We start from the raw sequence: 113,992 nt of genomic DNA, 5'->3' as shown, positions 1-113,992 counted from the left end.
GTCACCGAGATCAAAGCCGAATCCTTGAGGCTGAGCTGCCAGACATTGCCGAGGCCGGGAATGGCGAAGCGCAGGACCTGCGGGATGATGATGCGGCGCAGGCGCAGGCCGCGATGCATGCCGATCGCCGACGCGGCTTCAAGCTCGCCCTTGGAAATGGCGAGATAGGCGCCGCGGAAGACCTCCGCCTGGTAGGCGCCGGAAATAATACCGACGGCGAGCGCACCGGCAGCGAAGGACGGCAGGCCGAGAAAGCCGTCATAGCCGAGCCATTTGCCCACTGACGTCATCGCCGACGAACCGCCGAAATAGATCAGATAGATGATCAGCAGTTCGGGGACGCCCCGAAAAACGGTCGTATAGATATTGCCGATCGTTTTCAGCACCAGACTTCCGGAGAGCTTGGCGAACGCGACGATCGCGCCCAGCACGGCCCCGATGGCCAAAGCCGTTGCCGTGACGGCAAGTGTCATCAAGGTGGCGACGAGCAGAAGCGCGCCCCACCCGTTCGAGCCGAAGCCCAGCAATTGCAAGGTTGCCATAGATCCAATCCCTGTCCGTGGCAGTTTCACGCGTCAGGATATCACACGGTCTCCAGCAGCAAAGCCGGAGACCGGTGACCGCGACCTTCAGGTCGCGACAATCATTCAGGGCTGACGTCGACCTTGAACCACTTCATCGACAGGGTCTTGATGGTGCCGTCGGCAAGTGCCGACTTGATCGCCTCGTTGAGCTTGTCGCGCAGATCGGTATCGGCCTGGCGAATGCCGAGACCTTCGCCTTCGCCCCAGATGGAGCCGGCGATTTCCGGACCGGTGAAGGCAAGCGAGTCGTTTGCGCTGGCAAAGGCATTGGTGAAGTAGACGGCATCGTCGAAGCCGAGATCGATACGGCCGTTCTGGAGATCCAGATCGCGGTCTGCACCGGTCTTGTACTCGCGGATCGTGGCGATCGAGCCGAAATTGTCATAGACGAACTTGGCATAGACCGTGGCGGCCTGGATGCCGATGGTCTTGCCCTTGAAGGCTTCCTTGAGGGCATCGATTTCCTTGACGCCGGTCTGGCCGGGCGTCATCTTGATCGTGGCTCCGGTGCCGGCGGCATTGGCAAGCGGGCTATCCTTGGCGGTTGCGAAGGCGGCCGGCGTGGCGGCGTAAGGAATGGTAAAGCCGATGACCTGCTTGCGCTCGTCGGTGATCGACAGCGCATCCATGATCACATCGAACTTGCCGGCGTTGAGCGCCGGGATCATGCCGTCCCAATCGGAAGCGACAAGCTTGCAGTCGATCTTGGCGCGCTCGCACAGAACCTTGGCGAGTTCCGGTTCGAAGCCGCCGAGAGAGCCGTCGGCATTCGTCATGTTCCAGGGCGCGTAAGCACCTTCCAGGGTGATCGTCGCCGTCTTCCAGTCCTTGGCGACAGCCGGAGCCGCGAAAGCGGCGGTAGCCATGACACCTGACAAGAGAATTGCACTGAATTTCATTGTGTAGAGCTCCTCTGAGGTTGAAACAGGCCTTGCGGCACTTCCTACCGATCTCCGCCGGCTTGCTCGCTTTCCCAATTTATTTTTAGGATTGATTGCGAGGTTGTATAGGGTACCATATGAGATAATTTATGATATGCAAGTGGGAAAGTTGTTTTCGAGGCAGATTCAGTTCGTGCAAAGGGAATAGACAATGAAGCGTTCCGGCGAGATGAAACACGCACTGGCGGAAAATGACGCCGCGCCCCTCTATGCCGGCGTCAAGCAGATGATACTCGACCGCATTCACAGTGGCGAGTGGCCTCCCAAACATAGGGTTCCGTCGGAAAACGAACTGATCGTCGAACTCGGCGTCAGCAAAATGACGGCCAATCGCGCCCTGCGAGAACTCGCCAACGAAGGCGAATTGGTCCGCATCCAGGGCGTCGGCTCCTTCGTTGCCGAGCGCAAGGGCGCGTCGGCCCTGTTTGAGGTGCGCAACATCGCCGAAGAGATCGCCGAGCGCGGTCATTCCCACCAGGCAACCGTGATCGTGCTGGCGCGAGAGGCGGCGGCGCCGGAAGTTGCCGACGCGTTGGAACTCGATATCGGCTCGCCGGTTTTCCATTCGCTGATCGTGCATAGCGAGAATGGCGTTCCCGTGCAGATCGAGGATCGGCATGTGCATCCCGACGCCGCGCCCGACTATCTGGAGCAGGACTTCACGGACATGACCCCGAACGCCTATCTTTCGTCGGTCGCGCCCCTCAGCGGCTCGGAACATGTGGTCGAGGCGGTCATGCCGCAAGCCTGGGAATGCAAGCTGCTGACCATCCTGAAGACCGAACCCTGCCTGACGATCCGGCGGCGCACATGGTCGGCGCGCCGCGTCGTTTCCACGGCCCGGCTGGTCTATCCCGGAAATCGCTATCGCCTGGAAAGCCAAAGCGGCAAGTCTTCTGATCGTTAGTTGTATATGGAAGATCACTCTTCTGAGCGAATGCGGTGAAGGGTGCGTGTTTTGAGCACTCCGCGCGTTCGCCGCAGGGACGGAAGCTACGACGCCTGATGCATCAGTTCCATGAACACCGCGCCCAAAAGCAGGCCGGAAACGGTGGCCAGCACTTTCAGGATGGCGCGCTCGATCCGCAGACACTTCTGCGGCAGGACCAGCGCAAGCGATTCACTCGCCGCGGCGACCGATATGCACACCAGGGCGACGACGCGACGGTCATCCGGGTAAGCCATCACGAACAGGAAGCCCAGGAGACCAAACGGAACCACGCTGTCGATACTTGCCAGCGCCATGAACTGATACCGCGTCGTGACCGGGACGACGGTGGTCACGACGACCAGTCCGAGGACGGTCCAGGCAAGAGCGTGAGCGAGCAGAGCGAGTTCCATGCGAAATCATAACAACATATGGAACGGGTTTTCAAGCGCGGCACCGCATCCCAGCGCGCCCGGCCGGAACAGGAATACAGGCAATACTGCGAGCCGCGCCGCTCGCCATATGGACGGCTTTCTTGCGGGAACATGCCGCGAAGAGCACGTCAGGCCGCCGCGCCCGGTCATTGGCGCGCCGGTAGCTGCATGCCTAAAGACTGCTCAGCAGCAGACTCGTCTCGCTGTTGGCGACGCCATCGATCATGCGCACCTCGCGCAAGACCCGGTCAAAGTCCGAAAGGCTGGTGGCGCGGATATTGGCGACCAGATCCCAGTTTCCGTTCGTCGTATGCAGCGAATAGATCTCGGGCAGGCCGCGCAATTTACGGATGACCTGCGTCGTCGACTTTCCGACAACTTCGATCATCATGACCGCATGCACGGTCTGTTCGTCGTAATCCTCGCGCACCCGCACGGTGAAGCCCAGCAGCGTTCCGGTCTCGATCAACCGATCCAGCCTGTTCTGCACCGTACCCCGCGCAACACCCAGGGCGTCGGATAGTTTGGAGAGCGAAGCGCGCCCGTCGGCGCGCAGATGGGCGATGATCCGCCGGTCGAGATCATCGGGGATATATTTGGCAAGCGCCATTACGCAATCCTGATTTTGTCTTTTTGGTCAAAATTTCTGGGCAATTTGTGCAAACCCATACCAGAACTGACACAGTTTTGCGATTTCAGTCAATCGATCCGCTTGGTACCCTATGGGAAATAATCTCATCGAGGATACGAGAATGGCCGCACCGCTCCCATCGGAAAGAGCTTTCATCCCCTTCGTCAGCGTCGAGAACATGATGCGCCTCGTGCATCATGTCGGTATCGAAACCGTGCTGGTCGAACTCACAGATGCCATCGAAGCGGATTTTCGTCGCTGGGATCTTTTCGACAAGACGCCCCGCGTCGCTTCCCACTCCCATGACGGCGTCATAGAATTGATGCCGACCTCGGACGGCGCCGTCTACAGCTTCAAATATGTGAACGGCCACCCGAAGAACATGGCGCAGGGGCTGCAGACGGTCACCGCCTTCGGCCTGCTCGCCGAAGTCTCGACCGGCTACCCGGTGCTGCTGACGGAAATGACGCTGCTGACGGCGCTGCGGACGGCAGCGACCTCGGCCATGGCGGCAAAACACCTGGCGCCGGCTAATTCGCGCCGCCTCACCCTGATCGGCAATGGCGCCCAGGCGGAATTCCAGGCGCTGGCGATGAAGGCGGTTCTCGGCATCGAAGAAGTCCGTCTTTACGACATAGATCCGAGAGCAACGGAAAAGACCGTTCGCAACCTGGAGAAGACCGGCCTGCGGCTGGTGCCCTGCACCTCGGCCCAGGCCGCCATCGAAGGTGCCGACATCATCACCACCTGTACCGCCGACAAGCAGTACGCAACGATCCTCACCGACAACATGGTCGGCGCCGGCGTCCACATCAATGCCATTGGCGGCGACTGCCCGGGCAAGACGGAACTGCATCGCGACATCCTGCTGCGCTCCGACACTTTCGTCGAGTATCCGCCGCAGACCCGCATAGAAGGCGAGATCCAGCAGATGGATGCGGATTATCCGGTCACCGAATTGTGGCAGGTGGTGAGTGGCCGGGCCAAGGGCCGCAGCAGCGAAAGGCAGATCACGCTGTTCGACAGCGTCGGCTTTGCGATCGAAGATTTCTCTGCATTGCGCTACGTCCGCGAGAAGCTGGCGGGCACGGACTACTTCCAGAAGCTCGACATCATCGCCGATCCGGACGATCCGCGCGATCTGTTCGGCATGCTGCTGCGCGCGGCTTAAGAAGAAACGTGGCGGTCGAGTCCGTGATCGGACCTTCCGCCACCTGACGACATCTTTGATCCTTGCGAGGGGCATTCCGTCGCGGCAGCCAGGAAGCGTCACACATTCACTTTTTTCCATTGGGACCATACGGCGCCTTGCGCCGATGGCGCACGTCGCGGTCGGATCGACCGGATGCTCAGGGGCAAGGCTGGCGCCGCCAACCATGACGACCATAAAACGACATAGTAGAACCCACTTATGTTACTTAAAATACATTGAAATCACCATATTTTCCTTCTGCACTTCGCAAATAAAAATATGCTAAGAGTCCTCGCGAAGATGAGCGGAACAGGGCATCCCTTGCGGGCTGGCCGTCGCTCAAGAGAGGATCCTGGCCTGAACATCGTGCCCGAACTGGCAAGTCACACCAACGAGATGGCAGCACTCATTTCTGGCTTCGATTGGGCGACCACCCGTCTTGGCCCGAGATCGGCATGGCCCCCCTGCCTCACGGCCGCCGTCGATATCATGCTGTCCGCGCAAGCGCAGATCGTCGTGTTCTGGGGCGAAGATTTCATCGCCCTTTACAATGACGCCTATGCACCCACGATCGGCGACAAGCATCCGCGAGCATTAGGGCATCCGGCAAGGGAAAATTGGGCGGAACTCTGGAACGACCTTGAGCCGCTTCTGCACTCGGTCCTGCAAGACGGCAATACGATCGCCGCCAAGGATCGACCTTTCTATATCGAACGCCACGGCTATCCGGAAACGGCTTATTTCGACATTTCCTACTCACCCGTTCGCGATGCGGACGGTCGCGTGCTGGGTGTGTTCTGCATCGTCAACGAAACGACGGAACGCGTTCGTGCGGACCAGGCCTTGCGCGAAAGCGAAGAGCGTTTTCGCGCTGTCATATCGCAGTCGGCAACGGGCATCGTCCAATGGGAGCTCGATGGCCGCTTCGTCCTGGTCAACGGGCGCTTCTGCGAGATCGTCGGCTACCCGGAAAGCGAACTTCTCGGTATGCGGATGCAGGACATCATCTATCCGGACGATCTGCGCGAGAACATGCGGCTGTTCGAAATGACGATGGCGACCGGAGAAAGCTTCGAGATCGAGAAGCGCTACGTCCGCAAGGATGGCAGCCTCGTCTGGGTCACAGATTCCGTTTCCGGCCTGCGGGACAGTTCGGGACGCATCCAGCGGGTCGCCGGCATCGTCATCGATATCAACGAGCGCAAGCGGGCCCAGGAAGTGGAGCGGCGCCTGGCGGCCATCATCGCCTCGTCCGACGACGCCATCCTCAGCACCGACCTGAAAATGGTGATCACGAGCTGGAACACCGGTGCCGAAAGGCTCTACGGACAATCGGCCGAGGAGGCCATTGGCCAGTCGGTCATGATGCTCGTTCCGGATGACCGAAGCGAGGAAGAACCGGCAATCCTCGCCCGCATCCGCGCGGGCCAAAAGGTCGAACCCTACGAAACCAAGCGGCGGCGCAAGAATGGCGAGCTTGTCGATGTGCTGCTCAGCGTTTCGCCGATCTATGACGCTTATGGCCGGATCATCGGGGCATCGAAGATTGCCCATGATATCAGCGCGAAGAAGGAAGCCGAACGCCTTCAGACGGTGCTGGTCGGCGAACTCAATCATCGCGTCAAGAATGTGCTCGCGACCGTCATGGCCATCGCGCGCCAAACATTGGGACGAAGCGACGCCGACAAGTTCTCGGTGGAGACGTTCGAGGCCAGGCTCTCTTCGATGGCGCGCGCCCATGATCTCCTGATCCATGGCAAATGGGAGCAGGCGGAGCTGACCACCGTCATCGCGCAGGCATTGTCGCCCTATCCGAAAGACAGGTTTGAAATCTCCGGGCCGCCCATCAATCTTGCGCCGCGAGCCGTCGTCTCCATATCGCTCGCGCTGCATGAGCTTGCAACGAACGCCGCCAAATATGGCGCGCTGTCGGTGCCGGACGGCCGTGTAGCGATCGCGTGGTCTCTTGAAGGCGGCAAGTCCGACCGGCTCAAATTGCGCTGGGAGGAATCGCGAGGACCGGTCGTGATGCCGCCGACACGCAAGGGCTTCGGTTCGCGCTTGATCGAAAGCCTGCTGGCTGCCGAATTGAACGGCAAGGTGCATGTCAGCTACGAACCCAGCGGGTTGATCTGCGAGGTCCATGCCGCCGCCGGCATCGGCTGGGATCAGGCGCTCGATCCAGAGGAATGAGGTCGCTTCCCGCGCGGAAACGGCCCGTTCAGCGCATGCTTTTCGGCCGCGTCGCAAGCACGTTGCGGATCGAAAAGCTCGAATGGATTCGCAGCACTCCCGGCATGGTCGAGAGAATATCCTTGTGAATGCGCTCGAAGTCGCCCGGATTGGCGACCTCGACACGCAGCAGATAATCGGAACCACCCGTCATCAGAAAGCACTCCTTGATCTCCGGGTGCTTGCGCACCGCCGCCTCGAAACGATCGAGATGATCCTCCGTCTGCCGCTCAAGCGTTATGTTGATGATGACGGCGATTGCCGCCTCCGCCTGGGAGGTATCCACCAACGCGGTATAGCCGCGGATGACGCCCGCCTGCTCCATCAATTTGATGCGTCGCAAACAGGCCGATGGCGACAATCCGACCTCGCTTGCCAGCTTCGCGTTGCTGATGCGCGCGTTGAGACGAAGCAGGCGGAGAATATTGCGGTCGATCGCGTCGAGGGCAGCCATGCGGGTTCTTTCAAAAATTCGAAGATAATTTCAATATCAATGCAACTACACAATAATCAATCACTGTTTGACGGGTAATTTCACGATCGTTTCAATATTCTGCGCTTGAAAAACGAGGGTGGACATGGACGGCGGCGTAGCGGATTTCCGGGCGACAAAATTGACGGTCGACAACGGAGCGTGTGGTTATCTGACGATTGATCTGGCCGCCTTGGGCCGGAACTACGACAAACTGTCCTCCATCGTCGCGCCGGCGCGCGCAGCCGCCGTGGTGAAGGCCGACTCCTACGGACTTGGCGCAAGCCAGGTCTCCAAAGCGCTCTATGCGCGCGGCTGCCGGCATTTCTTCGTCGCACACTTCATAGAGGCATTGCGGCTGCGCCCGCAGTTGCCCGACAATGCGACGATTTTCGTGCTGAACGGCCTTCAGCCCGGCAATGAAGCCGCCTGCGCCGAAGGCGGCATCGTGCCCGTGATCAATTCGCTCGATCAGCTGCGGCAATGGTCTGACATTGCCCGCTCTATCCAGCGCAGGCTCCCGGCGGTTCTGCAATTCGATACCGGCATGTCGCGGCTTGGCATCGCGCCGGAAGACAGGAGCGCTGTCGCTGGCCATCTTCAGACATCCGACGACATCGACATCCTGTTCATCATGAGCCACCTCGCTTCGGCCGACGAAGTCGACAGCGGACAGAATGCCGACCAGCTTGCGGAAATGCGCCGCATCGCGGCGGAATTCCCGGATCATGAGGTCTCGTTTGCGAATTCCGGCGGCATCTTCCTCGGCGAAGATTTTCATGGCGTTCTGGCGCGGCCGGGGATCGCCCTTTACGGCGGCGCTCCAAGCGGTGGTGTCGCCAATCCGATGGAAGCCGTCGTGCGGCTCGATATCGCCGTGGTGCAGACCCGGACCGTCCCGGCGGGCACGCATGTTGGCTACGGCGGCGTGCATGTGACGAAGGGCCAGACCCGACTTGCGACCATCGCCGCCGGCTATGCCGATGGCCTGCCGCGCAGTCTCAGCGATCGCGGCGCGGCTTATTACAACGGCGTACGCCTGCCGATCGTCGGGCGCGTGTCGATGGACAGCATGACAATCGATATCAGCGCATTGCCCGAAGGCACCCTGTCTTTCGGTAGTCTGGTGGAGGTTCTGGGTGATCACCAGACAGTGGACGATCTCGCCCGGGACGCCGGCTTGATTTCCTACGAAATCCTGACCAGTCTCGGCCACCGCTACAACAGGCAATACCGCTGAACTTCCCAATGCTCAATTCTCCGAGGATATCATGAAAGTCGTCGTTCTGGGTGCCGGCATCGTCGGTGTGACGTCCGCTTACCAGCTTGCCAAGGCGGGCCACGAAGTCACGGTCGTCGACCGGCAGCAGGGTCCCGCGTTGGAAACGAGCTTTGCCAATGCAGGTGAAGTCTCCTTCGGTTACTGCTCGCCCTGGGCCGCACCTGGCATTCCTGCGAAAGCGCTCAAGTGGCTGTTCATGAAACATGCCCCGCTCATCCTGCGCCCGAAGGTCGATGGGGCGATGCTATCCTGGCTCGTCAAGATGCTGTCCAACTGCACGTCGGAACGCTATGCGCTCAACAAGAGCCGGATGCTGCGCCTTGCCGATTACAGCCGCGTCTCGCTCGCCCAGGTTCGCGAGGAGACCGGCATCGCCTATGACGAGCGCATGCAGGGCACGCTGCAGCTCTTCCGCACGCAGCAGCAGCTCGACGCATCGGCAAAGGACGTCAAGGCGCTCGCGGCCGACGGCATTCCTTATGAGGTACTCGATCCGGAAGGCTGCATCCGCGTCGAGCCAGCACTCCGGCATGTCCGCGAGAAGGTCGTCGGCGGTCTGCTGACCCCGAAGGACGAGACCGGCGATTGCTTCAAGTTCACCAATGCGCTTGCCGCAAAGGCAGTCGAGCTCGGCGTCCGGTTCCAGTACGGCACGACGATCAAGGGGCTCGACGTTCTGGGCGGCCAGGCGCGCGGCGTCGTGACCGACCGCGGACGCCTGGACGCCGATGCGATCGTCGTCGCGCTCGGCAGCTACTCGCCGCTGCTGCTGAAGCCGCTCGGCATCAGCCTGTCCGTCTATCCGGTCAAGGGGTACTCGCTGACGATCCCGATCACCGATGCATCGCGCGCGCCGGAATCGACCGTGATGGACGAGACCTACAAGATCGCCATCACGCGGCTCGGCGATCGCATCCGCGTCGGCGGCATGGCGGAAATCTCCGGTTATACGAACGATCTCGGCCTTGCCCGGCGCCAGACGCTCGAGCATTCCGTGACCGATCTTTTCCCCGGCGGCGATGTCGCCAAGGCGTCCTTCTGGTCCGGCTTGCGGCCGATGACGCCGGATGGAACGCCGGTCATCGGGCCGACGAAGATCAAGGGGCTGTACCTCAATACCGGCCACGGCACGCTTGGATGGACCATGAGCTCCGGCTCGGCGCGCGTCATCAGCGATCTCGTCAGCGGCCGCAAGCCCGATATCGACGCAACCGATCTCGCCATCAGCCGCTACGCCTGATCGGCCCGCCACATCCGCAACCGCTTTCAAAAGCCCACGGGTCGACCCGACCCGTGGCGATAAGGCCTGTCCGCCGGGATTCGGTGGGCGCTTCATACCTCAAGACAGGATCGGCGAGCCTCTTGCCCGCCGATATCGATCAATGCCTGGGAACGCGTGGCAGGAAGATCGTAAAGAGCCCGAGCAGCGGCAGATACGAGCAGATCGTGTAGACGAAGGGGATGCCGCGCGCATCGGCGAAATCGCCGAGCCAGGCCGCGCCAAGTCCGCCCGCGCCGAAGGCGAAGCCGAAGAAGATGCCGCCGATCAGTCCGACCCGACCGGGAATCAGCTCCTGGGCAAAGACCACGATCGCCGGGAAGGCTGAAGCCAGCACCAGACCGATGATGACGGTCAGGACGCAGGTCCAGAACAGGTCGGCATAAGGCATCAGCAGCGCAAACGGGATGACGCCGAGGATCGAGAACCAGATCACGAAGCGCGCGCCCAAACGGTCGCCTACGGGCCCGCCCATGATCGTTCCGACGGCGACCGAGCCGAGAAAGAGGAACAACATCAGCTGTGCGTCGCGGACATCCAGATGGAACTTGTCGATGACGTAGAAGGTGAAATAGCTCGATATGCTCGCCATGTAGACGTTTTTCGTCGCCGTCAGCAGGATGAGGATGGCAAGCGCCCACATTGCCTTGTTGCGCGCGATCGGCAGGGCGCGGCTCGGCGCAGGACGCGCCGAGTGCTGGCGACGGTGGTTGATGAACCAGTTGCCAACCCAGCTGAGAACGATGAATCCGATAACGGCAAGCACGGAAAGCCAGGCCACGCTCTTCTGGCCATGCTGCAGGACGAAAAACGCGGCGATCAACGGCCCGATGGCCGAACCGGCATTGCCGCCGAGCTGAAAGAGCGATTGTGCCAAGCCGTGACGCCCGCCCGACGCCAGGCGGGCAACACGCGATGCCTCCGGATGAAAGACAGCCGAACCGAAACCGATAAGGCTTGCGGCAACGAGCAGCATGCCGAAACTGCCGGCATAGCCGAGCAGCAGCAGGCCGGAAAACGTGCTCACCATGCCGACCGGCAACGAGTAAGGCATCGGCCATTTGTCGGTGACGATGCCGACCACCGGCTGCAGCAGCGACGCCGTGATCTGGAACATCATCGTCAACAGGCCGATCTGAACGAAATCGAGCGCATAATTCTCTCTGAACATCGGATAGAGCGACGTCAGCAGCGACTGCATCGTATCGTTCAGCAGGTGGCAGGTGCTGACCGCCATGACGATCGACATCGTCGTCTTTTCATATCGGGCCTGCGTACCCGAAAATGCCGCAACCATGGGGGGAATCCTTGCCTCTGTCGGCACAGTTGCCGACCATATTCTTTGATCCGCCTTTTACACGGCTTGCAGATGACCTTCTTTCGTGTTTTGGTCCAGTAGTTTCGCGATCGGGCCAAAATGGAAAAGCTATCGAAACAGTTGCTGGCAACCCTCGACAACGATCATGTGCAGAACATGCGCTGGATGGAGGATTCGCCTGCGGATGTGCTCGTGCATAGTGCCGAGCCGCCGCAGGGCTACACCGTTCCGTGGCATCATCATCGCCGCACGCAGCTGCTTTGCATCTTCGCCGGCGTCGCCGTGATCATGACCGCACGAGGCCGCTGGATGGTGCCGCCGGGTCACGCCCTGTTCATCCCCGTCGGGCTGGAGCACTCGATCGAGATCCTGAGCGATGTCAGCATGAAATCCGTATACGTGATGCCGCGCAGTCCGCCGCCGAAAGGCGAAACCCCGCGCGTCGTCGAGGTCACCGATCTTGCCCGCAGCCTGCTGCTTGAGGCCATTCGGCTCGGAGAAGCGCCCGTCAGCCATCGAAAGGCGAAGCTGGTCCTGTCTCTGCTCGTCGAGGAAATCGCGACGCTGCCGGAACGTCCGCTAGGCCTCCCCTTCCCCTCCGACCGTCGGCTGACGGCGCTTTGCCGCGACTATCTCGCCAATCCATCCCCCAACGCCAGGCTGGACGACTGGGCGGAAAAGCTTTCGGTGAGCCGGCGGACTTTCACGCGGCAATTCCGCAAGGAAACAGGCATCAGCTTTACGACGTGGCGCCAGCAGGCGAGCGTCTTTGCCTGCCTCCCACAGCTTGCCGAAGGACAACCGGTCACCAATGTCGCGCTTGAAGCAGGTTATGAGAGCGTGGCAGCCTTCACCACCATGTTCCGGCGCATGCTCGGCACCTCGCCGCGCGCCTACATGGCAAACCGCTGGACCTTCGAACGGCAATCGGCTTGAACCCTTGCTCTTGAAATGATCTGACGCTTCCGGCAAACAGCGCTGAGAGCGAGGGCAAGCATATGCGGCATATTCACATCGTCGGTATCGGCACGGGAAACCCCGAACATCTGACCGTGCAGGCGATCAATGCGCTGAATGCCGCCAATGTCATCCTCATCCCCAGCAAGGGGGCGGCAAAGACGGAGCTTGCCGACGTCCGCAGGGAGATCTGCCAGCGCTATGTCACCAACCGGGCCACCCGCTTCGTCGACTATGACGTGCCCTCGCGCCAGACGGCGGAGCGCAGCTATGTGCAAAGCGTCGACGAATGGCATGATGCGATTTCCGCGACCTACGAACGGCTGTTTCTGGCGCATCTGGGCGAACATGAAAGTGCCGCCTTCCTCGTCTGGGGCGATCCCGGCCTCTACGACAGCACGTTGCGTATCCTCGAGCGTGTCGTCGCTCGGGGCAATGTCACGCTCGACTACAGCGTCGTTCCCGGCATCACCAGCATCCAGGCGCTGACGGCGAGCCATCGCATCCCCCTCAATCTCGTCGGCAAGCCGGTGCAGATCACGACCGGCCGGCGGCTGACGGAAAGCTTTCCCGGCCTTGCCGAAACCGCTGTCGTCATGCTCGATGGCGAGCAGGCCTTCAGCAAGATCGACGATCCCGAAGCCTATATCTACTGGGGAGCCTATCTCGGCACCAGGGACGAGATCACCATCGCGGGCCGGCTGGCGGATGTTTCCGAGCGCATTCTTGCGACGCGCGCCGAAGCGCGCGCCAGGCACGGGTGGATCATGGATATCTATCTGTTGCGCAAAGGGCAGGATTTCGACGATCGCGAATGAGCCGCGTGGCGCCAAATCGTTTGCCCGCCGGTCGGGATTGTGCAAGGAAATGTCCCCTATGAAGGGCAGTTTTGCGGTTTCGGCCGACGGACAGACGGTAAGGGGACAAGCGTGCTTCTCGCAGGAGGAGACCGGGCGCCGCAGCGTTGCCTCACCTCTACCCTCCATGGTTCGCGGTGCCTGCCCCTCGCTGAGCGCACCGATGCAGACGGGCGATGGGCTGCTTGTGCGGCTGCGGCCCGCAACGCCAGGACTGACCGTCGCGCAATTTCGCGCGCTGGCCGAAGCAACCGAGAAGCACGGCAACGGACTGATCGAGATCACGGCCCGTGGCAATCTCCAGCTGCGCGGCATGACGCCGGAAAGCATGACCGGGCTGGCTGCCGATATCGACCGCGCCGGCATTGTGCCGGAAAGCGGCGTCGTCATCGAAGTTCCGCCGCTCAGCGGCGTTGATCCGTCGGAAATCGCTGACGCCCGCTCGTTCGCCGAGCGCCTGCGGAGCGCGATCAGTTCGCTTCATCCCAAGCCGGTTCTGGCTGCCAAGCTTGCCATCATCGTCGATGGCGACGGCCGGCTCGTTCTCGACGAACTCTCGGCAGATATCCGGCTGAAAGCCGCCGGCTCCGATGATGACGGCCAGCTATGGACGCTCGCCATCGCGGGAATGGACGCGACGGCTACACCACTTGCCGTCTTACACGGCGAACAGGCGATTGCCGGCGTCGTCATGCTGCTCGAAGCATTGGCCGCAATCGGCCCTCGCGCCCGGGGCCGCGATCTGGACGCCACGTCTCTGCGCGCCCGATTTCCAGCCCCGCCGAACCATAGCCGCAATGCAATCGCTCCCTGGGCCTCCCCCGTCGGCCTCATTCGGCTCGACGATCAGCATTGCGCCGTCGGGCTGCGCCCCTCTTTCGGCCAGATCCACGCCCGGGACCTCATCCGCTTTCTTGCCATTGCGGAAGCCGCGGGCGTGGGTGAAATCCGCACGGGACCGGAACACAGCCTGCTGCTCCTTGGACTTCCGCACGATCGTATCGAAGCCATCCTGGCTGCGGCGGCAGCTTGCGGCTTTCAGACGCGTGCCGGCGATCCGGCAAATTATGCAATCCCCTGCGCCGGCGCCGGTGCATGTGCCTCGGCCCACTATGTCACGAGACAGGCTGCCGTCGATCTCCTCGAGGTCGGGACCGACTTGCTCGACGGCTCGATCGAGGTGCATCTGTCGGGCTGCGCAAAGGGATGCGCCCATCCGTCTGCGGCGATGCTGACCATCGTCGGTACTGCAACAGGCCATGCTATTGTCGTAAATGGGTCATCATCGGACGAGCCTGTGGCGTACATCGGCAAGGAAAAGCTGAAATCGGCGCTCTCGCAGCTCGGTGAACTGCTACGAAACAACAAAGCTGCTGGCGAATCGGCACGGCAGTGTCTTAAACGGCTCGGCCGGGACGCAATCGCGACGGCTTTACGACAGGGATAGAAATGCCTGACTATGACTATATCCGCGAGGGACAAGCGATCTACGAGCGCTCCTTCGCGATCATCCGCAGCGAAGCCGATCTCCAGCGTTTTCCCGAAGCCGAGGCCGATGTCGCCGTGCGCATGATTCATGCCTGCGGACAGGTGGAAGCAGCACGGCATTTCATGTTCTCCCCCGATTTCGTCGCATCGGCCCGCAAGGCACTCGCCGACGGCGCCCCGATTTTCTGTGATGCGGAGATGGTGGCTCGTGGCGTGACCCGCGCCCGCCTGCCGGCGGCGAACGACGTGATCTGCACGCTGCAGGATCCGCGCACGGCGGACATCGCCAAGACCATCGGCAACACGCGCTCCGCCGCGGCCATGCATCTATGGACCGATCGGCTTGCCGGCTCGGTCGTCGCCATTGGCAACGCGCCGACTGCGCTTTTCCATCTTCTGGAAATGCTGCGCGACGGTGCTCCGAGGCCTGCCGCCATCATCGGCATGCCCGTCGGCTTTGTCGGCGCGGCCGAATCGAAGGATGCCCTTGCGGAGAGTTCCTACGGCATTCCCTTTGCCATCGTGCGCGGTCGCCTCGGCGGCAGCGCCATGACGGCGGCCGCCCTCAACGCATTGGCGAGGCCGGGCCTATGAGCGTGCCTTCAAGCGGAAGCCTGATCGGCGTCGGCACAGGTCCCGGCGATCCGGAATTGCTGACGGTCAAGGCCGTCAAGGCTCTGGAGCGTGCCGATGTCGTCGCCTACTTCGCCAAGCAGGGCAGAGGCGGCAACGGAAAGGCGATCGTCGGCGAATTCCTCAAGGCGGACGTGACGCTGCTGCCGCTCTACTATCCCGTTACGACCGAGATCGACAAGGACGCGGCGGACTATATCCGTCAGATCACGGCCTTCTACGACGTCTCGGCCGAGATGGTGGCCGCACGCCTGCGGGAAGGAAAAACGGTTGCCGTCCTCAGCGAAGGCGATCCGCTGTTTTACGGTTCCTACATGCATCTGCATGTGCGCCTTGCCGATCGCTTCCCGACCGAGGTCATACCGGGCGTGACCGCCATGTCCGGCTGCTGGTCTCTCGCCGGATTGCCGATGGTGCAGGGAGACGACGTCCTCTCCGTCCTGCCGGGAACGATGGCGGAAGCCGAGCTTGTCCGCCGTCTCGGTGATACGCAGGCCGCGGTAATCATGAAGGTCGGCCGCAACCTGCCGAAGATCCGGCGTGCGCTGGACGCTGCCGGCCGGCTCAACGAAGCCGTTTATGTCGAGCGCGGCACGATGGCGAACGGTGCGATGACGCCGCTTGCAAGCCGCGACGATGCCGAAGCCCCCTATTTCTCGCTCGTCCTGGTTCCGGGTTGGGAAAACAGGCCATGAGCGGGCGTCTCTATGTCATCGGCACCGGTCCGGGCAATCCCGCGCAGACAACGCCGGAGGCGCTGAGTGCGGTTGCGGATGCTCAAGAATTCTATGGCTACGGCCCTTATCTCGACCGCCTGACGTTGCGCGGCGACCAGATCCGCCATGTTTCGGACAATCGCGAGGAGCTGGACCGCGCCAAGGTGGCGCTGCAAAGGGCGGCGGCCGGCGTCAATGTCTGCGTCGTCTCCGGCGGCGACCCCGGCGTCTTCGCCATGGCGGCGGCCGTCTGCGAGGCGATCGATCACGGCCCTGCGGAATGGCGCGGGGTGGATCTCGTCGTCGTGCCGGGTATCACGGCCATGCTTGCGGTGGCGGCGCGCATCGGCGCTCCCCTCGGGCATGATTTCTGCGCGATCTCGCTGTCGGACAATCTGAAACCCTGGCCCCTCATCGAGCGCCGCCTTCGTGCCGTTGCCGAGGCCGGCCTTGTGATCGCGCTCTACAATCCGATCAGCAAGGCGCGGCCCTGGCAGCTCGGCAAGGCCTTCGACATCGTACGGGCCATATTGCCGGCGGATACAGCGATCATCTTCGGCCGGGCCGCCGGCCGGCCGGACGAGCGCATGACGGTTGCGCGGCTTGCCGATGCCCAGGCGTCGCAGGCGGATATGGCGACCTGCGTCATCATCGGCTCGGCCGAGACGCGCGTCATTGCCCGCGAAGGACGGCCTGACCTGGTCTATACGCCGCGTTTCATCCGGGAAGAGGCGAAATGATCGATCTGACCGAGCGCTGCTTTCACTGTTTCGACCACCGGCAGGCCGGCAGTCTCGGCACGCTCGATCATGATTATCCGGATGCCGAGGCGCCGTGCCGCTTCGATTTTCGCATAGGTCGCATCGCCACCGCTGTTCTTGGCGACGACCACGTCGATCCCATGTCTCCGCAACAGATCCAGCTCGTCCTCCAGCCGGAACGGTCCCCTGCCGTGGATGTAGTCGACGTGAGGTACCGTGAGCGGCGGCTCGACGGGATCGACGCTGCGGACCCAGTAGTGGTGATGCGGCGCCGCGTTCGCCTGATGCGCGTCCTGCCGGCCGGTCGCCAGGAAGACGCGCAGGGGCGCGTTGCCAAGGGCGGTCACGGCCTGAGAAACGCTATGCACCGGGAGCCAGTCATCGCCTTCGACCGGTACCCAGGCCGGGCGGCGCAGCGCAAAGGCCGCCACATCGCATTCCGCAGTGGCCCGGGCCGCGTTGGCGGAGATGCGGGCAGCGAAGGGATGGGTGGCGTCGACCACCAGATCGATGGCTTCGTCACGAAGATAGCGGGCAAGCCCCTCGGCGCCACCGAAGCCGCCGCTGCGTATCGGAACGGGCTGCGCCGCCGGATCGGCGGTCCTGCCGGCAAGCGACAGGACAACGTCGAGATCGGCGCGCGGGGCAAGGGTTGCCGCCAGCGCACGGGCCTCCGTCGTGCCGCCCAGGATCAGAATACGGGCCTTGCCCATGGCTGAGATACCTTCCGTTCAACCTTGGCTCACTCTTATCGGCATCGGCGAAGACGGTCCAGCCGGCATCGGCGACGCGGCCAGGCGGCTGATCGCCTCGGCCCCGGTCGTCTTCGGCGGCGCGCGCCATATCGAATTGATGAGCCCCGTCATCACTGGCGAGAGGCATCAATGGCTCTCTCCATTCGAACGATCCGTCGAGGCGGTCCTCGATCGACGGGGCAAGCCGACGGTGGTTCTCGCCTCCGGCGATCCTTTCTTCTACGGCGTCGGCGCGACGCTTTCGCGCCGCATTGCGGCCGCCGAGATGACCGTCATCCCGGCGCCCTCGTCCTTCAGCCTTGCCGCATCCCGGTTGGGCTGGCCTTTGCAGGAGACGACGGTCCTGTCGCTCCACGGACGGCCCATCGATCTCATCCGGCCGCATCTGCATCCCGGCCGCAAGATCCTGGCGCTGACCTCCGACGGCAAGGGACCTGCCGAACTGGCCACCCTGCTGCAAACCTCAGGCTTCGGTCAATCCAAACTGACGGTGCTGGAAGCGCTTGGCGGCCCGCATGAGAAAGTCTCCCGGCAAAACGCGGCCGAGTTCGCCCTTTCCGGCGTCAACGATCTGAACGTCTGCGGCATCGAGGTCAAAGCCGAAGCCGGCGCGCGGATTTTGCCGCTGAGCGCGGGCTTGCCCGACGACCTCTTCGAGCATGACGGCCAGATCACCAAGCGGGAAATCCGCGCGATGACGCTGTCGGCACTCTCGCCGCGTCACGGCGAACTGCTCTGGGATATCGGCGCCGGCTCGGGCTCGATCGGTATCGAATGGATGCTGGCCGATCCCTCGCTTCGCGCCATCGCCATCGAGGCTTCGGCCGAGCGCGCAGCGCGAATCCATCGCAACGCAGCGAATTTTGGCGTCCCCGCCTTGACCATCGTCGAGGGAGAGGCGCCGAATGCCCTTGCAGGGCTGCCGGCACCGGATGCGATCTTCATCGGCGGCGGCGGCAGCGATGCCGGCGTGCTCGATGCCGCCATCGGCCAATTGAAAAGCGGCGGAAGGCTGGTTGCCAATGCCGTTACGACCGAAATGGAAGCCCTTCTGCTTGCCAAACAGGCACGCAAGGGCGGCTCGCTGATCCGCATCGATATCGCGCGCGCCGCGCCCGTCGGCCGCATGACCGGCTGGCGGCCGGCCATGCCGGTGACGCAATGGTGCTGGATCAAGCCATAATCAGGAATGAGGTAGAGCGATGACAGTGCATTTCATTGGCGCAGGCCCCGGCGCCGCCGACCTGATCACGGTGCGCGGCCGCGACCTGATCGGCAAATGCCGGGTCTGCCTCTATGCCGGATCGATCGTTTCGCCGGAATTGCTGCAATATTGCCCGCCCGGCGCCCGCATCATCGACACGGCGCCGATGTCGCTGGACGAGATCGCGGCGGAATATCTGAAAGCGGCGGAAGCCGGCGAGGATGTCGCGCGCCTGCATTCCGGCGATCTCTCGGTCTGGAGCGCGGTCGCCGAGCAGATCCGCCGGCTTCAACAGCATGGCATCGACTATACGCTCACTCCCGGCGTTCCGGCTTTCGCGGCCGCGGCCTCGGCGCTCGGCCGTGAACTGACCATCCCGGCCGTCGCCCAAAGCCTGGTCCTGACGCGGGTTTCCGGCCGCGCCTCGCCGATGCCGAACAACGAGACACTGAAAAAATTCGGCGCGACAGGCGCGACGCTGGCGATCCATCTGGCCATTCACGCACTCAGCGAGGTCGTAGAAGACCTGACGCCGCTTTACGGAGCCGATTGCCCGGTTGCGATCGTCGTCAAGGCATCCTGGCCGGATGAGCGGATCGTTCGGGGCACGCTGGCCACGATCGAGGAAAAGGTGCGGGCCGAACCGATCGAACGCACCGCGCTGATCTTTGTCGGTCCATCGCTTGCCGCCAGCGATTTCCGTGAAAGCTCGCTCTACGACCCCACCTATCAGCGTCGGTTCCGCGGCCGTCAATAACGCCTGATACCGTTGCAAATCACGCTGAAATTTCCTCTAGTCAGCGCGGCAGGCCGCCAGACAACAGAGGATCAGGAAATGCAGCGCATTACCATCACCATCGATGACGATCTTCTGGAGACGATCGATACGATCAGCGCGCAACGCGGCTATGCCAGCCGCTCGGAAACCTTGCGTGATCTCGTTCGCGATGCCGTCACCCGCGCGCAGCCGACCATCGACGGCGAAGCCAGATGCTACGCGGCGCTCACCTATGTCTACGAACACGAAACCCGCGACCTGTCGCGGCGGTTGACGACCGCGCAGCACGATCATCACGACCTTTCAGTCTCGACCCTTCACGTTCATATCGATGGGCACGAGTGCCTCGAAGTTTCCGTGCTGAAGGGCAAGGCGGACGAGATAAAGACGTTTGCCGACAGCGTCGTGACGCAACGCGGCGTGCGCTTCGGGAACCTGCACATCATCCCATCGGACCATGATGCGGATCATCCCGAAACGCATTCGCACGATTGAGCCGGCGGGCAAGTTGCCCGCGGACTACCGGATCAATCAGAGCCGGCCCGCAATATAGGCCATGCTCTCCTTGAGAGCCGCAACCGGATCCTTCAAGGCATGCACGGCCGGAGCAAAGGGTTCGAAGGATGCCGGACCGGCATAACCGGCGGAAAGCAATGCCCGCAACTGGCCGACATTGTCGAGACGGTCTCCGGCATCGACGAGAACGCGATGCGGATCCCGCATGTCGGCAACCGAAACGCCGGCATCGCTGACGCCGGAAACATGCACGAGCCCGGTCAGATCCGGGAAGATCGCGGATTCGCCGGCGAGGTGATGGTGGAAGGTGTCATGCACCAGGCAGAACGTGGATTTCGCCCCGAGTTCCTCGATCGCCGCCGCCGCTTCGCTCTTCAGGCGCAGCGAGCAGATCTCGAAGCCGAGCGGCTCCACCAACCCCACGATACCGGCAGCCTCCAGCATCGGCTTCAGGGCCGAGAGCGCCTTGCGAAGATTGGCGCGGCGCGCCTCCGGCTCACGGCCGCTGCCGTCGTTGACCGGCACGAGAACGAGAGCCCTGGCGCCGCTGTCATGGGCGTAACGGATCAGCTCCGCCGCTTCCCGGGCGCGCTCGTCGTTCCATTCATTGAAGCGCTGCAGCGCATTGATGGAGATGATCGTCAGTCCGTAGCGCGCAGCAAGCTCCTTGACGCTGGTTGCCGGCGTGCCGTCCAGGATCGCGTTGCCGGCAAGATCGTTGCGAATCTCGACGCTGTCGACACCGAGCTCCTTTGCAGCGGCAAAGAACGATTCCAGGCTCAGGGACGGCGCGCACATATGATTGAGCGCGAAACGGATGGAACTCATGATAGGCACTCCTCCTCAAGGCGTCCGGCCGCAAAAGACATCTCGATCCGCCGCGCCTGCTTTGCGAAGGACTAGCGAGATTCATGGCCTTGTTCCATCGGCCTTAGACATCATTCCTGATAGATTTATCCCAGTTATGATGGAATTCCATCATAGGTGCTAGATGTTTTCCGAAACGAAGATTTCGAACGGCAGGAAGCTCTGGCCGGGTACCGCGGCCTCGCCATTGTCGATCGCCGCGATCATGAGGCCCATCAGCTCCTTGCAGAGCGCCGGCAACGGCGTGCCGATCGCCATGGCAACGACATCGTCGGCGAGCGCCGCCTTCGATTCCGGCGTCAGCTCGTTGACGACAACAATCAGCTTGCCGGCCAGCCGCTCCTCGCGGATAGCGGAAATCGCGCCCTCCATGCCACCGCCGCAGACGTAGAAACCGATAAGGTCGGGGTGCTTCTGAAGCAGATCGAGCGTCGCCTCATGCGTGATTTCCGGCGTGTCGAGATTGATAAGCGTATCGAGCACCTCGAAATCAGGCGCATTCTCGCGAAAATAGGAGCGAAAACCGATCTCGCGCAGCTCATGACCCAGAAAGCGATGACTGCCGACGAAGCAGGCGACCTTGCCGGGGCGACGGGCCGAACGCGCGATGATCCACGCCGCCGTGCGCCCGACTTTCCGGTTGTCGACGCCGATATAGCCCTGGCGCGCGGTGGTGGAGAAATCCGACAGCAGGGAAAAGACCGGAATGCCTTTTTCCTTCAACTCCTCGATCGCAGCCGTCACGGCCGGATAATCCGGCGCGACGAGCGCAACGGCCTGGCTGCGGGCGGCCATCGCCTTCAGTCTCTCGACGATGGCGGTCGGCGTCGAGGCTGGCACGAAATCCACATGCGCGTTGATCCGTGCCGTCGTCATCGCCTGCGCCGCGACCACCACCTCCTTGGCGAAAGCCTGGTAGAAGGCCTGAACCGGCTTCTGCAACACGAAACCCAATCGATATTGCGGCAGGTCTTCGAAGACACGCTGACGCAGGAGGCCGACGGCGTGATAGCCGATTTCCTGCGCCGCCTCATACACCCGTCTGGCCGTTTCTTCCCGAACGCGGTGACGTCCGTTCAGCACGCGATCGATCGTGGCGACGCTGACGCCGGATGCCTTGGCGAGATCGGATATGGTGGGGCGACGCATGGCTGCTCCTGAGATATGTCATCATTCATGACATCAGAGTTTGATGTGTTTTGATAGATTCCATCATTCCCGCATTGAGGCAAGCAAAAAGTCGATCTATCGTTTCCGGCATTGAGGCGCGGCGCTGTTGCGCATCGCGGGAGGCAGGGATGACGACGACAATCAAGCGTGACTACGATCTGCTCGGCGCAAGCGGCAGGCTGGCCGTGGAGACCGGACTTGCGGCTGCCGAATGGTATCATACCGATGTTCCGCGCAAGGACATGAAGGCGCTGATGCAGCGTTCCGACATGCCGGCGATCCGCGACACCATTCTCTGGCTCGGCACCATGGTGGTCTTTGCCGGGCTGGGTATCTATTTCTGGGGGTCGTGGATCTCTGTCCCCTTCTTCCTGGCTTACGGCGTGCTCTACGGCTCGGCCTCGGACAGCCGCTGGCATGAATGCGGTCACGGCACGGCGTTCAAGACGCGCTGGATGAACGATGCGGTCTACCAGATCGCCTGCTTCATGATCATGCGCAATCCGGTCACCTGGCGCTGGAGCCATGCGCGCCACCACACCGATACCGTCATCGTCGGCCGCGATCCGGAGATTGCCGTCATGCGGCCGCCGGATCTTTTGCGCCTCGTCCTGAATTTCTTCGGCATTCTCGATGCCTGGTATGCAATCGTCGATATGCTGCGCAACGCCGCCGGCGTCGTCAGCGCCGCGGAAAAGAGCTTCATCCCCGAAATGGAGCAGCCAAAGGCCATTCGCATCGCCCGCATCTGGCTTGCCATTTATGCCGTGACCATTGCGGCGGCGATCGCCATGGGCTCGATCCTGCCGTTGATGCTGATCGGCCTTCCCCGGCTCTATGGTGCCTGGCATCACGTCCTGACCGGCCTGCTGCAGCATGGCGGCCTCGCCGACAACGTCATCGATCACCGGCTGAACAGCCGCACCGTCATGATGAACCCTGTCAGCCGCTTCATCTACTGGAACATGAACTACCATGTCGAACACCACATGTTCCCGATGGTGCCCTATCACGCGCTGCCAAGGCTGCATGCGATGATCAAGCACGATCTGCCGGCCGCCAATCCGTCCATGTGGTCCGGCTATCGCGAAATGATACCGGCGTTCCTGCGGCAATTGCGCAACGAGGATTACTTCCTGAAGCGCGAGCTGCCGCCGACTGCCAGGCCTTATCGCGAGGAGTTCCACGGCGAGCTACCGGCCGCAGCCGCCCAGTAAGACTGAAATCGCAAAGGGAGGAAGACATGAACAACTGGATCGAAGTCTGCGCCGCTGACGCAATCGACGAAGAAGATGTGATCCGCTTCGATCACGACGGGAAAACCTTCGCCGTCTATCGCAGTCCCGAGGACGATTATTTTGCCACCGACGGCCTGTGCACGCACGAGAAGATCCATCTCGCCGACGGCCTCGTCATGGACAACATCATCGAATGTCCCAAGCACAATGGCCGCTTCGACTATCGCACGGGCGAAGCCAAGGGGGCTCCGGTCTGCGTCAATCTGCAGACCTATCCGATCAAGGTCGAAAACGGCACCGTTTTCATCGGGCTCTGAGGAGGCAAGCGTGGCTCATTTCGTCATCGTCGGCGCCGGAGAATGCGGCGCACGCGCAGCCTTTGCGCTTCGTGAAAAGGGATTTGACGGCGACATCACCCTGATCGGCAGCGAGCCGCTCGCGCCATACGAACGTCCCCCGCTTTCGAAGGGCGGGGCGGATGAGGCACCGGAGCCGAAATTCATCGCCACGCCGGAGCGTTACCGAGAACAATCGATCGACCTGAGGCTCGACGCGACGGTGACAGCGATCGATCCTTTCACAAAGACGATCGGGCTCGCGGACGGACAAACGCTCGGCTACGACAAGCTCCTGCTCGCGACCGGCGCCTCGGCACGCGGTTTTCCCGGTGCCCGCGGCGCATCCGGGCGCATCCGGGTGCTGCGCACCCATGCGGATGCGATGGCCTTGCATGCCGCTCTCCGCGCCGGGCAGCACATCGCCATCATCGGCGGCGGCTTCATCGGCCTGGAGCTGGCGGCAACGGCGCGTATGCGCGGCGCGGACGTCACCCTCATCGAAGGCCTGCCGCGGGTGTTGAAGCGCGGCGTGCCGGAGGCGATCGCCGAGGCCGTGACGGAACGTCATCGCCGGGAAGGCGTGGATATTCGTTGCAGCCAGGTAATCGAATCCGTTGAGGAACAGGCCGACAAGGCGATCGTTCGCCTCGCCGGCGGCAGCGTGATTTCCGCCGATCTGCTGCTCGTCGGCATCGGCGCCCTGCCGAATGTCGCGCTTGCTGCGGAAGTGGGTCTTGCGATCGACAACGGCATTGCCGTCAACGAACGGCTCGAGACCTCTGTTTCCGGCATCTATGCGGCGGGCGATTGCTGCTCCTTTCCGCTGGCACTTTATGGCGGACGGCGCGTTCGCCTGGAATCCTGGCGCAATGCGCAGGAACAGGCAAACCTGGCCGCCGCCAACATGCTGGGGGAAGACGCGGAAATATCCGCCGTCCCATGGTTCTGGTCGGACCAGTATGACCTGACATTGCAGATCGCCGGCCTGGCCGGCGAGGCGGTCACCCATGTACGGCGCGATCTTGGCGACGGAGCGTTCATCCTCTTCCACCTCGGCGCGGATGGACGGCTGCTCGCCGCCAGCGGTATCGGCCGCGGCAATGCCATCGCACGCGACATCCGCCTTGCCGAAATGCTGATCGCCGCCCGCGCCTGTCCGGATTGCGCCGCTCTGGCGGCAAATTCGGTCAAGCTGAAGTCGCTGCTCGCCGCATAAGATCGCTCCTAGACCTTGACGACGGGCGATGAAGCATAAATGTCTTCCTGTAACCGCAAACGGGGGAAGCAATGAAGATACTCGGCATATCTGGCAGCCTGCGCAAAGGCTCTTTCAACACCGCCCTGCTTCACGCCGCCGCCGAACTGGCGCCAAGCGGTGTCGAGCTGATTGCACGCACCATTCATGGCGTGCCGCTCTATAACGCAGACCTCGAGGCTGCGGAGGGCATTCCCGAAAAAGTACGCGAACTCAAGGATTTGGCCATCGCTGCCGATGGGCTGATCCTGTTTACGCCGGAATATAACAACTCGCTTCCCGGGGTGTTCAAGAACGCCATCGACTGGATGAGCCGGCCGTCCAGCGATATCGCCCAGGTCTTCGGCGCAAAGCCGATCGCCGTTCTCGGGGCTTCGCCCGGCAATTTCGGCACCATCCTCAGCCAGAACGCCTGGCTGACGGTGTTGCGCACGCTCGGGGCCGATCCATGGTTCGGCGGCCGGCTGATGGTGTCGCGCGCCGGCAGCGTCTTCGATGAAAATGGCCAGATGGTCGATGAAAAAGTGAAACACAATCTCACGGTTTTCATCGAAGGCTTCAGCGCCTTCGTCTCGGACCGCAAAAAGGGCTGACACGCCGCTCGCCGCTGGGCCGCAGGGCAAATATGAAGCCTATGATTGAACCGACGAATAGCCTAATGTGACTGCGGCGCCGGGTCCCGACGCCTCCGGGGCCCCGCACATCGTCTTCCTTCGAAAACCATGAAATCCAATAGTATCGGTTACGTCTTCACGCTGTTGGCCATCACCATATTCGCCATACAGGACGGCATATCCAAGCATCTCGTCAGCGCCTATCCGCCGCTTCTGGTGGCGATGATCCGTTATTGGGCTTTCATGCTGTTCGCCGTCGCGATGGCCTCGCGCGCGCCGGGCGGCCTGCGACGCAATGTCATTACCAAGCGCCCTGTCCTGCAGATAGCCCGCGGCCTGCTGCTGGCGGCACAGATCGTCGTCGCCATCTCATCCTTCGTCATCGTCGGACTGGCCCATTCGCAGGCGATTTTCTCCTCCGGCCCGCTCATGGTGGCGCTGCTTTCCATACCGATCCTCGGCGAGAAGGTCGGCTGGCGGCGATGGCTGGCGATCTGCTTCGGTTTCGTCGGCGTGCTGCTGATCCTGAAGCCCGAAAGCGGTGTTTTCGATGCACGCTTTCTGGTGCCGCTTTTCGGCGCACTGCTGTTTTCGCTCTACGTCGTCCTGACCCGCTACGTCAGCCGTGAGGACGGGGCCATGACCAGCTTTTTCTATACGGGCGTGGTGGGCGCCGTCGCCATGAGCTGCATCGGCCCCTTCTTCTGGACGCAGCTTGCGCCGCATGACTGGATCTTCATGGGCATTCTCTGCCTGACGGGCGTTTCAAGCCACTATTTCCTCATTCGCGCCTACGACATGCTCGACGCGGTGGTCATCCAGCCCCTGACCTATTTGCAGCTCGTGTTCTCCGCCATCATCGGCGTCACCATCTTCGGTGAAAAGCTGAGCGCGCCGATGATCCTGGGCGCGCTCATCGTCGTTGCGGCGGGCATATTCACGATCTGGCGTGAACATGCCCTGGCAAGAGCAAGGGTCAAGGCCGGCAGGACATAAACAGATTATGCATCCACCTGGGCACGCGGCTGCGCCTCCGTGTAGTAGCTCACATATTTCTGGCGATAACGCTCCGTTCCGCCAAAGTCGCTATAGCGCGGCAATTCCGACATGTCGGTCTTGTTGAGGATGACGCCAAGGATACGCGAATTGATCTGCGGCTCCTGCTCCAGGACATCACGAACAAGGTTAGTGGGGGTCGCGCCCCATTCCGTGACGAGCAGGAAGGCATCGACTTGCGGGGCAAAGGCCTTGGCATCGATGACCGGTCCCAGGGGCGCGAGATCGACGATGATATAGTCGAACATCTTGCGGGCATTTTCCATGAGGTGTTGCATGCCCTGCGACGACAAGAGCTCGCTGGTGTGCAGCAGCTGATCGCGCACGACCACTGGCAGGATGGCGAGTTTGGTGCGCGGATCGACCTTCACGGCATTGGTCCATGGAACTTCACCGAGCACGACCTCGATCAAGCCGGCCTGCGGCGGCGACTTCAGCGTACGGCTGAGGCCCGGATTGCGCAAGTCGGCATCGATGAGCAGCGTGCGCTTGCCGCTGCTGGCGAGCAGTGCGGCAAAATTGGCTGCCGTCGTCGACTTGCCCTCGCCCGGCAGTGCCGAGACGACGCCGATCACGCGATCGGCGCGACCTTGCAGCATGACGTCGCTGGCAAGCTTGGCGTTCCTCAATGTCTCGGCGAAGATCGAACGCGGCGCCTCGACCGAAATGCGCATCATGCGCTCGAACGCGACACCATTCTCGGCCTCCCCCGCCGTTGCCGGTTCGGCTCCGGCATTGGCCTTGCGGGCCTTCTTCCTGGTCTTGCCCTGCTGGCCGAGCAGGGGCAGATAACCGAGGAATTTCAGCCCGAGCGCCGAGCGCACGTCGGCCTCGACGCGGAAAAAGCGGTCTCGGAATTCCTGGAAGGCGGCCAGGCCGGCACCGGCCATCAGGCCGAGGATCACGGAAAGCGCCATCACGAGCGTCTTCTTCGGGCTCGACGGCGCGGTCGGCACGCCGGCAACCGAGATGACGCGCGCCTTGGCGATCGGGAAGGAACGCTGCTGCGTCGCCTCCTCGAAGCGGCCGAGATAGGATTCATAGAGCGTCTTCAGGGCCGTCGCCTTCTGGTTCAGCTCATTCAGGTGAACCAGCGACTTGTTGGCTTCGGAATTCTTGCCGACGACCTTGTCGATGCTCTCGCGCAGCGATTCCGCCCGCGATTGCGCAACGTCAAGCTCGTTCTTGTAGCTGGCGGTAAGCTGCTGAAGCTCCTGGTAGATCTGCCGCGTGATGTCCTGGCGTTCTGCGCGAAGCGCGACGGCCTGCGGATGGTCGGCGCCAAAATTCTGTGTGACATCCTGCTCGCGCTTCTCGACGGCGAGATAACGCGTCTTCAGATCCTGCAGTACCGAGTTGTCGGTCTGGCTCGACGAGATGGTGGCGTTCCTGACGGCGTTGTCCGGACCTTGGTCGATGATCGATTTATACTGGTTGTAGCGCGCGGATGCGCTCGCCGTATCGGCCTGGGCGATGATCAGCTGCTTGTTCAAATCGGAAATCTGCTGCTCCGACATCAGCTCGCCGCCGGTCGAGGTCAGCCCATTGTCGGCCTTGTACTTCTCGACTTCGAGCGACGCTTCCTGCGCACGCTGGCGCAGGTCGTTCAAGCGCTCCTGCAGCCAGACGGAGGCGCGCTCGGTCGCGTCGAAATTGGCGTTCAGCTGGTCGGTCAGATAGGCGTCGGCATAGGCGCGCGTGACCTTGGCGGCCAACAGCTTGTCGGTCGAGCTGAAGGACACGGCAACGACCGAGCTTCGCGTGACCCGCTCGACCTTGAGACCGTCCTGCAGGACGGCCGCTACCTTCTGCCGCTGTGCTTCACGCTGCTCTTCCGGCGTCATCGGCGGGCGTCCAGGCGTAAAGATGCTGGCGATCAGGCCGGCACCGGACTTGAGCAGGGCTGCCGGCGACTGCGGGGGATTAAGGAGCTTGGCGTTGTCGGAAAGGCCGGCCTGATCGACAACACGCAAGGCCATCTCGTTCGATTTCAGGATTTCGACGGCGCTGGCGATCTCCATGTCCGCCTGTTGGCTGCTGGCGGCGGGCGGCTGATCCTCAGCATATTTCGTCATGCTTTCATCGAGCAGGATCTGCGTCATCGACGTATAGCTCGACGTGGCGGTCAGCAGATAGGCGACGGCCAGAATGACAAAAGCGGCAACGGCGAAAATGATGGTACGGATGCGACGGACCACGACGGCCATCAGCCGATCGAGATCGATAAAGCTATCCTGCGACTCCGCTTGCGGAAGAGCGCTCTGGAAAGTGAAGTTCTTTTGATGCATGGCGACCACCTTGTCGGAGAAGCCTGAATGAACAATAGCCATGGCCTGCGGCCTTCCCGGCCGCAGGCCATGATGTGAACAGGCTTAAGCGGCGGTCATCTGCGCTTCGTGCGAGACGACCAGATTGCGGATCGAGTCATAGACCAGGCCGCCGATATCGGCGCGGGCGAGCGCGAAGGCCACGTTTGCTTCGATGAAGCCGTGCTTGGACCCGCAGTCGAACGTGCGTCCGTTATAGACCTGGGCATGGAACGATTGCGTCTCGGAAAGACGCAGCATGCCGTCGGTCAGCTGGATCTCGTTGCCGGCGCCGCGCTCCTGGCGGGCCAGAATATCGAAGATCTCAGGCTGCAGAATATAGCGGCCATTGAGGTAAAAGTTTGAAGGCGCCTCCGACGGATGCGGCTTTTCGACCATTTTGGTTACGGCAAAGCCATGACGTACCGCCGAGCCCTTGCCGATGATGCCGTATTTCGACGTCTCTTCCGGAGCGCACTCCTCGACCGCGACGATATTGCCGCCGACCTCATTATAGAGATCCATCAGGCCGGCCATGCAGCCGCGCATGCCGTAGCAGAGCATATCGGGCAAAAGCAGCGCGAAGGGTTCGTTACCGATCAGATCGCGGGCACACCAAACGGCGTGGCCGAGACCGAGCGGAGCCTGCTGCCGGGTGAAACTGACCGAACCCGGCCGGGGCAGAAGGCGTTCCAGCTCGCTGACCTGATGGCTCTTGCCAGCGCGCTGCAGCGAGGAAATCAGCTCCGGCGTATCGTCGAAGTGATCTTCGATCGCCGACTTGTTGCGGCTGGTGACGAAGACGATATGCTCGATGCCGGCTTCGATGGCTTCATCGACGGCATATTGCACGACCGGACGATCGACGATCGTCAGCATCTCCTTCGGCATGGCCTTTGTGGCGGGCAGGAAACGTGTTCCGTTGCCGGCAACCGGAATGACTGCTTTTCTCACACGATGCTTGGGGTCCATGGCTCTATCCTTTGTTAGAGTGAGGGCCTGCGCTCATATTTGGCAGGGGCGAGGAGAGTTGAGAGGTCGGCGCCGGCTGGCGATTGCCCCACAGGGCAGTGGCAAGGCGACGAAAGCGGGCAGCAACCGGCATGCTGAGATGGCGCACCGCCCGCGGGTTGAGGCAGGCGATCTTCAGCATGGTCTGCAGTTCGCGCTCCTTGATGCTATCGACCAGCTTCAGGAATGCAATGACCTCTTTCAGGTTGCGCGTGCGCCGCCTTTGCGCGGCAAGGGCCGCGGCGCCGAAGGGATGTTCGGCGAAAAATTTGGCATCGGCCGCGATCATCGCCTCGACGTGCTCTTTCTTGAGAACCCTCGAGATCGATCCTTCGCGAATGTAATAAAGATAGCCTACGCTTGGCTCGACAACGCAGATACCGCCTCGGGCGAGTGCCGACGCCAGAAAAATATAGTCCTCACCGATCCGCAATGCCTCGTCGAAGCGCAGATGGTGCTTCTCGATGAAGGCGCGCTCGAAGACCGGCTTCATGTAGCCGAAATTGTGCTCCGATTGGAAAATCATGTTCGAGGCGATGAATTTGGCCAGCGAGAGCAGCGGCATGCGCGCCAACATCGGCTCGGGGAACATCGGCAGCATGGTCCCGACATCCTCGCGAATGACGTCGAGATTATCGACCGCGATCTGCGCATCGGCTTTTTCCGCTCGGGCGATCAGACGCGCCATTCGGTCCGGGCGCAGGGCGTCGTCGGAATCGAGCACGGCAACCCAGCGGCCGCGGGCCGCATCAAGCCCGGCGTTGCGGGCCGCCCCCGGCCCGCCATTGCGGGCCATGGCGACGAGACGCACGCGCGGATCGGGATGATTGCCGGCAATGTCGCGCGTACCGTCCGTCGAGCAATCGTCGATGACGATCACTTCCATGCTGACGGCGCCTTGCGCCAGCGCGCTGTCGATGGCGCGAGCGAGCGTCTCCTGCGCATTGTAGGCAGCGATGACGAAACTGACATCGGGGATGAAATCCGTCATTGCGGTGCTTTCTCCAGACTTCCGTATTGCTCGATTTCGCGAACTCCGAAGAGACCGCTGACAACGCCGGCATGCATGATGCCGCGCAAGCCATAGCGATGCCGCTTGATCGGAGACGCGAAGAGCAGCGCCGCTGCAACAAAACAGAAGGCGGATTTGGTGGCTGCGAGCGCAATCGCGCGCCAGCGTCCGAGCCCGCTCGCGGCCTCCAGCAGCATGCGGCCGTGTGTCTGACCCATGCGATACCGGCGCTTCGAGAGCCAGGACACCGACGCCCGCCCGTTGGGAACGGGTTCGTAGACCAGCGCGTCCTCGGCATAGGCGATCCTGCCGCCCGCCTTGTGCATGTGGGTGAAAAATTCGGTATCCTCGCCGCCGCTGCGGCCAAGAGCGATATTGAAGCGCCGACCGGCAAGCGAAGGCGCAGCTCGACGCAGCAACACGTTGCAGGTGTAGCCGGTCAGAATTTCGCCCGCGACCCAGACGGGCAAGGTCGAGTGAAAATCGCCACGCTGCATCCAGGCCGGAGCGACATTTGCATAGACCGCCTGGACCGGGCCGAGGACGGCATCGGCGCCGGTCGTATCGGCCATGACGAGCATTTCCGTCAGCCAGTCTTCCGAAGCCGTCTCGTCGTCGTCGATGAAAGCAAGGAAATCGCCACTTGCATGATCGAGGCAGGCATTGCGGGCAATCGAGATGTTCGACGCCGGGCAATGGACATAGAGGATTTCGAAAGGCACGGCCGAACGCATGGCGTCGACACGGCTCCGGGCGCTCGGTGTCACATCATTGTCCGCAACGATGATCCGGACCACAGCGCCCGTGGGAACGCTGAGCACGGCAAGCGACAGCAACGTCTGATCGAGCTCCGCCCGCCGGTAGGTGCAGACCGCTATGTCGATCCTTATGGGGCGTCGATGGACTTGTGTCATGACGCGATCCTGCGGTTGCGGAAGCTGAAGACCTCCATCCAGAACCCCATCGACCAGGCGAAATGCATGACCATGGCGGAGATGGCGGCCAGCGGCCCATAGGGGTTCTTCTGGCCAAGCGCGATCCAGAAGCCGTAGGCGATGCACGCCACGGCCCAGAGGCCGACCGGAATAACCGCAATCCAGTTAAGGATGGCGAGAAACGCGCCGATGAAGATCGGCACGACCGCGAGCGGCAGCATCTGGCGCAGGCTCGGCATGCTGCGGTGCTTGAGAATGTTGCGGGCGCGACCGCGGCCGTAGCCGAGATATTGCTTGAAGAGCGTCGGAATGCTGGCACGCGGATAATAGGTCATGGCCGTCTTGTCCGTGAGCCAGATCCGATACCCCGCCTTGTTGAGCCGGAAATCCAGCTCCGCATCCTCGTTGTGGCTGAAAGTCTCGTCATAGCCATCGACCGCGCGGAAGGCTGCGACACGCATCAACGCATGATGCCCATGTTCGGCCCAATGGCCCTTGGCGCCTTCGCGATGTTTCGAGCCGCCATTGCCCAGCTTGGAGTTCTGCGCCACGGCCGTCGCCTTCTGGAAAGCGCTGAAGCCCATGGTGCGCATGGCAACGACAACGGAATCGGCTCCGGTCGCGCCGGCTTCCTGAACCAGCGTCTGGCAATAGTCGTCCGGATATTCACCATGCGCATCGATGCGAATGAAGTAGTCGTAGTCATCGCCAAAGGTTTCTATGGCGAGATTGATCGCGGCACTTTGCAGGCGCTTCGGATTGTCGAGCAGAAGAACGCGCGGATCGCTGGCTGCGATATCTCTCACGATCTCGCGCGTGCGATCGGTGCTGCCGCCATCAGCCACCACGATCCTTGCGTCGAGCTCATCGAGAGCCTGACCGAGCTTGCCGATCAGCGGCTCGATGTGCTTTTCCTCGTTGAGGCAAGGAATAACGATTATGCAGCGCATATCCCCTGAACGTCCGTTCGTCATTGCAATCCACCTCTATTGCGATGCAGTTGTGGGAGGGCCTGTACTTCGGTGATCTGCTCGTTGGCGCGCGTCAGCGACGCCAGCCGTTGCACCAATCCATGGCAGTCGGCCCGATCGATCATCCACTGCTTGCGATCCTGAGAGGCGACGGCCTCGAAAGCGGCGAGATAACGCTGCTCGTCCATCTCGCCCAGCAGTGCGGCCAGATGCGTGGCATCGGCCGTATCGAGCATAAGCCCGATCCTTCGGCTGGCCAGAAACCGCGCCGTCTCGGTGCCATCGATCGCGATCGGTACGGCGCCATGGAGGCCGCCCTCATAGAGGCGGTTCGGCAGCAGCCAGCGCGAATTCAACCCTTCTTCGAAGAAGTCGATCGCCCAGGAGAACTGGACGTCGTTGTAGATCCCCGCAAGATCCTCGGGATTCTTGTAGGGGCCGGCAAAATGAATGAAGGGCGCATCGCGCACGACGCGGTCAAAGTCATCGAATTGCGAATAGGCCGGACGGCCCCGCAGTACGATCTCGAAACGACCTCCCATCCGGCGGGAGAAATCGTCGAGCAAAGCCAGCGACTTGCGGCAGCGAAGCGCGCCGAACCAGCCGATCTTCCACGGTTCGCCTGCAGCCGGCGGCCGCGCGACCGGGGCAACGATGCTGGCCGCGGGCTCAAGCGCAAGGACCTTGTTTTCAAGCAGCATGATCGGCAGCTCCAGGCCGGAGCGCGGACGGAAGTAACGCTCCACGAAGGCCGGCGAGCTGGTCATCAACAGGGATGCCTGCGAGCCGAAATGGCGTTCCGCAGCACGCAGCGCGCCGCCCACCATGTCGTCCCGCAACAGCAGCCGATGGATATCGAGGCATTCGTAGACGACCGGCATATCGCCGCCGAATATGGATTTGGCGCGATTGGCCAGCACCAGCATTTCCAGATTGCGCCCGATGATGACATCCGGCCTTGCAACCGACTGCAACGCGCCGCGCAATTTTACCGCCGACCGGGTCACGGCGGCCACACGCTGGGCGAACTGGGCGTCCCGCGTCCTGCCAAGCTCGATCGGCTCGATGCCGTCAATGGCGGCAAGCGCGTTGTCGTCGCGCCGGAAACCCGCCAGCGTCACGCGCGCGCCGCCGGCCTGCAGCATCAGAACCCGCCGGCGCACGGCGGGATCCGCAAGATCGTGAACGAAGTAAAGGATATGCAGCATCAAGATTTTCGCTTCCGCGCCCGGCCCGAACCGGGTGCTCCGTGTGGTTGGTGTTGCATCGTGGCATTGCAGCCGATCGCACGGGACGCCGCGCGATCGGCCGGGTTCAGTCGATCTTGCAGGTGATCGATTCCGGAAACAGGCACTTCTCGCCTGCCGCGGTGAAGGCGACGCGCTTGATCTGCATGGTCGCAGGCTCGCCGCCATAGGCGAACTTGCCCATCCAGCCGCTCAGCGTATCGGTGCCCCACAGGCTGAAGAAGATCTTCTGCGCATTCGTCGGTATTTTTGAGGGATCCGTTACGTCCTGGACGAGCTTGCCGTTCACATAGTAGCGCAGGCGATCCTTTTCCCAGACGAAGGCGTAATCGTTGAAACCCTGGTCGGCACCGCCGGCAACCGGCGCCAATTTCTCATTGCCGCCCTTGGCTGAGATATATTGGTTGACCTGGACCTGGCCGGAATTCTTGCCGAGCACCTCGAAATCGATTTCGTCATGCGGCTTTTTGTCGGCCGGACCGATATAGGTGAAGAATGCGGAATTCAGGCCGGGACCCGTGGCTGTGCGATAGCGCGCCTCATAGGTGCCGTAGCCATACCGCTTCGTCGTCTGGATCTCGCCGCAGGCGTAGTTACGCTCACCTGCCTTGGACTGGATAAACTGCAGCTGCAGCATTCCGTCCTCGATGCTCACCTGCTTCTTCGACCAGGTGCAATTCTGGTGCGGCCCGTTGTTCCAGCCGTCGGAGACATACCAGCGGCCGGTGTCCAGCCGCGCGAAATTGTCGACGAAGGATCCGCCCGTCGATTGATTGTCCTGCGCGGACGCGGCCTGCGGCAGCAAGAATGCGCCCAAAAGAGCGATTGAGACAAGGGCAAGTCTCGATATGCAGTTTTTCGATGTCGTCATGGCATCACCTTTGCTCGGATCGCGCATGCCGATCTTCGGCGGCGCGGTTCTGGGCAGCTTGGACTTCGGCCAGCGGGCGCGTCCGGCTGCCGGTCAGCAGGTTGTAGAGGCTCGGCATGGCGTAGCGCGCCATGCCATTCGTCAGAGGCAGCAGCAGCAAGGCAAGCGCCGCCGCCAGGAGATAGAAAACCGGATAAAGATCGCTGCCGCCGCGGTTCCAGAGAACCCAGAGACAGAAAAGCAACGGATAGTGGGCGCAGAAGATCCAGAAGCTCAGGCCGCCGGTTCCCGCCAGCCTCTGTCCGAAACGGCTGCGGATGAAGATTGCCGACAAGGCCCAGAAGCCGGGAATGCCGACAATCACCATCAGGTTGCGGCAAACCTCGAGCCACAAGGGCAAACCGGGGCCGGTGATATAGGCGGCCGTTGCCAGAAGCGCCGCAAGCAGGATGAAGGCAGGCCCGATCAAGGCAGCATAGCGATCCATGATCGTGACATCGATACGATAGAGCCTGAGGTAGATGCCGAAGCTGAAGCTGAAAAGAATCGAATTGCGCAGCACGAGGCCGATCGATATCGGCCAGGCAGCAAGCAGAAGCAGAAAGGCCAAGGTCAAGAACGGTGCGCGACGGATCAGAACGGCAAGAAGCGGTGACAGCAGAATACAGACGAAGAGATCCCGCAGGAAGTAAAGCGGTAGATTGACCGGAGTTCCGTCGATCGCGAATAGAAGTGTCGAGAGCGTATGGGGAGTAGCTTCCGAGAGATCCGGCAAATATCCATCGCCGATCCCATAGTACTGGAGGAGCAATACGAACAGGAAGAACGCGCTGTTCCACAGCAGGAACGGCAGAATGATTGTCTTTGTCTTTCTACGAATGGTCTTGCCATAATCCAGAGATGCCGTGTCCTGGCGAAACAGCAGATAACCTGAAATCGCACTCAGGCAGGGAACGCCGACGCGAAACAGGCTGTCGCGAAGGAACACTCTCAGCCAATCGAAAAGCCCGTAGGTGCCGTTGAACGGGCTGGTATGCGTATCGAACGGTATGTGGACAAAGATGATGCCCGAGATAAGCACGATACGCATGAGGTTTATCCGCGAAGACACGTTGGCAGTCATATTCACGATGTCTGTCACCCCTTCTTCGGGCTGCATCCCCCCTCGCAGCCATTTCAAACAGAGCACAGCAGAGCTCGCAGACGTAACCTAGGGCGCTCTTCGGAAAGGGAATATGGCACCGCAGCAAAAATGAGCGAAAAGTGATATGGTGACGGAGACCGAAAACATCGTTTCCCGGCCGTCAGCGATAGAAAAATCGATTTAGATCGATGAAAAGCGTTGCCGTGATAGGAACTTAGGCGTCGCTCGATATTTGCATGCGGGCGCTGGACGACGCATCCGGGACGCTGTTATTTTTCTGCTGGAAGGTGAAGATTTTTTGCAGCGCAGCAGATTTTGGCGCGCGAAGCTTGACCAAAATGCGACAGGCATTCAATCGCTATAAGAAAATCAATTCGCCCCGCTCCTCCCATGGCTGTACTCCCCGCGATCCCGAGCGGCCATGCGTCATAAAAGTGCACAGACGCGGAATTCGACGATCCCCGCCTTGCATGGATGAACTTCGATAAAATCTCATTCCCGACATTGCTCCGCATCGAATGGACGCTACCTGTTGGCGTCACGGCGCGATCCGCCAGCGGATACGCAGCCGGGGAGTGGTGGCTCGCGCCGCTGCAATACTGATGGTCGCGTTCCCAGGAAATGAGAACGCAAGCTCTTGAATCGAAAAACGTAAAGGCGGGAAAATGGCGTCTATCACGATTGTTATTCCCTTCTATCAGAAGCATACGGGCGTTCTGCAGCGTGCATTGACGTCGATAGCCCGGCAGACGTTTCAGGATTTCGATGTACTCATCATCGACGATGAATCGCCGCTTCCGGCGGAAAACGAACTGCAATCGCTGAGCAGCGAGGAAAGAAGGCGCATCCGGGTGATCCGCCAGACCAATGCAGGCCCGGGAGGGGCGCGCAACACCGGCCTTGAAAGCGTACCGGCCGACAGCCGGTTCGTGGCATTTCTGGACTCGGATGACGAATGGGCACCGGAGCATCTGAGCAATGCATTCGGAACACTCACCCACCATCATGCCGATTGCTATTGGGACTCCATCGAGGGCGGCGATGAGTTCCATTATCATTTCAGCATCGCTGAACTTGGCAAATCCGCCGATACGGTCCGGCTTTCGGATAGGCCCGCGGTCATCGAAATCCCGAATGTCGCCAGCGTCATGCTGAAGGACTGGAGCTTCCTGCATATGTCCTGCATGGTGATCGGGAGATCTCTTTTCGAGAAAGTCCGTTTCGAGCCGACATTGCGGCTGGCGGCCGAGGATATCCTCTTTTTCTGCGATTGCATCCTGGCGGCCAAGCGTGTGGTGTTATGTGAAAACGTGGGTGCGCTACGCGGCGAGGGCGTGAACATCTTTCACAGCATCGACAATGATTCACCCCAGTTTCTGCGTCAGCAATTCAACACATGGACCGCGCTGAACACACTGGAGCAGAGATTCTCGCGCCGGCCGCAGGATGTCGAAGCCATTCGCGGCTACAAGAACCGCGCCCGCCGGCAGGCGCTCTGGAGCCAGGCGCGACAGATGCGGCAACGGCGCCTGCCGCAATTCGGATTGCTGGCGAAATGGGCGCTGCGCGACCCCGCCATCTTACAAAGCGCCATGCGCCTTGCCGTGGGTAAACTCGCGCCCTAGATTTTGCACCGCAGCATAGACTGCGCATGCCGCACCCAAGAGCCACGGCATGTTCCCGTTATCGCTTGGATCAGCAAGGAGTCCTGCATGAAGCCGTTCCACTGGGAATCGACCCATGGCAATTTCGGTGACGATCTCAATCTCTGGCTCTGGGATTTCCTGCTTCCCGGCCTTCGCGACGTCCATGCGCAGACATTGCTGGTCGGCGTCGGAACTGTCCTCAACACGGAAATCCTGCCCGCCGACGGACGCAAGCTCGTCATCGGCAGCGGCTTCGGCTATGGCTCCCTGCCCGATATGCGTGACAGGTCGCAATGGGATGTCCGCAGCGTCCGCGGCCCGCTCACCGCGGAAAAAGTCGGCCTGCCGATCGAAATGGGTATCGTCGACCCCGCCGTCCTGGTGACGGAAATGCCGGAATTCCAGAATGTTTCGAAGAATGGCAAACGCACCTTCATACCGCATTGGGAGTCGGCCGCCGCCGGCCTCTGGCCCGAGATCTGCAAGACCGTCGGCCTTTCCTACCTCGATCCTCGCGGCGAGGCGAAGGCCGTGATCCGCGAGATCGCGGCGTCCGAGCTGATCGTGGCGGAATCCATGCATGGCGCAATTCTTGCCGATGCCTTCCGCGTTCCGTGGATTGCGGTCAGCTCCTCGCGTTCCATCAACAGTTTCAAGTGGAACGACTGGGCCCGTTCGCTTGGCGTCACCTACCAGCCGAGGCACATCCCCGTTTCCACCCGTGCCGAGGCGATCGCCAAGGGAGCCCGGTTCTGGGGCGTCGGCTTCGAACGCAGCAAGCAGGCTGCGGCCGAACTCGAAAAGCAGCGGTACGGCGAAAATGTCATGCTCGCCGATCCCGAGCAGACCACGCTGCGGGTGATGGCGAAGCAGGCATTGGCCATGCCCTCGGCCCTCGCCCTCTGGCAGGCCAGCAAGGCAAAGCCGCAGCTGAGCAAGGACGCCGCGCTCGCAGGCTGCAAGGAGCGCCTCCTGACGGTGATCGACGGTGTGCGGCGCGACTACCTGTAGTCCGCGAAATGCCTATTCCGGCGCGGCCTGCAAAAGATAGCGCAGGCCGTTGGCGCCGGCATGGGCGATGGGGGCGCCGCCGTGCTTGCGGAAGCGCTCCGTCTTGTCCGCCAGGATGCCGCCGGCGATCGCCGGAGCGGCAAAGGGGTGCGCAAGCGCGTAGCTTGCGGCGGACAAGAGCCCGGACCGCGACTTGATATCGAGGAAGTGTCGTAGCTCGTAGCGATCACGAATATGACGTTCGTGGCGGCGGATCGCCGCGGCGTCGGTCGCAGAAAGGTCCCCCTTTGCAAGGACCGCCCGGTCGGCCTCATAAAGCCGTCGCAAATCCTCCGTCCTGTGCCGACCGCTCAGGGAATCGCTGCGCACGACCGCGCCGTAACCGCAGCTGTGGATGATCTTATAGCGCGCGTGCCTGGCCAGCGCGCGGACGTAGAGGTCATAGTCTTCGCCGAGGCGCAGCGCCTCGTTGTAGCGCAGGCCATGCGCATCCATGAACGAGCGGCGCATCAAGGGCTTCAGGAAGCCGATCTCGCCCCGGCGGACGCCGCGCTTGGAAATATTGCCTTCAACGAACGCTACGAGATCGAGAAAGCGCGGCTTCGCATCGAAATGATCCAGCCTCGCATGCGCATCCGGAACGGTGTCGGCGCTGACGAAGGCAATGTTATCGGCAACGAAATCCCAATCGTCATCGTCAAGCAGCGAGGCGAAACGCCCTGGAAAGAAGAAATCATCGGCATCGAGAATGCCGATCAGCGGCGCCTTGGATATCTCGATGGCATGATTGCGCGCAGCCGCCGGGCCACGGTTCTTTTCGAATTCCCGGATCGTCAACCTGCCGCTGCCGTCATCGGCGCAGGATGCAGCGGCGGCGGTTCCATCCGTCGAGCCATCGTCGATGACGACAACTTCCGCCACTTCGGGTTCACGGAGAGCTGAGGCGACGGCCAGCCCGATGGTGTCGCTGGCGTTCTTTGCGGCAATGATTACGCAGACGCTATTTTCTGCACGGTCGGTCACGTCAGCCTCCAATGGTTCTGCCGGAGACTTAGGACAAGGCTCGGATCCGGCAACCGCCGGACGGGCAAAAGATCGGATTGGCGATCCTGCTTAAGGGTTGAACGGCTCGGACCGCTTGAGATTGGACGCGGCAAGACCACCGACCTTGGTGTCTTCCTGGCCCGATACAGGTATCTTCTCTTCGCTGAGCAAGGCATCGCGCGACTTGCGTTCCTTCCAGACGAGATAGAGGACGCCCAGAAAATAGCCGATCTGCAGGAGGACGGCGCAAATGATCGTCTCGATCAAGGTCGTCCAAAGAGAATTCGTCAAAAAGTATGTTGCGATGGCAAATACGACCAGCGTGCCCAGCATGCTGATAAAGACGCGCGGCGCATACATAATGTTACCTCGCCCGCTCAGCCATCATGTCAAAAACGATCAAGGTCTTTCCTCCCTTATCAGACCTGAACCTCAAATATATTTTATGATTCATTGAGATTCAACCAAGTCACGGCGATCCGTTGCGAATTGATACGATCCTTACGCCGCGCAGGTTAAAACTACACGTCAATTATAATTACAATTGAATTTGTTCATTTTTCTTATCTGCAATCATTTGGCGATATGTCAAAAATACACACCCATTAAGACGCATTCGCTCGTCCGCCCGTCGCTCACTTCACCGCCAATTCAATCAACTTTTATTACAAAGTCCTGAAAAAGCGAGCCTGAGTATGTGCATCGCAAAACATTGCTGCAATGCAATATATCCCGCAGGAGAACCAAGATGGCCCGCAGCTAACGGGAAAGCGATCCGAGGCTATCGAAGCCAATGATTATGAACAACTTACCTTGAACTCCCTATAACGTGCTTGAAAACCGTCTTCCGCAACGCGGCAGAGCTATCAACGCCGCGGCTATACGAAGCTTGATACAGTACATATCATCTATAACCGATCACTGATTTAAACCAAGTCACCATCGATGCGGTAAATATATACCACCATACCATATCGCTACAAAAGTTTGGCTTAAAAAGTCAAAATCCCAACCTACACTCCGGTCATCGCGGCTCTAATTACGCGTCCGAGAATTTCCGACCAATCGTCAACATGAATGGAGTTTTCTCTATGAAGTCTGCGACGAGATCGGCCACATCGGCTTTTTTCAGCGCTGCGGAAAGCGACGTCTTTCCGCCCACTGGTGGAGTATTGAAGCGCGTTTTCGACGTCTCTGCCGCAATGACCGCACTGGTTCTCATCAGCCCGCTTTTCGTGATGCTGATGTTGCTGGTGAAGCTTACGGACCGCGGTCCCGCATTTTACGGTCATCGCCGCATCGGCCATAATGGCAAGAGCTTCCGCTGCCTGAAGTTCCGCACCATGATGGTCGACGGCGACAAGATTCTGCATGCCCATCTGCAGGCCGACCCAAGGGCAATGGAGGAGTGGCGCGCAACCCGCAAGCTGCAGAACGACCCCCGCGTCACCGTCGTCGGGGCCGTGCTTCGCAAGCTCAGCCTTGATGAACTGCCGCAATTGATCAACATCATCCGCGGCGAAATGAGCGTCGTCGGTCCGCGCCCGGTCGTGGAAGACGAACTCGAACTCTATGAGACCGCGGCGATCTACTACCTGCAGTCCCGCCCCGGCCTCACCGGTCTGTGGCAGGTGAGCGGCCGCAACGACGTCTCCTATGAAAGCCGTGTCGCCTTCGATACGCACTATGTGAAGAACTGGTCGCTCAGCAGCGACATGATGATCATCGCCAAAACCATTCCTGCGGTCTGCCTCTCGCGCGGCAGCTATTGATGATGACTGGCAGATACCGTGGGATCCGTCCTGCGGTTTTCCCGCATCTTGCGGGCTGCCGACCAGTAACAGGGAAGATCCTGCATGATTGAATTTCGGCCTTCCAAGAGGCTCGTTCGCGTCAACACATCGCTTCGGTGCGCAGCTTTCGTTGCTCTTAGCCTTTGCGCAGCTTCAGTCTCGGCCGTGGCCGATAATCTGCCCGGCTACCATCTGGGGGTCATGGACAAGCTGCATGTACGCGTTGCCGAATGGCAGACCGCCGAAGGCACTATCCGCGATTGGTCGGTGGTTTCGGGCGATTACACGGTCGGCCCTTCCGGTTCGATTTCCATTCCTTTCATCGGCGAAATGCCTGCCATGGGCAAGACGACGGATGAGATCGCCGAAGCCATCGGCATCGGCCTGCAAAAGCAGTTCGGCCTGCGCGATCGGCCCTCGGCTTCCGTCGAAATGTCGCAGTTCCGACCGATCTACCTCTCCGGAGAGGTCCAGAACCCCGGGGAATATCCGTTCGCGCCCAACCTGACCGTGCTCAAGGCCGTGAGCCTTGGCGGCGGCATGCGGCGCGCTGACGCCGGACAGCGCTTTGCCCGCGACTTCATCAATGCCAAGGGCGATGCCGTCGTCTATATGGCTGAGCGCGGACGCCTGTTGATGCGCAAGGCCCGCCTGCTGGCCGAATTGGCCGGTAAGGACGAGATCGATGTCCCGGCCGAACTCAAGCAGCTGCCCCAGGCGCCAAACCTGCTCGCAAGCGAGAAGGCGCTGATGGATACGCGCAGCCAGCGCATGAAGACGCAGCTGCAATCCCTGGAAGATCTGAAGACGCTGCTGCAGAACGAAGTCGAGGCGCTTTCGAAGAAGAACGACACGCAGAGCCGTCAGCTGGACCTGGCCAAGGCCGACCGTGACAAGGTCGAAAGCCTTGCCGAAAGAGGGCTGGAACTTGCCTCTCGCCGGATTTCCGCCGAGCAGCGTGCGTCCGATCTGGAGGCCACGCTTCTGGATACCGAGACGGCCTCGCTGAAAGCCAAGCAGGATATCAACAAGGCCAATCAGGACGAGATTACCCTTCACAACGACTGGCAGAGCTCGCTGGCACAGGATATGCAGGATACCGATACGCAGCTGGAAACACTGCAGCTGAAGCTTTCCACCAGCCAGTCGCTCATGCAGGAAGCGGTCGCTCAATCGGCGGACGCCAGCAATCTCGATGCCAACGGGCAGGGCGTCAGCATCGTCTATACGATCATTCGCGACGACAAAGGCCAGACGAAGGAAATTCCCGCCCAGGAGAACACCCAGGTGCTGCCCGGTGACCTCATCAAGGTCAGCACCGGTCTTGCCATGCGATAAGGAAAATCGATGCGGATTGCCAAATCGGTCTTCGTTCGGCCAGGCAGCAACGCCACCTACGGCATGGTGGCGGTTGCGCTGTCTTTCTTCGTCTTTGCCTATTCCTCCCGCTTCGGCCAGGCCTCCATCCTGCTCTACTACATCCTGTGGTTTCCGCTGGTACTGATGGACTATCGCACAGTGCTCGGCAGCTATCAGAAGCAGCTTTGGCTGTTCGCCTTCGGCGTCTTCACCTGCCTGTCGATCTTCTGGTCTGTCGTCCCGTCGGTGACGGCGCGCGCGGCAATCCAGTACATGACGCACATCTTCTGCGCCCTGATCGCCATGCGTGCGCTCGATATCCGCACGCTTGCGCGCGGCGCGATCGCCGGCACCGGCATCGTGCTCATCTATTCGATATTGTTCGGCTATTATGCCTATGACCCCATCGACGGGACATACAGCTTCGTCGGCGCCTTCGATTCCAAGAACCAGCTCGGCTTCTATGCTTCGCTCGGCATCTATTTCGCCTTCGCCGCCGTTTTCGTCCTTGGCGAGCGTCGGATCTGGCTGCTTGGCGGGGGAATTGCCGGCCTGTTGTCAGCCTATTGCCTGCTGGCGTCGCAATCGGCAACCTCGGTGCTGACGACCGGACTGGTGGTCATGCTGTGCATCAGCCTGCGCCTCATTCTTTTCCTGTCACCAAAGCAGCGCAAGAAGCTGTTCGCCACCGTGGCCATTTCCGGCGTCATCCTTGCGGTCGCCGGCGTCTATCTCGGCGCCGTGGATCTCGTGCTCGGCGCCTTCGGCAAGGATTCCACGCTCACGGGCCGCACCTATCTCTGGCAACAGGGCATCGCGGCCGCGACGCGGAATCCCTTTTTCGGCGTAGGCTATCAGGCTTACTGGGTCCAGGGCTTCTCGGAACCCGAGCGGCTATGGCAGGAATTCTACATCGCCTCGCGCGCCGGGTTCCATTTCCATAACACCTATATCGAGACGACGGTCGAAACCGGCCTCATCGGCGTGTTCCTGCTCGCCTCGATCCTGCTGACGGCCTTCGTCGGTCATATCAACCGGTTCCTGAGCGACGTCAGAAACGACGAATCCTATGTGCTTCTGGGCGTCGCCACGCTGCTCCTGATCCGCTCCTTCGTGGAGATCGACATTCTGAACCCGTATCATGTCGGTTCCTTCCTGTTCTATTTCACGGCTGGAAAGCTCTCCATGCGGATGCGTACGCCTGCAAAAGCGGCGCTGACGGCAAGCGAACGAACGCCATTCACGCCAACGGTAAACTGGGAGGCGCGAACCGGTCGATGAAAACGCTTTACGGAATTCAGTATCTGCGCGCCTTTGCCGCTCTGGCGGTGGTACTCTTTCATGCCGCCGAGCGCAGCGGCGGCCATTTCCGCGTCGGGGCTGCCGGCGTCGACGTCTTCTTCGTCATCAGCGGCTTCATCATGTGGACCATGAGCGAACGCCGCCCCGTGACGCCGCTGCGCTTCGTGCTCGACCGCCTGCAGCGCATCGCACCGTCCTACTGGATCGTCACGGCGATCATGATCGGCGGGGCGGCTGCCGGCCTGTTTCCGAACATGAGACTGACCGCAAGCCATATCCTCGGTTCACTGCTGTTCATTCCGGTCCGATCGCCGAGCAATGGCGAGATCTGGCCGGTGCTGGTGCAGGGATGGACGCTGAATTTCGAGATGTTCTTTTATGTCGTCTTCGCGGCCTGCCTGTTCCTGCCGCGACGCCTGCGTCTCGGCAGCCTGATCGGCGTCTTTGCTGCCTTCGTCATCGCCGGCGCCGTCCTTCACCCGCAGTCGCCCTTGCTCGTCACCTATACCAGGCCGATCATTCTCGAATTCGCGGCAGGTGCGGTTTTGGGGCAGCTTTGGCTGAAGGGAAGCGTTCCGGGCGCCAGCCTTGGCATTGCCCTCGTCATCGCGTCGCTCTCAGGTTTCGCAGCCATTGAGATATTCGGCCTCGAATTCAACGAGATCATCTGCGGTCCCCTTGCCATAGCATTGGTGCTTGGCATGGTTTCGATAGAACGCGGCGGCAAGCTGCCGGAAATTCCGCCCCTCACCTATCTCGGCAACAGCTCCTATTCCATCTATCTCTGGCATACGCTCGCGATCTCCGTGATCGCAAAACTCGTGATCTCCACGCCGATTCCATCCGATGTCGCAGCCTTCATCGGCGCAATAGCGGGAACCCTTCTCGGTATCTTTGCATATGAGTTGGTCGAAAAGCCGCTGCGCAATCTGCTGCGAAACGCCAGCTGGCTAAGAGCGCGCCCCTCGCCAGCCTGAGTTTCTGAACCGGCCCTCTCCCGGCCAGCGGGAAGCACATCAAGGGCTCCGCCGGCGGCGCAACTGGTCGAAATAGACGATCACGATGATGAGCACGCCGGTGATGATGCGCTGCCAGAAGGAGTTCAGGTTCAGAAGATTAGCGCCGTTGTTGATGGTCGCCAATATGAAGGCGCCGATTAGCGGGCCATAGACAGACCCGATCGCGCCAAAGAGACTGGTGCCACCGATAACCGACGATGCGATCGCCTGCAATTCCCAACCATCGCCCTGGGTCGCATTGCCGATGGCTATGCGCGAGGCAAGCAGAACACCCACCAAGGCGGCGCAGGTTCCAGACAGTATATAGGCGAAATAGATCATCCTGTTGACATTGACGCCGGACAGACGCGCAGCCTCGCGATTGGAACCGACAGCAAAAAGATAACGGCCCCAACGGCTGAGATGCAGGAAGACGACGGCCGGAATCGCCACCACGATCACCATCCAGAACAGGCTCGGAATACCGAGAAAATCGGCGACCGCGAAATTGGTGAAAGCGTCATTGACGATGTTGATGCTCGAACCATTGGTGATCAGCAGGCCGATGCCGCGCAGGGACGTCAGCGTCGCCAACGTGATGATGAAAGGTGGCAAACCCATGCGCACGATGCCGAAGCCGTGGAATGCCCCGATAAGAACCCCGAACAGCAAAGTGATGAGGATAGCGGCCCAGACCGGTACTCCGGCCTGGAGCAGCCAGGCGACGACGACGGTGCAAAAGCCAACGATAGCGCCGACGGAAAGATCGATGCCCCCGGTAATGATGACGAAGGTTTGTCCAAGCGCAAGAATGGCCGTCATCGACCCTTGCCGCGCCAAGTTGGTGATGTTGAGCTGCGTCCAGAACACATCTGTCGAGAAGCCGAGCACGATCCATAGCGCAATCAAAAGCAGGATCAGCGTCAGGCTGAAGAGGATATTCATCTTACGCCGCGGTGCAACGGCGGGCCCTTCTGTTGTGTTCGCGGCCATTCTTGTTCTCCCTCTTTCAATTTTTTCGTTCAGACGCCGATCGCTTCGCCGAGGACTTCCTCATGCGTGGCAGCGTGAAAATCATGACTGGCGACCAGCTGGCCGTGCCGGAACACATGTAAACGATCGGCAAGCTCGTAAACCTCGGGCAGGTAGGAAGATATGACGATAATCCCCGCCCCCTCGCGAAGCAACTTGGCAAACAGCCGATAGATTTCCGCCTTGGTGCCGACATCGACACCCACCGTCGGCTCGTCGAAGATGAAAAGCTTGGCGCCGTGGCTCAGCCATTTGCCGATGACCACCTTCTGCTGATTGCCGCCAGACATGGAGGAAACAAGGACCCGCCGGCTGGGCGTCTTGATGCTGAGATCGCGGATCTGCTTGTCGGCATTCGCGGCCTCACTCTTGTTGTTGATGATCGGACCTCGGCTCAGCCGTCCGAACACTGGCAAATTGATATTGAGGCCGATCGGCAGGTTGAGGCAGAGCCCCTGATCGCGGCGGCTTTCCGGCGCAAGCGCAATGCCGAGTTCCATCGCGTCGCGTTCGTTGCGGATCTGAACCTTGCGCCCCTCCCAGTATATTTCGCCCGCCGAAACCGGTTGACGACCATAGAGGCCAAGCGCGAATTCGCTGCGACCCGCCCCGATCAGCCCATACAGTCCGACGATTTCCCCGGCGCGCACAGTCAGCGAGACATTTTCGAAACCGGGACCAGAAAGGCTGCGCGTCTCCAGGATAGGCCCACCGATCTCAATCTCTTCCTTGTGATAGATCTGTTCGATGGAACGATTGATCATCAGCTTGATCAGTTCGTCGTCATCGGTCTCGGCAATCAGGCGGGTGCCGACATGCGTGCCGTCGCGCAGCACGGACACGCGATCGGCCAGCTCGAAGACCTCTTCCATGCGGTGACTGATGTAGACGATCGTCACGCCTTCGCTCTGCAGGCGCCGGATCAGCTTGAACAGCTGCGCCGATTCCTTGCGCGTCAAATAGGCGGTCGGCTCATCGAAGATGAGGAATTGCGTGCCGCGCATCGCGGCTCTTGCGGTCGCGACCAGCTGCTGCTGGCCAATGGTGAGCGAACTCAGAAGATCGGCCGCCGGTAGTCCGAAGCCGAGATCGTCAAGCACCGTCTGGGCCATCGCGACCATTTGCTTCTTGCGCATCAGGCCGAAGCGATTGACCTCGTCGCCAAGAAAGAGATTGGCCGCAACCGTCAGATGCGGGCAAAGGACGACCTCCTGATGCACGGCGTTGATGCCGCGTGCAATCGCCTCATTGGGATTGGCAAGTGCTACGGGATGGCCGCACCAGAATATCTCGCCGGCCGTCCTGGTGATGACGCCGGTCAGGAGCTTGATCAGCGTCGACTTGCCGGCTCCGTTTTCGCCGACAATGGCATGAATTTCACCCGCCAGAAATGTGATCGTCGCCGGCTTTAGTGCCTCGACATACCCATACCGCTTCTGCAACCCTTTGAGCTCGAGGATGGGCGAGCCGGCCTGAACCCGACTTGCTTCCGTCTTGGTCGTGTCATCGTGCCGATGGCTGATTTCTTCGAGGCTCGTCATGGTCTCCTCCCTCTGGCATCGCCGCGCAACCGCCCGAGAGGCGGACAGACAGAAAGGCTGCGGCCGACGAATCGGCCGCAGCCTCCAAGCTTTACTTGACCTTCGGGTTGATCAAGGCTTCGATCTTCGGCTCGCTCATGTTGGCCTTGGTTACGAGGTTGGCGCCGGTATCGACATTGGCTTCAACCTTTTCACCCTTGGAGACGGCGAGAGCGGTCTTGATGCCGTCGTAACCCATGCGGTACGGGTCCTGAACGACGAGACCGGCAATGGCACCGCTCTTGAGAAAGCCGAGGGTCTTATCGTCGCTGTCGAAGCCGATGACCTTGACCTTGTCACTGAGTTTGTTTTCAGCAATGGCCTGGCCGACACCCTGCGCCATGATCAGATTGGAGGCAAAGACGCCAACGATCTTCGGATTGGCAGTGATCAGATCGGTCATGATGTTGAGGCCGGTCGTTGCCTGACCGTCAGCATACTTGTCGGCGACAACCTTCAGGCCCGGATACTTGGTCTTGACCTGATCCAGGAAGCCCTCGCGGCGCTGTTCGAGAGAACCGGCACCGGGCGTATTGGTGATGATGACGACATCGCCTTCATCCTTGCCCGTCATTTGCTTGATCGCGGCGGCCAGGCCATCGGCGGCAATACGGCCGCCCTGAACGTTGTCCGTGGTCAGAAATGACTTGAAAGCCTTGGAGTCGGCGCCGGAGTCGATACCGATAATCGGAACGGACTTCGCTGCTTCGTCCACCGGCTTGCCGAGCGCCTTGAACTCGGTCGGCGAGATGACGATTGCGGCCGGCTTGCCGGCAACAGCGTTTTCGAGAATGCTGATCTGACCGTTGACGTCGGTTTCAGCCTGCGCGCCGAGTTCCGGCACCTTGACGCCGAGATCCTTGCCCGCCTGGCGTGCGCCGGCAAGAACGATCTGCCAGTAGAAGGATGTCGTGTCCTTGACGATGATCGGAATGGTCACGTCGGCCGCAAAGGACTGCACCGGCATCGCAACTGCGATGATGGCAGCGCCGGCAAGGCCGGCAAAGCTGCGGCGGGACAGAAGTGACTTGGCAATATTCATCTGCTTCTCCTCTCAACGCGCTCTGCTTTCCTGCACACCCGCCGGTGAACGCTTACGGCCGGTATCGTGACGCCTTGGAGCATCACGCATCGCGCCGCGACAAAAGCCACCGGCGCCAAAACAGGCTTTCCTCCTCTTCGAAGCCGCCTCTCCCGACGGCTCGATAGCTCGCTGTCTTCTAAACCCGAACCGCCTCATCTCCCAACGGAGACGCGACCAGGGTCAATCCTTCGAATTCCGCATAGAAACTGTCGGGAAGCCGTGGCTCCACGAGCTGCATGTTGCGGTCAAGACTTGCTGCCTTTGCCGTGCCGATCAGAACCGAAGCCACGCAAGGACTGCGCAACGGGAACTGCAGCGCCGGCTGGGCGAGCGGAACGCCATGCTTGCGGGCGATCTCCTCCATCGCCCCGACCTTGGCCAGGACATCGGGCGTTGCCGGCAGATAGTCGAAATGCGCGCCAGGCACGGGCCCGGTGGCCAGAATGCCGGAATTGAAGACGCCACCCACGACCAGCGACGTTCCCTTCTTCTCGCAAAGCGGCAACAGCTCGGCAACGGCCGAGCGGTCGAGCAGCGTATAGCGCCCCGCCAGCAGAATGCAGTCGATATCGGCCGCATGCATCACGTCCAGGCAGACCGGCACCTCGTTGACGCCGAGGCCATAGGCCTTGATCGCCCCGGACGACTTCAGCTCCTCCAGAGCCTTCAACCCCGATCCCAGGAGCTGGCCGAGATAACGCTCGTTGAGAGCCTTGCCGTGGGTATAGCCGCCGATATCGTGAACGTAGAGAATATCGATGCGGTTGAGCCCGAGACGCGCATAGCTGAACTCGACCGACCGCATGATGCCGTCGTAGGAATAATCGTAGTCGGCATCGAAAGGCAGCGGATCGACATAGCCGTAATTCGGCACCTTGTCGCTCGGCACCGGCCGCATGAGGCGACCGACCTTGGTCGACAAGACGTAGCTGTCCTCCCGCTGATCGCGCAGGAAATCGCCGACGCGGCGCTCGCCAAGGCCAAAGCCATACCAGGGCGCGACATCGAAATAACGAATGCCGTTGTCCCAGGCGGCCTGCAGGGTCTCCATCGCCTGGTCGCGCGGGCAGGCACGATAGAGGCCGCCCAACGCCGCAGCGCCGAAGCTGATCTCCGTGACCTCAAGGTCCGTCCTGCCGATCGTTCTAGTCTTCATCACCTCTCCCTTGTGATGACGGTCACTTCAATTCCCGTCGCATATGGCTCGACGCAGTCGCCATCGTCACGGTGCGTAATATCTATCGCTGGCGTGGGGCGACGTGGCCGCATCTCGGAATGACGATTGCACGCCGGCTGCAGGATGCAAGCATTGCCATTCTCACTCTCTCCCTGCTCATCGGCGTTATCGAAAGCGCTCGCCCTTCATCGCCAATTGATTTTGTTTTTTATCTACAATAAACATTTTGGAGTCAACGAGGAAATCATGGGACCGCCCGGGGATGGCGGAAACGCCGGTTTCGATACTACTCCTGCAATTGACTGCCATTGATACATGGTTCAGACAGCGCCGCCGGCAAAGAGCGGCGACGATACGCGAGGGGGAAATGGCAAGGCAAAACACGCTCTTCAAGGAGGCATTCAATCGCTATACGGCTCGCCTGAAGCCCGATACCGAGCTGCCGAGCGAGCCTGAAATCGCAGCCGAGCTCGGCGTCAGCCGCAGCACGGCGCGCGCGATCCTCATGCGTCTCAGTGACGCCGGCATCATTCTCTGGAACAAGCGGCAGAAGACGGTCCTGCGCCCGCCGATACCCGCCGATTTCTTCCCCAAGGAAGAAACCGATTCCCTGCACGATATCATCGAGCGCAGCTTCATGATGCGCATCATGTCGGACGAAGCCCAGCCCGGCATGCAGATCAACGAGCTGGAACTGGCGCGCGAAATCGGCACAGGCACCTCCGTCGTTCGTGAGTTTCTTATTCGTTTCAGTCGTTTCGGCCTGATCGAGAAACGGCCGAACAGCCATTGGATCCTGAAAGGCTTCACCAGCGAATTCGCGCTGGAGCTAGCAGACGTGCGGGAAATGTTCGAGCTGCATTCCGCAGCCGAATTCGGCCGCCTGCCCGCCCATCACCACGCCTGGGACGACCTGAAGGCGATCGAGCAGGAACATCACGAGCTGCTCAGGGATTTCGACGCACATTACCGCGATTTCTCGCGCCTCGACGAGAAGTTTCATCTTCTCATCCACCGTGCCTCCAAGAACCGCTTCATCGCCGATTTCTACGACGCCATCGCCATCATTTTCCACTATCACTACCAGTGGAACAAGGCCTTCGCCCGCGAGCGCAATGCCCGCGCCATAGCCGAACACCTCGACTATATCGAAGCGCTACAATCACGCGACCAGCGAAGGATCGACGCGGCCTGCCGCCAGCATCTCGCCTCGGCACGTCAGACGCTGCTGCAGTCGATCCCGCAAGGTGCGAGCGAAATCGCCGGCTCCGCCGCCTAACGGCGGGAGCCGGCCGGCCGCTCACTTCGCAGTCAAGCGCAGGCTTTGGCTGGCAAAGCGCGGGGAAGCGACTTCGAGCTTGATCGCGCCCACCTCTCCGGTTGCCTGCAACCAGAAGCCCGTTGTTCCACCCTGGAATGCGACCGTTTCCGGACCGATGAGCTTCGCCGGACCATCGACCTTGATCGTGATGGCTTCATTGAGGAAAGCCAGTCGCGAGCCGGCCTGATCGAGCGCGCGCACGATGACGCGCACCGTGTCGCGCTCGCCTGCGCGCAAGGTGTCGGCATCGGCTTCGACCTGAAGCGTCGTCGGCAGCGGATTGGCGACCATGCGCTGCTCCACCGCGGGCTTGCCGCCGATATAGCCGGTGAACTGCACGTCCTCCCATTCCATTCCCCATACGCCAAGCTCGTCCTGGGTGAAGGAACGGTGATCGAAAACGACGGGCGGATGCGGCAAGTGCGGGAACGTCTCCCGGTCCGGACCGAGGCGCTTGGTGAGCGACCCGTATCGCAGCTCGACCTCGTCGCAGTTCGTCAGCACCATAAGCGGCAGGGCCCCGCCGATATTGCGCTCGCCGCGCGCCCAGATCGTCACCGGCTTCATGACAACCTCGTCGGCGGGGTCGCACTGGCTGGCGTAGGCGTAAGCGGCAAATTTCGGCTCGCGGAACATGTCCATCACGCCGTGATAGCAGATCCGGTCGCCCGAGCCGAAATCGCTATGGGTGTTGTAGTCGAACATGCACCAGCCGATGGCGCCGGAAATCGACGGATCGCCGTAGGCCGCGTTCAGGACCTCCAGATGCCGGCGCACATGCTCGGCCTGCCGCTGCTCCTGATCGTAGATCTTCGTCGGATACATATGGCCGCCGAATTCGGTGATAAGATAGGGCACATCCTTGGAAAGACCGGTGTTTTCCTGCTGTGGCCTCAGCGGCGTGCGTGGCCGGTTGGCGCCCGGCAGCTCCTCGTTGCCGAGGATGAAATCGTTCATCGTATAGACGTCCTCGAGCATTTCGCTCTCGGTGATGTAGCGAACGCCGCCGGTCTGGCGCGTCGGATCGAGCGCGCGTGCCAGCCGATTGGTCTCGGCGTAGAAATCGTGGGAATCCTGCGATTCGTTGATGCGGACACCCCAGATGACGATCGAGGGATGGTTCCAGTCGCGCTCGATCATGCGCCGCACGTTGCGGATCGACTCCTGCTGCCACTCCTCGTCGCCAATATGCTGCCAGCCGGGAATTTCCTCGAAAACCAGCAGGCCGATGCGGTCGCAATGGTCGAGGAACCATTTCGACTGCGGATAATGCGAGGTGCGCACGATATTGCACTTCAGCGTGCGCTTCATGATCTCGGCATCGCGCTCCTGCGCCGAACGGCCCATCGCATAGCCGACATAGGGGAAAGCCTGATGACGGTTTAGGCCGCGCAGCTTCAGCTTCCTGCCGTTCAGCAGAAACCCCTCGGCGGTAAAGCTTGCGGTACGGAAGCCGAAACGCGTCGCGTGACGATCTGGCCCATGATCGGTCATAAGCTCGACCTCGGCCGAATAAAGCACGGGATTGTCGAGGTCCCAAAGCGAAATGCCCGCAAGGCCATCGAAGCTCAGCGTCACGCTCCCGCCCGCCGTTTCCGCCTGTCCCGAGGCGATGACCGCGCCATCGGCAGACCGCAGCGCGACCTTCGCCGTACCCTTGAAAGCGAGATCTTGCGGGTTGGAGATGTCGCAGCGGACCGTCACGGATTTACGGTCGGAAAGGACATCCGTCGTTTCGACCTTGATGTTGGCGATCGAGACGGGGGCGGCCAGCTTCAGCCAGACATCGCGATAGATCCCGGCATAGGTCAGATAGTCGATGCGGCCGCCGAAAGGCGGAATTTCGGGATTCTCGCTGCCGTCAATCTTGACCGTGATCAGGTTCTCGCCCTGGAGCAGATGACCGGTCAGGCGTGCCTCGAATGGCGTATAGCCATCCTTGTGGGCGACGATCTCCTGGCCGTTCAAGTAGACGACGGCATCGGCCATGGCGGCATCGAAGACCAGCGATACTTCACGCCCGGCAAACCTGTCGTCCCAGTTCAAAATCTTCTGATAGGTGAAGGCCCGCTGATAGGATTTTTCGTCGAAATAATTGAAGGGCAGTTCGACGACCGTATGCGGCAGCGTCACGCGCTGCCCTTCCTGCCGGCGTCCGGCGTCCTCGGATGAGAACCCTTCATGAAACGTCCAGGATTCGTTGAAGGCGACAACAGAACGCATATTCAATCCTATCGAGTAAGCCCGTCGCATCGGGTGACGAACAGATGTTGCTTGGAAAATCAGGCGCGCGGCGAGGCAGGCGCAAATGCCGCGGGGCGATATCTATACTGGCTCGTCGCGGGCGCGCAATGCGACCGGTTGGCGGATTCCGATTTTCCCGCCATGTAACCCACTGCCGATCAGGCCGCTTCGCAAGACCTACCGGCTGCGTCCGTTCTTCGCCTCCTCAACCGGGCTGCGCACTGCGGCATACATGCCGGTGGTGCGGAATTCCGTCGGATTGATGCCATAGATACGGCGAAACACCTTGGAAAAATAGTTGGCATCGTCGAAGCCGGACATGATCGCCACTTCCTTGACCGGAATGAACGCAGCCTTCGTCAGCAGTTTGGCGGCACGCTGCATGCGCTGCTGCAGCACGAATTCCGCCGGCGGCACGCCTTCGCTTTCGGCAAAGACACGCGAAAAATGCGCGCGGCTGAGACCGCTGACCCGGGCAAGCTCGTCGACAGGAAGCGGTTTGTCGAGATTGGCATGGATATGGTCGATGACGATCTGCATGGCGGAGCGATCGGCAGCAAAGGCGTGCGAGCCGAAGACATCGTCATAGAGCGCCATCGCCGCTTCATAGGCGACGGCCGAGGCCGAGGCGGGCGTCTCGGCGCCCTTGACCAGCCGGAGGCTGCAATCGGCAAGATGATCGATGGTCGCCTGCTGCAGTTTCAGCACTGGGCCGGCCGCAGCCAGGATCAGGCGATGGATGCGCAAGGCTTCCTCGCCATTCATCGAGATCCAGAAATATTCCCAGCGCTCGCCTTTCTGCAGCCAGTAGCGATGATTGTGCGGCACGAGAACGAGCAGCGTTTCGCCGGCATTCACACGATAGCTGCGGCTTTCGTAGCGCAGACGCCCGGTGCCGCTGATGGTATGCTGAAGCACGGTAAACGGTGTCTGGCCGCGGCGGCGCCCGTCCCAATCATAGGGCTCGTCATGCCTGATTTCATAGCCGGCGCTGGTCGGCATGGCATGCAGCCGGTGACGTCCGCGCGGCAGCGAAACCGTCCGCATGACCTGTCCGTTATCGATCAATTCCTGCAGCACAAAATTACCCTTGAAAGCATAATAGTTCTCTGTTCGGCTCAGCCATTATAGGCATAATCCCGCCAGAAAACAGCGCTTGACCGCCGACGAGGATCGGCGATTGGAGGAAAACCCACGATTTCGGCCCGTTTCGCAACCGGTGCGATCATGGGACGAAAATGCTGCTGTCTCCCCTGCCGCTGCGCGTTCGATCGACTTGAAGGTGAGGATCATGAGTTTCAAAATCGCTATTATCGGCGCCGGCAGCGTCGGCTTCACGAAAAAGCTGTTCACCGACATTCTCTGCGTGCCGGAATTCCGCGACGTCGAATTTGCGCTGACGGACATGAGTGAGCACAATCTGACGATGATCAAGGCGATCCTCGATCGGATCGTCGAGGCCAACAAGCTGCCAACGCGCGTCACCGCCACCACGGATCGCCGCAAGGCGCTGGACGGCGCGCGCTATATCATCAGTTGCGTCCGGGTCGGTGGTCTGGAAGCCTATGCCGAGGATATCCGCATCCCGCTGAAATACGGGATCGACCAATGCGTCGGCGACACGATCTGCGCCGGCGGCATTCTCTACGGCCAGCGCAACATTCCGGTCATTCTCGATTTCTGCAAGGATATCCGCGAGGTCTCAGAGAGCGGCGCCAAGTTCCTGAACTATGCCAACCCGATGGCGATGAACACCTGGGCGGCCATCGAATACGGCAAGGTCGACACGATCGGCCTGTGCCACGGCGTCCAGCACGGCGCCGAACAGATCGCCGAAGTGCTCGGAGCGAAGGACAAGAGCGAACTCGACTATATCTGCTCCGGCATCAACCACCAGACCTGGTTCGTCGACCTGCGCCTCAATGGCCGCAAGATCGGCAAGGACGAGCTGATCGCGGCCTTCGAAGCCCATCCGGTGTTCTCGCAGCAGGAGAAGCTGCGCATCGACGTGCTGAAGCGTTTCGGCGTCTATTCCACCGAGAGCAACGGCCATCTGTCCGAATATCTGCCCTGGTATCGCAAGCGCCCCGACGAGATCAACAAATGGATCGACATGTCGGACTGGATCCATGGCGAGACCGGCGGCTACCTGCGTCACTCCACCGAAACGCGCAACTGGTTCGAGACGGAATTCCAGCAGATCCTCGACAGCGCCTCGCAGCCGATCGACCCTGCCCGCCGCTCCAACGAGCATGCCAGCCATATTCTCGAGGCGCTGGAAACCAACCGTGTCTATCGCGGCCATTTCAACGTCAAGAACAACGGCGTCATTACCAACCTGCCCGCCGATGCCATCATCGAATCCCCCGGCTTCGTCGATCGGTTCGGCATCAACATGGTCGCAGGCATCACGCTGCCTGAGGCATGCGCCGCCACCTGCATGTCCTCCATCAACGTCCAGCGCATGTCGGTCCATGCCGCCGTCAGCGGCGACATCGACCTTCTGAAGCTCGCCGTCCTGCACGACCCGCTGGTCGGCGCCGTCGCCACGCCGGAGGAGGTCTGGCAGATGGTCGACGAAATGGTCGTCGCCGAAGCCCGCTGGCTGCCGCAATACGCCCATGCTGTAGACGAGGCGAAGGAGCGCCTGTCGCGCAGCAAGGTCAAGACGCGGGACTGGAAGGGTGCCGCAAGCCGCAACGTGCGCTCGATCGAGGAATTGCGTGCGGAAAAAGCCGCCCTGAAGCAGGCCGGTTAATGAGCATGCAAATCGGAAGATAAGGATTGTGGCGGGATCTCAGGGGATATCCCGCCACAACCGGCCGTCTTCCGTTTCGATGGAGGAACGCGAGGCCTCGAACGGAACGCTCGCGATTTAGGGAGAGAGAACAAGATGAGACATTTTCGACCGATCGGCCTTCTCGCCGCGTTGACGATTGCCACATCCGCAATCGCCATCAGCGCCTATGCAGCCGAGCCGACAGTGCCGCCCGTGCCACCTGTCTTCCCGGCGGAAGGCAAGATCAAGTATGTCGAGCGCAGCTCCATCCTGGAGTTCAAGGCGCTGCCGGAATATCACGAGCCCGCCTGGGTCACGGATAATTTCGTCAAGACCGGCAAGCTGCCGCCCGTCAAGGATCGCCTGCCGAAAGAGCCGCTCGTCTACAAGACCGGCAACATGCCTGACGGCATCGGCGTCTATGGCGACACGCTGCGCCACGTCATCGGCGGCCGGCCGGAAGGCTGGAACTACGGTGCCGGCCAGACCCAGGGCTGGGGCGGCATCGACATCGGCCTGTCCGAGTGCCTGACGCGCACGGCACCTCTCTTCCAGGTCGAGGCAAAGGATACCGAGCCGCTGCCGAACCTCGCCAAGGGCTGGGAATGGTCGCCGGACGGTCACAAGCTCACCATGCACCTGATCGAAGGCGCAAAATGGTCCGACGGCGTGCCGTTCAATGCCGACGACATCATGTTCTACTGGGAAGACGAAGTCATCGACCCGAACGTCTCGCCGCTCGGCGGCGGCGCCTCCCCGGAAGCCTTCGGCGAAGGAACCACGCTGAAGAAAATCGACGATTACACCATCGAATGGACCTTCAAGGACGCCTTCCCGAAGCAATATCTCTATACGATGGCCTATCCGAACTTCTGCCCGGGCCCGTCGCACATCCTCAAGCCGCAGCACCCGAAATATTCCAAGAACACCTACGACCAGTTCAAGAACGCCTTCCCACCGGAATATATGAACATTCCGGTCATGGGCGCCTGGGTGCCGGTCGAATATCGCTCCGACGACATCATCGTCATGCGCCGCAATCCCTACTACTGGAAGGTCGACGAGAAGGGCAACCAGCTGCCTTACCTCAACGAGCTGCACTACAAGCTGTCCACCTGGGCAGACCGCGACGTGCAGGCTGTTGCCGGCTCCGCGGATCTTTCGAACCTCGAGCAGCCGGAAAACTTCGTCGCTTCCCTGAAGCGCGCCGCACAGCCGGATGCTCCGGCTCGCCTCGCCTTCGGCCCCCGCCTCATCGGCTATAACCTGCAGATGAATTTCTCGGCCAACGGTTGGGGCAGCCCGGATCCGCGCGCCCAGGCCGTGCGCGAGTTGAACCGCAACGAGGACTTCCGCAAGGCAGTCACCATGGCCCTCGACCGCAAGGCGCTCGGCGATTCGCTGGTCAAGGGACCCTTCACGGCGATCTATCCGGGCGGCCTTTCCTCCGGCAGCACCTTCTATGACCGCAACTCCACGGTATACTATCCGTTCGACCTCGCCGGCGCCAAGGCCGAGCTTGCGAAGGCCGGCCTCAAGGACACCGATGGCGACGGTGTCGTCAACTTCCCTGCCAACGTCAACGGCGGCAAGGACGTCGAAATCACGCTTCTGGTCAGCAACGACTACACCACCGACAAGAGCCTTGCCGAAGGCGTCGTCGCCCAGATGGAAAAGCTCGGATTGCGCGTCATCATCAATGCGCTGGATGGTCCCAAGCGCGACGATGCCAACTATAGCGGTCGTTTCGACTGGATGGTCCGTCGCAACAGCACGGAACTGGCTTCCGTCGTGCAGAACACCGAGCAGCTTGCTCCGGTCGGCCCGCGCACAAGCTGGAACCACCGCGCTCCGGAAAGCGGTCAGCTGGACCTGATGCCCTTCGAAAAGGATATGGCCGATATCGTCAACAAGTTCGCCACGTCGAAGGACAATGACGAGCGCGTGGCCCTGATGAAGCAGTTCCAGAAGATCTCGACCGGGCATCTCTACAATATCGGCCTGACCGAGTATCCGGGCGCGCTGATCATCAACAAGCGCTTCTCGAACGTTCCCCCGGGCACGCCGATCTTCCTGTTCAACTGGGCGGAAGACTCCATCATCCGCGAGCGCCTTTGGGTAGCTGCTGACAAGCAGGGTAAATTCGAGCTGTTCCCCGAGCAGCTTCCGGGTGCCCCGGGCAGCGCCGGTCCGATCAAATAAGGTCGCATGAAGCCCCCATGGCAGCCGGCATGATGCCGGCTGCCATGGACCTCCGAAGCATTCCAGCGATCAGCCATCGCCGGAGAAGAATGAACCGCTGGCGCATATCGTCCCGATGGGCAGAGACTGCAGACAGCATCAAGAGAAGCGAACCGTCCGATGTTACGATTCCTGCTCGTTCGCATAGCCTCCGCAATTCCCGTGCTCTTCATCCTGAGCGTGGTGACCTTCGCCATCATCCAGGCGCCGCCGGGCGACTATGCGGATTATATCCGCTCGCAATTGATGAACCAGGGCGGTGCATCCTTTGCGCAAGCCGATGAACAAGCGCAGATCTATCGCCGCGAGCACGGGCTCGACAAGCCGATGGTCATTCAATACGTCAACTGGATCGGCGGTATCGTCACCAGAGGCGATTTCGGCTACAGCATGTTCTATAACAAGCCCGTCGCCGATGTCGTCGGCGAGCGCTTGCCGCGGACGCTCGCTCTGGCGCTCGTATGCCATATACTGGCGTCCATTCTCGGCATCGGCTTCGGCATATGGGCGGCGACGCGGCAATATAGCTGGATCGACACCCTGCTCTCGGGCATCTCCTTCCTCGGCATGACGGTGCCGCGCTTCCTGATGGCGCTGATCATCGTTTACATCCTCGTCTTCCAGCTCAACGTCTCTGAAATCGGCAGCTTCTTCTCGCCGCAATATGGCGGCGCGCCCTGGTCCTGGGCGAAGTTCGTCGATCTCGTCAAACATGTCTGGCCGGTCGTCGCCATCGCCACCTTCGGCGGGCTCGCCTACAATATGCGCGTTATGCGCGGCAACCTGCTCGACACGCTGAACGCCCAATACGTCGAGACCGCACGCGCCAAGGGCCTTTCCGGCGGCGCGGTCGTCATGCGCCATGCCGTGCCGAACGCACTGCATCCCCTCGTCATGTATCAGGGCGTGGTTCTGCCCTACATGCTGACCGGCGAGATCGAAACAGCCATCATCTTCACGCTGCCGACCGTTGGGCCGGCCATCGTCGGCTCGATGGCGGTCGGTGACGTCTATGTCACGGCAACCTTCATGATGGTGCTTTCGGCAACCCTCATCATCGGCAACATCATCGCCGACATGCTGCTTGCCCTGCTCGATCCGCGCGTGCGTCAACAGGGAGGGATCCACTAATGCTCGCCTTCAGCAATTCCCCGCCCCCGCAGGAAGAGAAAATCAAGCGAAAGAGCGGCAACGAGAGCTACACCGCACTTGTCTGGCGGCGCCTGAAGCGCTCCTGGACGGGCATGAGCGGCCTGACCCTCGTTATCCTGCTGCTCCTGATGGCCGCCTTCGCCGAATTCATCGCGCCGCTCGATCCGAAGGCAACCGACACCGGCTTCGCACCGCCGCAAGTCATCAGCTTTCACGACAAGGACGGCAATTTCGTCTTTCAGCCGCGGGTCTACGCGCTCGTCGAGACCAGCGATCTCGACCCTGTGACGTTCCAGCCGATCGTCGGGCCGGATTACGATAATCCGCGTCTGCTCGGCTTCTTCGTCAAGGGCGATCCCTACTATCTCTTCGGCCTGATCCCCGGCGACCGGCATCTCTTTGCGACCACCGACGGCGGGCCGGTCCATTTCCTCGGCACGGACAAGTTTGGCCGGGACGTGCTGTCGCGCGCCATCTACGGCTCGCGCATCTCGCTGATGATCGCCCTGACGGTCGTTACAATCGTCACCATCGTCGGCACTACGGTCGGCATGATCTCGGGCTATTTCGGCGGCACGGTCGATGCCTGGATCCAGCGCTTCGTCGAAGTGGTTCTGGCCTTTCCGCAATTGCCGCTCTATCTGGCGCTGACCTCGCTAATCCCCGTGACCGCCCCAACCAACGTGTTCCTTGCCTTCGTCATCGTCGTCATGTCTGCGCTCGGCTGGGCGCAGATGTCACGCGAGGTGCGCGGCAAGACGCTGGCACTGGCAAGGATCGATTATGTGCGGGCGGCGATGGCAGTGGGCGCCACCGACCGGCGCATCATTCTCCAGCACATTTTTCCGAACGTCATGAGCCATGTCATCGTGGCGGTGACGCTGGCGATCCCGAGCGTGGTGCTGCTGGAATCCTTCCTCGGTTTTCTCGGCTTTGCCGTCAAGCCGCCGCTGATCTCCTGGGGCCTGATGCTGCAGGATACGTCGACCTATTCGGTCATCGGCTCCTATCCCTGGATTCTCTCGCCCGTCGGCTTCGTTCTGATCACCGTTTTCGCCTTCAACGCGCTTGGTGACGGTCTGCGCGACGCGATAGATCCATATTGAGAGGAGACCGGACATGGCTCTTGCACTCGTCAACTCCTTCGCTCCCGAACTTCGCCTCGATGCTGGAGAAAAAGCGGTCGCCCCTGTCATCGACGCCCGCAATATCGCCGTCAAATTCAAGGTCGAGGATGGCATGGTCGATGCCGTCAAGGATATCTCGTTCCAGCTCTATCGTGGTGAAACCATCGCGATTGTCGGAGAGTCCGGCTCGGGAAAATCGGTAACCGCCCGCACGGTGATGGGGCTGCTGACCAAGCGCGCCGTGGTTTCGGACAAGTCTTCCATCCACTACGACGGCAAGAATGTGCTGAAGTTTTCGGAGAGGGCTCGCCGGCAGCTGCGCGGCGACCGCATCTCGATGATCTTCCAGGAGCCGATGAGCTCGCTCAATCCGATCTACACGGTCGGTAGCCAGATCGTCGAGGCGATCCGCGTGCATCGCAAGGTCAGCCGCCGCGATGCGGAAAAGCGGGCTCTCGATTTGCTGAAACAGGTGCAGATCCCCGATCCGGAAGCGCGGCTGAAGCAATATCCGCATCAGCTTTCCGGCGGGCAGCGCCAGCGCGTGATGATCGCGATGGCGCTCGCCAACGATCCGGACGTCCTAATCGCCGACGAGCCGACGACCGCGCTCGACGTCACCGTGCAGGCGCAGATCCTGAACCTAATCCGCAACCTGCAGAAGCAGCTGGGCATGGCGGTGATTCTCATCACCCACGACCTGACGGTCGTGCGCCAGTTTTCCGACTATGTCTATGTGATGCAGCATGGCGAGATGCGCGAGCACAACACGACCGAGGCCCTTTTCGCGCATCCGCAGCATCCCTATACGCAGCATCTGCTGACGTCGGAACCGCGCGGGCAGGCAAAGCCGCTGCCGCCGAACTGCGACATCGTCCTCGAGGGCAAGGCCGTCAAAGTCGCCTTCATGCTGCGTCACGGCAGCTTCTTCAAGCCTGACATGCGTGAGCTCGTTGCCGTCGGCGGCCTCAATATCGAGCTGCGCCGTCACGAGACGCTGGGTCTGGTCGGTGAATCCGGCTCCGGCAAGACCACCTTCGGCCAGGCGCTTCTGCGCCTCATCGATGCCGATGGCGGCGAGATCTATTTCGACGGCCAGCCGATCCATGGCCGGTCGCGCGCCGAAATGCGGCCATTGCGCTCGCGCATGCAGATCGTCTTTCAGGACCCGTTCTCATCGCTCAATCCGCGCATGACCATCGGCCAGATCATTTCCGAGGGGCTGGTGGTCAACAATCTCGGCGCCAACAGGGCCGAACGCCTGGAACGCGTCAAGGAAGCACTCGTGAGTGCCGGCATGCCGGCCAACATTCTCTCGCGCTTCCCGCACGAGTTTTCCGGCGGCCAGCGCCAGCGCATTGCGATTGCCCGCGCCATAGCGCTCGAACCGGAGTTCATTCTGCTCGACGAGCCGACCTCCGCGCTCGATCTTTCCGTTCAAGCCCAGATCATCGACCTCCTGCGCAAGCTGCAGGACGAAAGGGGCTTGAGCTACCTCTTCATATCACACGACCTCAAGGTCGTCCGCGCCCTTTGTCATCGCGTCATCGTCATGCAGCATGGCAAGATCATGGAGGAAGGGCCGGTCGACGAGGTTCTGTCTCATCCCAAGACCGCTTACACCGAACGCCTCGTCAGAGCGGCGTTCGAGGTAGCCTCATAGCATCCAGGAGATTTTTACATGACAGGCACTCCCAAGATCACGTTCATCGGAGCCGGCTCGACCGTCTTCATGAAGAATATCATCGGCGACGTCTTGCAGCGCCCGGCCCTTGCCGGCGCCCGGATCGCGCTCATGGACATCAATCCTCAACGGCTGGACGAAAGCGCCATCGTGGCCCGCAAGCTGGCCTCGACCCTCGGCACATCCGCCACGGTCGAAACCTTCACCGATCAGCGCAAGGCGCTTGATGGCGCCCACTTCGTCGTCGTCGCCTTCCAGATCGGCGGTTACGAGCCCTGCACCGTCACCGATTTCGAGGTGCCGAAGAAATACGGCCTGCGCCAGACGATCGCCGACACGCTCGGCGTCGGCGGCATCATGCGCGGCCTGCGCACGGTTCCGCATCTCTGGAAGATCTGCGAGGACATCCTGGCCATCTGCCCGAACGCGATCATGCTGCAATATGTGAACCCGATGGCGATCAACACCTCGGCGATCGGCGAGAAGTATCCGACGATCAAGCAGGTCGGGCTTTGCCATTCGGTGCAGGGCACGGCGATGGAGCTGGCGCACGATCTCGACATTCCCTACCACGAAATCCGCTATCGTTCGGCGGGTATCAACCACATGGCGTTCTATCTCGAATTCGAGCACCGCCAGCCCGATGGCTCCTATCGCAACCTCTATCCCGATCTTGTCCGTGCCTATCGCGAGGGGCGCGCGCCGAAGCCCGGCTGGAACCCGCGCTGCCCGAACAAGGTGCGTTATGAGATGCTCACCCGCCTTGGCTATTTCGTTACCGAAAGTTCGGAACATTTCGCCGAGTACACGCCCTACTTCATCAAGGAAGGTCGCGAGGACCTGATCGAGAAGTTCGGCATTCCGCTCGACGAATATCCGAAGCGCTGCATCGAGCAGGTCGCGCGCTGGAAGAACCAGGCGGAGGAATATCGCACGGCCGAGAAGATCGAGGTCAAGCAATCGAAGGAATATGCTTCCTCGATCATCAATTCGGTCTGGACCGGCGAACCTTCCGTCATCTACGGCAACGTCCGCAACAATGGCTGCATCACGTCGTTGCCCTCCAACTGCGCGGCGGAAGTTGCCTGCCTCGTCGATGCGTCGGGCATCCAGCCGACCTATGTCGGCGATCTGCCGCCACAGCTGACGGCCCTCATCCGCACGAACATCAACGTGCAGGAACTGACGGTCAAGGCTCTGATGACCGAAAATCGCGAGCATATCTACCATGCAGCGATGATGGATCCGCATACGGCAGCCGAGCTCGATCTCGACCAGATCTGGTCGCTGGTCGACGAGCTGCTGGTCGCCCATGGCGATTGGCTGCCGGAATGGGCGCGCGGCAATCGCAAGGTTCAGGCCGCATAAAGCCACTCTCTCCCGGCTTGCGACCCAAAGGCCTCGCGGCGTTGCCGCGGGGTCTTACGCGTTTGGTCGGTCCGGAGAAAGTGAAAGTCCAGGACGCGGCAAATGGCGCATCGATAACCGATGGCAAAGCATGAACGACTGCGTTAGAAACACTCGCAGTTTGGAGGAGATGAACGATATGGCCAGCTCGGAAACATTCACAACCGGAACATTCGTCGGCCGCATCTGGCGCCCCGACGTGGATGGCCCTGCCCTCATCACCGTCCGGGATGGCGCCGTTTACGACATTACGTCGAAGGAGGCGCCAACCATGCGCGACCTCCTGGAGAAGGACGATCCAGTCGCTTTCGTTCGCGCTCAGAAAGGCGAGGCCGTCGCCAAACTCGATACCTTGCTGGCCGCCGAGCCCGACCTCTCGGCCGTCCATCTTCTCGCTCCCGTCGATCTGCAGGCGATCAAGGCCTGCGGCGTCACCTTTGCCCGCTCGATGCTGGAACGCGTCATCGAGGAGCGCGCGGCCGGCAATCCGGACCTCGCCGAAGCGATCCGCGGCAAGGTGACCGCGCTGATCGGCGACAGCCTGCGCAACCTCAAGGCCGGATCTCCCGAGGCAGCCAAGGTCAAGGCGGCGCTGATCGAGGAGGGCGTCTGGTCGCAATATCTCGAAGTTGGCATCGGTCCGGACGCGGAAGTCTTTTCCAAATCGCAGGTGATGTCGTCGGTGGGCCCCGGGGCCGATGTCGGCCTGCATCCGATCTCCAAGTGGAACAATCCAGAGCCGGAAATCGTGCTTGCCGTCGACAGCAGGGGCAGGGTCAGGGGTGCCACCCTTGGCAACGACGTCAACCTGCGCGATGTCGAGGGCCGGTCGGCCCTGTTGCTCGGCAAGGCGAAGGACAATAACGCCTCCTGCTCGATTGGGCCGTTCATCCGTCTCTTCGATGAAACCTACAGCCTGGATGACGTGCGCAATGCCGATCTCGACCTGAAGGTCGAAGGCGAGGACGGCTATGTGCTGCATGGTCGCTCGTCGATGAAGGAAATCAGCCGAGACCCTCTCGACCTCGTCTCCCAGACCATCGGCCGCCACCATCAATACCCGGATGGTTTCGTACTGTTCATGGGAACGCTTTTTGCGCCTGTCGAGGACCGTGATACGCCCGGACAGGGCTTTACCCACAAGGCCGGCGATATCGTCACCATCTCCAACGACCGGTTGGGATCGCTGCGAAACCGCGTGCTGCTATCGACCGAGTGTGCTCCCTGGACGTTCGGAACGTCGCATCTCATGCGCAACCTGGCGCGACGCGGATTGATCTGAGGGGTTTTATTCTCGTTGAGTATGATCGTCCTCGACGAGGTCGCGCTCAGCCCTCAGATGCGACCATGAAGGAACCGCCGGCGAATGCGGAGCAATCACCGGCGAAACAAACGCAATCAAGCCGCGCTTTGGCGGCTGTGCCGCGCGAAAATCTCGACGACCTTCGCGGCGATAGCTCTTCCGAGCCTGACATTCGTCTCGGCGGAAAGATGAATGCCATCGACCCCGTCCGTGGTGACGACTTCGCCGGCGTCGAGAAAATCGACCTTCAGGAATGACGCCAGGGCGCGATAGTGCTTCGCCAGCTCAAGCGATTTTTCGTATCCGCCGGCGAACATGCCCTCGAACCACGGATCGGGCATCGGCGCCAATGGCGGCGGCGCGACGATGAGCAGCTTGGGAGCCGGATAAGGCGTGCCGACGCCGCCAGCACAGGTCAGCACCTGCCCCGCAAGCTTGCCCATCCCAATGGCGATTTCATAAGGGGTTCTGCGGAAATACGACTTGGTGTCGTTCGTGCCGAGGAGAAGGATGGCCAGATCGAGAGGAAGGTGGCTCGCAAGCGCGGATGGGAGATAGGCGCTTCCGTTCAGCCGCGGATCGCTCGGATCGTCGATGCTCGTCGTGCGTGCGCTCAGACCCTCCTCTATGATGGAGTAGCCGTCGCCGAGTTCGGCCGCCATGGCACCGGTCCACCGCTGCTCGAAAGGGTATCTGAGCGTCGGTGACGACTGTTCGACTGGAATCCAGCCCCAGGTGAGCGAGTCTCCAAAACACAGGATGGATCGTTTTTCTGCCATTGCTTCCTCTTTCGATAGTCTAGGATTTGGTTCCGCTCGCCTTGAGACCATAGAAGATGGCCGCAAGCAGAATGATGAGACCTTGAGCGACCAGCTTGCCGGGCTCGCCGACGCCGAACATGGTCATGACGACGAACAGGAACGCGAAGCACAGGACCCCGAAGAAGGGACCCCAGACGCCGCCCTCGCCCCTGCCGAAGACCACACCGCCGAGAATTGTGGCTGCTACCGACAGAATCGGCAGATCCAATCCGACGCGCACGCTTCCGACCGCGATCGACGCTGTCTGGACCAGGGCGGCGATCCCCGCGATCAGGCCGGCAATCGCATGCGCCGCGATGACTGTTCTCTCGACCGGTACGCCGGAGAAGTGCGCCGCCTCGATGCTTTCCCCAGCAGATGCCACGAACCGTCCGAATACCGTCCGCGCCAGAGCCAGGGACATGATCGCCGTGATGCCTATCCAGAAGAGGACCGGCGTCGGAATGGAGAGAAAGCGGGTGTTGAAAAGCTCCCCGAACACCGGCGGCACGTCGCCTGGCGGCTTGCCGCTCGAAAGATACTGAACAAGGCCTATCATGACGATGTTCAGCGCGAGGGTCACGATGACTGCCGAGACGCGCCGGATCGCGATCATGAAGCCGTTGAACAGTCCGATCACGAGTCCCACAGCAAGCGCCAGCGCGACGAAGAAGGACAACGACGCTCCGGGAAACATGCCCGACGAGATGCAATAGTTGACGAGCAGGATGACGCCACCGCCCGATAGGTCGATCGACTTCACGCGCATCACCAGGAGCTGGCCGAGCACCAGTATCCCGAGCGGAACCACCTGGCGGACGAAGACACCCATGACATTGACGTTCAACATCTGCGGTCTCGTTATCCAGAGGATCGCGATGAGGATGACGAATAGATAATAGGCCGGAGGAATCCTTGCGAACCTCTGTGCCAGCGGGGTTTGAACAAGAGCCGGCATCAGAGCCCAATCCTTCTGCGAGACTGGAGAGCGACGACAAACATGAGCAGGCATCCCTTGATCGCGGTCTGGACAAATGGGGTAACGTTCAGAAGGTTCATGCCGTTGGAGAGAAGTGCGAGGATCGCAACGCCCACGACCGTTCCCTGCAGGCTGCCGACCCCGCCTGAAAGCTGCGTTCCGCCGATCGCCACGGCCGTGACCGCGTCGAGCTCGAACAACAGGCCGACATTGGGATCGCCGGATACGATGCGTCCCGCGAGAAAAATACCGGCCGCGCAGGCAAACAGGGAGCTGCCGACATAGGCAAGCATGATGTTCCGCCTCGCAGGAATGCCGAAGTTGCGCGCGGCGTCATCCATCCCAGCAGCGCTACCGCCGCCGATGGCAAAGAGATGAACGCCGTAGCGGGTGCCATAGAGAAGTTTCCAGGCAACGAGGAGGGTGATTGCCCCCCATATGAGCGGCATCTGGATGCCGAAAACATGTCCCTCGACGGACCATCGCACGATGTCCGGCACCGTTCCGCCGGAAACCGGCCGCAGCACGCGTGTGATGCCAAGCACGATGTACTGCATCGACAGCGTCGCGATGATCGGATGGACATGGAGGCGGGTCACGCACACGCCATTCACGAAGCCGATCACTGCTGCCAGCAGCAGCACGCTGGGGACAATCACATAGGCCGGCCCTCCGAGCGCCAGGACTGCGGTCGTGAAGCTGATCACGGAGCCGACGGAAAGGTCGAGACCGCCGATCAGCACGACCAGCATCTGGCCGACTGCGGTGATCAGCAGCGGCATCGCCTGCGCCACAAGGTTCAGCGCGTTCTCGCTGGTGGCGAATTGATCGGTAGCGAAGGCGAGCCAGCAGGCGATCGCCAGTGCCAGCGCCGCCGGCAGGAGCCAGAGCCCCTGGCGATGGCCACGATTGCCCATATACCTGAAAAGAGGCGAGTTGCCTGTGAGGTTCATTTCAATCTCCTCCCGTTCACGCGCCGAGCGCAGCGTCGAGAATGCCGTGTTCAGTGGCGTCCGCGGCCGGCATCTCGGCGACGACGGTATTGCCGTGCACGACGCAGATGCGGTCGCAAAGCCCGATGAGTTCAAGCGTCTCGCGCGACAGCACGAGCACTGCGCCGCCGCGATCGGCGAATTCGCGCAACAACTTGTAGATTTCCGATTTCGCGCCGATATCGACGCCGCGCGTCGGTTCTTCGATCAAAAGGACATCCATCCTGGCAGCCAGATACCGCCCGAGGAGAACCTTCTGCTGGTTGCCGCCCGACAGGGAACCGGCAGCGGCGCTGGGGCCCGAAGACTTGATGTTCATGCCGCGCATCGTCGCGGCAATGATGTCCCGGTAGGATCGCGCGATCGAAAACTCCTTGCGGGCGGCATGGAGCGATATCGACAGATTGTGCTCGATGGACAGTCCGAGAAAGAGACCTTCATCCTTTCTGTCCTCAGGAACGAAGCCCACTGCGATCTTCTGCATCGCCCTTATGCCGTGCTTTGCACGCATCGGCAGGCGAATGCTGTGCCCGCAGATAACGGCCGTTCCGCTGAAAGGTTGGAATTCCCCCACCAGCGACCGCAGGATCTTCTGCTGCCCCTGGCCTTCGAGACCGGCAAGCGCGACGATCTCTCCCTTGCGGACCGACAGGGAAAACGGCTTTGCACGCACATCGATCTTGACGTTGACGAGCTCGATTGCGTCGTCGCCGGCGCGCTGCGAGCGGAGCGGAAACAGATCGCTCAGCTCTCGGCCGACCATCATCGCGATCAGCGACGACGGCGTCATGTCCGACAGGGGCCTTGTGCCGACTAGCCGGCCATCCTTGAGAACCGTGACCGTGTCGCAGATGTTGAAAATTTCGTCCATGCGATGGGAGATGTAGACGATCGCCTTTCCCTGATCGCGAAGGTCACGAATGTGCCTGTTGAGGATCTCCACGTCTGCCGCGTTCAGCGCTGCGGTCGGCTCGTCAAGAATGAAGATGGCGGCATCGGCGTCGATGCCATGGGCGATCTCGACGAATTGCCGCTGCGCGATGGAAAGTTCGGAGACGAGCATGCCGGGATCGAGATTGAGTCCGAGCCGCTCAAGGGCCGCCCTGGTCTCTTGCCTCATGCGCCGTCGATCGAGGCCGCCAAAGCGGGTTCGCGGCTCGCGACCCAGGAACATGTTCTCGGCGATCGACATGTTCGGCAGCAGCGAGAGCTCCTGGAAGACCGTCGATATTCCGAATTCGAGCGCGTCGCGCGGGTTCGAAAATGAAATCCGGTGGCCGTTCTTGAAGATTTCTCCGCTGTCCGGCTGATGGACGCCGGCGAGGATCTTCATCAACGTGGACTTGCCGGCCCCGTTCTCGCCCATCAGCGCATGGACGGTTCCGGGCATCAGCGTCAGCGAGACTTCGCGAAGAGCATGGCTTCCGCCAAACGACTTCGAAATCCGCGACATTTCAATAAGATTTTGCATGGTTCGCATCCGGGTATGCTGCCGCCGGGAGCTGTGGGAGGCTCCCGGCGAACAGGCTCACTTCTTTCCGTAGAACTGCTTCAGCTGCTCTTCCGAAAGCTCGGACGGCCACCAGACATTGGCGGAAAGATCGTCGCGGTAGTATTTTTTGGCCTTGTCGATATCCCAGCCCGGCGGGTTGTAGGCGTAGTGCTTCTTGAGTTCCTTGCCCTCCAGAAGGGCGACGGCGGCTCTGACACCCGCGGCACCCTGAGCAGGGCTGTACACGGAGGATACCGACTTGAATCCGTCCTTTATCCACTGGCCGAAGAAGCCGTTGTTGCCTTCGCCGGTGATCGGCGGGATCGGCGCGCCGAACTGCTTGAAGACATCGACGCACGCGCGCGTCATGTCGGCGCCGGAAGACCAGATCCCATCGACATTGGGATCGCTGAGGTAGAGGGTCTCACAGAGCTTCTTTGCCTTGTCGTATTGCCAGTCGCCGTTTTCTTCGGCTGTGATCTTGATATCCGTTCCCTTCAAGGATTGAAGGAGGCCGTTGTAGCGATTGGTGTCTTCCGGATGACCGGCGAGGCCGCGAAGAACCCAGATGTTGCCCTTGCCCTTCAGTTCCTTCACCAGGAAGTCGCCCATGACCTTGCCGAAGTGTTCCGCGCCACCCTGGATTTCGGTGGTATAGGCGGCGCTTTCGATGCGGCCTGTGTGGAGAATGACCGGAATGCCAGCCTTTACCGCCTTCTCAATACTGGCGTCCGCCGATGTCGACGTGACCGGCTGCACGATGATGGCGTCGACCTTCTGTGCGATGAGATCCTCGATGTCGGCCACCTGTTTCTTTTGGTCGAAACCGGCGTCGAGAAGGATGAACTTGGCAATGCGCTTGTCCCTCGCAGCCGCCGCCTCGGCCTCATGCGCCACCTGAACGGTCCAGGTGTTGGCGTTGACGCCGAAACTGCTCATCCCGATGACCCAGGGGGCATCCTTCTTGTACTTGCCCGCTTCGACCGTCGGGTTGTTTTCGGCAGGCGTCGTAACGCCGTCGAGCAGGTTCACCTCCTGTGCCCGCAGCGGCATGGCGCTCAGGGACGACGCGATCATCAGGGCAAGGGTAAGTCTCTTCAACAAGCTGCTCATTAGCTCCTCCATGGCAGATATCGGCGAGCGCCAGACAAGGATCCTCCATCGCGGACAAGGTCTGCCCGCGCCAATTATTCATCTTGTCTGATCAATTCCTCCGTGGCCGCAACAAACACCGAGATTTTCGCGCTGTCAATAGTTATTCAAGTTGAATGAATAATTGACCCGATGTTGCCAATCCGCTCGACTAGGTGCAAAAGAGGCCATGTCGGCAGGCATGGAGGAGCGATAGATGCGCACTGTTCTCTGCTTCGGAGATTCGAATACGCATGGGCAGATACCAGGCGGAACGCCGCTCGATCGCTATCCGGTTCATGAGCGTTGGCCGGGGGTCATGAAGGCTGCGCTCGGCGACGGGTGGCATGTCGTCGAGGAGGGTTTGAGCGGCAGGACCACGGTTCACAGCGACCCCATCGAGGGCGCGCACAAGAATGGCAGAACCTATCTGAAACCGTGTCTCCAGAGCCATGCGCCAGTGGATCTCGTGATCCTCATGCTGGGCACCAACGACCTCAAGGCGCGCTTTCACATGCCTCCATCCGAAGTCGCGATGGGAATGGGCTGTCTGGTGCACGACATCAGGGAGTTGGCGCCGGGACCGAATGGCCACGATCCCGAAATCATGATCGTATCGCCTCCCCCGATGCTGGACGACATCAAGGAATGGGAGGCGATCTTTTACGGCGCGCAGGCCAAATCGAGAAAACTGGCCCTTGAATTCGAAGTCATGGCCGATTCTCTTGAGGTTCACTTTTTCGATGCCGGAACGGTTTGCAGGTGCGCACCGCAAGACGGCTTCCATATCGACGGCGAGGCACATCGCCAACTGGGCGAAGCCCTTGCCATGGAAGTGCTGTCCATCGGCTGGGCCGAACTGCAGTCCGCGCCCAAGTCCTTCAAAGGAAGATAATCTTGCCCGACATGCGCTTTGCTCCTCCCAACCCCTTGCGTATCGCCGATCGCGCGAGCGGCCTCAACGCGCTCAGCGTGCGGAGCTACAATGAGCGGCTTGTGCTCTCGCTGCTCTTGCAGAACGAGACAACCACCCGCCTCGAGATCGGCGAAAAAACCGGGCTGTCGGCGCAGACGATCTCCGTCATCGTAAGATCCCTCGAACAGGAGGGGCTTGTGATGAAAGGCGAAGCGCAGAAGGGGCGCGTCGGCCCTCCCACGACACCCTTGATGCTCAACCCGGATGGCGCCTATTCAGTCGGCATCAGCGTCGGACACCGGAATACGCATGTGGTCCTGGTCGATTTCGTCGGAAACATCAGGTTCAGCTCGTCCCTGCCCCATAGAAAAATCGGTGAGTTCGACGATCTGGAAGGCGCGACCCATGAGGTCAAAAAGGCGATCGACAGCCTGTCGCCCCCGCTGCGAGAACGAATAACAGGTATCGGCGTCGCCATTCCCGCACCGACCGAGAGCCGCATATCCACCAACGAGGAACTGCACAAGCGGTTGGAGGCGGAACTGGATCTTCCCGTGTTCGTGCAGAATGACATCGCGGCGGCGGCGGCGGGCGAAAGTCTCTTTGGCGTTGCCAGGCGACTGCAGGACTTCCTGTTCTTTTACCTGGGGGCACGCCTTCACAGCCGCCTGGTTCTCAACCATCAGATCTATAACGGCAACTCGCCCATCAGCCAGGATGTGGGAATTTCCGCCCTTGAACGCGATCTGGCCTCTCGTCCCGACCTGGCGCAATCCATCTGGTCGTCACAGGCAAAATGGCAGGAACTGGGAAGCGTCGGCACGGCATGGCATGAAGCTTTTGCCGGAGCCGCCGCCGGCTCCATCCAGGCTCTGTCGCAGTTTATCGAGATAAGGACCGTCGTGCTGTCCTCGTTCATTGCCGAGGACATATGCCGGGAACTGGCGGCTACGATCGAAGCACGGCTTCCCTACGTTCGAGTGTTGACGGACTGTGCGTCCGGCGTGCCGAAAGCTGTCGGCGCGGCGAGCCTCTCATTCAGTTCGAGATTCATGGTCGAGTGATCTATCGGACGCCTGAACCGAATGACTGGACGGTATGATCCTGGCGGCGACGGCGGCGGTATTGTGCTGCCCGAGCGGATTTCAATTCCCGGCCCTCTCGACCACGTAGCCGCCTTTCATTACCCTTATCCGCGCGCCTGCAATTGGGCGACCCGTTCTTCCGTGTCTTCGATGTGAGCGGCGATGCCGGTTTTGCCCGGGGCGACGTCATCGGCCATGACGTGACGGTCCGGAAAGTCACCGTCGTTCTGACGGCGATAGCGAATGGGATCCTCTTGAAACAGGCGAGCCAGGCGGCTGCGCCAAGCCTTCTCGGCCGCGGCGACGCCATCCGTATCGAGACGGCCTGTCCCGTAGAGGGCGAAGGTCGGCAGCACGTCCATGCCCGTATAGAAAAGGCTGCCATGGGTGATCGGGAATAGAAGCTCGTCAAGCGGACCGTTGATCCCACGTGGCAGGTAGTCTTCCCGAGGGCCGCCGCACATGACCGACAGCATCGCCCGCTTACCCCTCAAGATCCCCTCGCCGTAACGATAGGAATTGCCGGCATCCTTGTAACCATAGGCAAAGTTATAGGCATAGACCCGCTCGATCCATCCCTTCATGATCGCAGGCATGCTGAACCACCAGAGCGGGAACTTCAAGATGACGGCGTCCGCGGCCAACAGCTTCTCCTGCTCGGCAACGACGTCCGGTGTCTGGAGCCCTTGCTTGTAGGCGTGCCGGGATTCATCGATGAACGAAAGGCGGCGTGTGTCGGCCCGATCGGGAAAATCATCGGCGTCGAACACCGCCTTCCATTTCATGCCGTAGAGGTCGGATGTCAGGACGTCATGCCCCTGCTCCTGAAGCGCCTCGACGCCGATATCGACAAGGTGGCGCGTCAACGACGTCGGTTCCGGCTGCGCATGAACGATGAGGATCGTCTTTTTCATAGTTTCATTTCCTTCGAGGCTGGATGGCCGAGAGACACCGCATCGGTCTCCCCGGATCTGTCGAGGCTGAAACTAGCGCCTCCCCCTGCTATATTTGAAATCGGATTATTGCTGCGCTAGTATAATCCTTATGGATAGCAGACGTTTCGATCTCAATCTCCTGGTGACCTTGGAAGCGCTGCTCGCCGAGCAGAACGTCACCCGCGCCGCAGCGCGGCTCAATCTCAGCCAGCCGGCCGTCAGCGCCCAGTTGAACAGGCTGCGCGATCTGTTCGACGACCAATTGTTCGTCCCGGCCCAGAGGGGCATGATCCCGACGCCCAAGGCGGTCGAGCTTCGCGAGCCGATCCGCAACGCGCTCGAACTGGCGCGCGCCACCGTGACCTCCTACCGCAACTTCGATCCGGCAAGCGCTGATCTTTCAATCGTCATTGCATGTACGGATTATCTTCAAGCGGCATTGGCCGGCCCCTTCATCGCAGGCCTCAGGCAAAAAGCGCCGGGAATACGGGTCGCGCTCCGCAACCTTGATCTCGCCAGGCTCGAGGAACAGATGATCCATGGCGAAATCGACCTTGCGCTCATGACCCCTGGCGATGCGCCGGCCAATCTTAGGTCGCGGCACCTGTTCGATGAACGTTACGTGTTGATCGGGCGGCATGGCCATCCCGGCCTGAAGGCCGGGCTTGGCACGTCTGATTATGCGGAACTCGACCATGTCATCGTCTCGCTCCGCGGCAGTGACTTCATGACGCCTGTCGACATGGCCTTGAAGGCGCTGGGTTACCAGCGCAAGGTGATGCTGTCTGCCAGTTCGTTCCTGTTTGTCATCAGCATCGTGTCGACGACCGACTTCGTTGCGCTGGTGCCGAGAAGGTTGGCCGCGGCACAGATGGACCGGCTGATGATCGTTGAGCCGCCCTTCCCGGTGGAAGGCTTCGCCGTCGGAATGGTTTGGCACGAACGCACCCAGGACCATATCGGCCAACGGTGGATCCGCGCGCAAATCGTGAAATCCAGCGAAAACTGACGCCGTGAGAGGCCGTGGGGGCGACAGACTTGCTCAATAGCGGTTGACCGCAAAGAACGCGGCCCCTCGATGAGATATCCGGGAAGAACCAGCCGCGTCAGGAACCGGTGCGGCGAGAACATCCACCATCCCCGCCGTCGCGCCACGAAGCCTCGCCTTCTCCAAGATTCTCGGTGGACTGGGGCCCCTGTCGCGCAAAGCCGAGTGCCTGTGCAGCATCTGCAGCCGATATCGGCGCACGGTCGGCAGCGGCCAGGGCTTGCCAGCGAGCACGGATCTGCCCGGCACCGTTCAGGCTTTCGTATCCCCGACGACCAGCTTTGTGCCGGCGCGCTGAATTCGTTTAACGGCTGTCGCGCGACATGTTACATTCGAGGCGTCGGTACGCTGGACTATGGGAGGGGAAGCCTTGACCAGCTTGTTTCGCGACGAATTGCATAAAGATTTCGGCGGATGGCCGATTGCCTATATTCCTTATGGTGGCGCCGACTTCGGCGAGATCCGGGCGGTCGCCGAAGCCATAGGGGATGGCGACGACGCTGCCTTTTACGGGGCATGGATCGACGCCGGCAACCGGCTGAGCGCGGAAGCCGAAGCGGCTCTCGCCAAGGACCATCGCGTCAGCGCCCGGGAATCCTATCTCAGAGCGGGCGTATTCTACGCCGCCTCCTTCCACCCGCTGTTCGGCGCGCCCGTCGATCCGCGCCTGCTCTCCGCATTTCGCAAGCAGGTCGAAGCCTTCGACAGGGGCCTGGCAATCGGCCCCCATCCGGTCCGGCCCCTCAGCATCCCGTTCGCGACAACGCCGATGCCTGGCTATTTCATTCCCGCAGAGGGCTTCGAGAACGAAGTCCGGCCGCTTATCATCCTGAACAACGGCTATGACGCCACCATCATCGACACCTACTTCGCCTCCGCGGTGGCGGCATCGCGGCGTGGCTATCACACTCTGTTGTTCGACGGCCCCGGCCAGGGGGGAATGCTCTGTGAGAACGGCGTCCCGTTACGGCACGACTGGGAGGTTGTCATCAAGGCGGTGGTGGACTTTGCGGAGACCCTGCCTCTTGTCGATGCGAAGCGCATCGCGCTTTACGGCTGGAGCCTCGGCGGCCATCTCGCCCCGCGCGGCGCCTCGGGCGAGCCGCGCATAGCAGCGCTCATCGCCGATCCCGGCACCTGGAGCATCGCGGATGGGTTTCGCGACGTCATCATGCGTATGTTCGGCGTGTCGGCAGAATCGGCCGCCGACCTTGGTCTACTGGACCAGCCGCTGCTGGACAAAATTGATGCTGCTATCCGCGGCAATCGACAGCTGTATTGGAAAATCGTTCAACGCGGTTTCTGGGTGCATGGCGTCGACAACCTGCGCGCTTTCTTCGCCTCGGCCGAGCTTTTCACCATGAAAGGTCATGCCGAATTCATTCGATGCCCGACTTTGATGACCCAGGCCGAGAACGACATCCTCTCGGCGAGCGCAGGCGCCTTTTTTGACGCGCTCACCTGCCCGAAGACGCTGATGCGTTTTACGGCTGCGGAAGGTGCGGATGGGCATTGCGAGATGCAGAACCGCTCCCTGTTGAATCGGCGGGTGCTGGACTGGCTCGACGAACAGTTCGACGTCCATGACTGAATTCCGTCCGAGGATTCCTGAGATGGCCAGCCTGATGCAACCCGCGCCATCGCTGGCCTATCATCATCTGAACCGCCGAAATTGACCAGCATGCCCGGCATTTCGCGACAGGCACCTCTTCAATTGCGTTATCGAAAAACCGATCGGCTGAAGAGTTTCAATCCATATTGAGCGAATCCGTTTCAGCTCCGCTCCTCTTGCGAAACTGGCTCGGTGGCGCGCCGATAATACGCTTGAAGGCCCGGCTGAAGGACGCCTCGGCGTCGTAGCCCAATCTCTGCGCGACGACCGACACGCGCATCCCGTTGCGGAGCCACTGGAGAGCTTGGTGCATGCGCACCTTGGCCACGTAGCGGGCCGGCGTTTCGCCGACAACCTTCAAGAATCGGTCCGCAAAGCCCGACCGTGAGGTGCCCATCAGGCTGGCAAGCGCCGCCAGGCTCCAGTCGCGGTCCGGCTCGAGATGAATTGCGGCCAGGACGCGGCCGACTTCGGGATTGCGTACAGCGGCAATCCAGCCGGTGGTCTCGCCACAGCCGTGTTCGACCCATGTCCTGATCAACGTCGCGGTCAGCACGTCCGCGAGCCGCGCGAGTATACCCCCGGCACCGACGCGATCCATCTCCACTTCGCGCGCCATGGCATCGAGCAGATGGGGGATCGCCGGGTCGTTCTTTGCCAGATCGCTGGTGAGCATGGTGTCAGGCATCAACTGCAGCAGCGGATGGAGATTGTCGATATTGAAGCGCATCGACGCGGTCAAAGCCACCGTTGCCCAGCAAGCATCGGGGCACTGCACATCGAAGATATCCTGGCAGACCTCCTTGCGATCGAATTGCTCGAAAGGCAGAGGTGGAATGCCCGGCGTGCTCGCAATCACATGCGCGTTGCCGCGAGGCAGAAGCGCTGCGTCGCCCGACCTCAGCTCAAGCCAATCTCCTGACGGCTTCTGAAGCCACGCGGACCCGGACGAAATGAAATGCAATCGTGCAGACGTCTGCGATGCAAAATAGGTCGACCACGGCTCCGAGAGGCGACAGCGACCGTATTCAACGCCGTCGAGCCGCAGGCCCCTCAGCATCTCGCTTAGGGCATCATGGGGCTTGCCGGCTTTTTCTTTGGACGAATAGTCAAGCATCTCGGATTTCCTAGCATGGAAAGTACAAGCTGTCACCGCTACCTCTTTATTCAATGGCAACAACACGCCAAAACATCTTCGTACAGGACCTTCCCATGGCAAACAGCCATCTTGAACCAGATCCTTCCCCCCGAGATCAGTCGCCCGCAGGGACGCTCGGCAGACCGAAATGGGATGCCGTGATCGCATTGGCATTTGGTGTCTTCGGTCTGGTAACGGCCGAATTCCTGCCGGCGAGCCTGCTCACGCCAATTTCAGCCGATCTCGGCCTCTCCTCCGGGGCGGCCGGCCAAACGGTCACGGTAACGGCCGTCGTCGCTGCATTTGCCGGACCCGGTGTCGTCATAGCCACCCGAAATTTCAATCGGCGCTGGGTGCTGTTTGGGCTGACGGCTCTCCTCGTCCTTTCCTGCGCACTGGCGGCGACGGCCAACGGATTGATTTTGCTTCTCTTGTCCCGAATACTGCTGGGCGTCGGGCTTGGCGGTTTCTGGGCGATGGCCGGCGCGCTCGCAATGCGGCTGGTGCCGATTGAGCATCTCCCCCGCGCAATGGCGATGATCTTTACCGGCGTCTCGGTTGCCACCGTCACCGCCGCACCGCTCGGCTCCTATATTGGATCCACCCTTGGCTGGAGAGCCTCCTTTGTTCTTGCCGGGGCTGTCGGCGTGCTTGCATTCGTTGCGCAGGCCGTCACCGTGCCGTCGCTGCCACCGGCAGGTCACGCGGGTCTGGCAACCCTCGGCGCCGTCCTGAAGCTGCCAAAGATGCGGATCGGGCTGATCACGACGCTTCTCATCGTTGCAGGCCATTTTGCCGGCTTCACTTATATCCGCCCCTACCTGGAAGGCGTCGCCCACCTTGATGTCGAGATGGTGTCGCTGGTGCTCCTCGCCTACGGCGTCAGCGGCTTCTTCGGCAATATTGTCGGCGGCATGATCGCCGAGCGCAGCGCCACCGCGGGCATTGTCTTCTCATCAAGCCTGATTACCGTTGTCGCCGCGGTCTTCGTAACCGCGGGTGCTTCGAATCTCGCCGCAGCTGTCGGAGTAGCCATTTGGGGCTTCGCCTTTGGCGCCTTTCCAGTCAGCATCCAAAGCTACATCACGCGTGCCGCCCCGGATGAAGCGGAGAGCGCAGGCGCATTGCTCCTTACCGCTTTTCAGGTCGCAATTTCCAGCGGAGCGGTCCTGGGCGGAATACTGGTCGACTTGCAGGGGCCGCTGGGCGTCATGTCGTTCCTCGGGGTCGCATGCCTGGCTGGAACTGTCGTCATGGCCGCTCGCGGCGGCAAGCAGGCATCTCTGGTCCAAGGCTGACGGGGGGATCGCAGAGCCGGCACCGGTTGCCGAATCTCGCCTTCGGATTGGCCTGGCGGAGAATCAGTCGGCAACATCATCGCTGCGGTAGGGCTAGAAACAGGAAATCCGCAAGATGCCGGAAAATAAATGGCCCAAGCCTTCAATTTCCAGCGCAAGTTCACCACCCGGCATCGGAAAGTTCAATCTCCGCCCGCCCCAATTCGAGGACAAGCCTATGTTTTTTCGCAAGGAAATCTTGTCCAAAGATTGCGAGATTGGGCTCACTGCACAACAACTGACAATCCTTCGGCGCGAACGTGCAAAGGCCGAGCCGTCCCCGTCACCAACCATAAAATGCGGAAAACCCGATCGTCCTCGCCTTATTTAGATCAAGAACAACGTTACTTCTTCATGCCCTTTGCGATACAGGGTTTGGAATGAAGTTTACGTCAGCCATCGTCCTTGCCACCATTCTACTGCTGCCCTCCATAACGGCTGCTCGCGATTTCGAGCCGATCCTATATGAGAAAGGGAATTGGCGGGTGGTAAGAGGCGACAACGGCCCACTTGAGATCTGCCTTGCTCAGTATGTGCTGAATGGCAAAGTCCCGCTGATGTTCTCGAAATTCAAACGGTTTGAAGAAATCTATTTCGGCGCACCGATGACGACCAAGGACGATACCGTAACGATTCAGTTCGAGGGGCTTCCCGACGATCAGAACACGATATCGGTGAATGTGCGAAGCCGTTCGAGCACCACCGTTCTCGCAACGACCGATTCAATTCCGATGTTGGACATGGCAATGGCGGCAACGGCAATGACCGTCAGCTTCGGAACCTATTCGATCAAAGTGCCTCTGAACGGTGGATCGAAGGTCTTTTCGACGCTTGATGACTGTGTGGATTCCTCAAATCTCGCTCACTAGAAGAGAGAACGACGGCAAAACGCGCAAATGCACAGCTTGAGCGCTGCTTGCGGACCGAAATCGATCCTGCGACCGCCACGGTCCCACGGCCGTATTGCCGATGCCGTCGTCCTTGCGCTCCTCCGGCCTATGGCTGAAAACTGAGGAACAGGAAGGTCGCAAAAATGACGAGATGCACGAGGCCGTGCAGCACATGGGTGCGGCCGGTGGCAAAGGTCAGCGTGCTGACGAGCATCGTAAGCGCCAGCAACACCATGCTGGAAGCATCCAGGCCGAGCGCGAGCGGCGTGCCCAGATAAAGCGTGACGATTGCGACCGCCGGAAATGTCATGCCGATGGTGGCAAGCGCCGAACCCAGCGCGAGGTTGAGGGCCTTCTGCAGCACATCGTTGCGGGCGGCCTGGAGCGCCGCGATGCCTTCCGGCAGCAGGATCAGGATGGCGACGACGAGGCCCGTCGCCTGCTGCGGAGCGCCGATGGCATTACGACCGATCTCGACAATGACCGCGAACTTCTTGGAGAGGAGCACGATGGCGACGAGCGCCAGCAGAAGCATTGCGCCGCTGATTGCGAGCCGTGTTGCCGAAGGCGCAAAGTGCCAGTCGTGGCGGGCGGCCGGTGCGATAAAATAATCCCGGTGGCGTACCGTCTGGATATAGAGAAAGGCACCGTAAAGCAGCAGCGTCGCGACCGCCACGAAGACAAGCTGGGCTGACGAATAGGATGGCTCGGCCGCATGGCGCGTATAGTTTGGAAGGATCAGCGTCAACGTTGCCAGGACCATCAGCACGGTGAGATAGGCGCTCGCGCCCGATATGCGGAAGCTTTGCTCGCGATAGCGCAGGCCACCGACCAGGATGCACAGGCCGGTAATTCCGGTGCAGACCGTCATCACGACTGCGTAGACCGTGTCACGCGCCAGCGTCGGTCCGCTCTCGGCGTCGGACATCATGACCGAAGCGATCAACGCGACCTCGATGATGGTCACCGCCGCCGTGAGGATGAGCGTGCCGTAGGGTTCACCGGTGCGGTGGGCGATGACCTCGGCGTGATAGACGGCGGCGAAGATGGCCCCGAACATCACGGGAAGGAGCAGGCACGCAAGCAGATGCCGATCGCGCCCGGCGCCACTTGGTTGCCGAAGCCGAGCACGGAGGCGGCGACGTAGAACAGCGCCGCCAGCAGCGGATAGATCCAGGCCGTCTGCGGCATCCGGACGAAACGATCAGCCTTCATGGCGCATCTCCGTCACTGCGATCAGACCAGGCATGAACCGGCGGCAAGCCGCGCAGGGCCTTCCGGGTCGTGGGCCGGCAACAGGATGGTCGGCTCCGCGGCGGCGAAGCGACGAATTGCCCGCAATGTCGCCAGCGCCGTTGCGGGATCGTTCGTCACGCCATCCGTTTTCTCCGCCAACAGGTTGGCCTGCGAATAAGTGGCATCTCCGGCCAGGAAATAGGTGACGCCTTCCGCGCGGACGACGACAGAGACGTGACCGTCAACATGACCCGGCGTCGGGACGAGCAGGATACGCCCGTCCCGCGTGATGGCGTGCGAGGTCGGAAACGGCCCCACCGCCGGCCCATCCATCTCGACCAGGTCCGGCCGCAACCAGATCGGCCACCGTTGCGGCAGGCACCCCGTCATCATGCCGCGCAAGCCCGTCGAGATGGCAAAGTTTGTGCGTGGACCGATAATCCGGCTGCGCGGGAAATGATCGAGCCCTCCGGTGTGATCGTGATGGAAATGGGTCAGGATGACCGTGCCGATATCCTCGGCCGGATCGATACCCATTGCGAGCAGGCGGCTACCCACCTCCTCGTGCGGCGCCACGCGAATCTGCACCTGCTTGTAGAAGGGGTTCCATCCCGGCAGGTAGCCCGGCACCGAATTGCGCCAGGTGTCTCCCGTATCGACCAGGAAACGCCCCTCGGGGTGCTCGATCAGGAAGCACAGGATCGGCAGCGGCTCGACCCATTTGGGATCCCGGAAGATATCGACCTTGCGGCCAAAACCGCCGCGTCCATCGCGGCCGGTGCGCTGGGCGGTCTTCATGCGCGCTTTTCCGGTCTCGATCGCCGTAACCCTGATCATGGCCTTTACCTCCAATAAAGAACGGTCATTCGTTTTTTATTATGGAAGAGGCAGGCTTGTAAAGAGGGAGCGTTCGTTTTATTTCGGGAGCATGCCAAAGATATCGGACGAAAAGCGCGCCGCCCGCAGGGCACAAATTCTGGAAGCCGCCTGGGGCTGCTTTCAAAAGGAAGGGCTGCATGCCACCACGATGGATGACATCATCCGCGCCTCCGGCCTTTCGGCCGGCGCCGTCTATTCCTACTTTCCGAGCAAGGATCAGCTCATCATGGCTGCTGTCACGGCATCCCTGTCCGGGCTGACCTCGTTGGTCGAACCCTTGTTGCGCGCCGAACCGGCCCTGGCTCCGCCCGAACTCGTGCGCAGGATTACCGATACCATCGATCGCTTCACGACCAGGGACGGCTATGACCTCAAGCGCATCGCGCTGCTCGGCTGGAGCGAGGCACAGCGCAGCGAGCCACTCAAGGCGACGATGAAGAGTTTCTACTTCGATTTTCGCAGCGAGCTTGCAAGCGCAGTAGCCCGGTGGCGTCGCCATAAATCCGATACGACCGGCAATCCGGAGTCGGACGTGGCGGCGACTTTGCTGTCGCTTGTGCTGGGTTACGTCGTGCAGTCAGCAATCCTGGACGACGTCGAGCCCGAGGGGGTGACACGCGGGCTTGAGCGACTAACCCAACCGAAGGGTTAAGCGATAGCCGACCCCCGCCATACGAACGGAGCAGATCCAGACCCGCGACGGCAGGAGAACCGGCGGGCCTTAGTCTTCCTCCAGTCGAGATGGCGCGTGACCGCTCCATCCCTTTGTTTTTACGCGATTCCGGATGGAAGGCCGCCCCGCACTTTTCCTCGGGTTACTCTCCTCGCGATCACGCGCGTCGTTCCGCCGATGCTCAGGGAATTACGCCCGATCCCTGGATGGGACAGTCAATCGACAGAGGATGGGCCGTGCAAAGTTTGAGTTGACCGTTTTCGATGACGAGGCGACACTTGCAACCTGCAGCAAGGCAGGAGGAAAAACGATGGACGAGGCAGACCGTTGGCGCCACATGGCAAGCGCACCGAAAGACGGTAGTCGGATTCTTGTAACGATCCGCTCGTCCGAACAGGGACCGGCGGAAGTTGACCTCGCCTATTGGTCGAACGGCGACCAGTTCGGTGCGGAAGGCTGGCGCGCCTCCGATTCCTCGCCCGGACACATCATCGAATACGCCGAGCCGGAATTGAAATGCTGGATGCCGATGCCCTTGGCCAATCTCAATCGCACCTCGATGCCCGCGCCTTGGAAAGGCGACGACGCCCAGCAGCTCGACGGGTCGGGGATTTAGGAACTCACGCCGGCATGTCGCTATGGTTCGATAGGCAGGCGCGTGGCGAAATCCACTTGAGCAACCACAACCATCCGTCCCGAAAATGGATGGCGTCGCTTTCCCTTTGATTGGGCTCTTCCTCAATTGCCGTGGCGATTGGGATATGTGGACGATCGCATGTGCGCCCTGAGAAGGCGCCTGATTGGTTGCCATCCGGCACACTTGCGGCAAAGCGGCCGCGAGAGACACACGATCTCCTTAACAGGGCTGCGCCCTTCCGATGCGGCGTCATAGCCGCTCAGGGATGATCGCGGCCGTTGCTCTCGAGCATTCGGCTGAAGCGCTCCTGTTCAATGGGCCGGCTATAGAGGTAACCCTGCGCCTCTTTGCAACCGCTTTCGACAAGGAACCGAGCCTGCTCCTCCGTCTCGACACCTTCGGCAACCACCTCGAGGCCCATCTTCTGGGCAAGCGAGATGATCGCCGAGGTTATAGCCATATCATCGGCGTCGTGCGGAATATCAGCGATGAATGACCGGTCGATCTTGAGACGCGACAATGGAAACCTCTTGAGCGCGCTGAGGCTTGAATAGCCTGTTCCAAAATCATCGACCGCGAGCTTTACGCCCAGCTTTTCCAATTCGTGCATTCTGGCAATCGAACCGGCAAGATCCTTCATGATCAGGCTCTCGGTGATCTCAAGCTCAAGCCATGAGGAATCGAGCCCGGTCTCATTCAACGCAGCCGCCACGGTCTCGATCAGGCGCCTTTCCTGGAACTGTCTCGCGGAAACATTGACGCTGATTCTGATTGATCCGAGCCCTTGCTCCTGCCATGTCCTGGCCTGGCTGCATGCCGTGCGCAGTACCCACTCGCCGATCGGCACGATTAGGCCGGTTTCTTCGGCAAGCGCAATGAAATCATCCGGAAAGACGAGGCCTTCGCACGGATGATTCCAGCGGACCAGCGCTTCGGCCGCGATGATCCTGCCCGTTTGGACATCGACCTGCGGCTGGTAGTGAAGCACGAACTCGTCGCGAAGAATCGCCTGGCGGAGCTCGTCGGTCCGGGAGAGCTTTCTTCGGACGGTTGCAGTCATTTCAGCCGTGAACAAAGCGATGCCATCGCGGCCCAGCTCCTTCGCGCGATACATGGCCATATCGGCGGATGCGAGCAGGTCTCCCGCAGACTTGCCGTGGCTCGGATAAGTGGCGACGCCGATGCTGCAGGTTATTCTGAGTTCGATCTCGTGGAGTGCAATCGGGCGCGCGACGGCTTCTCTTATCGCTGACAATAGCCCCAGACAGCTCTTGATATCCATGGACTCAAGAATAATCACAAACTCGTCTCCCCCGATTCTGGCGAGAGAGCCGTGATCGCCTATGAGCTCGTAGATCCTGTCGGCTACGATCTTCAGGAGTTGATCTCCCACCGAGTGGCCGAGGCTATCGTTGACGAGCTTGAAGTTGTCGAGATCAAGGAATGCCAGCGCGACCTCCCCTCCTCGCAAATCGGCTTTTTGCATTGCAAGGGTGAGCTTTCGATCCAGCAACGCGCGATTGGCCATCCCCGTCAGAGGATCATGATCGGCAAGAAACCGAATCCGTGCCTCGGCGCGATGGCGGCTGATTGCGATCCCGGCCATGTGTACGGCAATCGAAACGAAGTCGGAAAAACCCGGCTGAGACCGGGAGGCCTCAGACGAGTAGAGTGCGAGCACGCCTTCGATCTGACCGTCTGCATCGGAAATTGGCAAGCAATGGCACTGATGGTCGAGTTCAGAGATACCCGCCTGATCAAAGGCAAGCTTGAGGGCCGCCTCGATCATCGCGAGATTAGCGGTAACGGGAAGGATAGATACCCCATTGACGCGCCTTTGATATTCCTCGTTCAAGGTGGGCGCGGCAACCATGCGCAGCTGGCCTGAATTTGGCCTGATCGTCAGGAGTGCCGCATGCACATCCTCCGAGAATCCTGTGATCATTCGCGCGAGTTCATCGAGGAAATCGGCAAGCGGCGTCCCACGCGCTATCATTTCGAGGAGATACGACTGGGAGCGCATCCGTCGTTCCGCCGATTTTTGCGCCGTGATATCGCGGGAAGCCCCGACAACGCCCACGATCGTTCCGGACGCGTCCCGCAACGGAACGCGCGTGAACATCAGCCATCGTTCGCCTCCGCCCCGAAACGCCAGTTCCTCGCTGCCGAAATGCGGCAACCCGGTTTCGGTTACACGACGCTCGACATCCGCTGCGGTTTCCGCCACATGGCGCGGCAGGAAATCGAAATCCGTCCGCCCCACCAAATCCGCCAGATGGGACAATCCGTTATTGGCGACGACTGCCTGGTTCGCAAACAAAAAACGCCCTTCGAGGTCCTTCGCATATATGTAGTCGGGGATTTGGTTGATCACGTTCTCGAGCCAATATTGTCGCTCGACCATGTCGATATCACGCTGAAGGCTCTCAGGCCTCCCGTGCAGAATTGCCGCGTGCGAGGCTAGCTCGACCTCTGACAATGAGATTGGCAATTCGCCATCCGCAATAACGCCTTTAGTCAACGGGATTCCTCGGAACAGATGTGAAGGACCATTCTGCGGTCCTGAGGTTATCCTCAGGTGAACGTCGATTCGCTGCCGGGCCCAAGCTGCAGTCATGGTGAACGAGTGCTTACCCGCGGATGTCAAATGAATGTCATCTAAAGCACACCTTTGGGAGAATGCTGGTCCGGCGGCGGGGGATACGCCCGCCCGCGCAACGCCTCGATCAGGAGGTTGAAGGCGGGTGAGTTCTGTCGGCGGCTTGGATAGTAGAGATGATAGCCGGGGAACGGAGGGCACCAGTCCTCGAGCACCCGCACCAGCCTCCCGTTTTCGAGTTCGACGCGTACCGTGTCATCGGGGAGGCAGGCCAGTCCGAGCCCATTGCGGGCAACGTCGATGATCGTCAGCACGTCATTGCAGGTAAACTGTCCCTGGACCCTGACGTTCAGCGGTCTGCCCTTCTTTTCGAACTCCCAGGCATAGAGGCCGCCCAGGGTGGGCAGCCGCAAATTGATGCAGTTATGGACCGTCAGGTCGTGCGGTGTTTTCGGTTTAGGATGTTTTTGGAAATAGGCGGGAGATCCGACGACCGCCATGCGCATGTCGCGAGAAATGCGAACCGCGATCATATCCTTCTCGACCTGCTCTCCCAATCGTATGCCGGCGTCAAATCCCTCGCCCACGATATCCGTCAGTTTCGCATCGACCGAGAGTTCGACGTTGAGATCGGGATATTGAGCCATCAGCTCGCGGGCAACTGGCATGAGGATAGCATCGGCCGCGCTGCGGCTTGACGTGATGCGGATGGTGCCGGATGGCGTCTCGCGCAATTCGTCCAACGAGGCGAGACTGCCGCGAATATCGTCGAAAGCGGGTTTCAGTGTCGCGAGCAATTTCGCGCCGGCCTCGGTCAAAGCGATATTGCGCGTGGTCCGGCTGAGGAGCCGAAGCCCGAGCCGTTCTTCAAGCCGCCTGAGCGTATAGCTAAGGGCGGATTGTGACGTGCCCATCCGTGCTGCCGCCCTTGTGAAGCTGCGGTCTTCTGCAACAGCGAGGAAAGCTGCGAGGTCACCAAATTCGTTCCGATGCATTCATGAATTTCCAAGATAGAGCCATGCGTGATTTTCCCGCTAATAGATAAACTGTTTGCGCTCTATTTTGAATGCCGACGGCAATCGAATGCGTCCTGTGTTGCGGCGCGAGCGCCGCTGGACACCGGAATGTCCGCTCGGTCGGGCGGATCGCCGGGCGCTGAAAGGAGATCAGAATGGAAAAACGTGTGCTCGGTGCGAGCGGCCTCGAAGTGTCCGCCCTCGGCTATGGCTGCATGGGGCTAAGCTATGGCTATGGTTCCGGCGTTTCCAGGGACGACGGCATAAGGATGATCCGCGCGGCACACGAGCGCGGTGTCACCTTCTTCGATACCGCCGAAGCCTATGGCCCGTTTGTCAACGAAGAGCTGGTCGGCGAGGCGCTGGCGCCCGTCCGGGATGAGGTGGTCATCGCCACCAAGTTCGGATTTCGGAACGGAGATAGCACCGCGGGCATGGACTCCCGCCCCGAACGCATCCGGCAGGTTTGCGACGAGGCGTTGAAGCGGCTCCGCACAGACCGGATCGATCTGTTCTATCAGCATCGTGTCGATCCGAACGTGGCAATCGAGGAGGTGGCCGGGACGGTCGGGGACCTGATCGCCGCCGGAAAGGTCAGGCATTTCGGCCTGTCGGAGGCGGGTGTCGCCGTGATCCGCCGCGCCCATGCCGTGCTGCCGGTGACAGCGTTGCAAAGCGAATATTCGCTATGGTGGCGTGAGCCTGAAGCCGGGATCCTGCCGGCTCTTGAGGAACTCGGCATCGGCTTCGTGCCCTTCAGCCCCCTCGGCAAGGGCTTCCTTACCGGCAGCATCGACGACAGTACCGCGTTCAGCGAGACGGATTTCCGCCGTCAAGTTCCGCGCTTCTCCGAGGAAAACCGCCGCGCCAACCAGCAGCTCGTCGACGAGCTGGGCCGCATTGCCGACGCCAAAGGCTGCACGCGAGCCCAGATCGCGCTTGCGTGGCTGCTGTCGCAAAAGCCGTGGATCGCCCCCATTCCCGGAACCACCAGGCTGGAACGGCTCGAGGAAAATCTGGGCGCTGCCGCGGTCCCGCTGAGCGCCGAAGACCTCGCGGCCATAGAAACACAGCTCAAGACCATCAAGATCGCCGGCGATCGCTATTCCGGGGCGGCTGCGGCCCGGATCAGCCGTTGAAAGAACAAGGAAAGAAGGATCATCTCGTGGAAAACATTGCAGGCAAAGTCGTCGTCATCACCGGCGCATCGAGCGGCCTCGGCGCCGAAACCGCCCGTTATCTCACCAACGAAGGCGCAAAGGTCGTGCTTGGCGCGCGCCGCCTGGACCGCCTGGAAGCGCTGGTCGACGCGCTGAAACTGCCGGAAGGCGCGGCAGTACGCACGGATGTCACAGACAGGAACCAGGTGAAGCGCTTGGTCGACCGCGCCGTCGAATTGCATGGCCGCATCGACGTCGTCCTCAACAACGCGGGCCTGATGCCTCACTCTCCGCTGGAGCGCGGCAAGGTGGAGGACTGGGATCGGATGATCGATGTCAACCTCAAGGGTGTGCTCTACGGCATTGCCGCCGCCTTGCCTCACATGAAAGCGCAGAAGAGCGGCCACATCATCAACGTCTCGTCGGTGGCCGGTCACAAGGTCCGCCCCGGCAGCGCTGTCTATGCCGCGACGAAAGCCGCCGTGCGCATGCTCTCGGAAGGGCTGCGTCAGGAGGTGACGCCTTACAATATCCGCACCACCATCATCTCGCCTGGCGCGGTTCAGTCCGAACTGCCAGGGAGCATCACCGAGGCGGACGTCGCCAAGGGCATCCAGGATTTCTATGAAGCCGTTGCCATTCCGGCCGACAATTTCGCCCGCATCGTCGCCTTCGCCATCAGCCAGCCGGAAGAACTCGACATCAATGAGATCCTGTTCCGTCCGACCGCGCAGGAATTGTGAGAAACGGATCAGAAGGAACGGCCATGACAAGAACCACGCCTCAGACGCTATCCCACAATCCCGGCGGACGCGTCGCTCCGGCCGCCGTATATGAGATCGCTCCCGGCCTCGGCCATTTTACGGATGACGTGCTTTTCGGCGAAGTCTGGAAGCGCGGCGAACTGTGCGCTCGCGACCGCAGCTTCGTGACGGTTGCCGCGCTTATCTCGACCGGCAAGTTCGCGCAGATCCGCAGCCATGTGCGCCGCGCGCTCGACAATGGCATCAAGGCGGAAGAAATCGGTGAAGTCATTACCCATCTCGCCTTCTATTCTGGTTGGCCGAACGCCATGTCAGCCGTCGCTGAGGTAAAGACGGTGTTCGACGAGCTCGAGATAGGCCCCATTGCCTGCAGCGAGGCGGCGCGGATCGAACTCGAGGCGACTGCGGAAGCGGCACGGGCGGGCGCTGTCAATGCACACGTCGCACCGACCTCTCCGCTACTTGCCGAACTCACCAATCGGGTCCTCTTCGGCGACCTGTGGCAGCGTCCCGAATTGGCGCCGCGAGATCGCAGCCTTGTCACGATGGCGGCACTTATCGCCATCGGCCAGCCGGAACAGCTTCCCTTCCACGCCAACCGGGCCATGGACAACGGCCTCACTCGTGCCGAAATCGGCGAGGCGGCGGCGCATCTCGGCTTCTATGTCGGCTGGCCTCGCTCCATGTCCGCCGTTCCGGTACTGGAAAAGGTCTTTACCGCACGCGGGGAACAAACCGGCGCGCAGCCGCCGGCCGAATGCGATCTCCGGATCGTTCGTTGCCAACCGGATGAAGGCCTTGCGGGTCCGGACGCTTATTTCACCGGACAGGTCCGCATTTCCACGCGCTTTCAGGCGGACGCGCCCGCGAGGATCGGCGGAGCGACCGTTTCCTTCTCCGCCGGAGCACGCACGGCCTGGCATACGCACCCGCTTGGCCAGACACTCTACATCGTTTCCGGCAAGGGCTGGGTCCAGAAGGAGGGCGGATCGATCGAAGAAGTCGGTCCCGGCGATATCGTCTCGATTCCTCCGCATCTGCGTCACTGGCACGGCGCCAGCGCCACGGAACCCATGGTCCATTTCGCGGTTGCCGAAGCGCTCGACGGGAGTTCCGTCATATGGATGGAGAAGGTTACGGACAAAGAATACCGCGCTGGGCTTGCCTCCCGGCAATGATATTCATGGGAGCGGCGGCCCAGCATCCTGGCAAGATCGCAGTCCGGCATATCGCCAGCCGATGAATGTCAGGAGGCTGCCGACAGCAAGGACATTGATATTCAACAGGGTGGCAAGCTGGCCGGTGTCCCAGGGAAATATCGGCGTCCCGACGAAATGCCAGGCGACAACAAAGCAGATGAAGATGAAGCCGACGAGGCAACGCTGCCATCGCGCCTCGGATGGATGAAAGGAGATAATCCCAAGAACCATGCATGGCGCCAGAAACGACAGCGTCGCGGACGCCCTTCCGAAAACGAAGCTTTCGAAAACCGTGTCGAGCGTGCCTATCAAAGGGAGGAGAAGCCGTGCACCGAAGGGAAATCGGCCGGCGAGAAGTGGTATCATCAGGAAGAATGGAACGGAAACAAGCGTGGCCAGCGAGGCCCCGACCCCACTTCCGACGAGCCACCATACGTATAGGGGATAAAAGGGCTTGTTCGCCAGGATAACCCAGGCGACGGTTAGGCTTGCCCGGGTCAAGGGATCCGGGTCATGCTCGCGCCTTGCGCTCACGCGGATGACCTCAACAGATAGTGACCGACGCCCCAGACGTTGCCGTCGTCATGGCCAAAAAGCCCGGCCGTTGCCAGAAAGAACAGACGCCAGCGGCGTTGCCATAGCCTGGCGTCACCGCCGTAGACTGTTGAAAAAACCGACTGGATGCGATCGACGTCGCCGTCGAAATTGGCAAGCCAATCGAGCGCGGTCCGACGATAGTTGGTTCCAGACCAGAACCATTCTCGTTCGACGGAGAACAGATCGCTGAAGCGATGCGGCAAGTCTCTGGCCGGCATGACGCCGCCGGTAAAGAAATGTTGCGCAATCCAGTCCGCCGGATCTTCGTGGTCAAACCGATAAGACCGGTTCCTGTGCGTAAAGATATGGAGGAAGAGCTTGCCGTCCGGCATCACCCAACCATGGACGCGCTCCAGCAAAGCACGCCAGTTCGACATGTGCTCGAACATCTCCACCGAGACCACGCGATCGTAGCGCTCGCTCGTGGCAAAATCATTCATGTCGGCGGTAATGACAGTAAGATTGGTGAGCCCGCGCTCGACTGCGAGGTCGACAATATATTGCCGCTGCGAGATCGAATTTGACACCGAGGTGATGCGAGCCTTGGGGAACCGTTGCGCCATGTAGAGCGACAGGGAGCCCCAGCCGCATCCAAGCTCGAGAATGCTCATGCCATCCTCTATTTCGGCGTGAGCCACAGTCGCGGCAAGTGCATGAATTTCCGCTTCCGCCAGCGTCGTGTCGGCGGATGGGTAAAGGCAGCAGGAATATTTCCGATGCGGCCCCAGAACGGTGGCAAAGAACTCCGCCGGAACCTCGTAATGCTGACGATTTGCCATTTCCGTATGGGTCGCGACCGGAAAACGGTCCATCGTCTCGACGAAGCGGCGCTCCACCTCTTCCGGCATCGCAGCCAGACGGCGCTTCGTGCGACCGCAAAGGAGATCGATCCCTGCAAGCGTCATCCCGTCGCTGAGCGGCGCGCGCTCGACCGTATTGATGGCAAAGGCCAGCATGTTCATGGAAAGTCTCCTGATGTGCGGACGCCGCCCTTGCGAGGTCCCGGGAAAAAGGCGTTGACGCGACGCTGCAGCGCGCGAAATTTCTCGCCGCGGGAGTGCAACATATGCTCCTCAAGGGGCGGGATGCCGGAAACATGCACCAACAACCAGTACATCATGATCGGCGCCAGTGCCGACAGCCAGCTCCAGTGCGAGGCGGAAACGGCAAAGAGCGGCCAGCAGCACCAGAACAGCCATTCGAAAAAGTAGTTCGGATGGCGGGAGTATCGCCATAGACCGGCCTCGCACACCTCGGTCGCGCTCTGCTGCGACCTGCGAAAACGCGCCAGTTGCGCATCCGATACGGCCTCCCCGACAAGAGCCGCCATGGCGACGAGCATCGCGACTATGTCCAGGAGACGCGGATAGCCGGCGCCATTGGCTGCAGCCAGATGAACGGAGAGGATCAGAACGAAGGCGGCCGCGGCCTGTAGCTGCAGGAAGAGGAAAAGCCGCAAGGCGGCATTGTCTCCCCATTGCTCCATCAGGCTTGCATAGCGCGGATCTTCCATGCCCACCCCGGTGCGCAAGCCAATGTGGCTTGCAAGCCGCGCTCCCCAGGCGACGATGATGATCAATACGCAAAGGCGGCGCTGAAAAGGTCCGGCGGAATACATCGCCGTGGCCGCCCCGCCGAATCCGACGGCGCAAGACCAGACGGTGTCGATCCAGCCGCTGCGGCGGGTCACACGCTGCACGTACCACGCTGCGGCCATCGCCAAGGACAATCCGATGGCTATGACAACGAGAAGACGACCGTCCATCCATTTGCTCGCTTTGGGCTGCTTGCCGTTCTGACATTGTATTTACGGCGGCGATCCCGGCCTGGTTTCGTCCCGTCGAAAAAAACGCGCAAAAAGCGAAACCAGCCGCCGCTTCCCTTCGTATCTCTCAAACAAGCCAACATAAAACGGCCGGACCAGAGGATCTGATGGACCAAAATGAGCGAACGACGGACAAAGGGCGATTGAGCATCGCCGTGATCGGAAGCGGCATTTCCGGGCTTTCGGCGGCATGGCTTCTATCGCAGCGCCACGACGTCACGATCTTCGAGGCGGCTGACCGTCTGGGTGGTCACAGCAACACCGTGGAATTCGAAAGCGCGAACGGCCGGGTTGCGGTCGACACCGGCTTCATCGTTTACAACGAGGTCACGTATCCCAACCTGACGGCCCTGTTCCGCGCCCTGGATGTGCCGACGGTCGCCTCGAACATGTCTTTCGCCGTCTCGCTTGACGATGGCGCCTTCGAATATGCCGGCGGGACCGCAGGTGGGCTTCTTGCGCAGAAATCGAACCTCGTCAGCCCTCGCTTCTGGTCGATGTTGCGCGATATCCTGCGCTTCTACCGCAATGCGCCACGCGAACTGCGGACGATGAGCGGCATGTCTCTTGACGAATATCTCGCGCGCAACGGTTACGGCCGCGCCTTTCGTGAGGACCATCTCTATCCGATGGCCGCTGCAATCTGGTCCACGCCGGCCATGCAGGTGGGCGATTATCCGGCAGCCAGCTTTGTGAAATTCTGCCGCAACCATGGTCTGCTCAACCTGTGGGACCGGCCGGTCTGGCGCACGGTCAAGGGCGGCAGCCGCGAATATGTGGCCCGCATGACAGCAGGCTTCAAGGGTCGCATCCGGTTGTCGACACCCGTGAAAACAATTCATCGCAAGCCCGGTGGCGTTGTGATCGAGGATATGCGCGGAGGCCGTCATGTTTTCGATCATGTCGTCGTCGGCACCCACGCAAACGATGCGCTGGGCATGCTCCCGGATGCAAATGTCAACGAGAGGCGCATTCTCGGCGCCTTTCGCTATTCCCGAAACGAAGCTGTTTTGCATGGCGACACCAGCCTCATGCCCAAGCGTCGCGCGGCCTGGTCGAGTTGGAACTATGTGGCGGAAAGGCATGGGAGTTGCGAAGGCCCCTCGATCACCTACTGGATGAACCGACTGCAATCCCTGGGAGATGCGCCGCCGACTTTCGTGACCTTGAATCCGCAGCGCGCTCCAAAAGAGCAAGCCGTGATCCACCGAGAGGTTTACGAACATCCGGTTTTCGACATGGCGACCGACGAGGCTCAACGGGAGCTTTGGTCGCTGCAGGGCGTTCGGCGAACATGGTTCTGCGGGGCGCATTTCGGCGCGGGCTTCCATGAGGACGGCATCCAGGCGGGATTGGCGGTCGCCGAGGATTTGGGCGGCGTGCGACGTCCGTGGGAGGTGATGCACGAGAGCGCCCGCATCGTGCGCAAGCCACTGCATTCGCCGATCAACCCGCAGGAGGCGCTGGCATGAGCAAGGAATTGTGTTCGGCCCTCTATCCGGGATCTGTCACGCATGCACGCCTTCGGCCGAAATCGCACAGGCTGAACTATCGCATCTATTCCCTATTGCTTGACCTGGATGAACTCGACGAGATGGATGCGTCGCTCCGCCTGCTTTCAATCGACCGCTTCAACCTGTTTTCCTTTTATCGCAGGGATCGCGGTGATGGATCGGGCTCCGATCTGAAGGCGCAAGTGGAGCTCAGGATGCGGGGCGCCGGACTGGAGCCGGATGGCGGCTCGATAAGGTTGCTCACCATGCCTCGCATCCTCGGCTGGGCTTTCAATCCGCTCAGCGTCTTTTTCTGTTATGGACGAGATGACGTTTTGAAGGCGATCCTTTGGGAAGTGGACAATACCTTTGGCGAACGCCACGGCTACATGATCCCGGTCGAAGCGGCTTCATCTTCGAAAATCGTGCAGCATTGCGACAAGGCATTCTATGTCTCTCCATTCATGGACATGGATCTGCGCTACGCCTTTCATGTCCTGCCCCCCGCCGATCATCTTTCCATCCGTATCGATACGCTCGACAATGACGGGCTCGTCATGACAGCGAGGCACCTGGCGCGGCGCAAACGGCTGACCGATGCTGCCCTTCTAGGAGCATTCGTCGCCATTCCTTTCCTGACGCTGCGTGTCGTCGGCGGCATTCATTGGGAGGCGTTGAAGATCTGGCTGAAGGGAATGCGCCTGCGCGCCCGCCCAGCACCGCCGAAAGAGCCCGTTTCGTTCGTTCGTCCGTCCTCCACGAAGGGAGAAGAGTCCCGCAGCAAGGTCGATGCCCATGAGCCCGCTTGATGATTTTTCCTCTATCCCTGCTGACCGGGCTTACGATGCACGAAGGCTCGGCATCGGCGCTCGACTGCTTCTGCGCTTGCTGCGCAATGTCCGTTATGGACGGCTGACGATCGTGTCGCCTTCCGGCGGTGCGATCGAAAAAATCGGCTTACAGCCAGGGCCGGAAGCGACGATCATCATAAGGCGCTGGCGCATGCTGGCTCGCCTCGTTTTAGCCGGAGATATCGGCTTTGCCGAAAGCTACATGGACGAGGATTGGACGACGCCCGACCTTCGCGAAGTCATCCGCTTCGCCGCGCGAAACAGCGAGGCGCTGACGCCCGTGGTCGAAGGAAGCGTGCCGATGCGATTTTTCAATCGCATCAAACATCTCCTCAATGCCAACACGAAACGCGGTAGCCGGCGAAATATCGAGGCGCATTACGACCTCGGCAATGACTTCTACAAGGAATGGCTCGACGCCTCGATGCTCTATTCCTCCGGGATATTCGACCCGGCCGGCGGCGATACGCTGGAGACCGCCCAGCAGAGGAAACTTGACCGCATTCGGCAAAAGCTCGCCTTGAACGGCGGCGAACATATCCTGGAGATCGGCTGCGGCTGGGGCTCTCTTGCGATCGATCTGGCAAGCCGAGCCGATGCCAGAATGACCGGCGTTACACTCTCACCATCGCAGCTGGTCTGGGCCAGGGAGATGGCCATGGCGGCCGGGCGCTCGGAGCAGGTTGATCTGCGCCTGCAGGACTATCGCGACATCGAAGGGCAGTTCGACCGCATCGTTTCCGTCGAAATGTTCGAAGCGGTCGGCAGAACCTATTGGCAGACCTATTTCGCGGCACTGAAGCGCTGCCTGAAACCGGGCGGCCGTGCGGTCTTGCAAATCATCTCGATCGAGGACAAGCGTTTCGCCTCCTATCGCGACGGCACGGATTTCATCCAGCAATATATTTTCCCGGGCGGGTTCCTTCCCTCGGTTTCCGCGCTCGAAGCGGCGGTGTCGCAGGCAGGCCTCGCGCTTACGGACAAGGAGCATTTCGGAAAGTCCTACGCCCTGACGCTTGGCGAATGGCGAGCGCGTTTTCACGCGCGCTGGCACGCGATTGCGGCGCTTGGCTTCGATGAACGATTCCGACGCCTCTGGCACTACTATCTCTGCTACTGCGAGGCCGGCTTCGAGGAAGGCAGTATCGATGTCGGCCTCTATACGATCGAACATCGCTAATTCGGTGAAAAACAGGAGAGCGGAACATGCGGTCGATGCTCTGGATACCGATAATCATGGCATGTGGAATTGCGGCCGTCGCTGAAGCCGCCGATATCGATGGACAATGGTCCCGTGGCGACGGCAATGCGAAGATCCGTATCGCTCCTTGTGGCGCGGATATTTGTGCGGTGAATACCTGGATCAAACCGGGCACGCCCAGCGAGAAAGCCGGCGACAGGCTGGTGATGACGATAAAGCGCGACAGCGACGACATGTACTCGGGAACCGCCTTCGACCCGCAACGCAACCTTACCTACAGGATCACGCTGTCGGTCAAGGGCAATGACATGACGACCCGCGGCTGCATCGTCGCGGGTCTGATATGCAGGGGTGTCCATTGGGCGCGTCTGAACTGACCAAGAGAATGCGCATCCGCCAGGGAGCTTCCGGTGAAATCCTATATTGTCGCCTATGTCGCCACGCTGATCGTCTTTGTCGCCATCGATTTTATCTGGCTGAGCAGCATGGCGGATCGGCTCTACAGACCCGTGCTTGGCGATATGCTGGCGCCCGGTTTTCGCATGGCGCCGGCCCTCGTCTTCTACCTGGTCTATGCCTGCGGCCTGACGATCCTGGCTGTTCGGCCGGGCCTGACATCCGGCTCTCTGGCGGTGGCATCGCTCTACGGCGCCGTGCTTGGGTTCACGGCATACGCCACCTATGACCTGACCAACCAGGCGACGCTCAGAAACTGGTCGACTGCGCTCACCATCGCCGATCTGATATGGGGCACATTGCTTTCGAGCATTGCTGCCGGGAGTGGTCAGTGGATCACCGAACGCCTCGTCGGGCCTGCCGGAGGGCATGGTTGAGCCGCCGCTGCAGCGCTCCGAGGCGACGCAAGGCCATTCAGCCGTTCAGCCTCCAGATCTCGAAATTGAGCGCAATGGCAAAGGCGACCCATAGTGCGAGCGGAACGAGGTTATAGGCTGCGGACGTATCAAGGCGATGGAAGCCGCGTATTGTCGCAAGGATCAGGATCCATTGCGGAATGACGTCGATGAGACCGAGCATCGGGTTGTTGAGCCCAAAGAAAGCCCAGGACCAGGCGGCGTTGAACGCGAGTTGCGTGTAGAAAAGAACGAGCGCCGACGACCGTCCCTGCAGGTCTGCGGGCAGCATCCATATGCGCCAGCTCGCATAGGCCATCAGCGCATAAAGGCAGGTCCACACCGGCCCGAAAATCCAGTTGGGTGGATTGAAGTCCGGTTTGATCAAGCTCGCATACCAGCCCTCGATGTTCGGGAAAGTTGCCCATTGCCCAAGCAGCAGAACAATTACGACGGGTACGATCGCCAGCGCTGCATTCACCCAGGGCCTTGGCTTTTCCATAACGTCCTGTGACATTGTCATTCCTTCATCGGCTCTTGCCCGTCGGCAGCGAGTGCCGACCGTTTGGAAAGCCGCATTCCCGAAGCGGTCCCCACTTCAACGATGCAGTTCTTGAATACGAACACTTCATAAGGGGAGCTCTTTCTTTCTCCTCTCGAAAGCTGATACGAGTTTTCTCCTGCAGTGGATCCCGGGATCCAAACGCCATTGCCTCTCGTACAAGGAACATGAATGTTTCAGCGCTGCAGAACGATAACCTTGGTAAGCCTCTGCGCCTCGCCCTTGTCGGAGGAGGGTTTTCGGTGACGACCGTGTCCGACCGCGAAGGCATGTCTGCGGAGGAGGTGAACCGGCTGGTACTGGCTATCGCCACGACACGCGAACGCGACGCCTTCGCCGAGCTTTTCAATTTCGCAGCCCCCAGGATCAAGGCGTTCATGATGCGTACAGGATCTTCGCCCGAGCTTGCAGAAGAGATCGCCCAGGAAGCGATGCTGATCGTCTGGCGGAAGGCTTCCTATTTCGATCCCGCCCGCGCCAGCGCCATGACGTGGATCTTCACCATCGCACGCAACTTGCGCATCGATTTCCAGCGCAAGGCAAAGTCGTCGCAGAAACCTCCCGAATATGACCCAAGCAGCATCCCGGCGATGGAGCGCACTCCAGAGGAAATCATCTTCGTCAGGGCGGATGAAGACAGGGTTCACGCAGCGCTGCAGGCGCTCGGCCCCGAGCAGGAAGAAATCCTAAGATTGTCCTTTTTCCGAGATTGTCCCCACGCTGAAATCGCCAAGGAGCTGGATCTGCCTTTGGGCACCGTGAAGTCACGGATAAGGCGCGCGCTCGCCAGGCTGAAGACCATGCTGGAAGAGACGTTATGACAGCGAACCATCACCCCAGCGACCAGACGCTCCTGCGCTTTTCAGCCGGGACCTTGCCCGCGGGTCCCGCCCTCGTGGTTGCGGCACACCTGAGCGGATGTCCCGTCTGCCGGAGACGGGCGGCGACGTTTGAAGCGGTCGGAGGGGAAATCCTAACCCAGATGCAACCCGAGGCGCTTTCTTCGAAGGCTCTCGACCATGCCCTTTCCCGTTTGGATGCGAACGAGATCGAGAACCGGTCGCAAGCGGGCATGCGACCGGCACGGACCTCGATCGACAATCTGGTGCTTCCGGCTGCGCTGGACGGCTGCAGCATAGGCCCGTGGCGCATGGTGGGACCTGGCGTCAGGCTGAGCCGTGTCGGCTTGCCCTACGCGCCGGAAGCCAATGTCATTCTCCTCAAGGTCAAGGCAAACAAGCGCATGCCGGCGCACGGACACTCCGACCTGGAGGTGACGCAGGTCCTGACAGGATCGTTTTCCGATGGCGACAATCGCTATTTTCCGGGTGACTTCGTCGAAGGCGATGACGAAGCGGAGCATAGCCCGGTCATCGACAGCGGCGGCGAATGCATATCGCTTGCGGCGATCGAAGGGCATGTTCGCTTTCACGGCTTTCTCGGACGATTGCTCCAACCTTTCGTTGGCCTCTAGCTCAGCCCGAGGAAGTGGAAGGCCGGAGCCTCCTTGAAAGACGAGGTCGCATCGCCGGCATAGGTGTGGTCCTGGTTCTCGCCGAGATCCAGCTTCTTGACCTTGCTGCTCCCGGAAAAATCGATCTTCTTGAGATCGACCCAGAACGTATTGGGTGTCAGGGCGGATTCGAAGAAATAGAGCTGGCGCTTGTGATCGAAAACCGTGCGCCACCGGGTCGACGAGATGTTCGGCTCCTCGGGCGTATTGAGCCCGTAAGGTACGGAGACGTTGCGGATCACGCTGAAGACGCTGGCAAGAGCCTGGTTCGGATCCTCGCCTTTCGGTATGGCGTTGACGTAGAAGGACGCCCGCGCGAAACGATCGGAGGCGCGATTGGTGCCCGGCAGGAAGACGGTGCCGCCGATCTGCTTCCAGTAGGCGTTCAACGCCAGCTGTTCGTCGAATGTCGGCGAATTCGTCATCACCTGATAGTCACGGCTGTGATGGATGACCTGCTTGCCATGGATATATTCGACGATCGCACTGTCCCCCGACGCATCGGACATCGACAGATGCAGCGTCGTCAGGCGGTTCTCGCCGGGAACATTGGCCGTCACGATCGTGAACGGCTCCTTCTCGAGAGCTGCGACCGCTTCGTCGACGGTCGCGAAATTGTCGAGCACATACTGGGCCCAGGCGGCGATCGTCAGACCCGGCTTGCTACCTTTGTCGAACTTCGGATAATCGGACTCCACCAGCCAGAGCAGATTGGCCTCCAGGCCCTTTTCGTTGACGCCGTCCGTCGTGGAGACATCATAGCCGGTGGCAACGACGCTCCCGTACTTCGCGGTCCACTTGATGGAATTCGGCCCGGCCTCGCCGCTGCGGGAAATACCGCGCGGCAGGATCCACAGATTGGTCGCGACATCGCTCTTCCAATCCATCGAGCGGGCAGTGATCACATTGCCGTTCGGACCGAGGTAGACCAATCGGGTACACGCACCCGCCCCAACCTCGGAAAAGACGAGCGAAAGGCAGGCCAGGCATGACAGGAGGAATTTCATCTTGATCCGGCGAAGACGCATCATGAACTCCTTGGCAGGAAACGTTGCGGGAAGAGTAGAATGCCCGGCGACACGGCTCCGCCGGCCGGGATATCCCGACACGGTTTGTTGCCTCCGGTGAAGTCGTCGTTCTCGTAGCTCCGATAGCACAATCGATGGCGAATGCGCGCAGCCGATCACAACCGGGCCCGCATTGCCATCCATTCACGTCACGCACCATAGCGCACGGAAACGCCGCCGCAACCGAAAGTCTCGGCGATCGATTCCATGCGCTATCGCAAAATGCAGCGGATTGCCGCAGCCTGTGTTGTCGATACGGGCGACCGTCGCGCTTATGCCGAGCCCGGAAAAGCCGAAAGTGTCACATGAACGCTCTTCAGCTCCGAATATTCATCGAAGCCGTGCCGCCCGAGTTCGCGCCCGACGCCGCTCTGCTTGTAGCCGCCGATCGCCAGCTGCGGGGCGCCGTCCCCCATGCCGTTGATCCACGTCCGGCCCGCCTTGATGCGCCGAATGGCCTGGAAAGCCGTCGACAGGTTCGTCGACCAGACGCAGGCCGACAGCCCGTACGGGGTGTCGTTCGCCATCCGGATCGCCTCTTCGGGGGTCTTGAAGCGAAACGTCGTCAGAACCGGGCCGAAGATCTCGTCCTGCGCGATGGTCATCCTTGGGCTGACATCGGTGAAGATGGTCGGCGCGTAGAAAGCGCCTGCTGCACCGAGCCTTTCGCCGCCCATCAGCACCTTTGCGCCGTCGGCCTTTCCTTCCGCCACATAGCCGGCAACCTTGTCGAGATGCGGCTGATGGATCAGCGCGCCGACATTTACCCGATCGTCGAGAGGATCGCCGGTGACGATCTGAGCCGCCACGGTTCGGACCTTCTCCAGGAGCGCATCGGCAATGCTCTCGTGCACGATCAAGCGGCTGCCGGAGATGCATACTTGGCCGGAGCAATGGAAGACACCGCCTGAAATCTTTGCCGCGGCGGCATCGAGATCGGCATCGGCAAAAACCACCTGCGGACCTTTGCCCCCGAGCTCGAGCCCGACCTTCTTGATATTCTGCCCGGCGAGCGCGCCGATCACGCGGCCGACACGCTGCGAGCCGGTGAAATTGACGACATCCACGTCCGGGTGTTCGGCCAGGATCTGGCCGACATCGGCGCCGTAGCCGGTCACGACATTCAGCACGCCTGCGGGCAGGCCGGCTTCAAGCGCAAGCTCCGCCATGCGGATGGTCGATCCCGAGGTAAATTCACTCGGCTTGATGACGACGGTGCAGCCGGCGCCAATGGCCCAGGGGATACGCTCCGAGCCGATCAGGAGGGGAAAGTTCCACGGCGTAATCAGGCCGACGACGCCGACAGGCTCGCGCAGTATCAGGCCGAGCGTATTCGCACCGAGATCATTGTGCGCCTCTCCCTCCAACCCCTGGGCATGTCCTGCCGCATAGCGCCAGAGGCTGACGGAAAAACCCATCTCGCCCCGCGCCTGGCTGATAGCCTTGCCGACCTCGAGCGCTTCGATCGTCGCCAGCTCTTCGAGATTTGCCTCTATCAGATCGGCGACGCGATTCATGATGCGGGCGCGCTCGCCGCCGGTCATTCTCGGCCAGGGACCATTGTCGAATGCGCGGCGTGCAGCGGCAATCGCTCCTTCGGCATCCTCACGCCGGCCTTTTGGAATAAGGCTGACAATGCGTCCGGGATGCGCCGGGCTTTCCCGGGCGATCGTCTCTCCCGAAAGGGCTGGAACCGATTTGCCGTCGATAACCATGCCGTAGCGGCGCTGCTGCAGAAGTCGCGGGTCATCCGGACGGGGTGCGATGAAGGGGAATGCGGTCATGCGGCTGTCCTCACTCTCAAAATTCAGGGTCTTGCGCACTATCCGGCAGCTCAGGCCTGATGGTGCAGGCTTTCCAAAGTCAGTCCGTGTTGCAACGGCTTGCCAGCGACAAATCGTTCAATCTCGTCGACGACGAGCCGGCCGAGACGTTGGCGCTCGTTGCCGATCGCGCCGGCAATATGCGGCGTCAGAACGACGTTCGGCAGATCGTAAAGCGGCGAAGTCTCCGGCAGGGTCTCCGGCTCCGTAACGTCGAGAAAGGCGGAAAGCCGGCCGCTCACCAGCTCGGCCTCCAGCGCGGCCTGATCGATCAGGCCGCCGCGCGCGGTATTGATCAGCGTCGCACCGTCGCGCATGCGGGCGAGCATGCCGGCGTCGATCATGTGCCGCGTCGTCGGCAGCAAAGGCGCATGCAGGGAGACCGTCTGGCACCCTTCCATCAACTCCGGCAGGGAGACCAGATCCGCGCCCAACTGCCTGGCCTCCGCAATGCTCACCAGCGGATCGAAAAGCAGGATGTCCATATCGTGCGACCTCAGGAGATCGAGGACGCGGCGACCGATCCGCGAGGCGCCGACAATGCCGACCTTCTTGTGCCAGCTGCCGCTATCGCCATCGAAGGATTGGTGCATCTCCAGGGGGCGTCGCTGCTGCGCATAAAGCCGCTGGAAGCGCAGGACGTCCTTGTTGGCGAAGAGGATGGCGGCCAATGCAAACTCCGCCACCGGAATGGCGTTGGCGGCTGCCGCATTCGTTACCTCGATCTTCCGTTCGAAGACGGCCGGCCCGATCAGATGCTTTACCGATCCCGCGGCATGCGCAACAAGTTTGAGTGAAGGGGCCGCTTCCAATGCCGCCACATCGATGGACGGAGAGCCCCAGCCGGTGATCAATATGTCCGTATCGGCAAGCTGGGCCTGCGCAGCCCTGCTTTCAAACTCGAGCAGCGGCTCCCGGGAGATGATGCTGCAGTGGCTCTCGAGCCGCTTCTGATCCTTCATGGAAAACAGCTTGTCGATGCCGAGCGGGCCGAAAGCGAAGCTGAGCCTCAGAGGCCTAGTAACTGGGGGCGATGACAACAACGAACTCCTGGCGGAACGCTGTCCGCAAATGCTGAATGGCATCGATGCCATTCCCGCGAGAGATCGCACATAAACGCAAATCACGCAACAAGATTACGCACGTCCCGAAAATTTACGCAATTTGCGCAATCGTTGCTCCCGACTGCAGTGTAACGGCGCATTCGAGCTGGACCGGCATGGCGCCGGGCTCTGCACTACGGCGCTGGGCAAGCAGAATGGCCTGATGCGCCATCTCGAAGCAATTGACCCGCATTGTCGTCAATCTCGGATGCATCATCGCGGCATAGGGAAGATCGTCGAAGCCGATCACCGAAATTTCGCCGGGCACGCCGAGACCCGCGGTCTCCAGCGCATTCATCAGCCGGAACGCGGCCATGTCGTTGGCGCAAAAGACGCCAGTCCAACCCACCTCGTCCTTCGTGCGGCGCTCCACCTCCGCAAGCAAGGCGGCATCGACACCGTTGGCAACGCCGATCGCAGTGCAGGATGCATCGGGGAAATCTTCGAGGGCGGCGTAAAACCCACGACGGCGCTGCGTCGTCGTCCACCGCGTATGATCATGAATATAAAGAAGTTTTCTGTGTCCGGCCAGAAGCAGGGCTCGGCCTGCCATGCGCGCGCCGTAGAAATTGTTCGGCGCGACGCAATCGAAACGCATTTCGGGATCATAGCCGTTCACCAGAATCGCGCGTTGGCTACCGTTCAGAAAATAGTCGGCAAGATTGTCAGCCAGATCGATGCCGACGAAAATCGTCACGTTGGCCTCCTCCTTTTCCTGGTCGCGAACCATGCGCTCCGGACCGAGCGACGTTTCGTCCACCATGCGGACCGAGAGGCTGAAGCCGGCGTCGCGCGCATTGTCGCGCAAGCCGCCGATCACGGCCTCATAGAAGGGAGCCAAGCCGCCGGTGGCAAGGCTGCCCGTCACATAGGCGCGCAAATGCTTGGTCGGCTCGGCGGCGCCCCGGTTACGGCCGAAATAGCCGGCATCCTCCGCAATTTTTCGAATTTGCGTACGCCGCTCGTCGCTGATGCCGCGAGCGTCCGATAGCGCGCGGGAAACGGTACTGACCGAAACGCCCGCCGCCTTGGCAATTTCGAGCTGATTTGCGTTGGACTTAGGTGAACGAGTCAAATTCCCTACCCTTCAGATTTCCCTGATAATCATGGGATTCCTGTGAGAAATCCATCCCTGCGCGCCGATATCAACGGCTCTATCACCGCCGAATACACGAAAATTGCGACAGATTTTGCATAATCTCGCAAATTGCGCAATTGACAATGCAAATTGCGCGTGATGAATTGCAGCTCATCACGAAAGAACCGGTTTCCAAGGGAGTGCTTTCGTCAGATGTGGGAGGACATGCAATGACCAACGACATAAAAAGAGACAGCGGCCTGATAGCCTTGAGCCGGCGCCAATTGCTGCAGGCCGCCGGCGCGGGCGCTGCTGCGGCCGCATTTTCGGGCATCGGCACAGCGGCCGTCGCTCAGGAAAAGGTCGAGCTGACGATGTGGGCCTGGACGCCCAACACGCAGGCCGAGATCGATTTGTTCACCAAGGCTTTTCCGCATATCAGCGTCAAGCTGGAGAATGCAGGCCAGGGACCGGACGAATACGTCAAGCTGCGCAATGCGATCCAGGCGGGCACGGGCCTGCCTGACGTCGGCCAGGTCGAATTCACCAATATTCCGGGCTTCCGGCAGCTGCAGGCATTGCTCGACATGGGGCAGTACGGCGCCAACGACGTCAAGGACAAGTTCATAGACTGGACCTGGGCATCCGCCTCCGACGGCAACGCCGTATACGGCATCCCGTGGGATTCCGGCCCGATGGGCATTCTCTACCGCGCCGATGTGCTGGAACAGCACAAGATCGAAGTGCCGAAGACCTGGGCCGCCTTTGCCGAAAGCTCGAAGGCACTCAGCAAGGCATCGCCGGATACCTTCCTCACCAATTTCGGTGGCACCGCCGACGGCGGCTGGGTCATCGCGCTTCTGGCGCAGGCCGGCTGGAAGCCGTTCGAGCTCAAGGGCACCGATCTCAAGCTCAACCTCAACGACGCCGTCGCCAAGAAATGGGCCGCCTACTGGCAGGACCTGATCGACGCGAAAGCCGTCGGCGTCAAAACCCCCGTCTGGACCACCGACTGGTTCACCGGTCTTGACGAAGGAACGTATGCTTCCTGGATGACCGGTGCCTGGGGCGCTGTATTCATTCCGCAGTTCGCCAAGAAGAGCAATGGTCACTGGCGGGCGGCACCGCTGCCGCAGTGGGACGAAGGAAAATATGTGTCCGCGAACCTCGGCGGCTCCACATTCGCGGTGTTCAACACCTCGAAGCACCCGAAGGAGGCAACCCAGCTTGCCATGTTCCTCGGTGCCGATCCGCAGGCGGCACGGCTCTGGAATACCAAACAGTTCCTCTTCCCCGTCCTCAAGGAACTGGTCTCGGATCCCGAGCTGATCAACCACAAATACGATCTGTACGGCGGCCAGGCCGTCAACGAGGTCTTTGTCGAGGCCGCCAAGCACGTCGACTCCTCGTTCCAGTACGCACCGTTCCAGGACTATCTCGCCGGCCAGGTCCAGCAGGAGCTTTCCGCCTCGATCGGCGGCAAGGGATCGCTCGGCGATGCCTTCGACCGCCTGCAGGCAGGCGTCAGCGCCTACTGCTCCGATCAGGGCTACACCGTTTCCAACGGTTGAATCATCGGCGTGCGGGCTGCAGGCCCCCGCACGCCCTTTTCGCATGACCCGCGCTTCGGCGCGGGTACATTTCGCAGCCGGAGACAAAGCTAATGGCCGGTCCTATCAGCCGCAAACGCCGCCGCCGCGTAGGCAAGAGACTGGCGCCTCTTCTCTTTCTCGCACCTTTCGCACTGCTGTTCATCGCCTTCCTGATTGCGCCGATGCTCTATGCGCTCAATCTCGCGGTCTACAAGACGACCGTGGTCGCCGGCACCAAGTTCGTCGGCGCGGATAACTTCGTGCGTGCGCTGGGCGATCCGAAATTCTGGCAGGGCGTCGTCGTGCTTCTGAAGTTTGCCGTCATCCAGATCCCCGGAATGGTGGCTATCGCGCTGCTCATCGCGCTCATCCTCGACAGCGGCACGGTCTATGCCAAGAGCTTCTTCCGCATCAGCCTGTTTCTGCCTTATGCAGTGCCTGCCGTCATCGCCACGCTCATCTGGGGCTATCTCTACGGCCCGGCCTTCGGTCCCTTTACGCAGCTCGCCAATGCGCTCGGTCTTCCGGCCCCGAACTTCCTTGGGCCGAATACAATTCTTCCATCGATCGCCAACATCGCCAACTGGGAATATACCGGCTATCAGATGATCATCTATTACGCCGCGCTCCAGGCTATCCCGATGGATCTGGAAGAGGCTGCATCCATGGATGGGGCCAGCAGCTTCACCTATGCGCTGCGTGTCAAGCTGCCGCTGATTGCGCCCATGGTCATCGTTACGATCATTTTTTCCATCATCGGCTCGCTCCAATTATTCTCGGAGCCCTATCTGTTGCGCAATCTCGCGCCGCTCAGCATCACCAATTCCTATACGCCGAACTACTATGCCTATACGCTCGCCTTCGCCAACCAGCAGTATAACTATTCCGCCGCCATGTCTTTCGTTCTTGGTGCAGTGACAGCCGTGATTTCCTACGCTTTCATGCTGCTCGTCAACCGCAGGGGCAACGCATGACCATCGTCGGCAAGTCGAAGCGCTCCCCCTCGTTCCGTCGTAACCGCTGGATGCTGTCGGCAATCCTGCTGGTTATATGGCTCTATACGGCATTGCCTCTCTTCTATGTTCTCGTATCGGCATCGAAATCGAACAACGATCTGTTCACGACCTTCGGCCTCTGGTTCGCAAGCGATTTCAGGTTGTTTGAGAATATAGGACAGGTCTTCAGCTTCCAGGGTGGCATTTTTGCCCGCTGGCTGCTCAACACCATCATCTATGCAACGACCTCCGGTATCGGTGCCGCCCTGTTTTCCACGATGGCCGGATATGCGCTTGCGAAGTACGATTTCACCGGCAAGCGGCTGATCTTCGCGGTCATTCTCGGCGCCGTCATGATCCCGCAGACAGCGCTTGTGGTACCGCTGTTCCTGCTGATGTCGAAAGTTGGCATCGTGAACACGCCCTGGGCCGTCATCCTGCCGTCACTGGTCTATCCGCCCGGCGTCTTCCTGATGCGCGTCTATGCCGACGACGCCATACCGAACGAGCTGATCGATGCCGGCCGCGTCGATGGCGCCGGCGAGTTGCACATCTTTTTCTCGCTGGCTTTGCGACTGCTCATGCCGGGCTTTGCCACCGTGCTCATCCTGTCTTTCGTCGCGACCTGGAACAACTACTTCCTGCCTCTGGTCGTCTTGAGTTCGGCCGAGTATTTCCCGGTCACCGTCGGCCTCGCGCAATGGTATGCGACGGCCACGGTCGGCTCCGGCGGCGGTGCCGCGCTCTTTACCCTCGTATTGGCGGGTGCGCTGATCAGCATCGTTCCCGTCATCATAGCATTCATCGTCATGCAGCGTTTCTGGCAAGGCGGCCTCGGTGCCGGCGGCGTCAAGGCTTGAAACTGCGGAGAAACCGACATGGCCGTTATCGAACTAAAGAATGTCAGAAAATCCTTCGGTGCATTGGACATCATCCGCGGGCTCGACCTGCGGATCGAGGACGGCGAGTTCGTCGTTTTCGTCGGTCCATCCGGCAGCGGTAAATCAACGCTGCTGCGCCTCGTCGCCGGTCTGGAGGAAGTCACCTCCGGCCAAATCCTGATCGGCGGCGAGGATGTGACCGATCTCGGCCCAGCCGATCGGGCCTTGTCCATGGTCTTCCAGTCCTATGCCCTTTATCCGCACAAGACGGTGCGCGCCAACATGGCTTTCGGCCTGGAGGTTGCCCGCACGCCCCGCGCCGAAATCGAACGACGCGTCCAGGCCGCGGCGGCATCCCTGCGGCTGGAGAACTATCTCGACCGCAAGCCGAAAGAACTGTCCGGCGGGCAGCGCCAGCGCGTGGCGATCGGCCGCGCCATCGTCCGCGATCCGGTAGCGTTTCTCTTCGACGAGCCCCTGTCCAATCTCGATGCCGCCCTGCGTGCGGAAATGCGCATCGAAATCGCCAGACTGCACCAGCGCCTCGGCGCGACGATGATCTATGTCACCCACGACCAGGTCGAAGCGATGACGCTTGCCGACAAGATCGTCGTGCTCAAGGACGGCGCGATCCAGCAGATCGGCTCGCCGATCGAGCTCTACGAAAAGCCCGCCAACCTCTTCGTCGCACAGTTTCTCGGCTCGCCGAAGATGAATGTCTACGATGTTGCACCGGTCGCGGAAGGGCTGAAAATTGCCTCCGGCGGCGTGCTGGCGCGGCCCTCCGCGCCTTCGGACACCGCCAAGCTTGGCGCCCGCCCGGAACATATCGCCGTGCGGGAGCCGGGTCAGGGTCATCTCGAAGGCAGGATCGATGTCGTCGAGCGCCTGGGATCGGACACCTACGCCTATGTCGCCCATGATGGCGGCCAGCTGACGACGGTTCGCCTGCCCGGCAACGTCCATCTCCACGTTGGACAGCCGGTCAGCCTCGCTCTCGACAGCGAGCAGCTGCACCTGTTCGATAGGGATGCCCGGTCCATTGCCTGAGGCCACTCCGAGCCTGTTTCCTGTTCAGCGCTCAGCCAGGGTAGCCGGTTCGCCGGTCGGCCGGCAGCGAAGCTCCGATGCTCAAGGCATAGAACCCAAAGTGATTGTTGCATCGATGCTCAAATTGACTAGTCTTCAAGCCAGCTAGCAATGACGTGACGGATGCAAGGTTTCCGGGCCACCGGGACCTTGCGACAGAGCCCAACCTCAGAGGGATCGATGGTCAGCCTTGGTGTTTTGACGACTTACATATTGGTGGTGCTTGGGTTGATGGCCATTCCCGGGCCTGCGACGCTGCTAACCCTGGCCAGGGCAATCAGCGGCGGCAGGCGCACCGGGCTGGCGACCGGCCTCGGTATCGCCACCGGCGATCTTTTCCATACGATGATGGCGACCTTCGGGTTGTCGGCGCTCCTCGCCACATCTGCGCTCGCCTTCGAGATCGTCAAATATGCCGGCGTCATCTATCTGATCTATCTCGGCTTCAAGGCTTTCTTCGAGAAAAGCGGCAGCATCGACGTGCCGACCGCGCAGGCCATCACACCCATGCGCGCCTTTCGGCAGGGGTTTTTTACCGAGATACTCAACCCGAAGACGGCCCTGTTCTTCCTCGCCTTCCTGCCGCAGTTCATCCATCCGGAAAGCGGGTCCGTCATCGCGCAGTTCGCGCTGCTCGGAGCCATCTTCGTCGCCCTCAGCATTGGCGTAACCTCGCTTCTGGCGATCGGAGCCGGATCGATCGGCGGCTGGCTGCGCCGCAACCGCACCATCGGCCGATGGCAGGGAAAGTTCATCGGTACGATCTATATGGCCCTGGGCTTGAGGCTTGCCCTGCAGCAGCAGTGATACGGGTTTGCGGCAGCCGGTTGAAGATCAGGCCGACTGCCGTTTGACGACACAAAGGTTCATGTCCGAGCGCAGGCGAAAACCCATCGCTTCATACAGCGCAATGGCAGGCTTATTTGCCGCATAGGCGTGCAGGTAGGCCGTTTCGTCGCGTGCCGAAATCTCGCCTGCCACGAAGCGAAAGAGCAGAGAGCCAAGGCCCCGTCCCTGAAAATCCGGATGGGTACAAAGGCCGCTGAGCTCGGCAAACCCAGGCTGCCGCATCCTCTGGCCGGCCATGGCGACGAGGCGCCCTTCCATTTTCACACCCCAGAAGGTGCCGAGGCTTTGGGCGCGCAGCGTGAACGGGCCGGGTTTCGTCAGCGTGGCGAGGGCCAGCATATCTTCGGCATCGGCTTCCGTCAGCAGTTCGATCCTGCTGTCCGACACTCGCTCGAAAGGGTGCCCGGCCATCATCTGCACGAGGCTGGCGCTTGAGAGCACCATCAATCCTTGGGAAACGGTGATAGGGGCGGCCTCGACGATCGCCATGACATCCTCTCCCACGGGTAGCTCTGCCAGGGCTTCAAGGCTCTCGGCCGAGTTGTCGGCGGTAGCCGCAAAAGGCACGATCGAAGGCGGATAGCGGCGGGCACGTTCGCTGCCCTCCGCCAATGAGGCATGGGCAGTACGAAGTGCGTTCCAGACCGGGCGGTCGAGAATATGGTTCACGACGTCTTTTCCTTTCCAATGTTGGCGCGGCGCGCAAGCGGCGCTTCGGCGAGCCCGTCTTCGATTGCGGCCAGTTGTTCCAGCATCGGGCCGGAAAGCTCGCCACAGAGCTCGCGGACCGCCTGCTCTATCCGCGGCCAGACCGATCGCTTCGAATAGTCGACAAGCTCCTGCCCCTTTGGGGCCAGCGATATCAAGCGCCGCCGCTGGTCTTCGGCCGACGCCTGCATATCGACATATCCCAGCTCCAGAAGCTGAGAGACGGTACGCGTTGCGCCCGGCTGGGTAATGCCGACCGCCTGGGCAAGTTCGCCAATCGTCAGAGGACCAGCGCGGTCGATGGCGGCGAGAAACGGATACTGGGCGGCCTGCAGCGTGACGCCAAGCTCTTCGATGATCTGCTGCGTGTCTGCCTGCAGGCGCTCGCCGATACGGCGAAACCGGCTGCCGAGACAGAGGAAGCCCAGCGATCTCACGATATCTTCAACCAAGCGAGGCCTCCCAATCAGTTACATAACTAGTTATATAAATCCTTATGCAATTGAGGTCAACAGAATTGCCCCCGCGTTGCAAGTATTGGAATTCGACTCAGGATGGTCGCGACCCCAGCGGCACCATCGTTGCGCATGCCCGCATCCCCGCCACCGCAGCAAGGCCATAGGCCGCCCCACCATTGACACCCGCGCTGGATTTTCGCGCGCCTGGACAATGGACCCGACGCATGTCGGTCTCGCGCTGCCGGATGGTTTGCTGATCGAGCCAAGTCATCTATCGCTATGTCATGCAGGCACATTGACTTTTGTCAGCGATGATGAATTATGTCAGAACAACCCATCTTGAGAGAGCAGCATGCCGATCCGCTCCAACGACCAAATCATCCACAAGGCCGCCTGGCTCTATTATACACACGGCCTGCGGCAGGACGAAGTTGCCCAGCGCCTGGAAATTTCGCGCGCATCGATTGCCATGTATCTGCGCCGGGCGCGCGAGATGGGTATTGTCACGATCACCACGTCGTCAGAGCTTTTCTCGGACGACGTTCTTGCCCGGGAGCTGGAGGACGCGACCGGCCTGACGACGGCCTGGATCGTGCCCGAAGACCGGCAGGCCATGGATCCCGCTGCGGAGATGCCGGTCGTCGCAGCCTCGGTGTTCCTCGAACTCATCAACAAGGGCGACCGGATCGGAGTGGCCTGGGGCCGCACCGTCTATCACATCGCCGACGTCATGCCCTTTGCGGACCTGCGCGGCGTGACCGTGGTTCAGCTCTGCGGCAATCTGGGTGCGCCCTATTCCTATCGCCCCGACCAATGCACGACGGAAATCGCCCGGCGGCTCAACGCTGAAGGCATCAATCTTTATGCTCCCCTCGTTCTCTCGTCGGAACGGCTGGCCGACGAACTGCGCGCCGAGCCGGTCATCCGCGAGCAGCTCGCGACCATTTCCGATTGCCAGCTCGCGCTCTATTCGGTGGGCGGCATCGAGGAAGACAGCCATCTTGTCAAATGCGGCGCCCTCTCGGCAGAGGAAATGCACGCCATGGGCGACAAGGGCGCGGCCGGCGTCATCGCCGGACAGCTCATCGACCGCGATGGCCAATGGATGGATTGCGCGCATAACCGGCGCTGCATGTCCGCCGATCTCGCTTCCATCCGCGCGATCAGGAAGCGGATGCTCGTCGTGCAGGAAGACAACAAGTTCGAGTCCCTGATTGCCGCATTGAAGGGCGGTTTCGCCTCGCACCTCATTGTCACGGCATCGATGGCGCGGCGTGTTCTGGATCGCTGGAGCAAAGAAGGGCTCGACAAGAACAGCTCGGGCAAGACCTGAGCCTGTCACATGGCCCGCCGGGACGGGAAGGGCCAAATCATCGGGAGGCAAACAACAATGGAAAATCTCTGGCGCGCGGATGTCGCGGAAAAAGTCGTGGCCGACTATTTGGCCAAAGGCGTCAATCGCGATCTTGCGTTACGCACCTATACGACCCGTCTTTTGGGAGGCGAGCCGCGGCTCGTGCTGCACGGGGGCGGCAATACCTCCGTAAAGACGGAGATGACGGATCTCGTCGGCGACACCCATGCCGTCCTTTGTGTCAAAGGCAGTGGCTGGGACATGGGCGTGATCGAGCCACCGGGCTTGCCAGCCGTGCGGATCGACGCGCTCCTGAAGAGCCGGAAGCTCGCGAAGCTGTCGGACGAGGACATGGTGACTTTGTTGCGGGCCAACCTCATCGATCCCGCCGCACCGAATCCGTCCGTCGAGGCGCTTTTGCATGCTTTTCTTCCGCACAAATTCGTCGATCACACCCATTCGACAGCCATCCTTGCCATCGCCGATCAGGCGAGAAGCCGGGACATGTGCATGGAACTCTTCGGCAGGAAGATGGGATTCGTGCCGTATATCATGCCGGGATTTGCCCTTGCCAAGGCAGCAGCCGAGGTGTTCGAACAGGATCCGACGGTCGACGGACTGATCCTCGACAAGCACGGCATCTTCACCTTCGGCGAGACGGCGAAGGAATCCTACGACCGGATGATCCACTACGTGACGCTGGCGGAAGACCATGTGAAGCGGAACGGCCGCCATCCCTTTTCGGCCGCCGTCCTGCCTGGCGATCTCGCCAGCCCCGGTGACATCGCGCCGATGCTGCGCGGCGCCGTTGCCGTCGATAGGGGCGAAGGTCGTTTCGACCGCATGGTCAGCGTGTTCCGCACCTCGCCGGCCATCCTCGAATTCGTCAGCGCCGCTGAAGTCGCCGACATGGCCTCCCGCGGCGTTTCGACGCCCGATCTTTCCATACGCATCAAGACCGGACCGATGGTGCTGCCCGCGCCGACAAGGGGCGATCTGACCGGTTATCGCGGCATCATCGACGAGCGTGTTGCCGCCTTTGCCGCCGATTACACCGAATATTTCCGCAGCAACGACGCCCGCGACGACGTCAAGCGCGTCATGCTCGATCCGATGCCGCGGCTCACCCTGGTTCCAGGCCTTGGCATGTACGGCCACGGCCGCACCTATAAGGATGCGGCAATCGCCGCCGATGTCGGCGAGATGTGGATCGAGGCTGCGCGCGATGCGGAATCGATCGGGCGGTTCGAGCCGGTCAGCCGGCCCGATCTGTTCGACCTCGAATACTGGTCGCTGGAACAGGCGAAGCTCGCCGGGGCAAAACCCAAACCCTTCACCGGTCAGGTCGTGCTGGTGACCGGCGGCGGCGGCGCCATCGGCGCAGCGATCGTCAGGGCATTTGCATCCGAGGGCGCCCATGCGGTCGTGGTCGATCTCGATGGCGAGAAGGCGAAGGCGGTCGCCAAGTCTGCCCGGAACAATTCGATAGGCGTTGCTTGCGACATTACCGACCCGGCCTCGGTCCGCGCCGCCTTCGATGCCGCCATTGCCACCTTCGGCGGTGTCGATATCGTCGTCTCGAATGCGGGTGCCGCCTGGGAAAGCCCCATCGCAACGATGGACGACGCGCTGCTGCGCCGGAGCTTCGAGCTGAACTTCTTTGCCCACCAGAGCGTGGCCCAAAATGCGGTGCGCATCATGAAGGCGCAGGGAACCGGCGGAGTCCTGCTCTTCAATGCCTCCAAACAGGCGGTCAATCCGGGTGCGAAATTCGGCGCGTATGGCCTTCCGAAAGCCGCAACCCTTTTCCTTTCCCGCCAGTACGCATTGGAGCATGGCGCCGACCGGATCCGGGTCAATGCCGTCAACGCCGACCGCATCCGATCGGGCCTGCTCAATGACGAGATGATCGCCAACCGTGCGGCGGCACGCGGCGTCTCGATTTCCGAATATATGGGCGGCAATCTTCTCGGCCTGGAGGTCACGGCCGACGACGTCGCCCGCGCTTTCGTACACCACGCCCTGGCCGAAAGAACGACGGCGGATGTGACCACCGTCGATGGCGGCAATATCGCGGCCGCGCTGCGCTGAGGCCACGCTGATCTCGCAAGGAAAATTGCCCCTATCCGGGGCAATTTTTTTACCGGCATGTCCGAGGAGGCCGTTGCCGCCGGACAACAAAGTCATGACCTCCACCAAAGGTGGAGGTTTGAAACGCTGCGCTTGAACCACTAGAAGTGGTTTTGTTAGTGCTTAGTAGCTACGATTAAAGAGGTCGGCAAAGTCGGAAGCTTTGTCGGCCTTTTC

At 60.9% G+C, this 113,992-nt stretch carries 105 protein-coding genes (1 of these 105 cut by a window edge); 58 read left to right on the top strand and 47 right to left on the bottom strand.

Going from position 1 to position 113,992, the window contains the following annotated elements; genetic code table 11:
- Together GR212_RS24285 and GR212_RS24280 are read right to left on the bottom strand one after the other, a co-directional pair.
- A protein-coding gene (locus GR212_RS24285) for an ABC transporter permease (RefSeq protein WP_163990334.1) crosses the window boundary here: on the bottom strand, nt 1-542 show its 5' portion. It extends 184 nt beyond the left edge of the window; 542 of the gene's 726 nt are visible here — the first part of the coding sequence; the start codon lies at nt 540-542; its stop codon lies beyond the left edge, outside the window.
- Nucleotides 543-643: 101 nt separating this feature from the next.
- A complete protein-coding gene (locus GR212_RS24280) occupies nt 644-1,483 on the bottom strand; it encodes a transporter substrate-binding domain-containing protein (protein WP_163990332.1) in 840 nt (279 codons plus the stop codon).
- A 193-nt stretch (nt 1,484-1,676) separates the two neighbouring features.
- On the opposite strand from GR212_RS24280, the gene hutC reads away from it, so the two are divergent.
- Nucleotides 1,677-2,432, top strand: coding sequence for a histidine utilization repressor (hutC, locus tag GR212_RS24275; RefSeq protein WP_163990330.1), 756 nt, complete (start codon nt 1,677-1,679; stop codon nt 2,430-2,432).
- Between the two features lie 86 nt (nt 2,433-2,518).
- On the opposite strand, the gene GR212_RS24270 is transcribed toward hutC, so the two are convergent.
- Together GR212_RS24270 and GR212_RS24265 are read right to left on the bottom strand one after the other, a co-directional pair.
- Nucleotides 2,519-2,866: a hypothetical protein gene (locus GR212_RS24270; protein WP_163990327.1), complete on the bottom strand. Its 348-nt coding sequence runs from the start codon at nt 2,864-2,866 to the stop codon at nt 2,519-2,521.
- A 193-nt stretch (nt 2,867-3,059) separates the two neighbouring features.
- Complete coding sequence (locus tag GR212_RS24265) at nt 3,060-3,497, bottom strand: Lrp/AsnC family transcriptional regulator (protein ID WP_112798668.1); 438 nt, start codon at nt 3,495-3,497, stop codon at nt 3,060-3,062.
- 142 nt (nt 3,498-3,639) lie between these two features.
- Here GR212_RS24265 and GR212_RS24260 point away from each other — a divergent pair, with 142 nt between their 5' ends.
- Both GR212_RS24260 and GR212_RS24255 read left to right on the top strand, forming a co-directional pair.
- Nucleotides 3,640-4,689 carry an ornithine cyclodeaminase gene (locus GR212_RS24260; RefSeq protein ID WP_163990325.1) on the top strand — a complete coding sequence of 350 codons (1,050 nt, stop codon included), beginning with the start codon at nt 3,640-3,642 and terminating at the stop codon, nt 4,687-4,689.
- A gap of 417 nt (nt 4,690-5,106) precedes the next feature.
- Nucleotides 5,107-6,903, top strand: a complete 1,797-nt coding sequence (locus GR212_RS24255) for a PAS domain-containing sensor histidine kinase (protein ID WP_163990517.1) — start codon at nt 5,107-5,109, stop codon at nt 6,901-6,903.
- A 28-nt stretch (nt 6,904-6,931) separates the two neighbouring features.
- Here the strand turns inward: GR212_RS24255 and GR212_RS24250 are convergent, their stop codons facing one another.
- Nucleotides 6,932-7,396 carry an Lrp/AsnC family transcriptional regulator gene (locus tag GR212_RS24250; RefSeq protein WP_163990323.1) on the bottom strand — a complete coding sequence of 155 codons (465 nt, stop codon included), beginning with the start codon at nt 7,394-7,396 and terminating at the stop codon, nt 6,932-6,934.
- A gap of 124 nt (nt 7,397-7,520) precedes the next feature.
- On the opposite strand from GR212_RS24250, the gene alr reads away from it, so the two are divergent.
- Together alr and GR212_RS24240 are read left to right on the top strand one after the other, a co-directional pair.
- Nucleotides 7,521-8,654 (top strand): alanine racemase, encoded by a 1,134-nt coding sequence (gene alr, locus GR212_RS24245; protein WP_163990321.1) that lies wholly within the window; start codon nt 7,521-7,523, stop codon nt 8,652-8,654.
- 31 nt (nt 8,655-8,685) lie between these two features.
- Complete coding sequence (locus tag GR212_RS24240; protein ID WP_163990320.1) at nt 8,686-9,936, top strand: D-amino acid dehydrogenase; 1,251 nt, start codon at nt 8,686-8,688, stop codon at nt 9,934-9,936.
- A gap of 139 nt (nt 9,937-10,075) precedes the next feature.
- Here the strand turns inward: GR212_RS24240 and GR212_RS24235 are convergent, their stop codons facing one another.
- On the bottom strand, nt 10,076-11,272 hold the full coding sequence (locus GR212_RS24235; RefSeq protein WP_163990318.1) for an MFS transporter: 1,197 nt from the start codon (nt 11,270-11,272) through the stop codon (nt 10,076-10,078).
- Nucleotides 11,273-11,392: 120 nt separating this feature from the next.
- Here GR212_RS24235 and GR212_RS24230 point away from each other — a divergent pair, with 120 nt between their 5' ends.
- The 6 genes from GR212_RS24230 to GR212_RS24205 all read left to right on the top strand — a co-directional run bounded on the left by GR212_RS24230 (nt 11,393) and on the right by GR212_RS24205 (nt 16,684).
- Nucleotides 11,393-12,229 carry an AraC family transcriptional regulator gene (locus GR212_RS24230; protein WP_163990316.1) on the top strand — a complete coding sequence of 279 codons (837 nt, stop codon included), beginning with the start codon at nt 11,393-11,395 and terminating at the stop codon, nt 12,227-12,229.
- Nucleotides 12,230-12,291: 62 nt separating this feature from the next.
- Entirely contained in the window at nt 12,292-13,068 is a 777-nt protein-coding gene (gene cobF / locus GR212_RS24225) for a precorrin-6A synthase (deacetylating) (RefSeq protein WP_163990314.1), read from the top strand.
- A 58-nt stretch (nt 13,069-13,126) separates the two neighbouring features.
- Complete coding sequence (gene cobG / locus GR212_RS24220) at nt 13,127-14,554, top strand: precorrin-3B synthase (protein WP_163990312.1); 1,428 nt, start codon at nt 13,127-13,129, stop codon at nt 14,552-14,554.
- Between the two features lie 2 nt (nt 14,555-14,556).
- A complete protein-coding gene (locus tag GR212_RS24215; RefSeq protein ID WP_163990311.1) occupies nt 14,557-15,189 on the top strand; it encodes a precorrin-8X methylmutase in 633 nt (210 codons plus the stop codon).
- Complete coding sequence (locus GR212_RS24210) at nt 15,186-15,923, top strand: precorrin-2 C(20)-methyltransferase (RefSeq protein WP_163990309.1); 738 nt, start codon at nt 15,186-15,188, stop codon at nt 15,921-15,923. The genes GR212_RS24215 and GR212_RS24210 overlap by 4 nt, the downstream gene beginning before the upstream one ends.
- Nucleotides 15,920-16,684, top strand: coding sequence for a precorrin-3B C(17)-methyltransferase (locus GR212_RS24205; RefSeq protein ID WP_163990307.1), 765 nt, complete (start codon nt 15,920-15,922; stop codon nt 16,682-16,684). Before GR212_RS24210 ends, GR212_RS24205 begins: the two co-directional genes overlap by 4 nt.
- Here the strand turns inward: GR212_RS24205 and GR212_RS24200 are convergent.
- The gene (locus GR212_RS24200) at nt 16,648-17,418 is read right to left on the bottom strand and encodes a cobalt-precorrin-6A reductase (RefSeq protein WP_163990304.1); all 771 of its coding nucleotides are present in this window, start codon (nt 17,416-17,418) and stop codon (nt 16,648-16,650) included. The genes GR212_RS24205 and GR212_RS24200 overlap by 37 nt on opposite strands.
- Between GR212_RS24200 and cbiE the strand changes: the two genes are divergently transcribed.
- The 3 genes from cbiE (at nt 17,417) to nikR (ending at nt 19,937) form a co-directional block, all read left to right on the top strand.
- The gene (gene cbiE / locus GR212_RS24195; protein WP_163990302.1) at nt 17,417-18,643 is read left to right on the top strand and encodes a precorrin-6y C5,15-methyltransferase (decarboxylating) subunit CbiE; all 1,227 of its coding nucleotides are present in this window, start codon (nt 17,417-17,419) and stop codon (nt 18,641-18,643) included. The genes GR212_RS24200 and cbiE overlap by 2 nt on opposite strands.
- 19 nt (nt 18,644-18,662) lie before the next feature.
- Nucleotides 18,663-19,421: a precorrin-4 C(11)-methyltransferase gene (gene cobM / locus GR212_RS24190; RefSeq protein ID WP_163990301.1), complete on the top strand. Its 759-nt coding sequence runs from the start codon at nt 18,663-18,665 to the stop codon at nt 19,419-19,421.
- 78 nt (nt 19,422-19,499) lie between these two features.
- Entirely contained in the window at nt 19,500-19,937 is a 438-nt protein-coding gene (gene nikR, locus GR212_RS24185) for a nickel-responsive transcriptional regulator NikR (protein WP_163990299.1), read from the top strand.
- Between the two features lie 36 nt (nt 19,938-19,973).
- Here nikR and GR212_RS24180 read toward each other — a convergent pair whose 3' ends face one another.
- Both GR212_RS24180 and GR212_RS24175 read right to left on the bottom strand, forming a co-directional pair.
- Nucleotides 19,974-20,786 (bottom strand): TIM barrel protein, encoded by an 813-nt coding sequence (locus GR212_RS24180; protein WP_163990297.1) that lies wholly within the window; start codon nt 20,784-20,786, stop codon nt 19,974-19,976.
- A 159-nt stretch (nt 20,787-20,945) separates the two neighbouring features.
- Nucleotides 20,946-21,974, bottom strand: a complete 1,029-nt coding sequence (locus tag GR212_RS24175) for a LacI family DNA-binding transcriptional regulator (RefSeq protein WP_163990294.1) — start codon at nt 21,972-21,974, stop codon at nt 20,946-20,948.
- Between the two features lie 149 nt (nt 21,975-22,123).
- Between GR212_RS24175 and GR212_RS24170 the strand changes: the two genes are divergently transcribed.
- From GR212_RS24170 to GR212_RS24150, 5 genes are all read left to right on the top strand, one after another.
- On the top strand, nt 22,124-23,212 hold the full coding sequence (locus GR212_RS24170) for a fatty acid desaturase family protein (RefSeq protein ID WP_163990292.1): 1,089 nt from the start codon (nt 22,124-22,126) through the stop codon (nt 23,210-23,212).
- Between the two features lie 26 nt (nt 23,213-23,238).
- Complete coding sequence (locus tag GR212_RS24165) at nt 23,239-23,550, top strand: MocE family 2Fe-2S type ferredoxin (protein WP_163990290.1); 312 nt, start codon at nt 23,239-23,241, stop codon at nt 23,548-23,550.
- Between the two features lie 10 nt (nt 23,551-23,560).
- Nucleotides 23,561-24,787: an FAD-dependent oxidoreductase gene (locus GR212_RS24160; protein ID WP_163990288.1), complete on the top strand. Its 1,227-nt coding sequence runs from the start codon at nt 23,561-23,563 to the stop codon at nt 24,785-24,787.
- Nucleotides 24,788-24,858: 71 nt separating this feature from the next.
- Nucleotides 24,859-25,419: an NADPH-dependent FMN reductase gene (locus GR212_RS24155; RefSeq protein WP_163990286.1), complete on the top strand. Its 561-nt coding sequence runs from the start codon at nt 24,859-24,861 to the stop codon at nt 25,417-25,419.
- Nucleotides 25,420-25,548: 129 nt separating this feature from the next.
- Nucleotides 25,549-26,436 (top strand): DMT family transporter, encoded by an 888-nt coding sequence (locus GR212_RS24150; protein ID WP_163990284.1) that lies wholly within the window; start codon nt 25,549-25,551, stop codon nt 26,434-26,436.
- 5 nt (nt 26,437-26,441) lie between these two features.
- Here GR212_RS24150 and GR212_RS24145 read toward each other — a convergent pair whose 3' ends face one another.
- From GR212_RS24145 to GR212_RS24110, 8 genes are all read right to left on the bottom strand, one after another.
- A complete protein-coding gene (locus GR212_RS24145; RefSeq protein WP_163990515.1) occupies nt 26,442-28,784 on the bottom strand; it encodes a polysaccharide biosynthesis tyrosine autokinase in 2,343 nt (780 codons plus the stop codon).
- Nucleotides 28,785-28,868: 84 nt separating this feature from the next.
- The gene (locus GR212_RS24140) at nt 28,869-29,774 is read right to left on the bottom strand and encodes a UTP--glucose-1-phosphate uridylyltransferase (protein ID WP_163990282.1); all 906 of its coding nucleotides are present in this window, start codon (nt 29,772-29,774) and stop codon (nt 28,869-28,871) included.
- 4 nt (nt 29,775-29,778) lie between these two features.
- Nucleotides 29,779-30,804, bottom strand: a complete 1,026-nt coding sequence (locus tag GR212_RS24135) for a glycosyltransferase family 2 protein (RefSeq protein WP_163990280.1) — start codon at nt 30,802-30,804, stop codon at nt 29,779-29,781.
- A complete protein-coding gene (locus tag GR212_RS24130; RefSeq protein ID WP_163990278.1) occupies nt 30,801-31,739 on the bottom strand; it encodes a glycosyltransferase in 939 nt (312 codons plus the stop codon). The genes GR212_RS24135 and GR212_RS24130 overlap by 4 nt, the downstream gene beginning before the upstream one ends.
- Complete coding sequence (locus tag GR212_RS24125; protein WP_163990276.1) at nt 31,736-32,734, bottom strand: glycosyltransferase family 2 protein; 999 nt, start codon at nt 32,732-32,734, stop codon at nt 31,736-31,738. The genes GR212_RS24130 and GR212_RS24125 overlap by 4 nt, the downstream gene beginning before the upstream one ends.
- Nucleotides 32,731-33,939: a glycosyl transferase family 1 gene (locus tag GR212_RS24120; RefSeq protein ID WP_163990274.1), complete on the bottom strand. Its 1,209-nt coding sequence runs from the start codon at nt 33,937-33,939 to the stop codon at nt 32,731-32,733. Before GR212_RS24120 ends, GR212_RS24125 begins: the two co-directional genes overlap by 4 nt.
- 106 nt (nt 33,940-34,045) lie before the next feature.
- Nucleotides 34,046-34,849 (bottom strand): glycoside hydrolase family 16 protein, encoded by an 804-nt coding sequence (locus GR212_RS24115; protein WP_163990272.1) that lies wholly within the window; start codon nt 34,847-34,849, stop codon nt 34,046-34,048.
- A gap of 4 nt (nt 34,850-34,853) precedes the next feature.
- Nucleotides 34,854-35,939, bottom strand: coding sequence for an acyltransferase family protein (locus GR212_RS24110; RefSeq protein ID WP_246725929.1), 1,086 nt, complete (start codon nt 35,937-35,939; stop codon nt 34,854-34,856).
- Between the two features lie 719 nt (nt 35,940-36,658).
- Here GR212_RS24110 and GR212_RS24105 point away from each other — a divergent pair.
- Nucleotides 36,659-37,618: a glycosyltransferase family 2 protein gene (locus tag GR212_RS24105; protein ID WP_163990270.1), complete on the top strand. Its 960-nt coding sequence runs from the start codon at nt 36,659-36,661 to the stop codon at nt 37,616-37,618.
- Between the two features lie 87 nt (nt 37,619-37,705).
- Entirely contained in the window at nt 37,706-38,650 is a 945-nt protein-coding gene (locus GR212_RS24100) for a polysaccharide pyruvyl transferase family protein (protein ID WP_163990268.1), read from the top strand.
- Nucleotides 38,651-38,662: 12 nt separating this feature from the next.
- Here GR212_RS24100 and GR212_RS24095 read toward each other — a convergent pair whose 3' ends face one another.
- Together GR212_RS24095 and GR212_RS24090 are read right to left on the bottom strand one after the other, a co-directional pair.
- A complete protein-coding gene (locus GR212_RS24095) occupies nt 38,663-39,673 on the bottom strand; it encodes a glycosyltransferase (RefSeq protein ID WP_163990266.1) in 1,011 nt (336 codons plus the stop codon).
- A 90-nt stretch (nt 39,674-39,763) separates the two neighbouring features.
- Nucleotides 39,764-40,054: an exopolysaccharide production repressor protein gene (locus tag GR212_RS24090; RefSeq protein ID WP_163990264.1), complete on the bottom strand. Its 291-nt coding sequence runs from the start codon at nt 40,052-40,054 to the stop codon at nt 39,764-39,766.
- A gap of 731 nt (nt 40,055-40,785) precedes the next feature.
- Between GR212_RS24090 and GR212_RS24085 the strand changes: the two genes are divergently transcribed.
- The 4 genes from GR212_RS24085 (at nt 40,786) to GR212_RS24070 (ending at nt 45,125) form a co-directional block, all read left to right on the top strand.
- Nucleotides 40,786-41,466 carry a sugar transferase gene (locus GR212_RS24085; RefSeq protein ID WP_163990262.1) on the top strand — a complete coding sequence of 227 codons (681 nt, stop codon included), beginning with the start codon at nt 40,786-40,788 and terminating at the stop codon, nt 41,464-41,466.
- Between the two features lie 84 nt (nt 41,467-41,550).
- On the top strand, nt 41,551-42,825 hold the full coding sequence (locus GR212_RS24080; RefSeq protein ID WP_163990260.1) for a polysaccharide biosynthesis/export family protein: 1,275 nt from the start codon (nt 41,551-41,553) through the stop codon (nt 42,823-42,825).
- 9 nt (nt 42,826-42,834) lie between these two features.
- Nucleotides 42,835-44,127, top strand: coding sequence for an O-antigen ligase family protein (locus GR212_RS24075; RefSeq protein WP_163990258.1), 1,293 nt, complete (start codon nt 42,835-42,837; stop codon nt 44,125-44,127).
- Nucleotides 44,124-45,125: an acyltransferase family protein gene (locus GR212_RS24070; protein ID WP_163990257.1), complete on the top strand. Its 1,002-nt coding sequence runs from the start codon at nt 44,124-44,126 to the stop codon at nt 45,123-45,125. The genes GR212_RS24075 and GR212_RS24070 overlap by 4 nt, the downstream gene beginning before the upstream one ends.
- 39 nt (nt 45,126-45,164) lie before the next feature.
- On the opposite strand, the gene GR212_RS24065 is transcribed toward GR212_RS24070, so the two are convergent.
- From GR212_RS24065 to GR212_RS24050, 4 genes are all read right to left on the bottom strand, one after another.
- Nucleotides 45,165-46,139 (bottom strand): ABC transporter permease, encoded by a 975-nt coding sequence (locus GR212_RS24065; protein WP_163990255.1) that lies wholly within the window; start codon nt 46,137-46,139, stop codon nt 45,165-45,167.
- A gap of 29 nt (nt 46,140-46,168) precedes the next feature.
- Nucleotides 46,169-47,719, bottom strand: a complete 1,551-nt coding sequence (locus GR212_RS24060) for a sugar ABC transporter ATP-binding protein (RefSeq protein WP_163990253.1) — start codon at nt 47,717-47,719, stop codon at nt 46,169-46,171.
- Nucleotides 47,720-47,810: 91 nt separating this feature from the next.
- Nucleotides 47,811-48,800: an ABC transporter substrate-binding protein gene (locus GR212_RS24055; RefSeq protein ID WP_163990251.1), complete on the bottom strand. Its 990-nt coding sequence runs from the start codon at nt 48,798-48,800 to the stop codon at nt 47,811-47,813.
- 178 nt (nt 48,801-48,978) lie between these two features.
- Complete coding sequence (locus tag GR212_RS24050) at nt 48,979-49,998, bottom strand: aldo/keto reductase (protein ID WP_163990249.1); 1,020 nt, start codon at nt 49,996-49,998, stop codon at nt 48,979-48,981.
- Nucleotides 49,999-50,386: 388 nt separating this feature from the next.
- Here GR212_RS24050 and GR212_RS24045 point away from each other — a divergent pair, with 388 nt between their 5' ends.
- Entirely contained in the window at nt 50,387-51,298 is a 912-nt protein-coding gene (locus GR212_RS24045) for a GntR family transcriptional regulator (protein ID WP_163990247.1), read from the top strand.
- A 21-nt stretch (nt 51,299-51,319) separates the two neighbouring features.
- Here the strand turns inward: GR212_RS24045 and GR212_RS24040 are convergent, their stop codons facing one another.
- Nucleotides 51,320-53,563 (bottom strand): glycoside hydrolase family 2 protein, encoded by a 2,244-nt coding sequence (locus GR212_RS24040; RefSeq protein ID WP_163990245.1) that lies wholly within the window; start codon nt 53,561-53,563, stop codon nt 51,320-51,322.
- 198 nt (nt 53,564-53,761) lie between these two features.
- Nucleotides 53,762-54,631: an AraC family transcriptional regulator gene (locus tag GR212_RS24035; RefSeq protein ID WP_204326742.1), complete on the bottom strand. Its 870-nt coding sequence runs from the start codon at nt 54,629-54,631 to the stop codon at nt 53,762-53,764.
- Between the two features lie 244 nt (nt 54,632-54,875).
- On the opposite strand from GR212_RS24035, the gene GR212_RS24030 reads away from it, so the two are divergent.
- The 7 genes from GR212_RS24030 (at nt 54,876) to GR212_RS24000 (ending at nt 65,256) form a co-directional block, all read left to right on the top strand.
- Nucleotides 54,876-56,342, top strand: coding sequence for an alpha-glucosidase/alpha-galactosidase (locus GR212_RS24030; RefSeq protein ID WP_163990242.1), 1,467 nt, complete (start codon nt 54,876-54,878; stop codon nt 56,340-56,342).
- Between the two features lie 135 nt (nt 56,343-56,477).
- Nucleotides 56,478-58,565 (top strand): ABC transporter substrate-binding protein, encoded by a 2,088-nt coding sequence (locus GR212_RS24025; protein ID WP_163990240.1) that lies wholly within the window; start codon nt 56,478-56,480, stop codon nt 58,563-58,565.
- Nucleotides 58,566-58,724: 159 nt separating this feature from the next.
- Nucleotides 58,725-59,735 carry an ABC transporter permease gene (locus tag GR212_RS24020; RefSeq protein WP_163990238.1) on the top strand — a complete coding sequence of 337 codons (1,011 nt, stop codon included), beginning with the start codon at nt 58,725-58,727 and terminating at the stop codon, nt 59,733-59,735.
- Nucleotides 59,735-60,862 (top strand): ABC transporter permease, encoded by a 1,128-nt coding sequence (locus GR212_RS24015; protein WP_163990236.1) that lies wholly within the window; start codon nt 59,735-59,737, stop codon nt 60,860-60,862. The genes GR212_RS24020 and GR212_RS24015 overlap by 1 nt, the downstream gene beginning before the upstream one ends.
- 13 nt (nt 60,863-60,875) lie before the next feature.
- On the top strand, nt 60,876-62,546 hold the full coding sequence (locus tag GR212_RS24010) for an ABC transporter ATP-binding protein (protein WP_163990234.1): 1,671 nt from the start codon (nt 60,876-60,878) through the stop codon (nt 62,544-62,546).
- Between the two features lie 18 nt (nt 62,547-62,564).
- Nucleotides 62,565-63,935 (top strand): alpha-glucosidase/alpha-galactosidase, encoded by a 1,371-nt coding sequence (locus GR212_RS24005; RefSeq protein WP_163990232.1) that lies wholly within the window; start codon nt 62,565-62,567, stop codon nt 63,933-63,935.
- A gap of 178 nt (nt 63,936-64,113) precedes the next feature.
- Nucleotides 64,114-65,256: a fumarylacetoacetate hydrolase family protein gene (locus GR212_RS24000; protein ID WP_163990230.1), complete on the top strand. Its 1,143-nt coding sequence runs from the start codon at nt 64,114-64,116 to the stop codon at nt 65,254-65,256.
- A 116-nt stretch (nt 65,257-65,372) separates the two neighbouring features.
- On the opposite strand, the gene GR212_RS23995 is transcribed toward GR212_RS24000, so the two are convergent.
- The 5 genes from GR212_RS23995 to GR212_RS23975 are packed head-to-tail and all read right to left on the bottom strand — an operon-like array spanning nt 65,373 to nt 70,617.
- A complete protein-coding gene (locus GR212_RS23995; protein WP_163990228.1) occupies nt 65,373-66,056 on the bottom strand; it encodes an SGNH/GDSL hydrolase family protein in 684 nt (227 codons plus the stop codon).
- A gap of 19 nt (nt 66,057-66,075) precedes the next feature.
- Nucleotides 66,076-67,035, bottom strand: coding sequence for an ABC transporter permease subunit (locus GR212_RS23990; protein WP_163990226.1), 960 nt, complete (start codon nt 67,033-67,035; stop codon nt 66,076-66,078).
- Entirely contained in the window at nt 67,035-68,009 is a 975-nt protein-coding gene (locus GR212_RS23985; protein ID WP_163990224.1) for an ABC transporter permease, read from the bottom strand. The genes GR212_RS23990 and GR212_RS23985 overlap by 1 nt, the downstream gene beginning before the upstream one ends.
- A gap of 16 nt (nt 68,010-68,025) precedes the next feature.
- The gene (locus GR212_RS23980; protein WP_163990222.1) at nt 68,026-69,519 is read right to left on the bottom strand and encodes a sugar ABC transporter ATP-binding protein; all 1,494 of its coding nucleotides are present in this window, start codon (nt 69,517-69,519) and stop codon (nt 68,026-68,028) included.
- Nucleotides 69,520-69,576: 57 nt separating this feature from the next.
- Complete coding sequence (locus GR212_RS23975; RefSeq protein WP_432444402.1) at nt 69,577-70,617, bottom strand: substrate-binding domain-containing protein; 1,041 nt, start codon at nt 70,615-70,617, stop codon at nt 69,577-69,579.
- A 271-nt stretch (nt 70,618-70,888) separates the two neighbouring features.
- Between GR212_RS23975 and GR212_RS23970 the strand changes: the two genes are divergently transcribed.
- Nucleotides 70,889-71,566, top strand: a complete 678-nt coding sequence (locus tag GR212_RS23970) for an SGNH/GDSL hydrolase family protein (protein ID WP_163990219.1) — start codon at nt 70,889-70,891, stop codon at nt 71,564-71,566.
- Nucleotides 71,567-71,577: 11 nt separating this feature from the next.
- Complete coding sequence (locus tag GR212_RS23965; RefSeq protein ID WP_163990511.1) at nt 71,578-72,651, top strand: ROK family transcriptional regulator; 1,074 nt, start codon at nt 71,578-71,580, stop codon at nt 72,649-72,651.
- A gap of 125 nt (nt 72,652-72,776) precedes the next feature.
- On the opposite strand, the gene GR212_RS23960 is transcribed toward GR212_RS23965, so the two are convergent.
- Nucleotides 72,777-73,586, bottom strand: coding sequence for an NAD(P)H-dependent oxidoreductase (locus GR212_RS23960; protein ID WP_163990217.1), 810 nt, complete (start codon nt 73,584-73,586; stop codon nt 72,777-72,779).
- A gap of 130 nt (nt 73,587-73,716) precedes the next feature.
- Here GR212_RS23960 and GR212_RS23955 point away from each other — a divergent pair, with 130 nt between their 5' ends.
- Nucleotides 73,717-74,616, top strand: a complete 900-nt coding sequence (locus tag GR212_RS23955; protein WP_163990215.1) for a LysR family transcriptional regulator — start codon at nt 73,717-73,719, stop codon at nt 74,614-74,616.
- Between the two features lie 409 nt (nt 74,617-75,025).
- Nucleotides 75,026-76,246, top strand: coding sequence for an alpha/beta hydrolase family protein (locus GR212_RS23950; RefSeq protein ID WP_163990214.1), 1,221 nt, complete (start codon nt 75,026-75,028; stop codon nt 76,244-76,246).
- A 157-nt stretch (nt 76,247-76,403) separates the two neighbouring features.
- Here GR212_RS23950 and GR212_RS23945 read toward each other — a convergent pair whose 3' ends face one another.
- On the bottom strand, nt 76,404-77,384 hold the full coding sequence (locus GR212_RS23945; protein WP_163990510.1) for an AraC family transcriptional regulator: 981 nt from the start codon (nt 77,382-77,384) through the stop codon (nt 76,404-76,406).
- Nucleotides 77,385-77,479: 95 nt separating this feature from the next.
- Here GR212_RS23945 and GR212_RS23940 point away from each other — a divergent pair, with 95 nt between their 5' ends.
- Complete coding sequence (locus GR212_RS23940; protein WP_163990212.1) at nt 77,480-78,703, top strand: MFS transporter; 1,224 nt, start codon at nt 77,480-77,482, stop codon at nt 78,701-78,703.
- Nucleotides 78,704-79,122: 419 nt separating this feature from the next.
- Entirely contained in the window at nt 79,123-79,611 is a 489-nt protein-coding gene (locus GR212_RS23935) for a hypothetical protein (protein ID WP_163990211.1), read from the top strand.
- A 127-nt stretch (nt 79,612-79,738) separates the two neighbouring features.
- On the opposite strand, the gene GR212_RS23930 is transcribed toward GR212_RS23935, so the two are convergent.
- The 3 genes from GR212_RS23930 to GR212_RS23925 are packed head-to-tail and all read right to left on the bottom strand — an operon-like array spanning nt 79,739 to nt 81,705.
- Nucleotides 79,739-80,692: a calcium:proton antiporter gene (locus GR212_RS23930; protein WP_348643522.1), complete on the bottom strand. Its 954-nt coding sequence runs from the start codon at nt 80,690-80,692 to the stop codon at nt 79,739-79,741.
- Nucleotides 80,692-80,847 (bottom strand): hypothetical protein, encoded by a 156-nt coding sequence (locus tag GR212_RS37620; RefSeq protein WP_348643516.1) that lies wholly within the window; start codon nt 80,845-80,847, stop codon nt 80,692-80,694. Before GR212_RS37620 ends, GR212_RS23930 begins: the two co-directional genes overlap by 1 nt.
- Nucleotides 80,848-80,868: 21 nt before the next feature.
- Nucleotides 80,869-81,705, bottom strand: a complete 837-nt coding sequence (locus tag GR212_RS23925) for an N-acyl homoserine lactonase family protein (RefSeq protein WP_163990210.1) — start codon at nt 81,703-81,705, stop codon at nt 80,869-80,871.
- A 91-nt stretch (nt 81,706-81,796) separates the two neighbouring features.
- Here GR212_RS23925 and GR212_RS23920 point away from each other — a divergent pair, with 91 nt between their 5' ends.
- Nucleotides 81,797-82,399: a TetR/AcrR family transcriptional regulator gene (locus GR212_RS23920; protein ID WP_163990208.1), complete on the top strand. Its 603-nt coding sequence runs from the start codon at nt 81,797-81,799 to the stop codon at nt 82,397-82,399.
- A 331-nt stretch (nt 82,400-82,730) separates the two neighbouring features.
- Nucleotides 82,731-83,036, top strand: a complete 306-nt coding sequence (locus GR212_RS23915) for a hypothetical protein (RefSeq protein ID WP_163990206.1) — start codon at nt 82,731-82,733, stop codon at nt 83,034-83,036.
- 280 nt (nt 83,037-83,316) lie between these two features.
- Here GR212_RS23915 and GR212_RS23910 read toward each other — a convergent pair whose 3' ends face one another.
- Together GR212_RS23910 and GR212_RS23905 are read right to left on the bottom strand one after the other, a co-directional pair.
- Nucleotides 83,317-85,704 carry a sensor domain-containing protein gene (locus GR212_RS23910; protein WP_246725925.1) on the bottom strand — a complete coding sequence of 796 codons (2,388 nt, stop codon included), beginning with the start codon at nt 85,702-85,704 and terminating at the stop codon, nt 83,317-83,319.
- A gap of 11 nt (nt 85,705-85,715) precedes the next feature.
- Nucleotides 85,716-86,651: a LysR family transcriptional regulator gene (locus GR212_RS23905; protein ID WP_163990204.1), complete on the bottom strand. Its 936-nt coding sequence runs from the start codon at nt 86,649-86,651 to the stop codon at nt 85,716-85,718.
- Nucleotides 86,652-86,827: 176 nt separating this feature from the next.
- Between GR212_RS23905 and GR212_RS23900 the strand changes: the two genes are divergently transcribed.
- Genes GR212_RS23900 through GR212_RS23890 form a run of 3 tightly spaced genes read left to right on the top strand, consistent with a single transcriptional unit; the run spans nt 86,828 to nt 89,774 of the window.
- Nucleotides 86,828-87,811 carry an aldo/keto reductase gene (locus GR212_RS23900; protein WP_163990202.1) on the top strand — a complete coding sequence of 328 codons (984 nt, stop codon included), beginning with the start codon at nt 86,828-86,830 and terminating at the stop codon, nt 87,809-87,811.
- Nucleotides 87,812-87,837: 26 nt separating this feature from the next.
- On the top strand, nt 87,838-88,575 hold the full coding sequence (locus tag GR212_RS23895; protein ID WP_348643514.1) for an SDR family oxidoreductase: 738 nt from the start codon (nt 87,838-87,840) through the stop codon (nt 88,573-88,575).
- A 23-nt stretch (nt 88,576-88,598) separates the two neighbouring features.
- Nucleotides 88,599-89,774: a (R)-mandelonitrile lyase gene (locus GR212_RS23890; protein ID WP_163990198.1), complete on the top strand. Its 1,176-nt coding sequence runs from the start codon at nt 88,599-88,601 to the stop codon at nt 89,772-89,774.
- 3 nt (nt 89,775-89,777) lie between these two features.
- Here GR212_RS23890 and GR212_RS37240 read toward each other — a convergent pair whose 3' ends face one another.
- The 3 genes from GR212_RS37240 to GR212_RS23875 form a co-directional block, all read right to left on the bottom strand.
- A complete protein-coding gene (locus GR212_RS37240; protein ID WP_246725924.1) occupies nt 89,778-90,026 on the bottom strand; it encodes a hypothetical protein in 249 nt (82 codons plus the stop codon).
- A 299-nt stretch (nt 90,027-90,325) separates the two neighbouring features.
- A complete protein-coding gene (locus GR212_RS23880; protein ID WP_163990194.1) occupies nt 90,326-91,354 on the bottom strand; it encodes an SAM-dependent methyltransferase in 1,029 nt (342 codons plus the stop codon).
- On the bottom strand, nt 91,351-92,157 hold the full coding sequence (locus tag GR212_RS23875) for a DUF1295 domain-containing protein (RefSeq protein ID WP_163990192.1): 807 nt from the start codon (nt 92,155-92,157) through the stop codon (nt 91,351-91,353). The genes GR212_RS23880 and GR212_RS23875 overlap by 4 nt, the downstream gene beginning before the upstream one ends.
- Nucleotides 92,158-92,324: 167 nt before the next feature.
- On the opposite strand from GR212_RS23875, the gene GR212_RS23870 reads away from it, so the two are divergent.
- The 5 genes from GR212_RS23870 to GR212_RS23850 are packed head-to-tail and all read left to right on the top strand — an operon-like array spanning nt 92,325 to nt 96,595.
- Nucleotides 92,325-93,689: an NAD(P)/FAD-dependent oxidoreductase gene (locus GR212_RS23870; protein ID WP_163990190.1), complete on the top strand. Its 1,365-nt coding sequence runs from the start codon at nt 92,325-92,327 to the stop codon at nt 93,687-93,689.
- Nucleotides 93,686-94,519 carry a DUF1365 domain-containing protein gene (locus GR212_RS23865; RefSeq protein WP_163990188.1) on the top strand — a complete coding sequence of 278 codons (834 nt, stop codon included), beginning with the start codon at nt 93,686-93,688 and terminating at the stop codon, nt 94,517-94,519. The genes GR212_RS23870 and GR212_RS23865 overlap by 4 nt, the downstream gene beginning before the upstream one ends.
- Nucleotides 94,506-95,741 carry an SAM-dependent methyltransferase gene (locus GR212_RS23860; protein ID WP_163990186.1) on the top strand — a complete coding sequence of 412 codons (1,236 nt, stop codon included), beginning with the start codon at nt 94,506-94,508 and terminating at the stop codon, nt 95,739-95,741. The genes GR212_RS23865 and GR212_RS23860 overlap by 14 nt, the downstream gene beginning before the upstream one ends.
- A gap of 26 nt (nt 95,742-95,767) precedes the next feature.
- Nucleotides 95,768-96,139, top strand: a complete 372-nt coding sequence (locus GR212_RS23855) for a DUF2147 domain-containing protein (RefSeq protein WP_432444401.1) — start codon at nt 95,768-95,770, stop codon at nt 96,137-96,139.
- A gap of 33 nt (nt 96,140-96,172) precedes the next feature.
- Nucleotides 96,173-96,595 (top strand): DUF2177 family protein, encoded by a 423-nt coding sequence (locus GR212_RS23850; RefSeq protein ID WP_163990184.1) that lies wholly within the window; start codon nt 96,173-96,175, stop codon nt 96,593-96,595.
- Nucleotides 96,596-96,632: 37 nt separating this feature from the next.
- On the opposite strand, the gene GR212_RS23845 is transcribed toward GR212_RS23850, so the two are convergent.
- Nucleotides 96,633-97,130, bottom strand: coding sequence for a TspO/MBR family protein (locus tag GR212_RS23845; RefSeq protein ID WP_163990182.1), 498 nt, complete (start codon nt 97,128-97,130; stop codon nt 96,633-96,635).
- Nucleotides 97,131-97,417: 287 nt separating this feature from the next.
- Here GR212_RS23845 and GR212_RS23840 point away from each other — a divergent pair, with 287 nt between their 5' ends.
- Nucleotides 97,418-97,996 carry a sigma-70 family RNA polymerase sigma factor gene (locus tag GR212_RS23840; RefSeq protein ID WP_348643513.1) on the top strand — a complete coding sequence of 193 codons (579 nt, stop codon included), beginning with the start codon at nt 97,418-97,420 and terminating at the stop codon, nt 97,994-97,996.
- Complete coding sequence (locus GR212_RS23835; RefSeq protein WP_163990180.1) at nt 97,993-98,649, top strand: ChrR family anti-sigma-E factor; 657 nt, start codon at nt 97,993-97,995, stop codon at nt 98,647-98,649. Before GR212_RS23840 ends, GR212_RS23835 begins: the two co-directional genes overlap by 4 nt.
- On the opposite strand, the gene GR212_RS23830 is transcribed toward GR212_RS23835, so the two are convergent.
- The 4 genes from GR212_RS23830 to GR212_RS23815 form a co-directional block, all read right to left on the bottom strand.
- The gene (locus GR212_RS23830) at nt 98,646-99,695 is read right to left on the bottom strand and encodes a linear amide C-N hydrolase (RefSeq protein WP_246725936.1); all 1,050 of its coding nucleotides are present in this window, start codon (nt 99,693-99,695) and stop codon (nt 98,646-98,648) included. The two genes, GR212_RS23835 and GR212_RS23830, sit on opposite strands and share 4 nt — an antisense overlap.
- Nucleotides 99,696-100,027: 332 nt before the next feature.
- The gene (locus GR212_RS23825; protein ID WP_163990178.1) at nt 100,028-101,539 is read right to left on the bottom strand and encodes an aldehyde dehydrogenase family protein; all 1,512 of its coding nucleotides are present in this window, start codon (nt 101,537-101,539) and stop codon (nt 100,028-100,030) included.
- A 50-nt stretch (nt 101,540-101,589) separates the two neighbouring features.
- On the bottom strand, nt 101,590-102,618 hold the full coding sequence (locus GR212_RS23820; RefSeq protein ID WP_246725922.1) for a hydroxyacid dehydrogenase: 1,029 nt from the start codon (nt 102,616-102,618) through the stop codon (nt 101,590-101,592).
- Between the two features lie 115 nt (nt 102,619-102,733).
- Nucleotides 102,734-103,756, bottom strand: a complete 1,023-nt coding sequence (locus GR212_RS23815; RefSeq protein ID WP_163990175.1) for a LacI family DNA-binding transcriptional regulator — start codon at nt 103,754-103,756, stop codon at nt 102,734-102,736.
- Between the two features lie 233 nt (nt 103,757-103,989).
- On the opposite strand from GR212_RS23815, the gene GR212_RS23810 reads away from it, so the two are divergent.
- From GR212_RS23810 to GR212_RS23790, 5 genes are all read left to right on the top strand, one after another.
- Complete coding sequence (locus GR212_RS23810) at nt 103,990-105,330, top strand: ABC transporter substrate-binding protein (RefSeq protein ID WP_163990173.1); 1,341 nt, start codon at nt 103,990-103,992, stop codon at nt 105,328-105,330.
- A 92-nt stretch (nt 105,331-105,422) separates the two neighbouring features.
- Complete coding sequence (locus tag GR212_RS23805) at nt 105,423-106,325, top strand: carbohydrate ABC transporter permease (protein ID WP_163990171.1); 903 nt, start codon at nt 105,423-105,425, stop codon at nt 106,323-106,325.
- Entirely contained in the window at nt 106,322-107,206 is an 885-nt protein-coding gene (locus GR212_RS23800; protein ID WP_204326730.1) for a carbohydrate ABC transporter permease, read from the top strand. The genes GR212_RS23805 and GR212_RS23800 overlap by 4 nt, the downstream gene beginning before the upstream one ends.
- Nucleotides 107,207-107,224: 18 nt before the next feature.
- Complete coding sequence (locus tag GR212_RS23795; RefSeq protein ID WP_163990169.1) at nt 107,225-108,277, top strand: ABC transporter ATP-binding protein; 1,053 nt, start codon at nt 107,225-107,227, stop codon at nt 108,275-108,277.
- 219 nt (nt 108,278-108,496) lie between these two features.
- A complete protein-coding gene (locus GR212_RS23790) occupies nt 108,497-109,123 on the top strand; it encodes a LysE family translocator (RefSeq protein WP_163990167.1) in 627 nt (208 codons plus the stop codon).
- Nucleotides 109,124-109,150: 27 nt separating this feature from the next.
- On the opposite strand, the gene GR212_RS23785 is transcribed toward GR212_RS23790, so the two are convergent.
- Nucleotides 109,151-109,834, bottom strand: a complete 684-nt coding sequence (locus tag GR212_RS23785) for a GNAT family N-acetyltransferase (RefSeq protein WP_163990166.1) — start codon at nt 109,832-109,834, stop codon at nt 109,151-109,153.
- Nucleotides 109,831-110,325: a MarR family winged helix-turn-helix transcriptional regulator gene (locus tag GR212_RS23780; RefSeq protein WP_163990164.1), complete on the bottom strand. Its 495-nt coding sequence runs from the start codon at nt 110,323-110,325 to the stop codon at nt 109,831-109,833. The genes GR212_RS23785 and GR212_RS23780 overlap by 4 nt, the downstream gene beginning before the upstream one ends.
- 358 nt (nt 110,326-110,683) lie before the next feature.
- Between GR212_RS23780 and GR212_RS23775 the strand changes: the two genes are divergently transcribed.
- Nucleotides 110,684-111,664: a sugar-binding transcriptional regulator gene (locus GR212_RS23775; RefSeq protein WP_163990163.1), complete on the top strand. Its 981-nt coding sequence runs from the start codon at nt 110,684-110,686 to the stop codon at nt 111,662-111,664.
- A gap of 57 nt (nt 111,665-111,721) precedes the next feature.
- A complete protein-coding gene (locus GR212_RS23770) occupies nt 111,722-113,776 on the top strand; it encodes a bifunctional aldolase/short-chain dehydrogenase (RefSeq protein ID WP_163990161.1) in 2,055 nt (684 codons plus the stop codon).
- Nucleotides 113,777-113,992 lie beyond the last annotated feature (216 nt).

Origin of the sequence: Martinezella lusitana (genome assembly GCF_010668395.1) — a bacterium.
Lineage (GTDB): Bacteria > Pseudomonadota > Alphaproteobacteria > Rhizobiales > Rhizobiaceae > Rhizobium > Rhizobium lusitanum_A.
The sequence above is the reverse complement of the archived record's forward strand: the minus strand, read 5'-3'. Positions and strand labels throughout refer to the sequence as shown.

Excerpts from the sequence above, each read along its gene's own strand:
- GR212_RS24210 (WP_163990309.1), top strand. The coding sequence starts at position 15,186 with ATGAGCGTGCCTTCAAGCGGAAGCCTGATCGGCGTCGGCACAGGTCCC.
- GR212_RS24150 (WP_163990284.1), top strand. The coding sequence starts at position 25,549 with ATGAAATCCAATAGTATCGGTTACGTCTTCACGCTGTTGGCCATCACC.
- GR212_RS23940 (WP_163990212.1), top strand. The coding sequence starts at position 77,480 with ATGGCAAACAGCCATCTTGAACCAGATCCTTCCCCCCGAGATCAGTCG.
- GR212_RS24090 (WP_163990264.1), bottom strand. The coding sequence starts at position 40,054 with ATGTATGCGCCGCGCGTCTTTATCAGCATGCTGGGCACGCTGGTCGTA.
- GR212_RS24250 (WP_163990323.1), bottom strand. The coding sequence starts at position 7,396 with ATGGCTGCCCTCGACGCGATCGACCGCAATATTCTCCGCCTGCTTCGT.
- GR212_RS24260 (WP_163990325.1), top strand. The coding sequence starts at position 3,640 with ATGGCCGCACCGCTCCCATCGGAAAGAGCTTTCATCCCCTTCGTCAGC.
- GR212_RS24110 (WP_246725929.1), bottom strand. The coding sequence starts at position 35,939 with ATGCGTATCGTGCTTATCTCGGGCATCATCTTTGTCCACATACCGTTC.
- GR212_RS23870 (WP_163990190.1), top strand. The coding sequence starts at position 92,325 with ATGGACCAAAATGAGCGAACGACGGACAAAGGGCGATTGAGCATCGCC.
- GR212_RS24180 (WP_163990297.1), bottom strand. The coding sequence starts at position 20,786 with ATGAGTTCCATCCGTTTCGCGCTCAATCATATGTGCGCGCCGTCCCTG.
- GR212_RS23980 (WP_163990222.1), bottom strand. The coding sequence starts at position 69,519 with ATGCAAAATCTTATTGAAATGTCGCGGATTTCGAAGTCGTTTGGCGGA.
- GR212_RS24065 (WP_163990255.1), bottom strand. The coding sequence starts at position 46,139 with ATGGCCGCGAACACAACAGAAGGGCCCGCCGTTGCACCGCGGCGTAAG.
- GR212_RS24070 (WP_163990257.1), top strand. The coding sequence starts at position 44,124 with ATGAAAACGCTTTACGGAATTCAGTATCTGCGCGCCTTTGCCGCTCTG.
- GR212_RS23855 (WP_432444401.1), top strand. The coding sequence starts at position 95,768 with ATGCGGTCGATGCTCTGGATACCGATAATCATGGCATGTGGAATTGCG.
- GR212_RS23770 (WP_163990161.1), top strand. The coding sequence starts at position 111,722 with ATGGAAAATCTCTGGCGCGCGGATGTCGCGGAAAAAGTCGTGGCCGAC.
- cobF (WP_163990314.1), top strand. The coding sequence starts at position 12,292 with ATGCGGCATATTCACATCGTCGGTATCGGCACGGGAAACCCCGAACAT.
- GR212_RS24040 (WP_163990245.1), bottom strand. The coding sequence starts at position 53,563 with ATGCGTTCTGTTGTCGCCTTCAACGAATCCTGGACGTTTCATGAAGGG.
- GR212_RS24015 (WP_163990236.1), top strand. The coding sequence starts at position 59,735 with ATGCTCGCCTTCAGCAATTCCCCGCCCCCGCAGGAAGAGAAAATCAAG.
- GR212_RS24100 (WP_163990268.1), top strand. The coding sequence starts at position 37,706 with ATGAAGCCGTTCCACTGGGAATCGACCCATGGCAATTTCGGTGACGAT.
- GR212_RS24105 (WP_163990270.1), top strand. The coding sequence starts at position 36,659 with ATGGCGTCTATCACGATTGTTATTCCCTTCTATCAGAAGCATACGGGC.
- cobM (WP_163990301.1), top strand. The coding sequence starts at position 18,663 with ATGACAGTGCATTTCATTGGCGCAGGCCCCGGCGCCGCCGACCTGATC.
- cbiE (WP_163990302.1), top strand. The coding sequence starts at position 17,417 with ATGGCTGAGATACCTTCCGTTCAACCTTGGCTCACTCTTATCGGCATC.
- GR212_RS24170 (WP_163990292.1), top strand. The coding sequence starts at position 22,124 with ATGACGACGACAATCAAGCGTGACTACGATCTGCTCGGCGCAAGCGGC.
- GR212_RS37240 (WP_246725924.1), bottom strand. The coding sequence starts at position 90,026 with ATGGTTCTTGGGATTATCTCCTTTCATCCATCCGAGGCGCGATGGCAG.
- GR212_RS23900 (WP_163990202.1), top strand. The coding sequence starts at position 86,828 with ATGGAAAAACGTGTGCTCGGTGCGAGCGGCCTCGAAGTGTCCGCCCTC.
- GR212_RS23970 (WP_163990219.1), top strand. The coding sequence starts at position 70,889 with ATGCGCACTGTTCTCTGCTTCGGAGATTCGAATACGCATGGGCAGATA.
- GR212_RS23925 (WP_163990210.1), bottom strand. The coding sequence starts at position 81,705 with ATGATCAGGGTTACGGCGATCGAGACCGGAAAAGCGCGCATGAAGACC.
- GR212_RS24130 (WP_163990278.1), bottom strand. The coding sequence starts at position 31,739 with ATGACACAAGTCCATCGACGCCCCATAAGGATCGACATAGCGGTCTGC.
- GR212_RS23975 (WP_432444402.1), bottom strand. The coding sequence starts at position 70,617 with ATGATCGCGTCGTCCCTGAGCGCCATGCCGCTGCGGGCACAGGAGGTG.
- GR212_RS24230 (WP_163990316.1), top strand. The coding sequence starts at position 11,393 with ATGGAAAAGCTATCGAAACAGTTGCTGGCAACCCTCGACAACGATCAT.
- GR212_RS23985 (WP_163990224.1), bottom strand. The coding sequence starts at position 68,009 with ATGAACCTCACAGGCAACTCGCCTCTTTTCAGGTATATGGGCAATCGT.
- GR212_RS24205 (WP_163990307.1), top strand. The coding sequence starts at position 15,920 with ATGAGCGGGCGTCTCTATGTCATCGGCACCGGTCCGGGCAATCCCGCG.
- GR212_RS24265 (WP_112798668.1), bottom strand. The coding sequence starts at position 3,497 with ATGGCGCTTGCCAAATATATCCCCGATGATCTCGACCGGCGGATCATC.
- GR212_RS24200 (WP_163990304.1), bottom strand. The coding sequence starts at position 17,418 with ATGGGCAAGGCCCGTATTCTGATCCTGGGCGGCACGACGGAGGCCCGT.
- GR212_RS24060 (WP_163990253.1), bottom strand. The coding sequence starts at position 47,719 with ATGACGAGCCTCGAAGAAATCAGCCATCGGCACGATGACACGACCAAG.
- GR212_RS24280 (WP_163990332.1), bottom strand. The coding sequence starts at position 1,483 with ATGAAATTCAGTGCAATTCTCTTGTCAGGTGTCATGGCTACCGCCGCT.
- GR212_RS23935 (WP_163990211.1), top strand. The coding sequence starts at position 79,123 with ATGAAGTTTACGTCAGCCATCGTCCTTGCCACCATTCTACTGCTGCCC.
- GR212_RS24140 (WP_163990282.1), bottom strand. The coding sequence starts at position 29,774 with ATGGACCCCAAGCATCGTGTGAGAAAAGCAGTCATTCCGGTTGCCGGC.
- nikR (WP_163990299.1), top strand. The coding sequence starts at position 19,500 with ATGCAGCGCATTACCATCACCATCGATGACGATCTTCTGGAGACGATC.
- GR212_RS23915 (WP_163990206.1), top strand. The coding sequence starts at position 82,731 with ATGGACGAGGCAGACCGTTGGCGCCACATGGCAAGCGCACCGAAAGAC.
- GR212_RS24125 (WP_163990276.1), bottom strand. The coding sequence starts at position 32,734 with ATGACGAACGGACGTTCAGGGGATATGCGCTGCATAATCGTTATTCCT.
- GR212_RS23775 (WP_163990163.1), top strand. The coding sequence starts at position 110,684 with ATGCCGATCCGCTCCAACGACCAAATCATCCACAAGGCCGCCTGGCTC.
- GR212_RS23800 (WP_204326730.1), top strand. The coding sequence starts at position 106,322 with ATGACCATCGTCGGCAAGTCGAAGCGCTCCCCCTCGTTCCGTCGTAAC.
- GR212_RS24215 (WP_163990311.1), top strand. The coding sequence starts at position 14,557 with ATGCCTGACTATGACTATATCCGCGAGGGACAAGCGATCTACGAGCGC.
- GR212_RS23845 (WP_163990182.1), bottom strand. The coding sequence starts at position 97,130 with ATGTCACAGGACGTTATGGAAAAGCCAAGGCCCTGGGTGAATGCAGCG.
- GR212_RS24030 (WP_163990242.1), top strand. The coding sequence starts at position 54,876 with ATGAGTTTCAAAATCGCTATTATCGGCGCCGGCAGCGTCGGCTTCACG.
- GR212_RS24175 (WP_163990294.1), bottom strand. The coding sequence starts at position 21,974 with ATGCGTCGCCCCACCATATCCGATCTCGCCAAGGCATCCGGCGTCAGC.
- GR212_RS37620 (WP_348643516.1), bottom strand. The coding sequence starts at position 80,847 with ATGAAGGCTGATCGTTTCGTCCGGATGCCGCAGACGGCCTGGATCTAT.
- GR212_RS23995 (WP_163990228.1), bottom strand. The coding sequence starts at position 66,056 with ATGGCAGAAAAACGATCCATCCTGTGTTTTGGAGACTCGCTCACCTGG.
- GR212_RS24045 (WP_163990247.1), top strand. The coding sequence starts at position 50,387 with ATGGCAAGGCAAAACACGCTCTTCAAGGAGGCATTCAATCGCTATACG.
- GR212_RS24055 (WP_163990251.1), bottom strand. The coding sequence starts at position 48,800 with ATGAATATTGCCAAGTCACTTCTGTCCCGCCGCAGCTTTGCCGGCCTT.
- GR212_RS23795 (WP_163990169.1), top strand. The coding sequence starts at position 107,225 with ATGGCCGTTATCGAACTAAAGAATGTCAGAAAATCCTTCGGTGCATTG.
- hutC (WP_163990330.1), top strand. The coding sequence starts at position 1,677 with ATGAAGCGTTCCGGCGAGATGAAACACGCACTGGCGGAAAATGACGCC.
- GR212_RS24035 (WP_204326742.1), bottom strand. The coding sequence starts at position 54,631 with ATGCGGACGGTTTCGCTGCCGCGCGGACGTCACCGGCTGCATGCCATG.
- GR212_RS23905 (WP_163990204.1), bottom strand. The coding sequence starts at position 86,651 with ATGCATCGGAACGAATTTGGTGACCTCGCAGCTTTCCTCGCTGTTGCA.
- GR212_RS24115 (WP_163990272.1), bottom strand. The coding sequence starts at position 34,849 with ATGACGACATCGAAAAACTGCATATCGAGACTTGCCCTTGTCTCAATC.
- GR212_RS24155 (WP_163990286.1), top strand. The coding sequence starts at position 24,859 with ATGAAGATACTCGGCATATCTGGCAGCCTGCGCAAAGGCTCTTTCAAC.
- GR212_RS23955 (WP_163990215.1), top strand. The coding sequence starts at position 73,717 with ATGGATAGCAGACGTTTCGATCTCAATCTCCTGGTGACCTTGGAAGCG.
- GR212_RS23860 (WP_163990186.1), top strand. The coding sequence starts at position 94,506 with ATGAGCCCGCTTGATGATTTTTCCTCTATCCCTGCTGACCGGGCTTAC.
- GR212_RS23945 (WP_163990510.1), bottom strand. The coding sequence starts at position 77,384 with ATGCTTGACTATTCGTCCAAAGAAAAAGCCGGCAAGCCCCATGATGCC.
- GR212_RS23960 (WP_163990217.1), bottom strand. The coding sequence starts at position 73,586 with ATGAAAAAGACGATCCTCATCGTTCATGCGCAGCCGGAACCGACGTCG.
- GR212_RS23865 (WP_163990188.1), top strand. The coding sequence starts at position 93,686 with ATGAGCAAGGAATTGTGTTCGGCCCTCTATCCGGGATCTGTCACGCAT.
- GR212_RS23990 (WP_163990226.1), bottom strand. The coding sequence starts at position 67,035 with ATGCCGGCTCTTGTTCAAACCCCGCTGGCACAGAGGTTCGCAAGGATT.
- GR212_RS23810 (WP_163990173.1), top strand. The coding sequence starts at position 103,990 with ATGACCAACGACATAAAAAGAGACAGCGGCCTGATAGCCTTGAGCCGG.
- GR212_RS24270 (WP_163990327.1), bottom strand. The coding sequence starts at position 2,866 with ATGGAACTCGCTCTGCTCGCTCACGCTCTTGCCTGGACCGTCCTCGGA.
- GR212_RS24235 (WP_163990318.1), bottom strand. The coding sequence starts at position 11,272 with ATGGTTGCGGCATTTTCGGGTACGCAGGCCCGATATGAAAAGACGACG.
- GR212_RS24010 (WP_163990234.1), top strand. The coding sequence starts at position 60,876 with ATGGCTCTTGCACTCGTCAACTCCTTCGCTCCCGAACTTCGCCTCGAT.
- GR212_RS23965 (WP_163990511.1), top strand. The coding sequence starts at position 71,578 with ATGCGCTTTGCTCCTCCCAACCCCTTGCGTATCGCCGATCGCGCGAGC.
- GR212_RS24075 (WP_163990258.1), top strand. The coding sequence starts at position 42,835 with ATGCGGATTGCCAAATCGGTCTTCGTTCGGCCAGGCAGCAACGCCACC.
- GR212_RS23825 (WP_163990178.1), bottom strand. The coding sequence starts at position 101,539 with ATGACCGCATTCCCCTTCATCGCACCCCGTCCGGATGACCCGCGACTT.
- GR212_RS24020 (WP_163990238.1), top strand. The coding sequence starts at position 58,725 with ATGTTACGATTCCTGCTCGTTCGCATAGCCTCCGCAATTCCCGTGCTC.
- GR212_RS24255 (WP_163990517.1), top strand. The coding sequence starts at position 5,107 with ATGGCAGCACTCATTTCTGGCTTCGATTGGGCGACCACCCGTCTTGGC.
- GR212_RS23835 (WP_163990180.1), top strand. The coding sequence starts at position 97,993 with ATGACAGCGAACCATCACCCCAGCGACCAGACGCTCCTGCGCTTTTCA.
- GR212_RS24145 (WP_163990515.1), bottom strand. The coding sequence starts at position 28,784 with ATGCATCAAAAGAACTTCACTTTCCAGAGCGCTCTTCCGCAAGCGGAG.
- cobG (WP_163990312.1), top strand. The coding sequence starts at position 13,127 with ATGAAGGGCAGTTTTGCGGTTTCGGCCGACGGACAGACGGTAAGGGGA.
- GR212_RS24025 (WP_163990240.1), top strand. The coding sequence starts at position 56,478 with ATGAGACATTTTCGACCGATCGGCCTTCTCGCCGCGTTGACGATTGCC.
- alr (WP_163990321.1), top strand. The coding sequence starts at position 7,521 with ATGGACGGCGGCGTAGCGGATTTCCGGGCGACAAAATTGACGGTCGAC.
- GR212_RS24000 (WP_163990230.1), top strand. The coding sequence starts at position 64,114 with ATGGCCAGCTCGGAAACATTCACAACCGGAACATTCGTCGGCCGCATC.
- GR212_RS24005 (WP_163990232.1), top strand. The coding sequence starts at position 62,565 with ATGACAGGCACTCCCAAGATCACGTTCATCGGAGCCGGCTCGACCGTC.
- GR212_RS23805 (WP_163990171.1), top strand. The coding sequence starts at position 105,423 with ATGGCCGGTCCTATCAGCCGCAAACGCCGCCGCCGCGTAGGCAAGAGA.
- GR212_RS24085 (WP_163990262.1), top strand. The coding sequence starts at position 40,786 with ATGAAGTCTGCGACGAGATCGGCCACATCGGCTTTTTTCAGCGCTGCG.
- GR212_RS24240 (WP_163990320.1), top strand. The coding sequence starts at position 8,686 with ATGAAAGTCGTCGTTCTGGGTGCCGGCATCGTCGGTGTGACGTCCGCT.
- GR212_RS23790 (WP_163990167.1), top strand. The coding sequence starts at position 108,497 with ATGGTCAGCCTTGGTGTTTTGACGACTTACATATTGGTGGTGCTTGGG.
- GR212_RS24120 (WP_163990274.1), bottom strand. The coding sequence starts at position 33,939 with ATGCTGCATATCCTTTACTTCGTTCACGATCTTGCGGATCCCGCCGTG.
- GR212_RS23880 (WP_163990194.1), bottom strand. The coding sequence starts at position 91,354 with ATGAACATGCTGGCCTTTGCCATCAATACGGTCGAGCGCGCGCCGCTC.
- GR212_RS24165 (WP_163990290.1), top strand. The coding sequence starts at position 23,239 with ATGAACAACTGGATCGAAGTCTGCGCCGCTGACGCAATCGACGAAGAA.
- GR212_RS23890 (WP_163990198.1), top strand. The coding sequence starts at position 88,599 with ATGACAAGAACCACGCCTCAGACGCTATCCCACAATCCCGGCGGACGC.
- GR212_RS23920 (WP_163990208.1), top strand. The coding sequence starts at position 81,797 with ATGCCAAAGATATCGGACGAAAAGCGCGCCGCCCGCAGGGCACAAATT.
- GR212_RS24135 (WP_163990280.1), bottom strand. The coding sequence starts at position 30,804 with ATGACGGATTTCATCCCCGATGTCAGTTTCGTCATCGCTGCCTACAAT.
- GR212_RS24050 (WP_163990249.1), bottom strand. The coding sequence starts at position 49,998 with ATGAAGACTAGAACGATCGGCAGGACGGACCTTGAGGTCACGGAGATC.
- GR212_RS23930 (WP_348643522.1), bottom strand. The coding sequence starts at position 80,692 with ATGTTCGGGGCCATCTTCGCCGCCGTCTATCACGCCGAGGTCATCGCC.
- GR212_RS23830 (WP_246725936.1), bottom strand. The coding sequence starts at position 99,695 with ATGAAATTCCTCCTGTCATGCCTGGCCTGCCTTTCGCTCGTCTTTTCC.
- GR212_RS24080 (WP_163990260.1), top strand. The coding sequence starts at position 41,551 with ATGATTGAATTTCGGCCTTCCAAGAGGCTCGTTCGCGTCAACACATCG.
- GR212_RS23875 (WP_163990192.1), bottom strand. The coding sequence starts at position 92,157 with ATGGACGGTCGTCTTCTCGTTGTCATAGCCATCGGATTGTCCTTGGCG.